We start from the raw sequence: 115,343 nt of genomic DNA, 5'->3' as shown, positions 1-115,343 counted from the left end.
TAAACTGACCGGAAATACCATCTGTATCGGAATTGAATTTTTGCAGAGTATCAAGACCTCCGGCATAGGCCAGAGTTAAATTGACAGTCATAAAGCCGGTTAGTATTGCTTTACTCAAAATTCGCATTAATTACTCCTTTGATGAACTACTAAAGGATATTTTAGCTGCTCCTGAACAAAGATGAAACTAAATTAAGCTATTAATCTCTGTTTGTATAATTACAAAATAAATGAATAATGACAATAGTCTTAACAAATAAGGAATTTGAAAATATCTGGCGAATATATCAATCAATGATGGTATAGGGATTTCTTATTAGTTTACATAAAATTTCTAAGAATTTTCAGAAAATAAATTTGCTAATGAAAAAGCCTTAAGTGAAAAGCTCTTTCATCAGCAATATTGGTGCATTTAATGTTTAGCAGCCTGCTCAAAACGGGCTAAATTCTGTTTAGCCTGTTGAAGCTTTGATGTATTTTCGTTTAATTTATTTTGTAATTCAGCAGTTTTTTCTGTATCTCCTTTAGCCTGAGCCTTGGCTAGTTTACGCTGTGTTTCACTGATTTTGCTGTCTAATTTATTAATTTTCTGAGTGTATTTTTGTCGTAAATCATCATTTGAGCAATTTTGAATGATGTCTGCTTTTTGTGCATTCAGCCGGTTAATTTGCTTTTGATTATGGTTAGCCTGTGCATATTGCATTTGTTTTTCAATCTGTTGCTGTTTTTCTTTACAGGTTTGCCAATTATGATCAGCTAGTGCAGGAATGGAAACTGCTAAAGTCAAAGTTAAAAGAACAGCTTTTGTTGTGCGTGAATAATACATTTTAATCCTTTTATATATTAATAAATTGATATTGTAATTCATAATAGCTGATTAAAACCATTAATTGTTAAATCATATTAAATCGCGGTTTATTTAGCAGCGACAGGACATGTATACTCAATCATAATTTTGCCATAACGTAACTTCTATATATGTCTATTGTCTTATTACTCGAATCTGCTTTGTTAAGTTGCCAGCCTGAGGAAAAATGTACGCTAAGTTTAACTGCACAGCAACTGTGCTCAGATACACCTGCGAATAGTCTGAGAAGGGATGAAACAGGTGAAATAAAAGATTTTCGTCTGGCCGGACATCCACCGAAACCTGAGTTAGTGCCTCCCTCCAGAGTTACAAACAGAAATTTAACTACTATAGAAGGTTATGCAGCTTTGTTGCATGCAGTTTGTCATATTGAATTTAATGCAATCAATCTGGCTTTAGACGCAGCCTACCGATTCAGATTGTTACCGGAAGAGTTCACTCGTGACTGGGTACGGATTGCTGCTGAAGAAGCAAAACACTTTCAGCTTATGCGTCAGCGTTTGCAAGCAACCGGATATGATTATGGTGATTTTTCAGCTCATAATCATTTATGGGATATGGCTTATAAAACTGCATTTGATCCATTACTGCGCATGGCTTTAGTACCCAGAGTACTGGAAGCACGAGGGCTGGATGTAACACCCGGAATGCGTAAGAAATTTGCTCAAAAAGGGGATGATGAAACTTGTGCTGTATTGGATATTATCTATCGTGAAGAAGTAGGGCATGTACGTGCGGGAAATTACTGGTATCAGTATTTATGTAAACAGCGCGGACTTGAGCCACTGACATTATTTCGTCGCTTACTCAGTCGTTATGATTTATTTATTTTTCGCGGCTATGTTAATCTGGAAGCACGGGAACAAGCCGGTTTTTCCAGTTTTGAACTGGAAATGCTGGAAAATTTTGAGCAAAACCGCCAGACAGATATACATAACTGGCGGCAGGCTTTACAAAATTAAAAACAGCATATAGCCAGCTCTGACTATATGCTTATCTGCAAATTTATTTCATCGCACTGCATAAAGCATTTACATTATAACGGAACATATCAATGTATGTAGCTGCCGGAGCACCTTTGCTCAATGCATCAGAATAAAGACGACCAGATATTTTGGTTTGAGTCTCGCTGGCAATACGCTGAACCATCTTCGGATTTTTTATGTTTTCCATAAATATAGCTTTAATATGATCGCGCCGGATCTGGCTGATAATAGCGGCAACCTGACGGGCAGAAGGCTCTGCTTCGGTGCTCATACCTTGTGGCGCAATAAATTCAATCCGATAACGTTTTGCCATATAACCGAAAGCATCATGTCCGGTTAATACTTTTCGTTTTTCTGCAGGCACTGCACTAAACATTTTGCTTGCCCAGTTATTCAATCCGGCAAGTTGTTGCTGATATGCAGTCAGACGCTGCTGATAATAGGCTTTACCTTGCGGATCCACACTAATCAGAGCATTAGCAATGTTGCGTGCATATATTTGCATGAGAACAGGGTCATTCCAGACATGCGGATCGGTATGCTGATGATGTCCGTGACCGTCATCAGCCAGCATTAACGGCTTAATGTTCTGAGTAACAGTAAACAACGGTACCCGGCTTTGCTGAGCAGCACGCTGCAAAGCAAGAGGTTCAAGCCCCAGTCCATTAAGCAAAATCAGTTTAGCAGTACGCATGTCACGTAAATCTTTACTTACTAACTGATACATATGTGCATCCTGATCGGTACCAATCAGGTTTCGTACCTGTACTCGTTCACCGCCGATTTGCCGTGTAACATTTCCCAGAATACTAAAGCTTGTGATTACCGGTAATGGTGCTGCATGAATTATGCTGGCAAAACCAGTCAGAAATAAAGTTAACAGACAGATAAACAAACCACGTTTCATCAACTAATATCCTAAAATGAGTTTACTGAAAATTTTTCAGGCAATATGATGACGGTGACGTTTATATAACCGCCATAAAATACCGTTTTCACAACCAATAAATAAAGACAGAATATAAACAAAACCACAGCACAAAATAATTGCCGGACCTGAAGGCAGATCTATATAGTAAGAAAGCAGTAATCCGATAAATCCGCAAACTATGGCAATACCGGCAGCAATGGTCATCATACCGCCCATTGTTTTATGCCATAGCCTTGCGCTGATAGCCGGTAACATCATCAAGCCTACAGACATCAGGGTACCTAAGGCCTGAAAACCAGCTACCAGATTCAAAACGACAAGTATTAAAAAGATAATATGCCAGAGTGTCCCTTTTCCGTTTACGGCACGCAGAAACAGCGGATCGATACTTTCCAGCATTAGCGGCCGGTAAATAACAGCCAGTACCAGCATGGTTATACTGCTGACTACTGCAACCAAAGTTAAGGCTGCGTGATCAACCGATAAAATTGAGCCGAATAATAAATTCAGTAAATCGACGCTATTACCGCCACGACTGACCAATACCACGCCTAAAGCCAGACAGGTAAGAAAAAAAGCAGCAAAGCTGGCATCTTCACGTACATCGGCAAAGCGGCTGGCCAGACCGGCCAGTAATGCCATCAGTAAACCGGCAATAAAGCCGCCTAAACTCATTGCGGGCAGACTGAGACCGGCAATCATATAACCAGCCGCAGCACCCGGTAAAATTGCATGACCTAAAGCATCACCAACCAGACTCATGCGGCGCATCATCAGAAAAACCCCTACCGGTGCCGTCCCTAAAGCAAGAAATACAATAGAGCAGAGTGCATAACGCATAAAATCGTAATCAGCAAAAGGTTCTGTAAGTAAATGGACAATATTCATCAGTTTTACCTGTCACACCACTGGTTTTGTTCATATTGCTGCATAGCTGCCGCTGCCTTTTGCAGATTATTTTCTGTTATTACTTTATCCGTTTTACCTGCTGCAATTTTTTCACGGGCAATTAATAGGGTATTGGGGAAATAGGCTTGTACTTGTTCATAATCGTGCAAAACGGTAATAACAGTACATTTTTGTTGCTGCTGATATGTCTTGAGTATATCCAGTAAAACAAATGTGGTTGACGCATCGACAGCATTAAATGGTTCATCCAGTAATAATACACTTGCATTCTGAATCAGCATTCGCGCCAGCAATACACGTTGAAACTGGCCGTTGGAAAGCTGGGCAATACTGCGGTCTTTATATTGCAACATCCCTACCTGATTAAGTACATTAAAAATTCGCTGATACATGGTTTTAGATATACTGGCAAAAAAACCGGTTTCATACCATAAACCCATTGCTACCAGTTCAAATACACTCATCGGCTGGCTACGATCAATATCCGACTGCTGAGGCAGATAAGCAATATCGGAACGCTGTAATTTTCCCCAGCTAATTTGCCCGCTATCAGGGCGAACAAGATGCATAATGGCTTTAAGCAAAGTTGATTTACCCGCTCCGTTCGGACCAAATATAGCCCACATCTCATTCATATTAAAATCAATATTGATATGATGAATAGCCGGTCGATGTCTGTAGCTCACAGTAACATTTTCAAGCTGAATACTCATGATCCGCACACCGCCCATGCATACATTAACCAGAGTAAAACCAGAATCAGGCTTACCCATGACAGACGTTTTATTGCTCCGCAAAGCAAGAGTGAAAACATACTGAGCCTTTAATAACCAATCTTAATCAAGAATGTTACTATATAACATTACATAAATGATACCCTATAACATTATATATATGCAAAATGTTACTTAGTCTGTTCAGCAAATGCGAATGATTGGTGATGAGTTAGCATCCTGATGGGTAAACGATTAGGATGTAAAGCCTGTTGTAAGCGTACCGATAAAGGAGAGGGCAAACCAAGAATAGATGCAGCTATAGCTTCAGCGCATAGCGGAGCAGTAATCAATCCACGGCTGCCATGAGCGGTATTGATAAATGCTCCCGGCAGCCATGGACAGGGCTGGGTAAGCGGGTAGTTTTTATCCATACGTAACTGCGCATAATACTTGAACATAGCAGATGTATCGCCAATTGGTCCGACAACCGGTAAATGATCATAAGCATCACAGCGTATGGCTGCATGTCCCTGCAATGGGTTATCAGAATCTAAGTTAGCTGCAAGATGCGGCATCCATTGGCGTAATTGCTGCCAGTTTTCTTTTTCGTCTTCACTGGTTAAATCATCATTGGTTTGATTGGGATGAAAGGTAGCACCAAAACACAATTTATCACGCCATTGCGGGGTAATATAACTATTTGCACTCAATGCGCAGTGCGGCTGCACAGCCTCCTGTTTTATACTGGCTGTAGTCGTCTGACCGCGTATTTTATGAAATGGCCATCCGGCTACCGGATACAAAAAATTACTTTCGGCACCTGCACAAATGACAATATGTGATGCATTAAGTGAAAATACCTCAAGCTGATTCTGACAATCTATCTGCCATAAATCCTTTTGCCGGCAAATGGCATTTACTTTCGTTGTTGTTAATACCTGAATCAGCGGGTGCCTGAGCATATTCTGAATCCAGCTGAGAGGATTAATTGCTGCGCCATAAGGCCACCATAAACCACTATGCGGCAAATCTATACCGGCAATCTGACTGGCTTCTTCCTGTGTAACAGCATGAAATAATTTACTTTGCGGATTTTGATTAGCCAACAGCATATTACGTTGCTGTTCTTTTGAATTGTAATTCAGATGGATAACACCACAATCCAGCCAACCCTGACCGGCAGGCAAACAGTTGCTGAGCAGTGCCCGGCTGTAGCCATAGCCAGCTAGTAGTAGCTCAGTCTGAACCGTAGCATGGGCAGAAATTTTTGCGTATAACAGACCAAGATGATTGCCTGAGGCTGCGCTGGCAATTGTATGCTGTTCTATAACTGTTACTGCTATACCACGCTTTGCCAGAGCAAAAGCAGTGGCAGCTCCGGCAATACCTGCGCCAATCACCACCACGGATTTAACCGGTAATAAGTCCGGCAAGGTAAGCCATGGTTTATATCTGTATTCAGAATAAACGGGCGTCGTACTTGTACAGGCTATACCGGGATTAAACTGAACCCATTGTTCATATACATGCGGCTGAATAAAAGTAAATTTCCCTGCATGACGAAATGGATAACTAAATACCGGCTGGCGCTGCCAGAATATCCTGGCTTCAATCCAGAGCTGTACAATAATCTTGCCGGCATGTGATTGTGCAGTTAAAGATTCTGGCCAGTTTTGTGCAATTATTATGATTTCTGCCTGCTCATCACTACCAATCTTCTCAGCCAGTTCATCTGGCTTCGGCCACCCGTGGAAGGTATAAACGCTCATGGCTGACGAGCAGAGGTATGAGTTTCAGAAGAAGAACTGGCTCCCTGATTAAGCCATAACCATTGCTGCTGTAATGTTTGCCGCAAACTGTCCTGTTTTTGTTGTGAAGTGTGTAAACCGGCAGTCAGTTTCTGATAATCAATAGTAAAGGAAGGGCGGTTAAAAGTGCCATTAATGCGTAATGGCAGTAAATTTTGCTGCTGGGCACGCCGGGTAGCAATCAGCACATTATAATCCATTTGCTGCTGTAACCATTTAACACTACCCACACCTTTAATATCAAAGTTATCAGCATGCAATTCTATTCGTCCGTTTTTACTATTACCGTTCTCTACCGGAATAAACAGCTTAATAATTCTGAATGGTGTTTGGCTGGTCTCATTGTAAGCAACGGTAGTCTGATTTTCACCGTTTTGCAGAATATTATTGATATCGATCCCATTCCAGAAACCCTGATGGATTTGTAATTTAGCATTACCAGTCAGAGTCGACAGCCATTGATTACGGTTCATTCCATTACCATGTAACTCAAAATCGGCATCTGCAGTTCCATCAAGGTTATGCCAGCCAAATGTATCCTGAAGAAAAGATTTAATCTGCACGTTATTTACATGTTGCTGAATTTTCCAGCTCAAAGGATTGGCATTACTAATTTGTAACATTCCCTGACTGTTTCCGCCATACATGTGAATACTGAATGGTTGCAGTGTAAAATTATGCGCATCAATTGAAAGATTGGTTTTCAGCTGATTCAACTGCACTTTATGCGTCTGCAAAGAATCAATATTAAGCAGCATATTAACAGAACGGTTTTTAAACCAGTTTTGCCACAGCTTTTGCCAGTCAGACGGAAGTATACCGGTAGTATTATCTGTATACGGGCGCAGATTTAGCTGAACAAGATGAATATTTCCATTCACTTTTTCTGAATTTTTATCACTTTGGTAATTTAAGTTAATATCCACAGGCTGATTATCGAACTGACCTTGTAATACTAACTGTGCATTTCCGTTGTCATCTCCATGAAGACTGCCAGTCAGATCACTGATAAACCGTAAATAAGGCAGAGCATTAACAGCATCCTGATGGCTGTTAACCGATAAATTACTAATTTTCCAATGCCGCATATCCAGCCAGTTTAACTGACCGCTCACGGTTAAAGCAGTTTGATATAAATGACTTTGCCAGCCGCTATCAATCTGAAACTGTGATAAAGACCATTGATTCTGTATCCAGCTGGTATTACTGGCTGATAAAGTTGCATTAATCCCATTATCACCAATTTGTGCGGTAGCCACACCGTTCAATTGTGGTAATAAGAGTTTAGCCCAACCAAGTTGCCAGTTCTGACCATTACCTGATATATGCAACTGATTATGCTGACTGTGCCATTGCCATTGGACAGCAGTTGTCTGAAAAAGCTGCTGCTGAGGCAGCCAGCGCGCATCAAAATGCCATTGGCCATTACTATCGCCCAAAGAAGGTAGCTTAGTTTTTACTTCCAGATTGACATCCTGCCACTGCATAACCGCATCAGGACGGTAAACAGCACTTAGCTGACATTGCATAGTCTGCATGTATTGGCCGCTGAGCGTCCCATCCAGTTTAAGCAAACTGTTATTACCAAGATTATGCCATTGTAAATTTAGCTGATTAATTTTCTGAATATTTTGTCCGTCATTGATACGGAAGCTGGCATTTTCCAAAATAAAGCGATTAATTTTCAATTGATTATTTTTTTGTTGTTGTTCCCATAAATCGCTCAGATTCCATTGCCCCTGACTATCTCTAACAAGATTAACGTGTGCATTTGTAAGCTGTAATTTTTCAATTGTCATGCGACCAAACAAACTTTGCCACCCTAAACCAATTTTCATATCATCAATATGAATATCGTCGGCTTTGCTGAATTTATTTTTAATACGTACATTGTGCAAAGTAACTGTCGGGCGTGGAAACATAGCACGGTTTATATCCTGGTCAAAAACAACCTGATGGCCACTATTTGCCATCATGGCATTTGCCCGTTTATTAATTTCTTCTGCATTAAATAAATAATGCAAAACGGCTATATCAATGGCCAGCAAAAGGATAATGCTCAGGCAGCTGAATACGATCAGCTTCAACCAGAATTTGCCTGAATGCAATAAGGAAATCATATTGAATTAAAATTGGATTATTCTCAAAAACTTTGTTCTGATTTATCATCAGAACAAAGAAACAAAATATATTTTTATATAAAACAAATTCAATCAATAAAATAAAAATATCCTATTGATTAAATTAGAAGCCAACAATCAGCTTAGTCAATTAAGTAGACGAATCTATTGAAAGACCAGAGATTGTAAGATAAAGATAAATGCCAGCCTGTTTAACAGACTGGCTGCAAAACTAATGATGCATATGATGATTATCTGAAGCAGAAGAACCGACACTGACAGGAACATTAAGCATTAACGGTTTGGCATAACGAAAAGTTAAACGCACCGGAATTGTTGTTCCTTTTACTAAGGGCTTTTTTAAACCCATTAACATAATATGCATTTTCCCCGGTTGAAGCTGGGTCACCTTACCGGCAGGTAAGGGCAAACCTTGCGGTAAAGGGCGCATTTTCATTACGCCATCTACTTCGGTTGTTTCATGCACTTCACCAGACATTGCCACCGGGCTGGATACACTCAGTAAAACATCATCTTTACCTGAATGATTATCCAAATCCATAAATACACCACTGGAAGACATTCCCGGCACACTGAACCGTGCCCATGCATGATTAGCAGCAATACCTTGTGCCAATACCAAACCTGCATATGAAGCCAATAAAGTCGAAAACAAAATTTTTTTCATAATTATCATCTTTATAAAAGCAGATATAAAATTTGTTGTACCCGAATGACCTTAACCGGAGCAATTTGCCATAAAAACATTATACAGCTAAATGCGGAGCAATAATTTGTAAAAGCTGGGCAAGAATTTTGGGATTTGCAGCAACAATATCCCCACTATCCAACCAAGTTTGTTCACCATGCATATCAGTAACAATACCGCCAGCTTCCTGCACAATCAGAGCACCACCCGCAATATCCCAGGGTTTCAGGTTAAACTCAAAATATCCGTCAACTCTGCCGCAGGCAACATTACATAAATCCAGAGCAGCAGAACCTTCTCTGCGACCACCGGCTGTTTTAGCCAGTACGTCTTTTAAAATTGCCAGATAAGTATCCATCATGCTTTGGTCAACAACTGGAAAACCTGTGGCTATCAGGCTGCGCAATAAGTCACTTCGATTGCTAACCCGAATACGTTTATCATTAAGCAAAGCGCCCTGACCCCGGCTGGCAACATATAAATCATTCTGTTCCGGTGCATAAACCAGTGCTTCGGCTAAAGTACCTTTATGCAGCAAAGCCATAGAAATAGCATACTGTTTATGTCCGTGTAAATAATTGGTTGTACCGTCCAGCGGATCAATAATCCATTGATATTCCGCATTAGTATTACCTAAATGACCAACCTCTTCACTCAAAACAGCATGATGAGGATAGACTTCCTGAATAGTGTTAACAATAATATGCTCAGCCTCACGGTCTACATCTGAAACAAAATCATTAGCAGCTTTGTTATCAATTTTAATGTTGTTTAAATTGCTGCTGGCGCGATGCATCATTTGGCCGGCTTTGCGTGCTGCTTTCCACGCAGTAGTTAATATAGGATTCATGCTAATTCTCGAGATAGGGCTTAAAAGCTAAAACAGATATACAATGGGTATTTTAAAGAACAAATGCCGCATAGAAACACTGCGGCAATATAAACAGAATATTGCCAATTATACGACAAAAAGCGTTTTTGCCAAAATTATGCTCTCATAGCAGATTGAGAGGCCTGATTTTGCTATAATACGCAGAATTTCTGCATTCAGCAGATGTCTGTATTAATCACTGATATGAATAAACCTGTTCTACCGGATTTTCTCAACAACATTACTATTGTACTTAGCCGAACCAGTCATCCTGCCAATATCGGATCTGCAGCAAGAGCCATGAAAACAATGGGTTTAACCAGACTTACTCTTGTTGCACCGAATTTGATGCAGACGCCAATGACATCTGACCCTGCTAAGTTCGATTATGCCAATCCAGCTGCATTTGTATTACCTGAAGAAAGCTTTATCCTGGCCTCAGGTGCTCGTGATGTACTGGAAAATGCACGGATTGTCGCTACACTGGATGATGCTCTTGCAGATACTACTTTATCTTGCGCCTTAACCAGCCGGCGGCGTGAGTTGTCCGCTCCGCTACATACCCCGCGGGAAATCATGCCCTCATTAATTTCGGCAGCCGGTACAGGTCAGCAAATAGCACTGGTATTTGGAAATGAAACTTTTGGATTAAGTATAGATGAAGTTCAAAGTTGCAATCGTCTGATTACTATTAATGGTAATCCGGATTATTTTTCTCTTAATCTGGCCCAGGCGGTGCAAATTATATGTTATGAATTGTTCAGCCATGTTGATATCAGCATGACACATCTAAAACAAGAACAGAATCTGGCTACTCATCAGCAAACAAGCGGTATGGTAGAACATTTACAACAGGTAATGAATTTGGCCGGCTTCTTTAACCGGCGCAATGAAAAAAGGCTGATGCGACGCATGGCTGCAATGTTTGACCGTGCACAGTTAAGCACAGAAGATATCGATGTCTTGCGCGGATTCTACAATACTGTTAGTCAGCAATTACAAAAAAATCAAAATTAGTATTATATTGTAAATATTTGTCTGCAAAAGAAAAGGGTGCCAGTATGAATTATTCTTCAGATCCGATTTGGTGGCGTTTAAAAAAAACGATCGTACGCGATCTGGCCAGTCTGTTAACGGCACCACCTCCATGGATATCATCTGCCGAGATACCAGTTTCAGTACTATTGGGAGATGAAGGATTCCGATTTTTACTTTCTCTGGATGAGCAGCCTGAAAGCCTGTATTTATTTCTGAAAAAACATGGCGGATATCAGAGCCGCCTGGGCATTTATGCAGAACGTTTACTCAGGTATTGGTTTTTACATGCTCCGCACAGCAGACTGATTGCACATAATATGCAGGTTCAGCATAATCAGCAAACATTGGGGGCTTTCGATTTTATCGTACAGTTAAACGAAAGTATTTACCATCTGGAGTTAGCAACTAAATATTATGGCAGCCGGTCAAATCAACTTGAAAACTTTACCGGTCTGAATCCGACTGACCAGCTTATTAATAAAATGCATAAAATCCAGCAGCAGCTCAGGTTAAGCACGGAGCCTGCTGCTGAAAATATCCTGAAAGATTTATCTTTGGAGCATGAGCAATTGCAACATGCCAGCATTATTCGCGGTATGCTGTTTATGCCTGAACCACAGCAACAATTGCCAGCACCATTAAATTCTTTGAGCTGGCAAGGGTATTATGTAGAAAACTGGGATGAATTTAAATGCTCAGAAAATAGTCGTTTTTACGTACTTGACCATTTATCTTTTCTGTCTCCTGCACGCATCAGTAGTAATGCTATAGTTACCTTCAATCAGATTAAGCAAATCCGCCAGGGTATGGTTGCAGTGGTTGAAGAGCGTGCAGACGGCTGCTGGCATGAAGTGCAGCGTATAATGAAAACAAATTGTAAAAACAACTAAACCTGAACAGCGGCAAGTGTTTTTATCAGTACATAGGTTTTTGTAAGGGCTTATGGTACACTTGCCATTTAATTTTTGTCTGCATGAGTAAATGCCCGTGTGCGTACAGCCCAAAGCAGTAGCTTAAGACAAATGAAACCAAAACCAGATCAACTGACATCTAAGGGTTTACGATGAGCGTAACAGTAGAAAAATTAGATAATTTAGAGCGTAAAATCATTTTGGCTCTGAACTGGGAAGACATCAGAGCAAAAGTCAACGCACGCATGAAAGTAGCACAGAAACGTGCCCGTGTTGATGGCTTTCGTCCCGGTAAAGCACCGCTGAGAATAATCGACTCTATGTACGGCTATGGTATTCGTGACGAAGTACTGAACGAAATGACCCATAAAGCATTTGAAGATACCATTGTAGCTGAAAAACTAAAAGTTGCTGGTCTGAAAAGCCTGACTGCTTTGGAAGATGCCGATCAGGATGATGAAAAAGTTTATAAAATTGCCGTAGTATTTGAAGAATTTCCAGAAATCAAAGTCGGTGATTTAAGTAATCAGGAAGTAACGAAGTTCAGCACTGAAATCGGTGATGCAGAAATAGATAAAACTGTTGATATTCTGCGCCAGCAGCGTACCCGTTTTAATCATGTTGAACGAGAGGCACGTGAAGGCGATCGGGTTATTATTGATTTTGCCGGCAAAATTGACGGTGAAGCCTTTGCTGGCGGTACTGCTGAAAATTATCCGTTTATGCTGGGCAAAGGCCAGATGCTGCCGGATTTTGAAGCAGGTATTGCTGGCATGAAAGAAGATGATGTAAAAGAAGTTGCCGTTACTTTTCCGGAAGATTACCAAAGCAAAGAGCTGGCAGGAAAAAATGCAAATTTCACTATTACTCTGAAAAACGTTTCTGAAGCAGTTCTGCCCGAAGTAAATGAAGAATTTGCCAAGTCACTTGGTATTGAAGATGGTGATGTCGAAAAAATGCGTGCTGAAATCAAAAAAAATGTCAGCCGTGAAGTAAACCGTCGCGTTAGCGAAATGACTAAAGACAGTGCAATTAATGCATTACTGGCTGCAACACCGATTGAAGTACCTTCCTCACTGATTACAGAAGAAGCTAAAAGCATGGCAGCAAGAATGAAAGAAAATTTTGCTGCTCAAGGTATGGATCAGAAAGATCTGGAATTACCTCTGGACATGTTTAACGAACAGGCTAGTCGTCGTGTTGCCATCAGCCTGATTATGGGTGAATTGGTTCGCGAAGAAAAGCTTGAGCCAACAGAAGAGCAGGTGCGTAATGTTATTAATGAATTTGCTGATAGCTATGAAGATCCGCAGGAAGTTATCGACTGGTACTACAGCGACAGAAAAAATCTTCAGGCACCTACTTCATTAGCCATTGAGCAAAATGTAGTTGATTATGTATTAGGCAAAGCAAAAGTGACTGATAAAGTACTGACTTTTGATGAAGTGATGGGTCAGCAGGCCCAAGCCTGAATGTAAAATACATAATCTGATATGACCAAGCACCGAAGTAGTAGTAAAGCTGCTTAGGTGCTTTTATTTCAACTGAGGAAAAATATGTCACATATTGAAAATCTGGGTCTGGTACCTATGGTAGTAGAACAGAGCGGCCGCGGCGAACGTGCATACGACATTTATTCACGCCTGCTTAAAGAGCGCATTATTTTTATGGTAGGACCGGTGACCGATGAAACTGCCAATCTGGTGGTTGCCCAGTTATTATTTCTGGAAAGTGAAAATCCTGACAAGGATATTTCTCTTTATATTAATTCTCCGGGTGGCTCAGTTACAGCAGGCATGTCAATTTTTGATACGATGAATTTTATTAAGCCTGATGTAGCAACTTTGTGTCTGGGACAGGCTGCCAGTATGGGTGCTTTTTTACTTTCTGCAGGGGCTAAAGGTAAACGCTTTGCCTTGCCTAATAGCCGCGTCATGATTCACCAGCCGCTTATCAGTGGCGGATTAGGTGGTCAGGCCTCAGACATCGAAATCCACGCACGTGAATTACTTAAACTGAAAAAACAGTTAAATGAGCACCTTGCCCGTCATACCGGACAGAAACTTGAACAGATTGAAAAAGATACCGACCGTGATAATTTTATGTCAGCCGAAGAAGCGAAAAAATATGGTTTGATTGATGAAGTACTAGTCCATAGACCTAAATAGAATTTTTAGAAGCAGACAATTAGATAGTATATCTAATACATTAGAAAACGAAACCTTCGAACAAGGTTTCGTTTTTCATTATTGTACTTATGACATGTAAGCTAACAATATTTTTTATCTTAAACAAATAAATAAAATATTATTGTTTACGCTGATTACTTATACCCATCAGCATGGCTAAAATTACCATTACCGATAACGTAGCTGTACCACCATAGCTTACCAATGGCAAAGGCACTCCTACCACAGGTAAAATCCCACTAACCATACCCATATTTACAAATGCATAGCAAAAAAGGGTCATGGTTAATGCTCCAGCCAGTGTTCGGCAATATAAGGTTGGTGCTTTAAAGGTTATATAAAGGCCGCGCACGAGAATAAACGTATATACGGTTACCAGTAAAATATTTCCTATCAGGCCAAACTCTTCGCCAAACACTGCAAAAATAAAGTCAGTAGTTGATTCAGGAATATAATCTAAATGAGTTTGCGAACCTTCTAACCATCCTTTGCCCCATATTCCGCCAGAACCAATTGCTGTCATGGATTGGAGAATATGATATCCGGCACCCAGCCGGTCTTTAGTCGGATCCAGTAAAGTCAATACACGCATACGCTGATAATCATGCATACCGTAATTCCAGATCAATGGCAGCATGGCAACGAAACCAATAATTGCTGAAATGATGACTTTCCACGGTAAACCGGCAAAAAATATCACAAACAGACCTGAAGCCATAATCAGAGTAGCGGTCCCCAAGTCCGGCTGTTTTAAAATCAGTGCTACCGGAATGAATATCAGTACGAAAGCAATAATATAATGATACCAGCGAATATTACTTTCATTTTTTTGAAAGTACCACGCAATCAGCATCGGTACGGCAATTTTCATAATTTCTGACGGCTGAATACGAGCTACACCAACATTCAGCCATCGTGTAGAACCATTTACCGTAATTCCGGCAAAATGTACCCCAATCAATAGCAAAATCCCCAAACAATATGCAGGTAAAGCAAAATTACTTAATATCTGAGGAGGAGTACGCGCAATAACCCATAGTAAAATAAAACTTAGAATAGTATGCAGGGTCTTATTTTCAAGCTGACCAAAATCCTGACCATCGGCAGAATAAAGCAAAAACAAACTCATTACATAAATAATCAACATGGCATAAAAAAGCCATACATCCATCGGTGCCCAAAGTTTGATCCAGAGACGTTTAAACCATTTTTGTTCATTGATCATAGTTTATCTCACAGGCCTGGCTGAGGACGATAAGCACGCAATAACGGAGGTAAGTCAGTTTGACTATGCTCATTATGTTGTTTTGCATCCATCATGGCATTACTGGATAAATCATTCACCGGTAAGTCTGCAGAATTAGCTGCTTCTTTTGCACTGGGGAGATTTTTTAATTTCAAAAGATAAAAATCAGCTAATTGACGGGCCAGAGGAGCCGCTGTAGCACCCCATCCATTGTTTTCAAGAATAACCGCAATCGCTATCTGCGGCTTATCTGCAGGCGCAAATGCAATAAACCATGCATGGTCTCTCAGCTGTACTTTTAATGCTGCCGCATTATAACGTGCACCTTGTTTAATCTGCACCACCTGAGCTGTACCGGTTTTGCCGCCCATAGTATAAGCCAGACCCGAACCCACTGCCGCAGCCGTACCACCCGGTTTTAATACTTTTTGCATAGCATCTTTAACATATTCAAAATTGCCACGTTTGAAAGGGACAGTTCTAACCGGTTGCGGGTCGATTAAAGTCATTTTTTTCGAATTATGGTCAAGTAATGCCTGAACCAAATGAGGGCGGTAAACAACACCATCATTACTGAGAATTGCTGTAGCAAAAGCCATCTGCAGAGGAGTATACGCATTATAGCCCTGACCGATGGCCATGCTCACACTATCAGCCGGCTGCCATACACGTGCCTGAGGTTTAGAGCGGGCAAATCTTTTTTCTTTCCAAGCGCGTGTTGGCAATACACCAGCATATTCATGATTTATATCAATACCAGTCTGCTTACCAAGATTAAACTCAGCTAAATAAGGTGACATACGATCCACCCCCATTTCATAACCCAGACGGTAAAAAAATGTATCTGACGAAACCTGAATAGCTTTATTCAGATTGGCTGATCCATGACCACTTCGCGCAGCATCCCTAAACTGATGGGTTGATCCGGGAATACTCCAAAACCCCGGAGCAGGTAAAACTGTACTCTGAGTCAGTTTGCCACTTTCCAAAGCAGCCATTGCCAGAAAAGGCTTAAATGTAGATCCGGGAGGATACATACCCTGAGTCGCACGATTTAATAGCGGGTGACGCCAGTCTTCATTCAAACTTTTCCACGTATCAGTATCGATTCCGTCAATAAACAGATTCGGGTTATAGCTGGGTTTGGATACCATGGCCAGTATCGCACCCGTTTGCGGATTAATTGCAACTAAAGCACCACGTTTATCACCCATCAACCGGTCTGCTTCTTGCTGTACACGGATATCGAGTCCCAGGCGAAGCGTTTGTCCGGGTACTGCCGGCACTGTTTTAATAGTACGAACAATATGTCCCTGCGCATCCTTTTCAACTTCACGATAACCCGGAATACCATGTAATTGCCGTTCATAGTATTCTTCCAGCCCCATTTTTCCTATATGAGTGCTACCACGATACAGTGTCGTCAGTTCTGCTTTGTCAAGAGCTGCCATATCGCGGTCGCTGATCCGGCCGATGTAGCCTACGATATGAGCAAGTAATTCGCCATAAGGATAATCGCGAAATGTTCGCGCATTAATCTCAACACCCGGAAAACGATAAAGCTCAGCAGCCAGACGGCTGGCTTCTTCCATTGTTAACTTAAGTTTTAAAGGTACTTTTTCATAAGAACGGTATTCTGCACGAAATTTATTAAACCGCTTCATATCGCTGGGGGTAATGTCCACATAGTTGCGCAAGGCATTAATTGTATCTTCGAGTTTACCCGGTATCTGATTAGGAGTTATCTCAAGAGAATAAGCCGGATAGTTATGTGCCAGTACCACACCATTAACATCAACTATTTCTCCACGAATGGGTGGCGTAGGAATTAATGAGATACGATTATTGGTAGCAGCAATGACATATTCATCATATTTGATTACCTGCAAGTATACAAACCTGGCAATCAGCATAGAAAAACAAATAATAATCAAAGCAAAGGCTACTGCAATCCGTAAACCTAGATCGCCATTTTGCGCAGGTTTAGATACACGCTTTTTTTTAGTTCGGAATTGCAGTGCTTTCATAGACGTCTTGAATAGGCGAGATAAAGCATGAATTTAGATAAAAGAGGCCAGAGCAGAGCACTGATAAATGGTGAAACAAACAGATTCCAGCCACTAAAATGATGGGTCGAAAAGAAGTGTACAACCACTAAAATCAAAGTCATTAGCATCAGACTCCCGAAAATAGTCAGAGCCTGATAAGTATATGAATAGCCGAGCATCTGATGTCTGTTTTGTTCAATCAGATAGACAGCTGCCATCAAACCTAATGCGTGCTGTCCGAACGGAGTACCAATTCCCACATCCAAGAGCAGTCCTAATACAAAAGCCATACCGATACCAATATTTTGTGGTCGGTGCAAGCTCCAATACAATGTCATCATAGCTGTAAATGCAGGCAAGGAGCCAGCCAGAAGCTGGGGAAACGGAATCAGATCCAGAAATAATGCAATTACTAAGCTTAATACAATAAGCCTTTTTCTGGTATGGCGGTGCAAGCTGTCAACTTCAGTCATGATTGATGGATAAGGTATTAGTGGCTTTTGCATCAGCATAATGATCAACTATCTGCGCATGCTTTTGCGGGATAACCAGTACAAAATTACTATTGCGTAGTTGCGCTACAGGTTCAATCTGTGTCCGGTAATAAGGTGAACCATTACCACTCTGCGCTTGTATGACAGTGGCAATAGGTATCCCGGCAGGATAAATACTATCCATGCCTGAAGTAACCAGTAAATCATTACGTAACAGGCTGGCATTAGCCGGAAAGTAACGCAGATCCAAACTACCTGAACGGCCATAAACCAGTGTGCGTACTCCGGTACGCATTACCATCGCCGGAATAACTGCATTACTATTGGTAATTAGTGTCACTTCAGAACTCAATGGCTGAACAGCTGTAATCTGACCAATCAGACCATGTTCATCACTTACGGCATCACCCTGTCGAATTTGATGATGGCTGCCTTTATCTATAATGAAGCGGTCAGTCAGCGGATTAGTATCACTTGATACAATCTGTGCAACCTGCGCCTGAGGTAATGCTGCTTTCTGAAGCTGAGTCAGATGATCAAGACTGATTACTGACTTTAACTGTACGTCACGCTGACTAATTTGTAATTTAAGCTGCGCATTTTGAGCCTTCAACAATTTGTTTTCATCGCTCAGATTCTGCTGCTTTTCAAGAAACACCATACCATTAGATACAGCATTAACCGGCTGCATAGCCAGCCACTGTAACGGATATAATGCGGTACCGATATAATTGCGGCTAATTTTAACCACATCATACCGGTTATCAAGCAACAGCAATACAACTGCTAACAGTGACAGTACAACCAGTTTACTGGTACTGCGCAGACCATTGTGTACAAAATTGAGTGAAGGCTCTGCCATTATTATCTTATATCTGACAAACAGTGCTGCATTTACGGATTGGATACAAATACAGAGTTCATTTTACCAATCATATCCAATGCATGACCAGAACCCCGTGCAACACATGTCAGTGGGTCTTCTGCAATCATAACTGGCAAGCCGGTCTCCTCAGAAAGCAAACGATCCAAACCTTTAAGTAAAGCGCCGCCTCCGGTTAATACCAAACCACGGTCGGCAATATCCGCACCCAGCTCTGGGGGGGTCTGCTCCAAAGCATTTTTAACTGCCTGTACAATTTGGTTAAGTGGTTCAGTCAACGCTTCCAGAACTTCATTCGAACTGATTGTAAAAGCACGCGGAATACCTTCTGCCAGATTGCGGCCTTTTACTTCAATTTCTTTTACTTCCATACCAGGGAAAGCAGAACCGATATTTTTCTTAATTTCTTCAGCAGTAGATTCACCAATTAGCATGCCATAATTGCGGCGCACATAGTTAATAATGGCATCATCAAATGCATCACCACCTACGCGGATTGAGTGAGAATAAACCACACCAGATAAAGAAATCACACCAACTTCAGTTGTTCCGCCACCAATATCCACGACCATTGAGCCTGTTGGTTCTTCAATAGGCAAACCAGCACCAATTGCTGCTGCCATAGGCTCTTCAATCAGATTTACAATCGATGCGCCGGCTGCCAGAGCTGAATCACGAATAGCTTTACGTTCTACCTGAGTTGAACCGCATGGAACACAAATAACGATTCGGGGAGCTGTAAACCGGCTGTTGTTTACCTTTTTGATAAATTGCTTGAGCATTTTTTCAGTGACATTAAAGTCAGCAATCACACCATCTTTCATAGGTCGTATTGCCTGAATGCTTCCCGGCGTACGCCCCAGCATTTTCTTTGCTGCTGTTCCCACAGCCAGCATGCCGTTTTTAGCATTTATGGTGTCATTTTGCACGGCCACCACAGACGGCTCGTTTAAAACAATACCCTTATTTTTAATAAAAATCAAAGTGTTGGCGGTACCAAGATCAATAGCCAGATCATTGGATAAATATTTGGAAAAAAAGCGAAACATGAGGATGTCCTAATGAACTTTTAAATTATAAGTATGGCAAAAGCAGTTTTGCGGCGCACTGTACTCAGCAAATCAGTACGCCAAAGAATAGGGTTTTCGGTTATAATTCTATATTATGTAACAACCGAATCAGAACGCGCAATGATACCGCAGTTTGCCCGTTTTGCTAAATCAAATTTAAGGATTTTTGATGGCTTTAACATTAAGTGATGTAGATAAGCTCGCATGCCTCTCTCGCTTGAGTCTTTCAGTAGCAGAGCGAAACAACATGCTGACAGAGCTAAACCATGTATTCGATCTGGTCGAAAAAATGCAAGAAGTCAATACTGATGGGATTGAACCGATGGCACATCCGCATGAACTGGCCTTGCGTTTACGCGACGATGCAGTTACTGAAAAAGACGAGCATCATGCAATCCAATCATGTGCACCGCTGGTAGACAGGGGTTTATATCTTGTACCTAAGGTTATTGAATAACTCAACCCTTACCATAATGACTTGTTCATTCATATTTAAATTTATTGCAGGTAACTACAGACAGTGTTGCCTGAAAGTTATATAACCACTATGCCAAAAAATTATACATTAAAACAGTGCAGTAACTTACTGCAATCAAAACAGGCTTCAGCTGTCGAATTGGCGCAGGAGTATCTGGCTGCAATTGAAAGTGAAAATGCCAGTCTTAATGCCTATATAACACTGGATAAAGAACGCACTATTGCTGAAGCTAAGGCAGCTGACACACGTTTGGCGCAGGGTTCAGCAAATGTATTAACCGGTGTACCCATAGCCTATAAAGATATATTCTGCCAGCAGGGATGGCGCAGTGCTTGTTCCAGTAAAATGTTGGATACTTTTACTGCACCTTATACAGCAACAGTAGTTCAGAATTTGCTTGATGCAGGTATGGTAACCCTAGGCAGAACCAATATGGATGAATTTGCCATGGGTTCAACAACTGAGTCTTCTTACTATGGTATAACTCACAATCCGTGGCAGCTTAATCATGTTCCGGGTGGTTCCTCTGGTGGTTCAGCAGCAGCCGTGGCTGCGCGGCTAGCACCAGTTGCGCTGGGTTCAGATACTGGCGGTTCCATTCGCCAGCCTGCCTCACACTGTGGTATTACTGGTCTGAAACCCACCTATGGTGTAGTTAGCCGTTTCGGTATGGTTGCTTATGCTTCCAGTTTTGATCAGGCCGGACCAATGGCTCAGACAGCAGAAGATTGCGCCTTGTTAATGAATAGTATGGCGAGTTTTGATGAGCGGGACTCTACCAGTATTGAGCGTAATAAAGAGGACTATACCCGCGATTTAAATCAATCGTTACAAGGTTTAAAAGTAGGTCTGCCGCGCGAATTTTTTGGCGAAGGTCTAGACGTACAAGTACATGCATCAATTGATAGTGTTGTAGAAGTACTCAAAAAACTGGGTGCGGAAATTGTAGATATTACTTTACCACATACAGAACTATCCATTCCTGCCTATTATGTACTGGCTTCAGCTGAAGCCAGTACAAACCTATCACGCTACGACGGTGTTCGTTATGGACATCGCGCTGCTGAATTCGGTAATCTGGACGAAATGTACAGTAATACCCGTGCCGAAGGTTTCGGGGCTGAAGTAAAACGCCGCATTATGATAGGCACTTATGTTTTATCTCACGGTTACTATGATGCTTACTACCTGAAAGCACAAAAATTACGCAGAATGGTTGCAAACGATTTCCAGGCAGCATTAAAACAGTGCGATATTATTCTGGCTCCGGTTGCGCCAACTGCAGCACCATTATTAGAAAGCCATAATAGTGATCCTGTTGAAATGTATCTTTCAGATATTTACACCGTTTCTTTAAATCTTGCCGGTTTGCCGGGTATTTCTCTGCCGGCAGGATTTACCACAAGCGGATTACCCGTAGGCGCTCAGCTTATCGGTAATTATTTCGCAGAAAGCCGTCTGCTAGGTATTGCACACCAGATTCAGCAACATAGTGACTGGCATACCAGAACTCCATTTGTACAATAATTGCCAGTATACGAATTGAAAGAAGACAGAATGAATTGGGAAACAGTAATCGGTCTGGAAATCCACGTTCAGTTAAACACGCGTTCCAAAATTTTTAGTGGATCATCTACTGCATTTGGCGCAGCACCTAATGCTCAGGCCAATGTTGTGGATTGCGCGCTGCCTGGTGCCTTACCAGTAATGAATCGTGATGTGGTGAACCAGGCCATTAAACTTGGATTGGCTTTAGGTGCGAATATTAACCGGAAAAATGTTTTTGACCGGAAAAACTACTTTTATCCCGACTTACCTAAAGGTTATCAGATTAGTCAGCTTGATTTGCCGATAGTTGAGCACGGAAAACTTGAAATCGTGGTTGGTAATGAAGTTAAAACCATTAATGTTACCAGAGCTCATATGGAAGAAGACGCCGGTAAATCCATCCATGATGAATTTGAACACTATACCGGAATCGATTTAAACCGGGCTGGTACACCGTTACTGGAAGTAGTGTCAGAACCGGAAATGCGTTCAGCAGCAGATGCTGTTGCTTATGCTAAAACAATGCATAGCCTGGTAACCTGGTTAGGCATATGTGACGGTAATATGGCAGAAGGTTCTTTCCGTATTGATGCCAATGTTTCAATACGTCCGAAAGGACAGACTGAGTTTGGCACCCGTTGTGAAATTAAAAATCTGAACTCATTCCGCTTTCTGGAACAAGCCATTAATTATGAAGTGGAACGACAAATTGAATTAATTGAAGACGGCGGTAAAGTCATTCAGCAAACACGTTTGTTTGATCCGAACAAGGGTGAAACTCGCGCCATGCGCAGTAAAGAAGATGCTCATGATTATCGTTATTTTCCTGACCCTGATTTATTACCAGTGATCATTACCGATGCCATGCTGGATGCAGCTAAGGCAGGCATGCCTGAACTACCTAAAGAGATGGCCGGCCGTTTTATCGATCAATATGGTATTTCTGATTATGATGCACGATTATTAACCAGCAATCATATACAGGCAAACTGGTTTGAGCAGGCTGCAAAACTTCATGGTCATGGTAAACTGGTTGCTAACTGGATGCTTGGAGAACTTGCAGCTGCTCTGAATAAAGCCGGAATAGATATTTCTGAAAGCCCGATTAGTGCTGAGCGTCTTGCCGGTTTAACAAATAGAATTGCGGATAATACCTTAAGCAATAAACTGGCTAAACAGGTATTTGAAACCATGTGGAACAGTGATCTTACTGCTGATGCCATTATCGAACGTGATGGTTTGAAACAGATGACGGATACAGGTGCCCTTGAGAAAATTATTGATGAAGTACTCGCTAATAATCAGAAATCTGTAGAAGAATTCAAATCCGGCAAGGAAAAAGCATTTAATGCTCTCGTAGGGCAGGTAATGAAGGCTTCTCGCGGTAAAGCCAACCCTCAGCAAGTTCAGTCTTTACTGCATAGCAAACTGGCATAAGCAAGATAAGGTTCAAACATGAAAAAATGGCTGCTATTGGCTACTCTGTTTGTATTAACAGGCTGCGGATTCCATCTGAAAGGAACTTCCGGATTCGACACACCCATGCCATACCATAGCTGGAAGATTGAAGGCGGTAGTATGCAGCGGGCTCTGGAAGTCGTATTGCGGCGGCAGCCTAATGTAATTGTGGATACTGAACATCCAGAGGTAGTGGTAAAAGTCATTTCAGCGACACAGGATTCTTCCACATCAGCAGTAGATTTATCTGGCGGTACCAGTGAATATCTGCTCACACTGAAAGTGAATGTACAAGCCTATCATAATGATCAGCCACTAGGCGATCCGATACAAGTCACAGTACACCGTTATATGGATTATTCTGATCATGAGGTACTGGCCAAAGAAGATGAACAACGTATGATTTGGCATGATATGCGTACCGATGCTGCAGAACAAATTGTACGTCGCCTGGCTTTTCTGCCTGTAACTACTAACGAATGAGTAATTTATCAGTCCAGCCTCTGTCTGCAGCATATCTAATTCATGGTGAAGAAGAATTATTGCGAATAGAGGCTCTAGACACTATCCGTTCAGCTGCACGTAGTCAGCAATATAATGAGCGCGAAGTTATCAATATAGAAACCGGTTTCGACTGGACATCACTTCTGTCCTCAGTCCATTCCGTTGGATTATTTGCTGATAAAAAATTACTGGAAATTCATATTCCCTCTGGTAAACCCGGCAAAGAAGGAGCCGTAGTATTACAACAATTGGCTGAACAATTACCGGAAAATACCTGCCTGCTTTTAATACTTCCTAAACTGGAACGATTACAAACACAGAGTAAATGGTTTTCAAGCTGGGCAAAAAATGCTCAGATATTTGAGGCAAAATCAATTAATCAAAATGCATTACCTCAGTGGATAAAAAATCGGTTGGCGGCTCAGAATCTGAATATCGATAATGATGCACTTGCCCTGTTTGCAGAAAAAGTAGAAGGCAATCTTTTAGCCGCAAAGCAGGAAATCGATAAACTGGCTCTAATTCATCCGGCCGGACATACCGTTACTCTGGATGACGCACAGACAGCAGTAGCTAACGTAGCACGTTTTGATATCTTTCTATTGTCAGCAGCATGGATGAGCGGAAACTCAGAACGCGTATTACGTTTACTGGAAGGTCTTGCATCTGAGGGAAATGAACCGGTACTATTATTATGGGTTATCAGTGAGGATATTCGTACTCTCATACGCTTACTTGCAGCATTAAAGCAAGGTAAATCAATCAGTGAAATGCGCCAAAGCCTGCGTTTATGGGGTGAAAAACAGACTTTAGCACCACAGGCTGCCAAACGTATCGGCATCAGACGTCTTCTTGAAGCTTTACAGATATGTGCGTTTATCGACCGACAAATTAAAGGTGCAGAAGAAGGTAATGCATGGGCAGAAATCAAACATCTTTTTCTGTCTCTGACCATCTGAACATTATTCTGGTAACTCACCGTTAAACTATTGATCCAATAATGATGAAAACAGTTGAAAAAAGCGTTTTAGTACTACACAGTGCCGAACACATATTTGATCTGGTCAACACAGTTGAAGATTATCCTAAGTTTTTACCCTGGTGTAATCGTACGGATATTCTCAAACGGGATGAACAATCTCTGGAAGCTGTATTGTACATGGACTATATGAAAATACGTCAGTCATTTGCTACCAGAAACATTAATCAAAGACCAAATAAAATCCAGATGAGTTTGCTTAATGGTCCTTTTCGCAAACTGGAAGGCACCTGGCAATTTACTCCTATCGATGATCTGGGCTGTAAAATCGATTTTCGTCTGGAATATGAATTCTCCAATGCAGTACTTTCAGCACTAATAGGTCCAGTCTTTAACATTATCGCTACAACATTGGTTGATGCTTTTATTAAGGAAGCAGACAGACGCTATGATGACTGAAATTATTGTTGAAGCAGTATATGCTACCACTGATTATCAGCATCTCTGGCAGGGAAAAGTTCCGGCAGGAAGCAGTGCACGTCAGGTATTATTACAGTCAGATTTACCAGAAAAATTTCCACAAACTGATTTCTATGCAGCACCCATTGGTATATTCGGTAAAAAAGTTAATGATAATTATATATTATCCAATTGGGATCGAATTGAAGTTTACCGACCGTTACTGATTGATCCGAAAGAAAACCGGCGACGGCGTGCAAAGCAAAAAGAATAGTTTTCCAGTTGACTTTTAAACATTTTGTAATTCCCGAGGAATATACATGTCTCATATCAGGCTAATAGTTGGCTTGGGCAATCCGGGCACAGAATATGAACATACACGGCATAATATAGGTTTTGATTTCGTTGATGAACTTGCCAGGTTATGGAAAATCAGCTTAAAAGAAGAAAAAAAATTTTTTGGACAAGTAGCAAAAGTTAATTTACCAGAAAATGAAATCTGGCTTCTTAAACCTTCCACATACATGAACAAATCAGGCACATCCGTGCAATCTATAGCCAAATTCTTCAAAATATCACCTGAGGAAATACTGGTAATTCATGATGAGCTGGATATTCCCTGCGGTCAGATCAGGTTTAAAAAAGGCGGAGGAAACGGTGGTCATAACGGACTAAAAGATATACAGGCATGGCTGGGCACCGCAGATTTTTACCGGCTGCGACTAGGTATTGGTCATCCGGGTGATCGTAATCTTGTTGTTCATTATGTATTGCATAAACCATTGGCTGAAGAAAAAGTTTTGATAGACGAAGCTTTACACAAATCTCTGAATGCTATACCCCTGCTGTTAAAAGGAGAATTCGGCAGGGCTCAGCAACAATTACACAGCAAGTAAATTTGAAAGATCGTGTTATGAAATATCGTGACTTGCGGGAATTCATTGCTGTTCTTGAGCAGCAGCAATTATTAAAGCGAATTCAGACATCAGTTTCTCCTCATCTGGAAATAACAGAAATTGCTGACCGGGTATTACAAAAGCAGGGGCCGGCATTATTATTTGAAAATACTATAAATCAGGCAGGAACAACATACCAGTTTCCTGTTCTGGCTAATCTTTTTGGTACTCCGGAACGTGTTGCCATGGGAATGGGGGCAGACGATACCAGTCAATTACGTGAAATAGGTAAAACACTGGCTTACCTGAAAGAGCCGGATCCTCCTAAAGGATTCAAAGATGCTTTTTCCAAATTACCTTTACTCAAAGATTTATGGAGCATGGCTCCGCATATCGTCAAAAAAGCACCTTGTCAGGAAATTATTCTAGAAGGTGATAAAGTAGATTTAACACAATTGCCAATTCAAAAATGCTGGCCGGAAGATGCGGCTCCGCTAATTACCTGGGGCTTAACAGTTACACGCGGGCCAGAAAAAAAACGCCAGAATCTAGGCATTTACCGACAGCAACTACTGAAAAAAAACAAACTAATCATGCGCTGGCTTGCTCATCGTGGCGGTGCTCTGGATTTTCAGGCTTTTAAACAAAAATATCCAAACAAACCTTATCCTGTATCAGTCATACTGGGTTGTGATCCTGCTACCATCCTCGGAGCAGTCACCCCGGTACCAGACAGTCTCAGTGAATATCAATTTGCCGGCTTATTAAGAGGATCGCGTACTGAGCTGGTTAAATGTATCGGAAATGATTTGCATGTTCCTGCCCGGGCAGAAATTGTTCTTGAAGGAGTTATTTATCCGGACGAGACTGCACTGGAAGGTCCTTATGGAGACCATACCGGTTATTATAATGAACAGGATGATTTCCCGGTATTTACCGTAGAACGCATTACCATGCGCGAAAATGCCATTTATCACAGCACTTATACCGGTAAACCGCCTGATGAACCGGCAATTCTGGGAGTCGCACTGAATGAAGTATTTATCCCGTTATTACAAAAACAATTTCCAGAAATTATTGATTTCTATCTGCCTCCGGAAGGTTGTTCATATCGTATGGCCGTTGTCAGCATAAAGAAACAATATGCCGGACATGCCAAAAGAATAATGATGGGTTGCTGGAGCTACCTGCGCCAGTTTATGTATACAAAATATATTATTGTAGTAGATAATGACATTAATATAAGAGACTGGAAAGAAGTAATCTGGGCAATTACCACACGTATGGATCCGGTTCGGGATACAACACTAATCGATCATACACCGATTGATTATCTGGATTTTGCCAGCCCGATTAGCGGACTTGGCGGGAAAATGGGTCTGGATGCAACCAATAAATGGCCCGGAGAGACAAACCGTGAATGGGGTAAAGTAATACACAAGGATCCGGCAACCACAGCTAAAGTTGACGCCATATGGCAAGATTTAGATTTATAGCTATTTTCAGTCACTATGAATTTTACAGATTGAAGTTTAACAATATATACGGCATAAACATGAGAAGTAAATATATAAATCGTATCTGTACATGGTGCCTGAAACTGGGTCTGATCTCTATTCTGGCAGCCTGTCAAAGCCTGCCTTCTCAACAGGGGCGTAGTATTGAAACACATATTACTGCCGACACTCCGTCCTCTCTTGCCTATGCTAATGCTTCACTTGTATCCGAACATAAAGGTTTATCCGGTCTTTATCCGCTTGATGACGGACATGAAGCATTCGCCGCGCGGATAGCTCTGGTTCGCGCCGCAGAACACAGTCTGGATGTGCAGTACTATATCTGGCGTAACGATACGTCTGGTCAGCTACTTTTTCATGAATTAGTTTTAGCTGCTCAGCGCGGTGTACATGTTCGCTTACTGCTTGATGACAATAATACTGTCGGCCTTGATAATATATTAAAAGCAGTTAATCAAGAACCCAACATCGAAATCAGATTATTTAACCCTTTTATGCACCGGCACTGGCGCGCTTTAAGCTACATGACAGATTTTGCCCGCCTGAACCGGCGTATGCATAATAAATCTATCACAGCTGATAATCAGGCCACTATTCTAGGCGGACGGAATATTGGTGATGAATATTTTGATATGGGTAAAGGCACACTTTTTGTAGATTTAGATATTCTCGCCATAGGACCTATTGTTAATCAGGTTTCAAACAATTTTGACCGCTACTGGAACAGTGCTTCGTCATATCCTTTAAACGGTATAGTTCATCCCCGCCATATTAAATTACAGGCAAGTATGCCTATATTCAAACATCGTAGTTTCAATCATTTACGTGCCAATAGTTATGATAATGCCTATAATCGTGACAATTTTGCCAACCGGTTACTAGACGGATCATTGGATTATCAATGGGCACATTTGATACTAGTGAGTGATAATCCTGATAAAGCTCTGCCCAAAAACAAGCGAAAAGCAGATGTCACCCAGCCTGATAATAATCTTTTAATTGAGCCGGATACAGAACAACCACCGGTAATTAAATATCAAAAAGCCAGTTTAACTCTAAACGCACTTGCTGCATCTGTTGTTGAACCACAAAAAGATTTACTGGTTATCACTCCGTATTTTGTACCCACACAAACAGGTCTTGAATATCTGCAAAAATTACGAGAAGAGGGTGTGAAGATACGTATTCTCACCAACTCCTTAGCAGCAACCGATGTGGCAGCAGTACATTCTGGTTATTCTCACTATAGAACACCGCTGTTAAAAGAAGGAGTAGAAATTTATGAACTCAAAAATCAGGGCTTTTTAAAAGGACCTCGTGACCGTGCATTTACAGGTAATTCCGAATCAAGCTTGCATGCTAAAACTTTTACCATTGACGGACAACAACTATATATCGGTTCATTAAACTTTGATCCACGTTCGGCACGACTCAATACAGAAATGGGTGTCGTAATACAGTCTCCGGAAATGGCACAATTTATGAATCAAGCGATTAATGAAGCATTGCCATATGTTACTTATCAGGTAAAACTAACACCACAAGGCAAGCTGGAATGGACAGAAACCAACGACAAAAATCAAACAAAGGTTTATCATCATGAACCGGATACCACTTTTTGGCAGCGTGTCTGGGTAAAAATGCTCTCCTTACTCCCACTGGAAAGTTTACTTTAACCAGTTTTAGCCATCTCTCATTTGTTCACAACTTGATATTTCTTTTAAGAGGTATTGCCAATGCTTTTGTTTATAGATAATTACGATAGCTTTACCTTTAACATAGTGCAATACCTTGGCGAACTGGGCGAAAACGTAATTGTTAAACATAATGATGAAATTAGACTGCAAGATATTAGCAGACTGGCCCCGGATAAAATTGTCATCGGTCCGGGTCCATGCACACCCAGAGAAGCTGGTATTTCTGTAGATACCATTAAACATTTTGCGCTCACAATACCGATACTAGGCATTTGTCTGGGACATCAGAGTATAGCTTATGCTTTTGGCGGAAATATAGTACGTGCCAAAAAAGTTATGCATGGTAAAATTTCACCTGTTTACCATCACAATAATTCCCTTTTCAATAACCTGCCTAATCCGGTGAATTGTACCCGATACCATAGTCTGGTTATAGAAAAGGAAACTTTACCCGATTGTCTCGAAATAACCGCTTGGACTGATGACAACGAAATTATGGGTATCAGACATAAAACTCTGCCTGTCGAAGGTGTTCAGTTTCATCCTGAAGGATTGCTTACCGAAAATGGTTATGCAATGTTGCACAATTTTCTGCAACAGCATAACCAATAAAGTAAAAATTTTAAAAATAGTTATATTTTAGAAAGAATTATCATGATAACGCCGCAACAGGCACTTAATCGTTTACTGGACAACAATGAATTATTCTACGATGAAATGACAGATTTAATGCGCCAGATAATGAACGGAGAAGTGGCGCCTGAAGTCATAGCTGCTATTTTAATCGGATTACGTATTAAAGTAGAAAGCGTATCGGAAATCGCGGCTGCGGCAACCGTTATGCGCGAATTCTCAACAAAAGTACCTGTACAGCAGCGTGAACATCTAGTCGATATCGTTGGGACGGGTGGAGACAATGCACATACGTTCAACATATCTACAACCAGCATGTTTGTAGTTGCAGCAGCAGGAGCAAAAGTGGCCAAACATGGAGGACGTTCCGTATCTTCTTCAAGCGGCTCTGCTGACATCATTGAAGCCATGGGTGCTGCACTCGAATTAGCTCCTGAACAAGTAGGAGAGTGTATCGATCAGCTTGGTGTCGGATTTATGTATGCGCCAAATCATCATAACAGTATGCGTTATGTAGCTCCAGTGCGTCGGGCATTAGGCGTACGTACAGTCTTTAATATACTAGGGCCATTAACCAATCCGGCAACAGCATCCAATCAGGTTTTAGGGGTATTCCATATTGATCTGGTCGGAATTTTATCTCGTGTACTGAAACAGCTAGGCAGCAAACATGTTTTAGTTGTACATGGAAGTGACGGACTGGATGAAATTACACTTACCGGCACAACTCGCATAGCTGAATTAAAAAATGGCACTATCATGGAATACGATATCCATCCGGCTCAGTTTGACATGCCGGTAATTGAAGACTTAAAACCTTTAAAAGTGGCAAATAGTGAAGAATCGCTGCATATCATGAATAGCGTATTAAACAGAGAAAAAGGTCCTTGCCGTGATATAGTCGTGCTCAATGCAGCTGCTGCAATCTATGCGGCAGACATTACTTCTTCATTAGAAGAGGGTGTTGATTTAGCCATTACCGCCATAGATTCTGGTAAGGCAAAAGCGAAACAAACAGAATTTATCCAAAAAACACAACAATTGGCTAACCAGTCAAATAGCTAACATTAAATAAACTCGGCTTATAAGCTAAATAAAATTTGTATGCATTCATTTTAGCAATGAATCGTTTACAATAATGGCTATAATCTGTCACTAAACACACTATATTATTATGCTAGACATTCAATTACTCCGTCAGGATATTAACAGTATTGCGCAAAAATTACAGACTCGTGGCTTTAATCTGGATACCGAAACTTTCACCCGACTGGAACAACAGCGTAAACAATTACAAATACGCACAGAAGAATTGCAGTCTAAACGCAATAATCTGTCTAAGCAGATTGGTGCACTAAAAGGTCAGGGCAAACATGATGAAGCTAACCAGACAATGGCTGAAGTAACCCAAATCAAGACCGAACTGGAAAAGGTTGATCAAGACTACCAAACCATACAAAATCAAATTAATAATTTGATCCTGACAATTCCGAATCTACCGCATAGTGACGTTCCTGTGGGCAAAGATGAGAATGACAACATCGAAATCCGCCGATTCGGTACGCCAAGACAATTTAATTTTGCAATTAAGGATCATGTTGATTTAGGTGAACCGCTAGGCTTAGATTTCAAAACCGGCTCTGAACTATCCGGAGCAAGATTCTCATTAATGCGGGGTCCGATAGCTCGCCTGCATCGTGCACTGGCACAATTTATGCTTGATACCCATACTCAGCAGCATGGTTATACAGAACATTACACTCCTTATATTGTTAATCCTGAAATTCTGTTAGGTACCGGACAATTACCTAAGTTTGCTGAAGATATGTATAAAGTAAGCTGCGGAGGCGAAGAAAATACACAGGAACAATATCTGATATCAACCGCAGAAATTACCCTGACTAATACCGTGCGTGAACGTATTCTAAGCAAAGATGAATTACCTAAAAAACTCACCGCACACTCACCATGCTTCCGTTCTGAGGCCGGTTCCTACGGTAAAGATACTCGCGGGCTGATTCGGCAGCATCAGTTTGACAAAGTAGAAATGGTGCAGATTCAGCGACCGGAAAATTCTTATGCTGCTCTGGAAGAAATGGTTAGTCACGCCGAAAAAATTCTTCAGCTTTTGGAATTACCATATCGGGTAATTGTCCTCTGCACAGGTGATATGGGATTTAGTGCCGCTAAAACCTATGATTTGGAGGTATGGGTACCTGCACAAAACACTTATCGGGAAATTTCCAGCTGCTCAAACTGCGAAGATTTCCAGGCACGGCGTATGCAAGCAAGATTTAAAGATAATGACGGCAAAAATCAGCTGGTACATACATTAAATGGTTCAGGCCTGGCAGTTGGCAGAGCTTTGGTAGCATTACTGGAAAATCATCAGAATGAGGATGGAAGCATTAATATTCCAGAGGCTTTACAGCCTTATCTGGGCGGATTAAGCGTATTACGCGCATAAATATCAACGATTTATTGAATCTCAATTTATCAAAATTTTACTAAGGGCAATATTTATACGCCACCGTATTAAATATTGCCCTTCAGTGTAAAGACGCGTATAATCGGCAATCCTATCGGGTCGTTAGCTCAGTTGGTAGAGCAGTGGACTCTTAATCCATTTGTCCAGGGTTCGATCCCCTGACGACCCACCACAAATTAACCTATTATATTCAATAGATTCTATGGCTGTTTAGGTGTTAATAAATAGTCCATTGAGTTTCTATCTTTGTCGTTTTTTTATAATGCAATTTGCATGATGCTGCCAATCTTAGCTACATGTGCGTGCAAATGATCATTATCCAGATGAGCGTATTTCTGCATCATTTCCAGTGATTGCAATCTTACCATTGCTTTTAGCTCATACAACGAGACTCTATTCTACATGAGCTAGCTTGCCCATTTATCCCTTAAATCAAACCTTCTGGTTAACAAAGAGTTCTATTACATAGTTTTGAATGCAAAAGCAGCTTCAATTTTTCCGTAAATATGTATAGATTTCAGCTTTGCAGGTGAAATGGTTTCTTGGGCATAATTTTTGTTATCACTTATTATTTTTAAATCACCGCTAATCGTTGCTTGTATACGCTTAACAAGCAGACTCTTCGGTGTAGCAATCAGATATACACCATCGCCACGATGACATTTAATTGCAATATTTACAAATAACAAATCCCCATTAGAAAAAGTTGGATACATAGAATCATCTGGAGCAGTGATTATAAAAGTATTTTTAAAATCATTACCTATGTTTTTCCTGACCCATTCTTCTGAAATTTCAACCAATCTAATTTCGTTTTCAGAGTCTGCGAATAAATTTAATCTGCTTGAATTGAATATATCCGTTTCGTGCTTGATTCTCATAAATTATTTCATCTGATTTATAAGCATTTTTCATTTGTCCATTACCTGTTTCCAACCATACAGGGTCGACACCAAGTACCTGTGCAATTGTTGCTATATTTGTACTTTCTTTATTGCGTCCTGATTCAAGGGCAGCAATTGCTGACTGGGCTCTGCCAATTCTGGCTGCTAATTCCCTTTGACTTATTCCTTTTTCTAACCGCGCTTTTTTTAAGCGTTCATTTAAGCCATTCATATTATTACCTTAAAATAAAGGTACTATTGTACTGATTAAATTAGTATTTAAATACTTTTAAATGGTTTTGATAGAAATCATCGTAAAACCCTATCTTTTAAATTCAAACAAGCACACTCGTAAATGTATTTTAATTAAATCACCATTGTCAGGATTACACCTAAGGTGACTAATCAGGCTGGAAAAATATCAATTAAGTGATTGACTACAGGAATACTGACCACCAAAAAATGCGACCAATAATATTGATATCTTTTAGACTAACTTCTTCATTAATATATGAAATAGCGTTATAACTTTGAAGTAATATTTTATTACTAGTTTTTTTTCTTAAAATTCTAATTTTTAAAAGTCCATCATGGTTTATAGCGTACAGTTTATCATCGCGAAGAATTTTATCCTCGCAATTTATACCAATAATAGCACCATCAGGAATTATTGGAGCCATGCTGTTACCCTCAACTTCTAAACAAAAAGCATATTCAGGATTAATATTATTTTTGCTAAGAATATGACGCGAAAATCGTAATTTTTGATTATTGTAATTCTGAATATCCTCAGAAAACCCATTCCTGGGAGAAAGGCGTATATCAGTATAAAAAGGTAAATCTACTTCATCTTCATCTTTATTTAGCAAAATGTTTTCTTCTGCCATTTTCATTAACCCAACAGAAATATAATGTATATCGTTGGTGCCTGTTTTATTTGTAATTTGATTTACTTGGTCTTCAATCTTTTCAATAGGAATATCAAACCAGCCGATACGTAGGTTAAGTGTTCTCTCTATGTTTAACGCTAAAGCGTCTCCAATAGGCTTGCGTTCTCTTACCAGTGCATTTACTTGAGCATTAGATCTATTGATTGCTCTAGCAAATTTCGTTTGACTTCCTCCGAAAACCATTTCAATTAAATATAAAAGTCGTTTAGTTCTATTATTCATTGCTAATCCAATTAATTCAAAATTTAAATTATATATTTTTTACCATTTTTTACCATTGAGACTATAAGAATCAAAATTCAAGTAATATCAAAAATAATTTCAATGCCCGGATACCAGAAACAAATAAAAATTTACTATAAATAAATCTTTAATTTATGTTATAACCTTTATATATTAACAGTCTACATTAAAGGATTAGGGTATGGATAAATCTTCTATAACTGAAGAATTAGAAGCATTATTTAATTTGTTTGAAAAAGGAGCGATTACTAAAGAAGAATATGAAGCTCAAAAAGCTTTACTCTTATCAAACAAAGAGCAACAGCCTATAAATACAAATACATCTTTACCAGAATCTGTAGAATCTCAGGATGAATCAATTCCAGTATTTATAGAACAGCCTGCTCAGGTTCAAAATCAGCAATCTCACAGTAACAGTGTCAAGATTATTTTAATTATCATGATTGGAATAATCATACTTGTAGCGATGTTTTTCATTTTCTTCAGCAATAGAGTAAATACACCTCCTGTTAATGACCCGAATACTCTTTCAGCCAGTATGGCCAGTAGTGTTATCACAGTGAATGCCCAGCAACCCAGTGATACAACGGAAGCAGACACAGATGAAACAGGTTTGAATCTTAATAAAAAAACGCCTGAAGAACTCAATAAACTATTGATTAAATTTCAGCAAGAACGTGCTAATGCAGTAGCTAATTTACGCTCTGTATGGGCTAGTCTTGATCCTGATTTCAAAGCAACAGTGCAGCAAGAACAGAAAGATTGGGATAACACCGCATTAGCAGCTAATTGTTCTTTATCAGGTTACAGCACACCATTAGCACAACAGGTAGCTAATCAGTATTGCGAAACCATGATGCTAAATAGCCGGGCACAAAGTTTACTGGATGAACAAGCTTCTTCTCTGGCTGATATTAAACAGGAAAAAACGGCTCAAATGGATAAAATGGCAACTGACGCATTAAAAAGAGTGAATTTAACCTGGTCAACAATTCCGGAAGATATACAACAGAACCTGAATCAGACATTTGAACAGTGGTCTGATGAGGTAAACCAATATTGCCTTTCCAGACCAACAGCCCAGAATCTTACTGAAACTCAAATAAATTATGATAATTGTGTCATTAAAAAATCTGAAAGCAAAATCAAAGAACTGAATGGCTATAAAATCTAGCCTTAATCCAAAAGGCAAACTTAATATAGTTTGCCTTTTCGTAAATACTTTTGAATACGAATAGCTAAGAATTGTTTTTTACCCGGTAAAAATATAAATAAAATATGGGCAAACAAAAAACCATTGTTTACAATACGCCTACTTAAACTTTAAAGCAGGACATTTAATTATGGCAGATTTTAATCAGATTCTGGATGCTGGTAATGTAGACGGCGGTATTATTAATGTAGTAGTTGAAATTCCGGCCGGATCAAACCATAAAATAGAATGGGACAGAAAACTGGCTACCATGAAACTGGATCGCGTTGAACCTGTGATTTTTGCTAAACCAACCAACTATGGGTTCATACCGCAAACACTGGATGAAGATGGTGATGAACTGGATGCATTAATCATTACCGATCAGCCATTGACTACTGGTATTTATCTGGAAGCCAGAATTATTGGCGTTATGAAATTTGTTGATGATGGCGAAGTTGATGACAAAATTGTTGTTGTACCGGCCGACGATCGCAATAATGGTAATGCAATTCAAACACTGGCCGACTTACCAGCACAATTAATAAAACAAATTGAATTTCATTTTAACCACTATAAAGATTTAAAAAAGGCCGGTACAACTCAAGTAACACATTGGGGTGATATAGAAGAGGCAAAAAGTGTTATTCGTGAATCTCAACAACGCTGGAAACAAAAATAATTTAAACATACAATTTATGTAACCATAATATATTAGAGTGCTGCGAAATTTGAAGTTTTATTTATTCAAATATCGCAGCAAATTTTTAAATAAAATAACTTAATTTCTTTAAAGAAAATTACTAGTGGATAAATGCTACAAGTTAACAGACAATAAAATGTAAACAGATCGCAATAGGGCATGCGTCCACTATTTGTATAGCAAAGGCTTATGGATAAGGTTGCCAGAAAGTCTTTCCCATAATGCTAAAACAAGTCAACGATATTAAGTTTAATATATTAGGGCAGTCAGGTTGTTATTGATATTTATTACTAGCTAAATATAATACTAAAATTTAACATAATATATATTATGCGAAATTTAATCTGTTAAAGCTTCGTTCAATAATACTTGGCTAATTCAATCATAGTTTTAAATTACTAATAATATTTTTTATCGTAAAATACAAATTAATTGAGGCTTTATATCTAACATCTGTTTCTTGCTTCTAATAATGGATATGTAAGTAAGAACTGATATTTCTGGAATAATTATGCAAAAAAAACTATTACTGGTAGACGGTTCATCTTATTTATATCGGGCATTTCATGCTCTTGCGCCATTAACCAGTCCAACAGGTATGCCCACAGGTGCATTATATGGTGTACTAAATATGTTACGGCGTTTACGCTTAGATACACCACATGATTATGCTTGTTGTATATTTGATGCTAAAGGCGAAAATTTTCGCCATCAGCTTTATCCTGAATATAAAGCTAATCGTCCGCCGATGCCAGAAGAACTTAGACCACAAGCTGAAGCGTTACCAGAATTAGTGAAATTAATGGGCTGGCCGGTCTTATCTGTCAAAGGTGTTGAGGCAGATGATGTAATTGGTACATTAGCTTATTCAGCAGAACAAGCCGGTTATCAGGTTATTATTTCTACTGGTGATAAAGACATGGCTCAGCTGGTTAACAGCCAAATTACGCTTGTCAATACCATGAACAATGAAAAGCTTGATATTGAAGGTGTAATTAATAAATTTGGCGTAAAACCGAACCAGATAATAGACTATCTTAGTCTGATTGGTGATAAAGTTGATAATGTACCCGGTGTGGAAAAATGTGGTCCTAAAACAGCGGTTAAATGGCTGCAGGAATATGGTTCATTACAAAATATTATTGAACATGCTAATGAAATTAAAGGTAAAGTTGGTGAAAATCTTAGAATTGCATTATCAAAATTGCCCCTGTCCTATCAATTAATTACTATTAAAACTGATGTAGATTTACATCATGAGATACCGCACGGAATTGAAGATTTACAGCGAAAAACTCCGAATTGGGCAGAATTAATTTCACAATTCAAGCAACTTGGTTTCAAAAGCTGGTTAAAAGAAGCACAAAATCATTGTCACGAGAATATGAATGAAACTTCTCAGCCTGCTAATGATCTGTTTAGTGATATTGAAACCGATAATAGTACTGATACTAAAATTATAGAAAATACAGCAGAAACTGAACAAATCAGAAATATACCCAAAAACTATTCAGCTATTACCACAATTGAACAATTAAATAAATTACAACGACAATTAAACAACGCTAAAGTTATTGCTCTGGATACAGAAACAGATAGCCTGGATGCGATGAATGCGCATCTTGTCGGTATCAGTATTGCTTTAGAACCAGGAACAGCATTTTATATACCTGTCGGACACAGCTCGGCAGTAATCAGTGAACAATTACCTATTGAAACTGTGCTTGCTACCCTGAAACCTTATCTGGAAGCAGATCTACCAGAAAAAATTGGTCAAAATATTAAATATGATCAACATGTTCTGGCTAACTATAAGATTAACTTACAGGGAATTACCGGTGACTCAATGCTGGCTTCTTATATAATTGAAAGCCATTTAGGCCATGGTCTAGATGAATTGGCACTTCGTCATCTGAACTGGCAAACTATTCATTATGAAGATTTATGTGGCAAAGGAGCAAAACAAATCAGTTTTGCTGATGTCGCGCTTGAAGATGCCGTTAATTACGCAGCAGAAGATGCGGATGTTTGTTTTCGCCTTGAAATTTTACTAAGAAAACAGATGGATACAGCGCAACTTGAGTTATATCGTAATCTCGAAATCCCTGTAGAGAACATACTTTATAACATGGAGCGCACCGGAGTGCTAATAGATCGTCAGGAACTGGCTCAGCAAAGCCATGAGCTTGGTACTGAATTGGTTCGACTCGAAGAACAGGCATATCAACTGGCAGGACAGCCTTTTAATTTAAACTCACCCAAACAGCTTCAGTCTATTCTGTTTGAAAAAATGGGAATCCCTACTTCCGGCCTGAAAAAAACTTCATCCGGAGGTATTTCTACCAATGAAACCGTGCTGGAAAAGCTTGCAGCAGATTATCCCCTACCCAAGCTTATTTTACAAACACGTAGTCTGGCTAAATTAAAATCCACTTATACAGATAAATTACCGCAACTAATTAATCCGAATACCGGTCGTGTACATACTACCTATGCTCAGGCTGTCGCTATTACAGGTCGTCTGGCCAGTAATAATCCAAATTTACAGAATATTCCGGTACGTACTGAAGAAGGACGGCGTATTCGTAAAAGTTTCATCGCCCCACCCGACCAGTTTATTGTTTCTGCGGATTACTCCCAGATTGAGCTAAGGATTATGGCTCATCTTTCTAATGATTCTACCTTAATTGATGCCTTTCAGCATGATGAGGACATTCATAAGCGTACCGCAGCAGAAATTTTTGCGACAAATCAGGAACAAATAACCGCAGAACAACGTCGTTATGCTAAAACCATTAACTTTGGTTTAATCTATGGTATGAGCGAATATGGTCTGGCCAAATCATTAGGAATTGAATTACAAGCTGCGCAACACTTTATATCACGTTACTTTAACAGATATCCGGGTGTACACGAATATATGGAAAAAACTAAAGAACAAGCATTACAGCATGGGTATGTAGAAACCTTATTCGGGCGTCGTCTTTATCTGCCTGGTTTAAAAAGCACAAATGCTAACGAACGCGCCGGAGCATTCAGAGCTGCGATAAATGCACCGATGCAAGGGACGGCATCTGATTTAATTAAACGAGCCATGATTGCTGTATATAAATGGCTTAATCAGGAAAAAATGCAAACCAAACTGATTATGCAGGTACATGATGAGCTTGTATTACAGGTACCTGAATATGAGTTGCCATCTGTACAAACACATTTGCCTCAATTGATGGCAAATGTGGCTAAATTAAAAGTTCCATTAATTGCTGATGTCGGATACGGGCATAACTGGGATGAAGCTCATTAATGGAATACTCTGTTTGAAATACCAGGATTAATAATAAAAGGTAGTCTAAAATTTATTAGGCTACCTTTTTAAAAATTAACAATATAAACTATATTTTTATGACAGAATATATCAAAATATTAATATATAAATAAAATAATGGACGAATAGTTTATTTTATTTCAGCTAATTGCGCACGCATGGCAGAAATCTGCCTAAAATAATCGCTATGGCCAAAAATTGCAGAACCTGCAACAAATGTGTCTGCCCCTGCTGCTGCTATCTGAGCAATATTATCAATTTTTATTCCGCCATCCACTTCTAATCGGATAGATTTTTTACTTTCACGAATATATTCATTAATTATTGCTCTAACCTTACGAATTTTTTTCAGCGTGGAAGGAATAAAGCTCTGCCCGCCAAAACCAGGATTAACCGACATCAGTAATATGACATCTACTTTATCTAATACTTCTTCCAATACACTTATTGGTGTAGCCGGATTTAATACTACCCCTGCTTGACACCCGGCTGTTTTTATTAGATTTAAGCTTCTATCTACATGCTTACTTGCTTCGGGATGAAAAGTAATAATATCCGCACCGGCTTTTGCAAAAGCATTAATCATCTCATCAACTGGTTCTACCATTAAATGTACATCGATGGGAACAGAAGCATATGGTTTTATTGCCTGACAAACCATAGGACCAAACGTAAGATTTGGCACATAATGATTATCCATAACATCAAAGTGAATCCAGTCTGCTCCACTGTTAATTACGGAAGTAATTTCATTGCCCAAACAGGCAAGATCTGCTGATAAAATACTAGGAGCAATATAAAAATCCGGTTTCGTTAACTTATTCATATTAAAACATTATCTATAATAAATTATATTATTTACGCAAGTTTACTACCATTATATGTGTTTGACTGCTATTGAAGTATACTCATAATAACTGATAGAAATCAAAGGGAGAACAAAATGATATTTTCATACTGGCAAAAAATGACCCGCTATTGTGCCGGTTTTGTCTTATTAACATTTACTTTTTCTACTTTTGCCTCGGGTCAGATTAATTGTGACTTACGCAAGCTTGAATTAACTCAAATGCAAAAAACAAGGCTTAGGCTTATCAGAATGCAGTACAAACGAAATCAGGACACTAATTTGCAGCATACCGCAAACAATAAACGTAAAAGTGAGCAATTAACACAGATTCTGATGAAACCAAAATTTGATGAAACTGAAGCAAAACGCTATGTATTGAACTATTATATGCCTCGTATACAACAAGATATAGATGAATTAAAAGTACAATATGAGTTTTTGCAAGTTTTAAATCAGCAGCAAAGACAAAACTGGATTAATAATTGTTTGCGTTAAAACTATAAAATTAGTATTTGATAGATAACTATTTGAATTAAATATTATTTTGAATAAATCAATTACATGAATTCAGATTTTACTTAATACCATCATAAAATAAAGTATAGTAATACGATAAAAAATGCTTATTGCCTGCTACACAAAGAATTTTGAGATGGATCTGTAATACTTTTTACAGATTTTGTATTACAAATGTAAGTACTTGAGTCATTACTCATCCAAACTGATTTTTTTAAATGGACACCATTTTTAGGTTCTGCATATAAACGAAATTTTGTGCAATCATCAGTTGTACTACATATACTTCCGATTTCATATTTTTTGTCTACATTACCATTTTTGGTCAATTGATTCTTAATAGATAAATCGAGATCATCTTTTAGTAAATTTCTATTAAATAGTTTTAGTTTTGTTTGTGCTATATCTTGATTGATATTGGCTAGTGTAGTAGTAGCATCTGTTAAATCTGCTTTCTCAATATAGCTACTATAAACCGGTACAGCTAAGGCAGTCAAAATCCCCATAATTGCAATTACCACCATTAGCTCAATCAAAGAGAAACCATTTTGATATTTTTTCATGCATTTTTCCAGATATAAATCTTTATATTAATAATCATATAAAGCGGCTTGAATAGTTTCTTCAATAATACTTGAAGTTGAAGCATTTTGTCCCCAGCCTTTTGCAGTAATTCGGAATATATAATACCCTACTCCTGCTTTAGTATCAGGCCCTAAATATTCAATTACATAACGGTACTCTGCCTTCTCATTTTGCTTATCTGGATATTTGAATGATGGATCACTATCTTTTATATCTGTAAATACTCCAGATCGTTTCCAAACATCTTTTAAATCAGTACAGGATTCAACTTTAGCTATTTTGCTGTTTACTTTTGCCGGATCTATTCCTTTTGCTGCACATAATCCTGCTTTACAATCACAGTTAAATTGCTGTGCTGTCTTTAAACCAGGCCACTCACTAATTTTCTTTTCAGCATCAGCCAAACCAAGCTGTGCGTTTTGAAATGCTAGCTGATGATCGCTATCATTAGCACTGGTTCGCGTATCCATCGATGTACTTTGCATAGTTACTACTACAAGAAAAGCAATAACTATCATCATAATCAGCACTAAAAATAATGCAAAACCAGACTGACTGGATTGTAAGGTTTTATTTTTAATTTTCATGTCTGCAAAGATTTCCAGAGTAATTGGTCTATAAAATTAAATTTTGCTACTTACACAAACTTCACCTTGTCGTACAGAGGCATTAATTTCATAATTGATAGTTGTATTATCATTTGTTCCATTAGGTCTTACTGTCAGGGTTACTCCAATTAAAACAGGTGGCTTTTCATACTTGAAATTAAGATCAGTTGTACGTGTTACATTGGCTTTCAAAGGCGGAGGGAGTTTGCTGCCGGCAGCACTGGCAGCACTGGCAGCACTGGGGCAATCATTTGCAGTATGATTATCATAATCAAAATGATAATTTACAGCAGTGACATTTCTTACTATCAGTTGTGGGGAGCTAAATGTTTTATTAGAATAATTTACTCGATAAAATCCCGGATCTGGATCCAAATTTGTAGTTCCAACTACATAAACCGCAGCACTTATGTCTTCATCATCTATATTAGTTTGACATTTCGAAGACAAAATACTATTGACTAATTTATCACTTACATAAGTTAACACTAAAGGCTTACTGCCTGTTACCGGTTTTACAGCAATACTAGAAGATACGGTTGGTAACTCAGTTGATAAAAACTGTTTATTTTTCACACTAAATGCATTTTCGAATATAGAGTTTAATTGGGATGTCGAAGGGGGATTCATACAACTAAAATCAGCCAACTGCCGCATATCGCTACGAATTACATTTGCTGCATTTCGCACATCTTGTTCATAGCTGATACGTGTTTTAACCTGTTCTTTTAATTTATACGTTGTTAAAAATGTAGAGCTGGCAGCCATTAAAACAATTATGCTGATTGCAGATGCCACCATCAGTTCGACCAGACTGAATCCTTGCTGCCGGCGTGGAATTTGTTTTAAATTAGTGATTTTAACTATTTTCATTATTGGATCAATCTTTGTATTTTTGTCTGTTGTGTTCATCACTGTCCTGCTGTCAGGGAATACGAAAATAGATTTTTATTTTTATCATTTAAATTGTTATCATCATCCTTATTAAGAATCTGCCCCCACCAGGTTACAGTAATCTGACCATCTGTAATTACACAGCTGTTTACCTTAGCATTTGTTAAATTAATATTGAGGAGAGTTGAACAATTTTTATTATTAAAATCTGAAAAATCCTTTTTCAAAGTAAATATCTTATTTTTTGCTGCATCTTCTGTTACTTCTAAAGAAATTTTTGGTTGAGAATTCATCAGTTCAATGTAATTTTGTACTGCTCTGGTTACCTCTCCTTGATTCGCTGCATTTACAGATGTATGAACTGCAGTGATCTGAGCCAGCATTAATGCAAGTACACCAAATGACAAGACAAACATGGCCACAATAGCTTCAATGATTGTAGATCCATTCTGACGCTGAAATCTATTTGATGAATATAATATCCTGACTGAAATATACCGGTACATATACTTATCCATATAATTCCTTGATATACTCTATTTTAGGCTTGCAATACAAAGTGTAGAAGCAGAAACAGAACCATTTTTAGAATTACCATAACATGATACAGGTCTGCCGCTAGGTGATATAACAATGCGACGTTTAATATCTTTGTAATCGGCATCAAATATTTCTATAGCTACATTGGAAGTCCCTATTGTCCATTTAGTAGAATCAGTACCATAACCTAGACCGAATTGTCCATTCGGCATAAATGCCAGCATGTCTGAATCTGTAATTTTACCGGTACAATTATTTGTATTATTTTGACATACTCCCCAGTTAAGTTTTACTTTGATTTTATTTGTGTTCTGATTTATCGCAACAGTTCGCACAGGTGTATCAGGTGATGTATTAGTGGATGTATTAGCGCTTATAAATTTACCATCTAAATCGTTATCATTAAATGCAAGAAAGCCTTCCCATCCGGTACCATCGGAATAATCCTCAAATTTACTGCATCCATTAGTTGTACCTGTACCATTTCTGATTACAGTAGGACAGATTAATACAGGTTTATTGGTACGAATAGCTTCAGCTCTTGCAAACTGAAACATTGCAAGCATCTGATCTGCTCGGTTATTTGTCCTGTGTGATGCAACCAATCTGTTCATAGCCGGTAATGCTATTGCAGCCAGTATGGCAGTAATAGCAATGACAATTAACAATTCAATTAAAGTAAAACCAGCATTTGTTGGTTTAGATGAAGCCATTTTCTAACCTTAATTCTAATAAGCCGGACACAAGTTAATATACACTTATTTTAAATTAATTTTACATCAAAACATATGATTTAGACTACTAATATAATAAATAAGTGATTTTTATTCATCAAAATAACCATCAGGCATGGCCGCATTATCAAATTTAGTAAACTGCCCCTGAAAGGTAAGATGAACTTTTCCGGTTGGACCATTACGGTGTTTACCAATAATACATTCTGCCAATCCTTTAAACTGACTGTCTGGATGATAGTATTCATCACGATACATAAACATAATAAGATCAGCATCCTGTTCGATAGCTCCAGATTCACGTAAATCTGACATCATAGGTCGTTTATCGGTTCGTTGCTCCACCGTACGGGATAGTTGTGACAAAGCAATTATAGGAACCTGAAGTTCTTTAGCCAATGATTTTAAAGATCGTGAAATCTCACCCAGCTCAGAAGCACGGTTGTCTGAGCGGCCTGAACCAGACATTAATTGCAGATAATCCAGTACAATTAATCCCAGTTTACCGCCTTGCTGACGTGCCAGTCTGCGAGCGCGGGCACGCACTTCCAGCGCTGTTAATCCGGGGGTTTCATCAATAAACATTGGGGCATCTGTGAGCTTAACTACTGCATCATTGAGTTTACCCCAATGCTCATCCTGCAATTGTCCGGTTTTCAGAACACTCTGATCGACACGGCCTACTGAACCAAGCATTCGCAATACCAGTTGAGCACCACCCATTTCCATTGAAAAAACAGCTACCGGTAATTTTTCTGCAATAGCGACATGCTCTGCAATATTTAGTGAAAAAGCCGTTTTACCCATAGACGGACGACCGGCAACAATAATCAGATCTCCCGGTTGCAGACCTGATGTCTTTTTATCAAGATCAATAAAACCGGTGGAAACACCAGTTACATCGTTTTTGTTATCACGCGAGTACAAGTAATCAATTCGTGCCACAACTTCTTTCAGAAGTACCGGCATTGTCAGGAAACCCTGTTTTGATCGTGCAGTTGATTCAGCAATCTGAAAAACGCTGTTTTCAGCTTCATCCAGCATTTGTGCTGCATCTTTTCCCTGAGGACTATAAGCTGAACGAGCAATTTGTGTTCCTACTTGAGCCAGCTGGCGCATTATGGAACGTTCACGAACAATTTCTCCATAACGCCGAATATTTGCTGCTGAAGGGGTATTTTGTGCCAGCGTTATTAAATATTCCAGACCACCGGCCGGTTCAAGCTCTTCTCTTTTTTGCAGCTCTTCCTGTACTGTTATCACATCCGCGGGACGTGAGAGCTCTACTAATGCTTTAATTGCTCTGAATATAAGGCGATGCTCATGACGATAGAAGTCGTCTTCATCAATTAAATCTGCAATTCTGTCCCAAGCACTGTTTTCGAGCATCAGCCCGCCTAAAACCGACTGTTCTGCTTCCATTGAATGCGGCGGCATAGCTAATTGATTTGTTTCATCTACACTGATATCGTTTTCTTCCATGTCTTCTGACTTTTTTAACAACTTTTTTAATTTTACCATTAAGTGTCTGCTTATTTGCGGGTAATAAGAGCTGTGTATTACAATATTAACGAACCATATAATGGTTTAAAGTGAGTTAAATGTTCTATAATATTTGCAAATATAACTTATATAACTCTACATTGAGCTCACTGCAAAATATGCAATACTCACTCTATCAGAAGGAATCGCAACCATGGAACATAAATTACCAGTACTACCATACTCCCTTGATGCGCTGGCACCACATATTTCAAAAGAAACAATGGAATATCATTACGGTAAACATCATCAGACTTATATCACCAATATGAATAACCAAATTAAGGGAACAGAGTTTGAGAATATGCCTTTGGAAGAAATTGTCAAAAAATCTTCGGGCGGGTTATTTAATAATGCAGCTCAAACCTGGAACCACACTTTTTACTGGTTCGGCTTTACACCAAAAGGTGCGGCATTAACTGAAAATGGTGCACTGGCGAACGCTATCAATGCGAAATGGGGTAATTTTAACGCATTTAAAGAAGCGTTCGATAAAGTTGCTGCTGGTACTTTCGGTTCAGGCTGGGCCTGGCTGGTAAAAACACCGGACGGTAATCTTGATCTGGTTTCTACAAGTAATGCAGCTACACCACTGACCACTGACAACACTCCTTTGCTGACATGCGATGTCTGGGAACATGCATATTATATTGACTATCGCAACAGTCGTCCGAATTACTTAAGTAATTTCTGGGAAATCGTTAACTGGAATGAGGTAGAAAAACGCTTTGCAGCATAAGCTATAATTCACTGCACATAATTAAAACTGCCTTTTGTCTAAAGGCAGTTTTTTTATAACTATGCATCTGTTTCAGTTATTTTCTTTCGGCACATACCAGTAATTTTTAGTATTGTGTGTTTGCATATACTGTTTGAATTCTGCAGAGCTATAAGCTGATTTCACAGCCTTTGCCCATGCTTTTGTTGCATTATCGGCTCTTACCGCTACAACTAACTCAAATGAAGGAATAATATCTTCCTGTAACAGGGCAAGATCAGGATTAATTTTGGCTGCGTATGCCCTGCTTCCGGGTATAACTGAATAATCAAAATCTGATAAAGTACGCGGAATATTACCCGGATCCAGCTCTGTAATATTCAATTCATAAGGATTTGTCTTGATATCATTTTTAGAGATCATTCCAGGATTGGTTGAAGGGTTAAGGGTAATCCAGCCAGCTTTTGCCAGCAGACGATAGGCTCGTGCAGCATTTGCCGGATCGTTTGGTACGGCAATAGCACTTCCCTTTTTTATTGCCTGCAAGTTTGTATGACGTTTAGAATAAATTGCTGTTGGCACAGTAGGAATATGAGTTAAAGCAATCAGATTGGCTTTTTTATTCTGATTAAATGCATCCATATAGGCAGTATGCTGATCAACATTTACGTCAATACTGCCTTGTTGTAAAGCGATATCAGCCTGCATTAAATCAGAAAAATCAATTTGTTTAATTTGATATCCCTGTTTTTCCAGAATAGGTTTTATTGCATCAAGAAAAAGCTGGCTATAGGGGCCGGGTGAAGTGCCGACAATAATCTGTTTATTACTGGTTTTATCCTGCTGACAGGCGCCCAGTACCAGACAGGCAGTAATTAAAATAATAATTTGCTTAAAAAACTTCATACTATTGGCTCCGATGATTGTCAATTTCATATTTTTAATTCACACAATAGCAAGTACGTTGTATTTATGTGAATTAATGATTAATTGGCTTATGGAAAAAATATAATATAACTGGATAGTCTAATCATTGCATATGAATATTAAAAGACTGACTGCTTATAACCAAAGATAAGAAATTTATATACATGCAGACATTAAAAACGGCTTAAGATAAGCCGTTTTTAATGATTAGAAGGTTAATTTTTTTTGGCCTTAGCTGCGAGCCAGTTACCCAGGGTCTGAATAATTTGAACAATTAATACCAAAACGACAACTGTAACAATCATAATTACATAATCAAATCGCTGATATCCGTAATTAACAGCTAAATCACCGATGCCACCACCACCAACTGTACCAGACATAGCTGTAGCATCAATTAATCCGATAAGAGCTGTGGTTAAGGCCAGCAAAATAGAGGGCATGGCTTCAGGTAAAATAAAATAGCGAATAATCTGAAAATTGGTTGCGCCCATTGACTGAGCTGCTTCGATAATACCTGCCGGTACGCTTAATAAGGAATTTTCAATTAACCGAGCAATATAAGGCGAAACAAAAATAATCAACGGAATGATCATCGCCTTGGTACCAATAGATGTATGGATAGCAAGACTAGCTATCGGTAACACACAAATCAGCAAAATGATAAAAGGTAAAGAGCGAATAATATTAATAATTATATTTAGTAAATTATATATTATCGGCTTTGGCCATACGCCTCCTTGACGGGTAAGCAATAACAGTACACCTAAGGCCGTTCCCAGTATAGATCCCAGAATAAATGAGATACTGACCATATTGAAAGTTTGCAATATTGCCGTACCAAACTGGTCAGCAGTTAATGAGGTATCAAACCACTGATTCATACACCACCTCTTTCCACTCGAACGCCTCTGTCCTGCAAAAATGCCAACGCTTTTTCTACATCTGTTTCAATACCATTCATCTGGATAAACATACTTCCCAGCACTACTCCGCCTATTTCGCGCATATTGGCAAAAAGTATGTTAATTTCCACCAGTTGCTTTAAAATAAGCTCATTAACCACTGGTTCTCTGGCTGAATTACCTAAAAATTCCAACCTGAATATATTTTCCTGTTCAACCAGACTATCCAACACTGCTTCGGGTATTTTTGCATTGATTACTGTGCTGACAAATTTTTTCGTTGTCTCTTGCTGAGGGGCAGAAAAAATATCAAGTACAGTTCCTTTCTCAATTACCTGCCCCTTCTCCATCACCGCTACTTTATTACAAATGGAGCTAATCACTTCCATTTCATGAGTAACCAGTAAAATAGTGATGTTACGTTCGCTATTAATTTGTTTTAATAGTTTCAGAATAGATAAAGTAGTCTGAGGGTCTAATGCAGAAGTAGCCTCATCACACAATAATATTGTTGGTTCTGTAATCAGGGCACGAGCAATCCCGACACGCTGTTTTTGACCACCGGATAACTGGCTGGGATAACTTTGCTTTTTACCTGCCAGATCAACATATGACAACATTGCATCAACTCTGCGGTCAATTTCATCACGTTTTAATCCCTGTAAAACTAATGGAATTGCAATATTCTGGGCAACTGTTTTAGATTCCAGTAAATTAAAATGCTGAAAAATCATGCCGATTTTTTTCTTATGCTCACGCTGAGCTTTGGCATCCAGTTTGTTTAAATCTACTCCGTCTACGGTAACCGTACCGGATGTTGGTTTTTCCAGCTGGTTAACCAGACGAATTAAACTGCTTTTACCTGCGCCACTCCACCCGATCAGTCCATAGATATCACCTGTATCAACTGTAAGGTTAATATCATTCAGGGCATGAACCTGCTGTTTATTTTTGATGTAAGTTTTTTTTATATTTTCAAATATGATCATAACGATCCTTAAATACTCGCTGCGATCTGATTTCCAATGATCCAGATGTAATGCAATACAGATAGTGTACTTGATAAATCGTAAACGTGCTGACTGATTTTCTAATGACTACGGCTAAAAAATGCAAGTATACTGTAAATCTTCGTGATTAAGTTCATTATTATGTATTACTTTTTTTAGCGTATAAAATAAAGCTATTGTTTAAAATTATGCCAGTTAACGCCATAACAATGATGTTGCAGCCAGCATTGCGCAAATTCTTCACTTTGTAACCATTGCCATTCGTATTCACGCGCATTTTTAATTTCATCATTCCAGTGCTCTGAAGATACTGCCGGATGGCACATTATCAACAATGAATGTTCAGCAGGCATGCTAAACCAGTTATTCCATTTATGCTGTAAAATTTTTAAATTGGCGTTAAAGTTATAGATACCTGCAAAGAAATGATTGTGCGTAATATTAGCCGCATCTAAAGCGCTGTCGAGAGCATGACCACCAAGGGTATGAATTAATTTTGCCTTGATATCTTTCTGAGAAGTTTTTGTGCTGCGTACTGCTATTGTATTTCCATAACGCTGCAATATTATATTTAGTAGTACAGAACGTATCTGCGGGAACTGATGTACATGCTGATGGCCATCGATAAAAACAGGTATGTCACCAATTTTATCTTCAAAAGCATCTAGCTGGCGATTAATAATATCCTGCAAAATTTTTTCCGGCCATGCATGCAAGTAAGATTTAGATAGTACCTGTTTCAGCGTACCCAGCCCCGCAAAACCGGTAAAATCCAGATGCAAACCGATATCAATATGCTGCTTTTTCAATTCTGCAACTTCATCTGAAGCAATGGCGCCCAGACTCATAAAGCTGCTTGCCTGTATGCGTCCCATCTCAGACAGACGAAGTACAGCTTCATTTACAGCTGCAGATAAACCCAGATCATCTACATTAATCATTACTGGTTTCATTGTGTGTCTTTTCATTAAATGCCCAGAATTTACCCAGTATAAAAGATAAAACTGTCACTATCAGCGTAACAATAAACCATAACCACCAATAGGCCTGATTTCCAAACCAGTGTATACCTGCCATAAATAAAATCTGGTTTATCATGAAACCGGCTATAGAGCTGAATAACCAGCGCCAGAGAGCCTGAAACCATGTATGTCGCGTCAGACTGAATGTAAGGTAATAATGACCGGTAAAACTGATAACAAAAGCGCAAAGAAAAGCCAGAGGATTAGCCAAAATCGGTAAAAAGTGAGCATATCGGACTAACACCACCAAACATAAAAAATGCATAGCAGCAGCAGCTCCTCCTACCAGAGTAAACCATATGCCCTGTGCAGATACAGATTTCATTATTTTTCGCGACTGTCCCACACTTTGTCTACCAGATAAAGCGGTCGCTGTTTTACTTCTTCATAAATCCGACCGATATATTCGCCAATTACACCAAGACAAACGAGCTGTATCCCGGCAGAAAACATAATTCCGGCTGCCAGCGTCGGCCAGCCAGCAAGATCTTTACCAAAAAACAACGTATCAGCAACGATATACAATCCATAGACAATCGACAGGAATGAAATAATCATTCCCATTCTGGAAATCCAGCGTAATGGACGCTGAGAAAACGAAGTAATACCTATTAAAGCCAGCTCAAACAGGCTGAAATAATTAAATTTACTCTTGCCTGCCTGCCGTTCAGAGGCCTGAAAAGGTATATAAATGGTAGAAAATCCTACCCATGCATACAACCCTTTCATAAACCGCTGCCGCTCAGGTAACTTGAGTAAAGCTTCTACAACACGACGTTTCATCAGTCTGAAATCACCGGCATTAGGTGTCAGCTCATACCGGTGAGTATCCTGCATAAAATGGTAAAAGCCATTTTTCAATATCCGGGTTATTAAGCCTTCATGTTCACGTGAAGCCTGTACGGCAGCCACCACATCCACATTATTGGTCTGAATTAATTCAAGCATTTGTTCCAGTACTGAAACCGGATGCTGTCCGTCAGCATCCATCATGGTAACCAGTTCACCCTGAGATTGCGCTAATCCGGCCGTAAGTGCAGCTTCTTTACCAAAATTACGCGAAAATTGTATCAGCCTCAATGCTGTATTACTTGGTAATTGCTGTCGAAACGTTTCAAATAATGTGGTCAGATGATCTTTACTACCATCATCTACTAAAATAATTTCACAGTTCTGTTGCTGCCGGCTGGTAAAAACAAACAGTTCAGGCAAAAAGCGATTTATAGCTGCTGCATCATTATATACCGGCAAAATAATACTTAAACCAGTGCTAACTTTATCCATATCATTCACCTCTCAGCCTAAAAGAAAAGCAAACTGAGATAATCCAAATGTATTATTAATCATTTTTAATTTTATATAAATATAAAAAATCATTGTTGTTTTAAACATTTTTTCGGTATGTATGCCTGCCAGACTACCTTAAGAGGCTCTCGATCGGGTAATTTATTCCATCGAACTATCCACTCACCTTGTTTTACAACCAGCTCAGAATGATGAGCTAAAGGTTCTAACCATGGTGTCTGAGGATGTTCATCAGCAGGCCATAATGCCAGCGTACCTTGCTGCTGTAAACGACTATTGCTCATCCACGGAGAGTAAGCGGAATTACCGGAAACCATGACTGATGGAGCAAATTTTGAATAGGAAGCTACCAGCAATACTACCCAGTCTGAACCAGTAACACTATCAAGCTTACAAGAAGACAACTCCTGCCATTGATCATCAGCCTGTTTGGCCAGTACAGCCTGAGGCCAGTCCATCCGAGAAGGTTTATGACGGATTCTGGCTCCGAATCCTACATAAACAGCCATCAATATGGTAACAATAAGCGTCCAGACTGCTATACCTTTCAGCAAAGATTTATCTTTAGATATAAATACCGGTTCGGGAATCAGAGACACGATTATGAGTCCAGATAAGCCCCACATCGGCATACCCCACATATCACGTAATCCTAGTCCAAAAATCAGTCCGGCAAATACAAGTATCAGCGTAGGAACTAATCCCATCCATAAAAGAAAATACCAGTCACGCTGACGCAATACTTGAACAGACGGGCGTAAACTCAATCGTGTACGGGTAAACAGCAAAATGAATAAAATAGGTAAATGATTAAGTAGCTGAGTGCCGAAATACCCAAGAGCCGCCAGATGCCCGTTACGGTTTGCATCTTCAGCTGAGCGTGCTGAAGCATAAGTCAGTGGTAGCCAGTTATGCTCTATCAGCCAGTATATATTCGGAGCAAACACAATCAGAGCAAGCAAAATTGCTAGCCACGGCCTTGGTGTCAGCCATAACCGTCGGTTCGGTGTACACAATGAATATAACACCACAGTTAATAGCAGTAAGGCAACGGTATATTTTACTAGCATGCCAATACCAGCCAGCAAACCAAACAATAACCAGTACTTCCAGCGATTTTCTCGAATAGCCAGATAAAAGATATAGACTAAACCCAGCCATACGGGCATTTGCGCTATATTGTGATTGAATTCAAGAGAAGGCCACGTGTAATAAAATATTGCCAGCAAAAATAATGCACCGATAAAAGCCCGGCTTTTGCTCATCAATTGCCGGCCGAACAAATAAGCCAGCCATAAACTCAATGCTATCGTACATTGACTTAAAATATACGGACCAATATGACCAAAAGTATAGTAAAAAGAATAGAGTACCCAGCTTGAAAATGGCGGATGCTTATAATATCCCCATTGCCATTCACGTCCCCAGTAAATACCCTCAGGAACATCTAAGGGATAACTTGAGGAAAGCATAAAAGGTAATACCGTCCACAAGATAAAATAAAGTACTAACCAAAAGGGTAGTCTGAGCGACAACGGTTTGCTTGGCATAAAAAGATTTCAATTTTCAAATTAAGTTATTATAAAGGGTGCAGTTACTGTTAGACACTACGGTATAGCAATATTATCAAGAAACTTATCTGTTGATTTTAAAAAATCATTTACTCAAAGCATTCAGGCGCAATGAAAAATTGCGCCTGAATAATGCAAAATCAGCTCAACTAAAGCTAGCTTAAGCTACTCGGAATGTAGCTTTGATTTTATCCGGCCAGATTAATTCTAGTTCATCACCGGATCGAATCGCTGCAACTCCGGCAGGTGTACCAGTGTAAATAATATCACCTGCCTGCAAGCCATAAACTCTGGACAAATAACTGATAATTTGCCGGCACGTAAACATCATATCTTTTGTATAACCCTGCTGGCGTATCTCTCCATTTACCTTTAAGAAAAATTCCTGTCGCTGGATATCATCAATTTCAGATGGCAGAATAAAGTGCGATAAACAGGCTGCTGTAGGAAACCCTTTGGCTTTTTCCCATGGCAAACCTTTACTCTTTAACTCTGCCTGTACATCTCGCGCAGTTAAATCCAGACCAATAGCATAGCCACCGACATAATCTAACGCCTCATTTTCCTGAATATCAAAAGCATCTTCTGCCATATAGATAACCAACTCGCACTCATGATGTACATCAGAGCTATAGGATGGTAATTGAATATCATCAGGCTCCAGAGCCAGAGAAGAAGTTGGCTTCATAAATACCACGGGTTCTTCAGGTTTTACATTATGTAATTCTTTAATATGCTCTGTGTAATTTCTTCCAATACAAAAAATATTAGCTAAAGCAACTTTTTGTTCTTCGATATAAACGGTTTTCATCTTGTGTCACCAAAAATTAAATCCAGATTTGAAATTAATCACCGTCTGGAAATAGCAGCAATTTATCCGGCCAAAATCAGTTTATCAAAATTGAAAATTCAGCCGGTATAGTCTGTGAGAACCAGAGATAATATATTTAGTAAAATTAAAAAGCAGTAATTTCACTTAATTTTATTAATTGCATTGGTTCTCGCAAGTATGGTTCTACTGTTTTAATCAGGTTTTGAAAATGTTCAGTATTACCATGCTCATTAATTGCTGCATCATCAGCCCAGCATTCAATAAATATAATCCGGTCAGCCTTATCTAAATCTTTATTAACAGTGTAAAACACATTTCCTTTTTCTTTACGTGACAATTCCACACATTGCTCAACGGCAGCAGCAATATTTATCCATGCATTGGCTTTCAGATCCATGATTGCAATTAGTTTAATTGGCTGTGACATATTTTATCTCCTTGATTTTTCTTAAACGATACTTAGGTATTTGCAAATGTAAAGCCTATTCTTTTAATCAGCTAAAGGCAAATATAAAATCAATCACTTCGTGTAGCATCTACACCTTCCTGTACCGAATTTACCCCGATAATAGTCAGCCTCGGAAAATCTGCCGTCCGTTTGGGACAATTAGCTGCAGGTACTATGGCATGAGTAAATCCAAGTTTTTCTGCCTCTCGCAAACGTTCCTGTCCGCGCGGAACAGGGCGAATTTCACCTGATAACCCGACTTCTCCGAATACAATCAGCTTTTCCGGTAATGGTCGATTACGATAGCTTGAAAGCATGGCCAGAATCACAGCCAGATCTGCTGCCGGTTCGGTAATTTTTACACCGCCTACAGCATTAAGAAACACGTCCTGATCATAACAAGCGATACCGGCATGACGGTTCAGCACAGCCAGCAACATTGCCAGCCGCTCCTGAGCCAGCCCTACAGTTAATCGTTTTGGAGCAAAACCATGAGCATCATCAACAAGTGCCTGAATTTCTACCAGTAAGGGGCGCGAACCTTCCTGAGTAACGAGAACGCATGAGCCGGGAACATCATCGCGATAACTGGATAAAAACAATGCTGAAGGATTGGAAACCCCCTTCAGCCCTTTTTCTGTCATTGCAAAAACACCTAACTCATTAGCGGCACCAAAACGGTTTTTAATAGCACGAATCATACGATAATTTGAATGAGTTTCCCCTTCAAAATACAATACCGTATCCACCATATGCTCCAGCACCCGAGGACCGGCAATCGCGCCATCTTTGGTTACATGACCAACCAGCAACATGCTGATACCCTGTTGTTTTGCCAGGCGGGTTAATTGGGCTGCACATTCCCTAACCTGTGATACAGAACCGGGTGCTGAAGTAATACCATCAGAATACATGGTCTGAATAGAATCGATTACTACCACTCTGGGTTTTTGGCGTGCAATAACTGCACTAATTGCCTCTACACGTATTTCTGCCAGTAAATGAACTTTGTCTGCATGTACACCAAGACGCTTTGCACGTAAAGCAACCTGCTGAGCTGACTCTTCTCCGGAAACATACAATACGGATTCCTGTTCGGCCATCAAGGCTATTGTTTGTAGCAATAATGTAGATTTACCAATACCCGGATCTCCGCCTAGCAAAATAACAGCTCCGTCTACTAAACCACCTCCAAGTACTCTGTCCAGCTCACCCATTCCTGTTGGCGTTCTCTGTATTTCAACCGCACTGACTTCTGCCAGTAACTGTACCGCCGATTCACTTGATGCCCATGATTGAAAACGGCTGCCAGAAGAAGGTGCAGATAAAACTGTTGTTTCTTCCAGAGTATTCCATTCGCCACAATGAGGACAACGCCCCTGCCATTTAGGTGAGCTTCCACCACAACTGCGACATTGAAACTGAGTTTTCTGCTTTACCATGAAACCTTTCCAGCAAGACTTGCATTAAATTCAAATATAGTATCCAGTAACTATTAGCAAATAAAGATTCAATAAAATTAACCAATTGTATTCAGTTCTCAATTTTATCTAAATCTTCACTTAAGTTAGAACACAAGAACCAAGCCATAAATTTTACCCTTTAACAGCGTATAATTTAGTTAAATTTTTGAAGCTAAAACCATTAAATAAAAATAGTAATATCTATAATTATAAACAATTGAAGCATTATAATGGTTTTAATCATAATGATTAGCAGATTAAAAAATATGGCAATTTACTGATTCAAATTCAAAAGAGTCTACACTGATAACTGAACGATAAAATCAAATGTTTTGGCAAATAGTAATTGCTTCCAAAAACAAATTATAATAATTACTTTGTCTGGCAATTATTATATACTCCGTCAATTCGTGCAGGTTAAATCCGGTTTTGCCTTGATATTCTCTTGCATGGTCAATTATTACATTACACTATTTAATCTTTAACATACATCGAAAAAAATGGAATGAATTTTTGTCTTCGGCTAATTTTTGGCGGAATATTTAAATGTTTTAAATCAATCCATATTTATTTCAATTTTTATACACAAGGTTTTTCAAAACTATGTCCTTGCCAATGATTGTCACATTCGCTGTGTACATTTTAGGAATGATTGCAATTGGTTTTTTTGCCTATCGGTCAACACAGAATTTTGGTGATTACATTCTGGGCGGACGTCGGATCGGCAGCGTAGTAACTGCACTTTCGGCCGGAGCTTCTGACATGAGCGGCTGGCTACTGATGGGATTACCGGGTGCAGTATTTTTATTTGGTATCTCACAAAGCTGGATAGCAATTGGCTTAGTACTTGGTGCTTACCTGAACTGGTTATTGATTGCCGGACGTCTGCGTGTTTTTACAGAAATCAACCATAATGCGTTAACTTTACCCGATTATTTTACGCATCGATTTGAAGATAACAGCTCGTTACTGCGTATTATTTCAGCAGTAATTATTCTGATTTTTTTTACAATTTATTGTGCATCAGGAATTGTTGCCGGAGCTAAATTATTTGAAAGCACTTTTGGCATGAGCTATGGCTGGGCTATGCTGGCAGGAGCTGGTGCAACTATTCTTTATACGCTTATAGGCGGTTTTTTAGCGGTTAGCTGGACAGATACCATTCAGGCAAGTCTGATGATGTTCGCTCTGATTTTAACCCCCATAATGGTAATCATTAATGCCGGTGGTTTTTCTGATGCACTCATTCATATTGAAAATCTGAATCCGGACTATACCAACCTTTTTGCCCATATGGATTTTATCGCCATAATCTCATTGCTAGGCTGGGGGTTGGGCTATTTCGGGCAGCCGCATATTTTAGCCAGATTCATGGCTGCTGATTCGCATGAAGTAATGAAAAACGCACGCCGTATCAGCATGACATGGATGATTTTATGTCTGGCCGGTGCCATTACCGTCGGCTTTTTCGGAATAGCATATTTTGCCAACCATCCAGAATTAAGCTATCTGGTCAGCAATGGAAAACATGAACGGATTTTTATCGAGTTATCCAAATTACTTTTCAACCAATGGATCGCCGGCATTATTCTCGCTGCGATTCTGGCTGCAGTGATGAGTACCTTAAGCTGCCAGCTACTAGTTTGCTCCAGCGCTTTGACAGAAGATTTCTATCGTGCATTTTTCCGTCCAAAAGCAAAACAGAAAGAATTGGTCTGGATTGGACGAATAATGGTGTTTATAGTATCTGTGATTGCCATTTTACTGGCAATTAATCCGAATAACAGCGTTCTGGATTTGGTGAGCCATGCGTGGGCTGGTTTTGGGGCTGCATTTGGTCCGATTATTATTTTTTCCGTATTCTGGTCACGTATGACACGAAACGGCGCATTAGCCGGTATGATTACCGGTGCTGTCACAGTATTGCTGTGGATCAATTTTAATTGGTTTAATCTGTATTCACTCATCCCTGGATTCATACTTGCATCAATTGCAATCATTATTTTTAGTTTATGTGATAAAAAACCAAGTGAGATAGTACAGATTCATTTTAAAGATGCTTATAAGCACTACCATACTAAAACAAAATGAACTTTAATTAACCTGGCGGATTAAACTGTTTTTAAGTTAATCAGTAATCCGAATATGCTCTCAAACCAATTTATTTTATTACATAGCTATATTATGATTATGTCCTTTAATTCACATAATCGTAATAATGAGCATCAAGCATTGGCCGCAAAACGATCGCCCTCGGGAAAAACTTCTTAATCTGGGCGCCTCAGCGCTAAGTGATGCCGAGCTACTCGCAATCCTGCTGCGTACAGGTACTCGGGGTATAAGTGCGGTAGATCTGGCAAGAGAGCTTATTTCTCAACTGGGCAGTCTGCGCGCACTGCTTGAAGCAGATTGTCAGCAAATTTGTCAGTATCACGGTATGGGCATTGCCAGTTATACCCAGTTTGCAGTAATTAGAGAAATAAGCAGACGCATGCTGGCAGAAAAAATTTATTGCCGCCCTATTTTTACTCAGCCGGCTGTAGTGGCTGATTTCCTGCGTTTACATATAGGCCATGAAAAAGTGGAAGTTTGTGTAGCTTTACTTCTGAACCAGCGTAACGAGCTTATGCAAACCATTGAACTGGCTCGCGGTACCATCAATGAAGCACGGGTTTACACTCGCGAAGTTGCTACAGCAGCTTTAAAACACCACGCAGTCTCAATTATTCTGGCACATAATCATCCAGGACAATCTACTATGCCGTCTGGTGGCGATATTCAATTTACCAGAGAAATAAAAGCCGCTTTAAATCTGCTGGATATTCGTTTATTGGATCATTTTATTGTTACTGCTGAAAAAATAACATCAATGGCTGAATTAAATCTAATGTAGTAAAAATTATTAATTAAACGTTCTATCTTAATAGCATAAATAGTGCAAAGCTGGATAAATTTATCATTGCCGATTACAATAACTGGTTTAATAGCGTTATTTACCTTAATCATACGGAGTACCCCATGATTGATTTTGCTTATGCTGCCAACACTGCCGGTTCACAGAGTGGCCTTATGCAATTCGTCCCTCTTTTATTAATTCTTGTTGTCTTTTATTTTCTGATTATCCGCCCGCAGCAAAGCAAACATAAAAAACACCAGCAAATGCTAACCGAACTGAAAAAAGGCGATAAAGTTGTTACTCTGGCTGGAATAGTTGGCAAAATTACTAAAGTAAATGAACAATACTTCACTTTAGAAATTGCTCCTAAAGTAGAAGTTGAATTTGAACGCAATGCCATCAGTGGTAAGGCGCCAGAATAAAATCAGTAATCCTGCCGCAACTTTTCAGTTGCGGCCTTTGTTTGTTTTCTTTCATTTATTAACTGAAGAACAACAGTCTGCAACAAGGCAGCAAATATGAATCGTTATCCTATATGGAAATATCTGCTTATTATCGTCTCAATAGTATTGGGTCTGTTATACACCATTCCCAATTTTTTTGGCGAAATACCGGCAGTACAAATCTCTACCAACCGGCAGGCCATTACTATCGATGAACAAACTGAAAATACAGTTAAACAGGCTCTGGCAGCTGCACACATACAGCATCAGGGTATGTTCATTACTGATGGCAGCCTGAAAGTGCGTTTCAGTGATACTGAAACTCAGCTTAAAGCACGTGATGCTATTGCATCTAAATTCGGCGAAGGCTATATCGTAGCTCTGAATCTGTTGGCCAATACTCCGGAATGGATGGAAAAAATTCATGCCAAACCAATGTTTCTTGGTCTTGATTTGCGTGGTGGTGTACATTTTACCATGCAGGTGGATATGGATTCAGCCGTTGATAAAACACTTGACAGCTATGCCGGAGATATCCGTCGTCAGCTGCGCAAACTACAAATCCGCAGCGGCAATATTGTTAAAAACGGACAGACACTGGTTGTTCCTTTCCAATCTGCAAACGATGCTTCCACTGCAATATCCGGATTAAAAAAATATCTTAATGATGCAACACTAACTCAGAATGGTGACCGTCTGGTAGTTAGCCTGAGTAACACTGCGCTGACCAGAATTCGTACAGATGCAGTGACCCAGAACATTAATACCCTGCACAACCGTGTTAATGAGCTGGGTGTTGCTGAACCGGTTATACAGCAGGCCGGACCGAACAGGATTGTCGTACAACTGCCGGGCGTTCAGGATACTGCTAAAGCTAAAGATATCATTGGCCGTACTGCAACTTTACAGGTACGAATGGTAAGTGATGATCCCAATCTGTATCAGCAGGCGCTGCAAGGACACAATCCAGATGGATTTGAACTACTGCCATCTGCCGGTAACGGAGCACCTACACTGGTCAGCAAACAGGTTGAACTGACTGGGGACAATATTAATGATGCTCAGGCCAGCTTTAACGACCGGGGATTGCCGGGTGTAAGCGTAAATTTTGACAGTACAGGTGCCAGCATTTTTGCTGACCTCACCCGCAATAATGTTGGTAAACGTATGGCGATGGTACTTATCGATCAGGGTAAGGCAGAAGTGATTACCGCACCGGTAATCAATGAACCTATTCCCGGCGGTAAAACCATTATTTCAGGAAGTATGAGTATTGCTGAAGCCAATGATACCGCATTGCTATTGCGTGCCGGCTCACTGGCTGCACCAATGAAAATTATCGAAGAACGAACCATTGGCCCGTCTCTGGGTAAAGAAAATATTAGCAAAGGCTTTCATTCCACCTTATGGGGATTTGTAGTAGTAGCCATATTCATGATGCTTTATTACCGGATGTTCGGACTGTTTTCAGTAATTGCCCTGTCATGCAATCTGTTGTTCCTGATCGCTATTTTGTCTGCCATGCAGGCTACTCTGACACTGCCGGGTATAGCGGCAATTGCTCTTACACTAGGTATGGCGATTGACTCGAATGTATTGATTAATGAACGTATCCGCGAAGAATTACGTCATGGTAATACACCACAAATATCAATTAATGCAGGTTACGATCACGCCTGGCATACTATTGTAGACTCTAATATCACTTCACTGATTGCCGGTCTGGCGTTACTGATTTTCGGTTCAGGCCCTATTCGCGGATTTGCTGTCGTACATTGTCTGGGTATTATTACATCTATGTATTCGTCAGTAGTGGTTTCTCGTGCCTTTGTTAATTTGTGGTATGGTCGCAAACGCAAACTGAAAACACTTTCTATCGGCCACATCTGGATTGCAGATAAAGCTGCCACTGGTAAAAGTAAGGCTTAATAAATTATGGAATTCTTCAAAATAAAACGTGATATCCCGTTTATGAGCTATGGTAAGCTGACAACGGCGATTTCATTAATTACTTTTATTCTGGCTGTATTTTTTCTTGTTACTCGCGGGCTGAACTTTTCTGTAGAATTTACCGGCGGTACTGTAATGGAAGTGGAATTCAAACAGAGTGCGGATTTAAATAAAATCCGTACAGAACTGGATGGATTAAAACTTGGAGAAATACAAGTACAGGCATTGGGCACAAATAAACAAATCATGATTCGTCTGCCCAATAAAGCCAATATGACTTCAGCACAATTGTCCAATCAAGTTATGGACCTGCTTAAACAACATCAGGAAGGTGTAAGTTTACGTCAGGTTGAATTCATCGGGCCGCAAGTGGGCGAAGAACTGGTTACTCACGGCTTACTGGCTTTAGGCATGGTTGTGATTGGCATCATTATTTACTTATCCATGCGTTTCGAATGGCGCTTTGCTGTTTCTGCTATTATTGCCAATATGCATGACGTAGTAATTATTCTGGGTTGCTTTGCCCTCTTTCACTGGGAATTTTCTCTTACCGTACTTGCAGGCGTACTTGCCGTGCTTGGCTACTCAGTTAATGAGTCAGTAGTTGTCTTTGACCGTATCCGTGAAAATTTCCGTAAACCACATATGCGTGGTAAAAGCGTTCCGGCAATCATAGATAATGCCATTACCGCAACCATGAGCCGTACCATTATTACTCACGGATCTACTGAAGCAATGGTCATTTCTATGCTGGTATTTGGCGGAGCTGCTTTGCATGGTTTCGCAATGGCATTAACAATTGGTATTGTGTTTGGTATTTACTCATCAGTATTAGTAGCGAGTCCGTTATTACTGATGTTTGGACTGAACCGGCAAAATCTGGTTAAGCCGCCAAAACAGAAAGAGGAAGCTGTAGTTTAAGATTAAATTACTATTGTTTTCCTCTAATTAATTAAAAAACTCCAGAATAATATTTTATTTCTGGAGTTTTTTATGATTTTAAAATTTACCTACAAAATTAGGTTTATCTATACGGCAATCAAAAATGGAATTTGAAAAGCTAACAAACTGATGTTCCTAAGCCGAACAATATCTGATTGCTAACGTAGTGCCCGTTCGTCTTTCCAACCTTTATCCGTTAAAACCAATACAGCCGCACGACGTTGAGGTTCCTGCATAGACTTCCACCAGTTTTCATCGGTAGTTTTCAATAATTTTTCAGCCCATTTCTCAGGTACCAGTTTTGCATCATAAACTACCTTGGAAATAGTCATTCCATTTGCAGGGGTAGGTTCAGTAAAGAGCACAATTTTATCTACTTTTTGTGTTCCTAGGCACAGCATACTTCCCTGAGCTGTATTTTGCACATTGTCCTCACCTTTACTTGTACGGTAATACACTGCCTGCGGTATATCTTTTCCGCCATTAACAACCAGAGTTGCATCCTTACCTTTTTCATACAAGTCTGCATCAGTTAAAATATCCATTTGCTTTAAAGCAGTTTTATTAACTTTATCGCCATCACTATTTTTTCTGGCAATACGTATTTCTTTATTACCAAGTGCAACCGTATTATTCATACCTCCCTGAACATTATCCAGCATCAGATTAACCGCCAGACAAACCTTCTCATTTTTAGCAAAGTTATCTATCGCCTCAGTAAAATTGTGATTACTCGCCTCTTGCTTACCACCGCAGGCAGCCAGTAACAGGCTAACGGCTAATACACTGATTTTTTTCATCCCGGTATTCCTTATAAAATAAAATCTATACTGATTAAAGCATACTGCCAATATGCCGGATTAGCAACGCAAGCAGTTTACCTTCACTGGTCAGAAACAATTTAAAACGCTCAATCGACATAAAACCAACACTTTAAGCAAATATAAGCAAAACGGTATAATAACAGCTTATTTCCGCAAACAGGCTTTCATCAATGAGTATACAAATTTATGGTATCAGTCAGTGTAATACTGTCAAAAAAGCCCGCAAATGGCTGGCTGATCAACATATTAACGCTGAATTTATCGATTTTAAGAAAACACGGCCCACAATCACTGATATCCAGTTCTGGCTTACACAAGTACCTAAAGAAACATTAATTAACCGTAAAGGTACAACATGGCGGAAATTAAGTAACAATGAACAGACAATTGCTTTAAGTAATGATGATGAAGCCATTCGCCTAATGATAAACCACCCCTCAGTGATTAAAAGACCTGTTCTGGTAAAAAATCAATTAATATTGGTTGGTTTTGATCCGCAACGCTATACTGAATTTTTTGCCTGATACTTCCAGATACAAACCATGAACAACACAACAATATTTATTTCTGATTTACATCTTTCTGAACAGACCCTGCCTTTAAATCAACTATTTGAACGCTGCCTGCAACAATGGCAAGGAAATATCGATGCGTTATACATATTAGGTGATTTTTTTGATGTCTGGATAGGTGACGATGATGATAGTGATTTCATTCGTCATATTAAATCTCAGTTAAAATCTTTTTCTTCTGCGACTCCAGTTTTTTTCATTCATGGTAACCGGGATTTCCTGATTGGTGAAAAATTTGCTGCAGAAACCGGAATACAACTACTTACATCACCTCAGCAAATAAACCTTTACGAGCATGAATATATTATTATGCATGGGGATGAATTATGCACTGACGATATTGCATATCAACAATTCCGTGCCCAGTCCCGCAATCCTTTATGGCAAATGGCAGTATTAAGTAAACCTATTGAAGAGCGTCGTTTACTAGCCGGACAAATCCGTCAGATGAGTGAAACGCGTAAAAATAATGAAGGTAAAAGTGAGATTTCTGATGTAACAGAACAAGCCATTAATGCACTGATGAGTAGTCATATTCAACCTATTCTGCCTACACTGATTCATGGTCATACCCATCGTCCGGCCGTACATGAATCACAGTTGAACAACCAATCTTTCAAACGTTATGTCATACAGGACTGGGCTGATAATTACGGCGGCTATCTGGCTGTAGACACAGATGGTGTACATGTACATGAGCTTAAGCTATAAATAGAAAAAATGCATTCATACTATTAATGGGAATGCTCCTAGCAGTTAATTATCTCATTATTAACTAGGCAGTCAGATTTCGTATCTGAATACAACGCCAGTAAAATAAAAACCGAAAAGATTAAAAATTCTTTTCGGTTTTTATTTATTATTTTTCTTTTCCAAATACCCTGATTTATCCGGGTAATAGCATATCATTATTAAATCACCCACTATATACAGAGATTTTAAAATAAAAACCGTGTCTACTAAGCGTAAACACGGTTCTTACTAGTTTAAAAATAATTACTTACTTGCCGCGCATTAAATCAAAAAAGTCGGCATTATTTTTAGACTGCTTGAGCTTATCAATGATAAATTCCATTGCCTCAATATCATCCATTGGATGCAAGAATTTCCGCAGCAGCCACATTTTTTGTAAATGCTCATTAGAAACCAGCAACTCTTCACGGCGAGTACCAGAACGATTGATATTAATTGCCGGAAACAGACGTTTTTCAGCCATACGCCGATCCAGATGCAATTCCATATTGCCCGTTCCCTTGAACTCCTCATAAATTACATCATCCATACGGCTACCAGTTTCTACCAGAGCAGTTGCGATAATAGTCAGTGAACCGCCTTCTTCCACATTACGGGCTGCGCCGAAGAATCGCTTAGGACGATGCAGTGCATTTGCGTCAATACCGCCAGTTAAAATTTTACCGGATGCAGGAATAACCGTGTTATAAGCGCGGGCCAGACGTGTAATTGAATCCAGCAGAATAATTACATCTTTTTTGTGTTCTACCAGACGCTTGGCTTTTTCAATCACCATTTCAGCCACTTGTACATGACGGGTAGCCGGCTCATCAAAAGTAGAAGATACTACCTCACCCCGAACTGAGCGGGTCATTTCTGTAACTTCTTCAGGACGCTCATCAATCAGCAGAACAATCAGTTCAGCTTCAGGATAATTAGCTGTAATCGCATGTGCGATATTCTGCAGCATCACTGTTTTACCTGATTTCGGCGGAGCTACCAGCAAAGCACGCTGACCAAATCCGATAGGTGCAATTAGATCAATTGCACGTCCGGTAAGATTTTCTCCGGAACGAATATCCCGCTCTAGCACAAACTGGCGATCAGGGAATAATGGTGTCAGATTTTCAAACAGGATTTTATGTTTGCATACATCTGGATCGTCTCCATTAATTTTATCCAGACGAACCAGCGCAAAATAGCGTTCATTGTCTTTAGGTACACGTACACTGCCTTCAATCGTGTCACCTGTATGCAGATTGAAACGCCGTATCTGACTCGGACTGACGTAAATATCATCAGGACCTGCCAGATAAGATGTATCCATGCTACGCAAAAAGCCAAAGCCATCAGGCAGAATTTCCAGCGTACCGGAACAGGTAAACGCTTCTCCCTGCTTCATTTTAATGCGCACAATAGCAAACACCAGATCCTGTTTGCGCAAACGATTGGCATTTTCAATACCAAACTCTTCAGCTATGCCCAGTAATTCAGACACATGTAGATTTTGTAATTCAGAAACGTGCATAAAGATATAAATGAACTTATTTATTAGAATCGAAGATAAAATGAGTCAGAAAACTCATAATAATTCCAGTTACCAGTCTTTAAGTTGCAAAATACTTGCCAAAGACAGGTAAGGTTTTTATTGAAAGTTGATTTGGTTTAATTCTGCCACAAAAGACATTAATAAAAGATTTTTCAGAAGTGACATCTTCTTATGAAGTGCAATTCTAATCTTCAAACCACATAATGTCAAGTTATTATCAACTTTCAATAACACTTGTATGAAGCATACCCTTAAAATTTAATTCTGACATCAGAAAATCCATATAGCATAAAAAGTTATAGTTGTGTTTTTTAGTCTGTATCAGGAATTAACCGAACCGAACAACAATTCAGGTTAATATAAATTTCTTATTGTTATATTAATCACTAATTTTTAACCATAAACTGTTATTCATGCCGGATTATAACCGCATTATTAAAGTTAGTATAATAATGTAAATAGAAAAGAATATATCAGAAAGACAACAGTTACAGATAAATTATGTATTTAAAAAACTGAATTTCCAGATATCAAATCAATAACAAACTACCAGTAAAACAGCAGATAAGAAAATGCTTTTCTGCTGATGACTGCTATAATTGTCTCTTCTTTAAATACTAAAAGAGAAATTATGAAACACTTGTCTTTAACTACTCTGGGAATTACTACTGCACTGGTTTTATCGGCCTGTAACTTTGCTGATAATGGGTATAAAAATAACAGCAGTGAGCCGGTAGCAGCTTCAACTGCACCTTCGGCTACCCGAAACCCGCAGCGTGGAGGAGAGGAGTTTCTGGCCAAAAATAAAAATGTTTCCGGTGTAAAAACCACTACATCAGGTTTGCAGTATAAAGTTAATCATGAGGGATCCGGTAAAAAACCTAAAGCCACTGATATGGTGACGGTTCAGTATGAAGGTCGGTTAATCGACGGGACTATTTTTGATAGTACAGCTCAGCGTAATAATGAGCCGGTTACATTTCCGCTTAATGGCGTGATTCCCGGATGGACTGAAGGATTGCAGCTTATGTCAGAAGGTAGTGACTACACATTCTATATACCAGCCCGACTTGCTTACGGCGAACATAGCCCGACAAGTGCCATTCCTGCTAACAGTGTTCTGATATTTGATGTGAAGCTGATTAAAGTTGGAAAGTAAATCTGATTGTAGGTATAATTAATGAAAAAGCACTCAGTAAACTGAGTGCTTTTAAAATCTGGCTCCCCGACCAGGGCTCGAACCTGGGACCTGCGGATTAACAGTCCGTCGCTCTACCGACTGAGCTATCAGGGAATGAGGCGAGATTATAGCGACTGTAATTTTACTGTCAAGCTTTTTAAACAACTTTATGATTACAAGTTGATTAAATTATTAATTACACAATAATAATATTTTAGTAAGCAGTTTTATTTCAAATTATTCAGCCTGTTCATTCTGACCTAGAATCATAGTTCCGACACCTTTATCAGTGAAAATTTCTAGCAAGAGAGCATGTGGAACACGTCCGTCAATAATATGGGTATTGTGAACGCCATGCATAGCAGCCTGCAAAGTCGCATTAATTTTAGGCAGCATACCATTTTGTAAAGTACCATCAACAATTAATGCATTGATATCAGATGGCGTAAGGCGACTTAATAATTGATTATTTTTATCCAGTACACCAATTGTGTTAGTCAGCATAATCAGTTTTTCAGCCTTCAGACTTTCTGCCAGCTTACCGGCTACCACATCTGCATTGATATTAAATGCTTCACCATGTTCACCTACTCCAACAGGTGCCACTACAGGAATATAACCATGTTCCACCATTTCCTGAATCAGAGCTGTATCAATTTCTTCAACTTCACCTACCTGTCCGATATCCTGCTTTTCATTATCAGAAGTGGTAAGAAACAATTTTTTCGCCTTGATAAAATGATTGTCGCGGCCGGTAATTCCGACTGCATGCCCTCCATGCAGGTTAAGTAAAGATGTAATTTCCTTATTAACACAACCACCAAGCACCATTTCAACAATATCCATGGTCTCGCTGTCAGTCACCCGCATACCCTGAATAAATTGATTTTCTTTCCCTACTTTCTGTAACAGCTCATTAATTTGCGGCCCGCCCCCATGTACAATAATCGGATGAATTCCCACCAGTTTGAGCAATACGACATCTTTAGCAAAACTTTCTTTCAATTGCGGATCAGTCATTGCATTACCGCCATACTTAATTACCATTGTCACACCGGAAAATCGCCGGATATATGGTAGCGCCTCGGCTAAAATATTAGCTTTTGTTTTAGCCTCAATAGCATTAATGTTCGTGAAGATGTCTGTGCTCATTATTTATCCCTGCCTAATTAAACTGATTATTTTTCTACGGTTAAGTTTATCTTTAGTTATGATAAAATAAAACCATAATTTGTTATTTAATGTTTGTTTAAAATTTTAAGCAATAATAAGTACAAATTGAAAAATAAATGAAAAATATACTTGATTGAAAAAGCAGTCTAAAAATTATCGAAATAATAAAACAGTATTTATAGTTATAAGTTCTGCGTTATCAGTAACCCGATATTTAGATTCATTTAAAACACATTTGAAAATTTAATCAAATTTGACCGTACATGCGCCTGTACTGAAAAAAGTTGCCAGAATTGCCTGTGCTGCAACCTGATCCAGTATTTGTTTACGCTTTTTCCCAAAAACTAAAGCTTCATTCAGCAAACTTTCGGCGACTACAGATGTCCAGCGCTCATCTACCCAGTATACCGGTAAATTAAAACGACCATGTAAACGGTTACCAAAACGGCGACAAAGAGCAGTAGCTTCATCGTCCTCACCATCTGCATGAGTGGGAAGACCTACTACAAGCACCTGTGGCCGCCATTCATTTATTAAAGTTTTAATACGGCTAAAATACTGTTCATTACTGATAACAGTAATAGTTTCCAACGGATGTACACTCGCCAGCTCAGCTTCACCGACGGCTACTCCTATCCGTGCGCTTCCGAAATCAAATCCGAGTACAGTGCCACGCTTTAGGGGAGAAGGGATTGATTCAGGCATGGCCCACCAATACGCTCAGATTGGCAATATCAATATTTAATAACTGCAAAGCAGCTTTGTAACGTTGCTTATAAGGCATATCAAATAAAATCTGGTTATCTGCAGGCACGGTTATCCAGCTATTATTTGCCAGCTCCTGCTCCAATTGTCCGGCAGACCAGCTGGAATAACCAATAGTAGCTACAGCTTTATCAACTTCATTTTCCTGCGTAAGCCCCAGAATAATATCGCGAGAAGTAGTCATGGCTATATCGTCAGTTACCAGCAAACTGCTTTCCCATGAACCTGTCGGAGTATGTACCAGAAATCCGCGGTCTACTTGAACCGGACCGCCCATCAGAACATTTTGTCCGTGAAAACGTTCCGGTGTAGGGGTTTTAGCAGAATCAAACAGTAAATCCATCATAATCGGTGATGGTTTATTTACAATGATACCCATAGCACCGTCTGCACTATGTTCACACAGATAAATCACGCTTTCTTTAAAAAACGGGTCTTCCATTGACGGCATAGCAATCAGAAAATGATTGGCCAGAGAGAATCCGGACGGAGCGTTTTGTTGTGCAGCCATATTGTGCTTATCCATGAAAATGATGTCAGACTATATAAATTAATTTGTCGTTAAATTGGGTCTGTTTTACAGTTTCTCAAGCGTATGCTTTTCGCTATAATTCTATCTTACTCCGAACCGGATTGTTTTATCCGGTTTTTAAAATTTTATCAAAACAGCTAATACTGGCAGACTGAGTCAAAGACAGCCATCACAGAAAGGTCAATTGTGTCATTAATTAAACCTGTTGTGCTTTTAATTCTGGATGGTTTCGGCCATCGTGCCGAAGGAAATGACAATGCAATTTTACTGGCGCATACTCCTTATATCGATAACTATCGTCAGCACTATGCTTATGGCACGATAGATGCTTCAGAACGAATGGTCGGATTGCCTGTTGGTCAGTTTGGCAATTCAGAAGTGGGTCACCTGAATATTGGTGCAGGCAGAGTTGTACCTCAGGATATTACCCGAATCGATATGGCTATTGAAGACCATACTCTTGAACAAAATCCGGTTTTGCAACAGGCATGGAATAATCCGAATCATACTGTACATCTGCTGGGCTTATTTTCTGATGGTGGTGTGCATAGCCATATAGAACATTTTTTTGCAGTTATAGATGCCGCACTAGCTGCCGGCATGCAAAAAATTGTTGTCCATCCATTTCTTGATGGGCGTGATACACCGCCGCAAAGTGCCCGTCCCTATCTGCAACGCCTGCAACAATATATGCAACAGCATTCTCAGATATTATGCGGTGCCCTTGTCGGACGTTTTTTTGCCATGGACAGGGACAATCGATGGGATCGCGTTGAAGCTGCTTATAATGCCTTATTCGGAGATGCGCCCTACCAGGCTGATTCCCCTGTTACTGCATTAGAGGCTGCTTATGCCCGTGGCGAGCAGGATGAATTTGTCAAACCTACCATTGTCAGCCCGCAGGCAAGGCTGCTAGATGGTGATGCCATTCTGTTTCTCAACTTCCGCGCTGATCGCGCACGTGAATTAACTCAAGCTCTTACTTTTGCTGATTTCGATGGATTTAAACGCAAGTATCGTGTACAACCGGGCTATTTTGCCACTATCACTGCTTACGGGACACAATTCAGCAATTCGGTAATGTTCGAAAAACAACCTGTAAATAATGGTTTGGGAGAATTTTTGGCCGGACAGGGTCTTAGCCAGCTCCGCATAGCGGAAACAGAAAAATACCCGCACGTAACTTATTTTTTCAGCGGCGGTCGGGAAGAACCTTATATTGGTGAAGAAAGGATTATGATTCCTTCACCCAAAGTGACTACATATGATTTACAGCCAGAAATGAGTGCTGTCGGCATTACTGAACAAATTATTGATAGTCTGAAACATCATCGTCATGATGTTATTATTTGTAACTTTGCCAATGGTGATATGGTTGGACATACCGGTTCACTTGACGCCGCTATAAAAGCAGTAGAAACACTGGATAGTTGTGTTGCACAGGTTGTCGAAACAACACTTTCTGCAGGCGGAGAAGTGATTATTACTGCCGATCACGGTAACTGTGAACACATGTATGATGAAAAAAATCAGCAACCTCACACACAACATACAGTTGAACCGGTCCCATTTATCTATATAGGGCGTAAGGCTACAATCCGTTCAGGCGGAGCGCTTAAAGATGTAGCGCCTTCTCTTTTAACTGCTCTGGGACTGACTCCGCCTGCAGAAATGACGGGGCAGAACCTGATTGAATTCACAGATAAATAATGAAATCTTTATTCTGTCTCATTCTGATATGGTGCAGTACCCTTTTCTCTTTGGCTATCGCTGCCAATAATCAGAAAATCCAACAGCCAACTGGTGAACTGAAACAGGTTCACCAGGCTATTTCAGCAACACAAAACCAGATCAGTAAAACTACGGTTGAACAGAAAAAAATTGATGCCTCAATGGCTGCAACAGACCAGCAGCTTAATCAGGCAAAAAATGAGCTTCACCGCATTCAGCAACAGCAACAGACCAGTATGCGGCAGTTACAAACCCTGCAAACCAATCTGGATAAAACCCGTACCCAGATTGCAGAAACTCAGACCCAGATAGCCCGTTTACTTAATGCACATTACCGTAACCGTCAGCCGAACAGCGTATATTTAATGCTAAAAAAGGATCCCTCCGACCAAAAAGGGCGCTCGTTACAATATATACGATATTTAAATGAAGCCAATGAGCAGGTCATTCAGCGTTTACGTGAACAACAATTGCGAATGAATGTACAGCAACAGGCTATTAATAATCAGCAACAACAACTTTCTTCGCTACAAAAAAAACAACAGCAGCTTATTAACAAACTGCGTAATGAACATACTATTCAGCAAAGCAAATCCAGTGTATTAAACCAACAATTACAAGTACAGAATAAGCAATTACAATCATTAAAGGCTGATGAAAAACGATTGAACAATCTTTTAAGCCGTCTTTCTGCTCAGGCAACAATGCGTCGTCTGGCTCAGACTCAGCCTAAACCTCCTAAACAAACCATCAAACCGAAAAATACAGGTCAGCCACAAATTACTCCAAGTAACGATGCTGGTAACAATGATACAGACAGCACCAGACCGCCTTCTACCTTAACTGCAGAAGATTTAGCTTTACAGGCTACAGAAAATATTAAAACACCGCTTATTAAAGGTCTTGCACAGAAACAGGGACGCCTTCCCCGACCGGTTAACGGCAGCATATCAGGAAAATTTGGAGAAAACAGACCAAATGGCGGTATCTGGAAAGGATTGTTTTTTTCATGTAACAATGCGGCTGTGCACAGCATTTCTAATGGTAATGTGGTCTATGCTGCTTTTTTACAAGGTTACGGCAATACCGTTATCATTGATCACGGTGAAGGTTATATCAGCATTTACACAGGCTTGTCCTCCGTCAATGTTTCTGCCGGTAGCATTCTTAGCTCTGGTCAAACCATTGGTATAAGTGGTAAATTACCGGACGGTCAGAACGGACTTTATTTTGAAATTCGTTATCATAATCAGGCAATGAATCCATTATCATGGTTGCGTTAACACATATTATGCTTTGCTATTACTTTCAATAATTTTATAGTGTACACTCTGACCGATTTTGAATTTTCATCATAACCTGCTATAAACAGGTTATTGATATCCTGAATTAATGTCGTTATAAGAAAGAACAATAGTAATAATGGCTAAATCTAGATTAAAAAAAGCTGCTTTATATACACTGGGTGCTTTCAGCGGTGTCATTCTCACTTTAAGCATACAGAGTTATGCCAATGAGAAATCCGAGGCTTTACCGGTACAATCTCTGCATACCATGGCGGAAGTTTATGGACAAATTAAAGCCAATTATGTTGAGAATAAAACTGACGATACTATTCTTGAAGGTGCCATGAAAGGGATGGTCAATAATCTTGACCCGCATTCTGAATATCTGACTGTTAAAGATTACTCAGATTTACAGGAAAGCACTACAGGTGAATTTGGCGGCCTCGGTATGGAAATCAGCTCTGAAGACGGGCTGATAAAAATTGTGGCACCTATAGAAGACACGCCTGCTGATCGTGCCGGCATCAAAAGCGGTGACTACATCGTTAAAATTGACAGCGAATCAACTCGCAACATGACCACTACCGAAGCTGTAAAAAGAATGCGCGGTAAACCGGGAACCAGTATAACTCTGACTTTAGCTCGTAAAGATGAAGCACAGCCAATTGTATTACATCTGACAAGAGCAATTATTAAAGTTAAAAGTGTACGTTACAAACTTCTGGAACCTGATTACGGTTACGTGCGCATTACTCAGTTTCAGGAACATACTGTAAGTCTGCTAGCTGATGCTATTAAAGATTTGGAAAAACAGAACAAACAGCCTTTGAAAGGTCTGGTACTCGACTTACGCGATGATCCGGGTGGTCTGTTAAACAGTGCTGTTGGTGTATCCGCAGTATTCCTGAAACCGGGCGTAAAAGTTGTCAGCACGAAAAACCGTGATAAAAAAGAAGGTATGGTATTAAAAGCTATTCCTAAAGATTATGTAGTTAAAGGCAATGATCCGCTGGTAAATATGCCTGAAGAAATTAAAACCATACCGATTACAGTTTTAGTAAATTCAGGTACCGCTTCTGCTTCTGAAATTGTCTCCGGTGCGCTTCAAGACTATAAACGTGCTGTAATTGTAGGTACACAAAGCTTTGGCAAAGGTTCGGTACAAACAGTAATTCCTCTATCAAATGGTGGTGCGGTTAAACTGACAACTGCGCTGTATTACACTCCTAATGACCGATCAATACAGGCACAGGGTATCGTTCCTGATGTTGAAGTAAAAGATAAAAACCGAAAATTTGAAAGCCGCGAAGCTGATCTTGGCGGACATCTGAGTAACCCGTTAGGTGGTAAGGAGGTAAAAGGAGGATTAGAAGGCAGTCAGAAAAAAACCACTTCTCCGGCTTTTGCCAGTGAACCTGTAAATCAGCTTAACGAAGATTCGGATAAAAACAGTACCAAGGAAGTTAAAACTGATAAAGACGAAAATCAAACCAATAAAGGTACAACTACTGCTGATAAAAAAGATAGCAAGAAAAAGGATGAAGAAGACTGGCTGGCAAGACGTGAACCTAACCCAGCAAAAGATGCTCAGTTAAAATCTGCTCTGGATCTGGTAAAAGACCCGGTAAAATGGAATCAGTCATTGGGACTGGCCGCTAAAAAACCAGTTAAAACCAACGACAAAAAAGATAAAAAATAAAACTTTATCTTTAAAAAACAGATAGCTTTAAGCTATCTGTTTTTTATTAAATGTATTTAATTTATTTTTAAAATCATATAGATAAACCAAAACCCAATTGCAGAGGAAAAGAACTAAAACCATATATGCATTAATAATACTTGAAAGTACCTGATAATGAATTCAAATCCATATCTTTACACTTTTAAATAAAAAGAACTTATAAAATATTAAAATAATTAAAAAATCCAACTTACCCAAAAATAATGTTTGCATAACAGGCTCAATAACAACATATAAAATTGAATGAATATAAACAATTAACTTACCACAAACTATTAAATAAAAGTTTTAGTTAATACCTTAATACTTTTAGGTTGGGAAGTTTCCAATAATGATTGGCCTAAAAATAGCAAATGGCCCACCTCTTTTATACTTTTTATTTAGTAAGAATTGAGCTCCAACAAAATTTATTTAGTATTTAACTTAATTGAATCATGTACTATGATTTAAATAAAAACTTTTAATTAGAACAAAATAAAACTTGATTTATTTAGTTTGAAAATATTAAACAATTTTTTATTTTGCTGGTCATCCATTCAATAATACCGATGTTTCAAAGTTAGTTGACAGTCATTTATTTGCAAAAAGGATTACAGCTAATGACGAATAACAAACAATTAGCTCAATCTGTAGACGCAGAAGATATAACCCGCTATGAAAACGATTTTATGATTTATTGGCACTTTATTATCATTCTCTAATACTTACTTATCGTATTTATTTTACATAATATAAAAATTTAATTAAGCAAAACTAAAAATCTTTAAATAAATCATTTATATATGTAATTTCTATATTTATTAATCAAAAAATAAAGGCTGCTAATAAAATTAGCAGCCTTTATTTTACGAACCGGAAAACTTATTTTTTCAGTTCTTTAGCCAGATATAACCAAGTTTCAATTACGGTATCCGGATTCAGAGAGATAGTCTCAATTCCCTCCTCAATCAACCATTTAGCGAAATCAGCATGGTCAGACGGCCCTTGTCCGCAAATACCAATATATTTGTTTAATTTACGGCAAGCCTGAATTGCCAGACTGAACATCACTTTAACAGCCGGGTCACGTTCATCAAAAGTACCTGCGATCGGACCACCACTATCGCGATCCACACCCAGCGTTAACTGAGTCATATCATTTGAACCAATAGAGAATCCATCAAAGTATTTCAGGAACTGTTCGGCCAGTACTGCATTGGTTGGCAGTTCACACATCATAATCAGGCGCAGACCATTTTTACCACGTTCCAGTCCATTGTCTTTCAATGCGCGTACGACATTTTCAGCCTCTTTCAATGTACGTACAAATGGAATCATGATTTCAACATTAGTTAATCCCATTTCATCACGCACATATTTCAGTGCTTTACACTCAAGCGCAAAGCAATCTTTGAAATCATCAGAAACATAACGGGCTGCACCGCGGAAACCCAGCATCGGATTTTCTTCATGAGGCTCGTATTTATTACCACCTAAAAGATTGGCATATTCATTTGACTTAAAGTCAGACATACGCACAATTACTTTTTTCGGATACACAGAAGCTGCCAGTGTTGCCACACCTTCAGCAATTTTATCAATATAAAAGTCTACCGGAGATGAATAGCCGGAAATTCTGTCAGTAATGGTGGCTTTCATCTGTTCATCCTGCTGATCAAATTCCAGCAAAGCACGAGGATGAATACCAATCTGGCGGTTAATAATAAATTCCATTCGTGCCAGACCAATACCATAGCCCGGTAAACCAGAGAAGCTGAATGCCAGCTCAGGATTACCTACATTCATCATGATTTTGGCTGGTGATTCAGGCATATTATCTAAAGGTATTTCATTGACATCAACTTTCAGTAAACCCTCATATACATAGCCCGTATCCCCTTCGGCACAGGACACCGTTACTTCCTGACCATCCTGCAAAGCAGAAGTTGCATTACCACAGCCAACCACTGCCGGAATACCCAGTTCACGCGCAATAATGGCTGCGTGACAAGTACGTCCGCCACGATTGGTAATAATTGCAGAGGCACGTTTCATAACCGGTTCCCAGTCCGGATCGGTCATATCAGTAACCAGTACGTCACCTGGCAACACTTTATCCATTTCATCAACAGATTTGACCAGACGCACTTTACCTTGACCGACTTTCTGACCGATGGCGCGACCCTCTACCAGAATGGCAGATTTGTCATTAATCTGATAGCGACGCAGTACACGGCTGTTATTTTCCTGTGATTTCACAGTTTCAGGACGAGCCTGCAAGATATACAGTTTGCCATCAATACCATCACGACCCCATTCAATATCCATCGGACGGCCATAATGTTCTTCAATAGTCAGTGCATACTGAGCCAGCTCAGTAATTTCTTCGGCACTGATTGAGAATTTTTTGCGGTCAGCAACATCAACATCTACTGTCTGTACAGATTTACCTGCCTGAGCCGCATCAGTGAAAACCATTTTAATCAGTTTAGAACCCATGGTTTTACGCAGAATCGCAGGACGACCGGCACGCAGAGTTGGTTTATGTACATAGAATTCATCCGGATTTACTGCACCCTGTACAACAGTCTCACCCAGACCATAGGATGATGTAATGAATACAACCTGATCAAAACCAGACTCTGTATCCATGGTGAACATCACCCCGGAGGCGCCTTTATCAGAACGCACCATCCGCTGAACACCGGCAGACAGAGCCACTACATCATGAGCAAAATTCTTGTGCACACGGTAGGAAATGGCGCGATCGTTATACAAAGAAGCAAATACATGATGCATAGCTTCTTTAACATTATCATAACCGCTTATATTCAGAAATGTTTCCTGCTGACCGGCAAAAGAGGCATCAGGTAAATCTTCGGCAGTCGCAGAAGAGCGTACAGCCACGCAAATCTGGTCAGTACCGGCATCAGCTACCATTTTTTCCCATGCTGCCTGTAAATCTGCTTCCAGTTCAGGCGGAAATGGGGTGTCCATGATCCATTGACGGATCTGTTTACCTACCCGGGCCAGTTCGGCAACATTATCTACATCCAGTGCCTTTAGCTCGTTATTGATACGTTCACTCAAACCTTCGTAAGCAAGAAAATTGCGATAGGCTTCGGCAGTGGTAGCAAAACCACCGGGTACACGCACACCTTTTTCGGTGAGCTGTGAAATCATCTCGCCAAGAGATGCATTTTTGCCGCCGACGCTTTCAACATCAGTCATGCGCAGATTTTCAAACCAGATTACGTTATTACCGGCCATGATGGTTATCCAGTGAGGAGTGGGAAAGTTGAAGACGACCTATTCTAACTAGTCAGGTACAAAATGTCATGTATTTTTGGCTATTTATCCGCCCATAATTGAGGATAATTTATCCCTAATCAAACACTATTCAAATACAAATCCTTGATACCTTAAGTATTTTAATTACATTTTCAATTATTTAGATTAAAATATCAATTTATACATTTTTTTAGCAATTTTAATCTAAAATTATCTTTTTTATTCAATAAAACATTAATTTTATTGCTTAAATTTTATATATTCAGTCTATTTTTATTTTTTTAGTATCAATGTTGAAAAAAACCAATATTTTACGCAGGAACTGGAAGAAACTTCATTTACAATGGATAATTCATAAAGTCACATTCCTTTTTAACTCTGAATTATGTAGATTGATTATGAAACCAGTACGCCAAGTCTTTTTTGTTTCTGACCGAACGGGTATCACCGCCGAAAGTATGGGTCTTGCTTTATTGAACCAGTTTGACAATATAGAATTCAAGCGTGCTACTTATCCATTTGTAGATACAGAAACAAAAGCTCGTGAGATTGTTGCTTTAATTAATAATGCAGCAAACCACTGTGAAGCGCGTCCGCTGGTTTTTTCTAGCATCGTTGATGAAAATGTCCGTAAACTGATTAAAACCAGTGCAGGGCTGCATATGAGTTTTTATGATGCATTTATTGGTGAGCTGGAAGATGAACTTGCCACAGAAGCAAATCATTCCATTGGCAGAACCCATGGAATGCACGATACTGAACGCTATGATAAGAGAATGGAAGCAATCAATTTTACTCTTAATCATGATGATGGAATTACTGATCGCGAATTGAAAAAAGCTGATGTGATTCTGATGGGCGTTTCTCGCAGCGGTAAAACGCCTACTTGTCTTTATCTGGCATTACAGTATGGAATTCGTGCTGCAAATTATCCTCTTATTCCAGAAGATCTGGAAAGCAGTGAATTACCTAGAATGCTGCAACCATTCCGGCAAAAATTATATGGGCTAACCATAGATGCAGACCGTCTGCACCATATTCGTTCGGAGCGTCGTCCTGATTCCCGTTATGCCAGTCGTGATAATTGCCGACGTGAGATTTTAACCGCCGAAGATATGTTCCGCCGTTTTAATATTCCATATACCAATACAACTCATAAATCTATTGAAGAACTGGCTGCAAGTATTATTTTAGCGGCAAAATTACAACGGCGGTTTTAGGTTGTTTCGTTATAAAGTTTTGCCCTGAATAAATTCAGGGCCTTTATTTTAACTTGCAATCATGATTTGTATTTATCTTGTATCAGTAATAGACGAATAAATTAAGCAGCTTTAATATTAAATCAATCTTTGAACGCGTGAATATTATTATCTAAACACATGGCATATTTTTTATATACTATCCAAGGTAACTGTACTATATCTAAATTTCCAAATTAAAATATGTCCAACTATTCAGATAACATCCGGAAGTGCTGAGACTATTATCCTGTGGTCAGACACATGGATAATAGTGTTGCAATGATATACTTTAGATTATTATTCTCTTGCTTTAATGACGTAATCAATAAAGCATGCTTATTTGTATTTCTTAATTACATTCTATAATTAATATTCATTTAACATAATCGTTAACATCTGTAATTATTACTTAGTCAGTAAATTTTCACGCCAGCAAAAACAACGAATAATCTTGGCCTCAATATAATAATGATATTTTTAATTTAATTCTAAAAATTTATTTTTATTATGTGTTTAGATTAATATCTTTTGTTACTAATAAATCGAATTATTATCAATTTAAGTTAAGTTTTCTTGCCATTTTGTTTTTCTCATGGGATTATGAATCATAAAAATCAAAATTGTTTTAACTATTAATCCTTTGAGACAATTTTATGCAGCCGCGTCCAATCATAGGTATACCATGTGATGTAAAGCAGATAGGTAAGTGGAATTTTCACGCTGTCGGTGAAAAATACATTCATGCGGTTCAGGACAGTGTCGGTGATGTTATTTTACTTCCGGTACTGTCTGATCAGGAAGTTTTAACTCGCCTACTCAAATTGGTTGATGGTGTTTTTTTACCCGGTTCTTATTCAAATATAGACCCGAAATGGTATAGTGAAATATCGGCACGAGAGGGAATGTTACAGGATGCTGCCCGTGACCATACTGTTTTACCGCTAATTAAATATATTATTGATAGTGGTATACCACTTCTGGGTGTTTGCCGCGGTTTGCAGGAAATCAATGTAGCACTTGGTGGTGACCTTCACCAGCATATACAGGAAATACCCGGTTATCTGGATCATCGTGAACCCGATAATCAGCCAATTGAAATTCAATATGGCGATGCGCATGCGGTTAATCTGAAAACAGACAGTTTATTGATGCTGTGGCTGGCAACAGACCACAAACAGTATCAGGTCAATTCTTTACATCAGCAAGGAGTAAAAACGTTAGCACCAGGGCTTAGCATAGAAGCAACTGCTCCAGATGGTCTTATTGAAGCATTCAGGATTGATGCAGCGTCAATATTTGGCTATGCAGTGCAGTGGCATCCCGAATGGCAATATGGGAGTAAGCCGCTTTCTATCGCTATTTTTAAAGCTTTTCGTGAAGCATGTATGCAATATAAATTGCACAGGCAAAAGGAATCATTTTAAGGTGACTTATGTATGATGACATATTTAACTGGCTTAAAGAACATGGTATCACTGAAGTAGAATGTATCTTACCGGACATTACAGGTGTGGCTCGCGGTAAAATTATTCCGAAAGATAAATTTATATCTGAACCGGATATGCGACTACCCGAGGCAGTATTATTGCAAACAGTAACCGGAGAATATCCACAATCCAGCCTTCTGGATGAAACAGATGCGGATATGGAGTTAAAGCCAGACCAGACTACTCTGCGCTTTGTTCCCTGGGCTCAGGATCCGACAGCATCACTAATATTTGATTGCTTCTCTCCTGACGGTTTACCGGTTGAAACTGCGCCGCGCAATGTACTCAAACGCATATTAAAATTGTATGAAAATATGGGGCTGGAACCCATCGTTGCTCCGGAAATGGAATTCTATCTGATTTCACCCAACCCCGATCCGGATGTCCCCCTGCAACCTCCGATCGGCCGTACCGGACGCAGTGAATTCGGACGACGGTCTTATGCTGTAGATGCAGTAAATGAATTTGACCCTCTGTTTGAAGAAATTTACGACTACTGCCATGAACAAAACCTTGAAGTTGATACGCTGATTCATGAAATTGGTGCAGCACAGATGGAAATCAATTTCCTGCATGGTAATGCTCTGGATTTAGCCGATCAGGTATTTTTATTCAAACGCACAGTACGTGAATCTGCCTTTCATCATAAAATGTATGCCACTTTTATGGCTAAGCCTATGGAAGGAGAACCGGGCAGTGCCATGCATATCCATCAGAGTTTGAACAACGTAGAGAATGGTAATAATGCATTCAGCAGTGATGATGGCACTCCTTCAGAACTATTTTTTCATTTTATTGGCGGCCTGCAAAAATACCTGCCGCAAACCATGCCCTTTTTTGCTCCGTATGTTAATTCTTTCCGCCGGCTGACCCGGTTTACAGCTGCACCCACTAATGTTGAATGGGGTTATGACAATCGCACTGTAGGTTTACGTGTCCCGCGTGCTAAAGCCAAAGGAAGACGGATTGAAAACCGGCTGGCCGGAGTAGATGTGAATCCTTATCTGGGGATTGCCTGCTCACTGGCTTGTGGTTATCTGGGAATTAAAGAACAGCTACAACCGCGTGCTCCGCTGAGCAGTAATGCGTATTCATTACCTTATCAGTTCCCTACTACACTGGAAGAATCAATAGAACGTTTACGCCAGTGTGAACCAATTCATGAAATACTGGGTCAGCGCTTTGTTGAGATGTACATTGCCGTAAAAGAGCAGGAAGTTTCAGAATATTTTCGTGTTATCAGCCCTTGGGAGCGCAAATATCTGTTATTGCATGTCTGAAACCATCTCAATAGCATATTTCAACTGTTATTCTTGTACTTGTACATTGAATGATTGCTTATAACATTTTAAAACAAAGGAGTTTTTATGAGTAATAAAACCGATGTGAGACTGGCTGTAAAACATCATTTACATCCATTTTCCGATAATGCTGAGCTTAAAAAACACGGTGTACGCATGATGGTTAAAGCAAAAGGCATTTATGTATATGATAGTGACGGCAATGAAATCATTGACGGTATGGCCGGGTTGTGGTGTGTCAATATTGGATACGGAGAAAAAAAACTGGCTAAAATTGCCGAGAAACAAATGCAAGTGCTGCCGTTTTACAATACTTTCTTCAAAACAACCCATCCTGCAATCATTAAATTATCGGAAAAACTGGTTGAAATCACACCGGAGGGATTTAATCATGTGTTTTATACCAACTCCGGTTCTGAATCGGTTGATACCATGATACGTATGGTGCGCCATTACTGGGCATCTGTCGGCAAGCCTTCTAAAAAAGTGATCATTGGTCGCTGGAACGGCTATCACGGCTCTACCTTAGGCGGAGCAAGTCTGGGTGGTATGAAAGGCATGCATGAGCAAGGTGATTTACCGATTGCCAATATAGTTCATATTGAACAACCGTGGTATTACGGCTTAGCCAAAACTGGTGAAAGTGAAGAAGAATTCGGTATTCGAGCTGCTAACTGGCTTGAAGAAAAAATTCTGTCACTGGGTGCGGATAAAATTGCAGCTTTTGTTGCAGAACCGATTCAGGGAGCTGGCGGAGTGATCATTCCTCCTGCAAGTTACTGGCCGCGAATTGAAGCTATCTGTAAAAGATATGACGTACTACTGGTAGCTGATGAAGTAATTTGCGGCTATGGGCGCACTGGCAAATGGTTTGGATTCGAAACTTTTGGTTTCACGCCAGATATTTTTACGACAGCTAAAGGACTGTCCTCCGGCTATTTACCGATCGGGGCAGTTCTGGTCAATGACAAAGTAACAGAAGGTTTGCTGGCCGGGGGTGAGTTTAATCATGGCTTTACTTACAGCGGGCATCCGGTTTCAGCCGCAGTTGCCTGTGCGAACCTGAATATAATTGATAAAAAGAATCTGATTGAAAAGGTACGTACCAAAACAGGTCCTTATATGCGTAAGCGCTGGCAGGAAACATTCAGTCAGTTTAAATATGTTGCTGATATTCGCAGTGAAGGATTGATGTGTGGTTTTACACTGGTAAAAAACCGTGATACTCGCGAGTTCTTTGATGATTTCGGCACTACAGGTTTGATTTGCCGGGATATCTTTTTTAAGAACAATCTGATTTTCCGTGCCTGTGGTGACCATATCGTAGCGGCTCCTCCGCTAATTATTTCCAAAAAGGAAATTGATAATATGCTGGCAATTGCCAGTGTGTGTATGCGTGAATTTGAGGAACTTATGGACAAAAAGCTGGACTGTAATACAGATAAGGCTGCCTGAAACTGATTAAACAAAAACCTGGGTGATTGCTCAGGTTTTTGTGTATTTTAGAGAGTGAATTTATCGCTCTTATTCTATGCTTTTCAAAGCAACTGATGGTGCCGGATTCAGTAAAATATTTGCATTCTGCGCAGTTAAAGTAAGCGGTACAGTTCGCTTGACCAGTACCAGCCCGTAAATAGCTGCCAGATGCGGCCACCAGCGATTACCCATATATTCTATAGCCTTGTGATTATCACCGTAACAGGCCGGAATACCATAACCCATAAACTGGCCTTCTTCCAGAAACAGACCAAAGCGTTGCATCTTATCAACAGCCGTACGGGCAGACAGTAACTTTAAAGCAGAATGGCCTTTCAGACTGCTCTGATAAAACAGGCGCCAATATCCATGAATATTTAAGCCGGTCAGTACAAGATGCCCGCCGGGCACCAGAACACGAGCTATTTCAGTTATAGAAACTTCATAATCGGATAAAGTATCCAGACCATGAGGCCAGATAATGGTATCTATACTTTGCTGAGCCCAGGGTAAGGCCTTACATTCAGCAATAACTGCCGTACCACAATCGGCTGTATTACTTTGTACAATATACTGGGACTCAGCTGCAAACACATGCCGGAACTGCCATTGTGATATACCGCATTGTAATATGGTGCCAAAACGCAACCCTGTTAATTTATGCAGGATAAACTGCTGCTCCAGCCGGCTTAAATAGAGACCAAATTTATGTTCGGCCAGCCAGTTTTCCAATTGCTGAGTATTCATTTAAACACCATTATGTACCATATTAAATCTAAGCTGCAGACCATTGAATCATTTTATTGCATTTACATCATTACTGTAAAAATAGGGATTTATCCTTGACCGTTAAGAATTTCCTCTTTAATATTAATAGGATTTTGCACAAATTTTACGGTTAAACGAATGGCTAAATTGAAGCATAAGGTACTGGCACTTACTGGCCTGATACTTGCTCCCTCATTATCATTTGCCCAATCTTACACCAGTAATGGCATTGGCTTATCAATAATGAATCTGAATGCGGCTACCCTGAAAGGAAAAACGTATTCTAATCATGATATCTGGGGACGCATGCGTCAGGATTTCCGTATGACAGAGGTTAATCCTGAAATTATTCGCCGGCAGGAGCAGTATTATTCAAGCCACAGCGATTACTTTAACCGTACGGTTGTGCGCAGCCAGCCTTATTTATATCACATCGTAAATGAAGCAGAAAAACGCCAGATGCCAGCTGAAGTGGCTTTACTGCCGTTTATTGAAAGTGCTTTCGTCAGCAAGGCTCAGTCGCGGGTAGGAGCTTCCGGCCTTTGGCAGTTTATGCCCAGTAGCGGACGACAGTACGGACTGGAACAGACTAATCTCTATGATGGTCGTCACGATGTATATGCAGCGACCGATGCTGCTTTAACTTATCTGCAATATCTTTATAGCCTGTTTGGTGACTGGTCACTGGCTCTGGCAGCCTATAACTGGGGAGAAGGTAATGTTGGTAAGGCCATTAAACGAGCCCAGCTGGCCGGGATAGATCCAACATATGAAAATCTGCGCATGCCAAATGAAACCCGCAATTATGTGCCGAAATTGCTGGCAGTGCGGAATATTATCGAAAATCCGCAGGCCTTTGGTGTTAATCTGGTTTCTGTACCAAACCGTCCTTACTTTGAAGCAATCAGCATTGATCAGCCAATTGATATTGATGCAGCTGCCCGACTGGCGAATATTTCGACTTCAGAGTTTCTAACCCTTAATCCAAGTTTCAAGAGTCCGGTTTTTATTCCTAAAGAAAATCGTAAAATGCTGCTGCCGATTACCGCAGTAAATACTTTTGAACGCAATTACCGCAACGCAGATAAAAATACTCTGCTTTCATGGAATATCTTTAAAGCATATTCAACCACCAATGTGGCTGATTTAGCTGCACAAACTGGAATGAGCAGTGCAGAAATCAAGCGGCTGAATAATTTGTCCAGCAATACTGTACCAGCCGGTCGCAGCCTGCTTATCAGTAAAAATAGTTTGAACACTCAGCTTATGGATTCTTTCATCAATAGTGATACTGATCCATTACTGAATATTGCTATGGCAAAACCAGTATTACCTCCGGGCACATTTGTGACTCATCCGGCAGCAACTACTGTTGCTCAGACTGATAAAGTTACTGATACCGGCAATGCATCTGTACCAGCTCTTACTGAAACAGTTACAACCACAACATCCACTGTACTGAATACTGACCAGCCGTCACCGTTCAATACAACAGTACAAACCCAAACCATAACCGTTGCTGAAAACGCAGCAACCCCGGCTGAATTGCCTGCTCCTGTTGCAACCAATAAGGATGCACTGATGCAGGTTGCACAGGATGCGCAATTACAGGCAGCTGCTGCGGCTTCTGTTCAAAAAGCACTGGCACAGGCTGAACGTGAAGAAGCTCAGACTGCTGCTCGTCTGGCAGAAAACCGTAATGAACGCTCTTTACGCAATATCATCAACGTTGCGGACAAACGCAGTAATATTGCTCATAAAGTGAATAAGGGTGATACATTGTATTCAATTGCCCAGCGCTATAATATCAATGTAGCTGATCTGGTTACTGCCAATAATCTGCGCGGTCATAATCTGCAGGTTGGTCAGGTACTGAAAATTAGCCCGAATCAGGATAATAAACGGATGCTGGCTGCTGTACGTAAAGGTAAAGACTCTAAATCCGGCGTAGTCCCTGTTTCATACACGGTAAAAAAAGGCGATACACTTAGCAGCATAGCTCAGCGCCTGAATATTCCTGTAAGTAAATTGCAAAAAGTACATGGGAAACAAGTATTACGTCCCGGTCAGAAAATTAAGCTGACCAATCTGTAATTTTACAGCATGTCATTGCAATTAATTTAAAAAAGGTTAGTGTGCATTCACTAACCTTTTATTTTTAGCTATATAAATTTAATTCTTTTTTGGAATAAATATACAGGTAGTTGCCGCTCCGATAACCATAACAATACCGGCAAAAGCCTGTATATTTACCGTTTCATTCAATAACAGAATGGCCGTTATTACTCCGAAAACCGGTTCCATAGCCAGAAATATCCCGCTCACACTAGCAGAAACATTTTCCAACCCTTTATTCCAGCACCATGCAGCCACCAGACTGCATCCGATACCCAGATAAGCTATAGCACCAATACCTTGAAAAGAATAATGAATATCCCAGCTTTCAACTAGAAACAGCATAAACGGCAAACCAAATACAGTACCTGTTTGCAACGTTAAGGCTGTATATATCTTAACATCTATTTCGCGTAGTAACTTTTGTGACAAACGTATCCAGAAAGCCATGACAATAGTTGAAGTAAATACCAGCGAGACTCCCAACAAAGCAGTATTACCACTGGCTTTTTCTGGTTTACCTACTACCAGCAGCACCCCTATAAAAGCCACAATGCCCAGTATAAATACCAGCAATGGTGTTTTTTCGCGAAAAAAAATCAGACCCACCAGTACTATAATAATTGGTTCCATACCAATAATGGTGACCGCATTGACCGCAGGAATAAGTTTCAAACCTGTAACCTGTAACAGATAAGTTACAGGATATGTCAGCAATCCTAGTCCGATAATTTTGATCAGTTGTACTTTGGAAATAACATTATGGTTTTTAAAATAGCTCCACGTGATGGGTAAGGTAACTACTGCTGCCAATATCAGCCTGCCGAGTACCACAAGTGACGGATCCAGCATGTCATAAGCCATTTTTGTAGCAATAAACGAGCTACCCCACATAAATGAAGCAATTAAGAGATAAAGCATAATTTCAAACTAAACAAACTAAAAATTCTGCGCACTGACCCGTTTTAAATACATGATTCAATCAATCTGAACAAATATTTATCAGTGTGTTAACCAAATATCATGTCTATTTGCAATACGTTTCAAAGCCAGTACGCTTTTCTGTACACAAAAGCATGCATATTAGCATACACAAACATTTATAAACTGCTAGAATCCTCCCAGCAGAATAAATAATTTGGCTAAGCTCTTCTCTGAATTAAAAGAAATTTTTGACTATGTTTTATTTTAGTATTAACAGTCCGGATAACTGCCATCTTGGTTTTCTGGTACTTATGGATGAAGATAATTCAGCTTATACTGATGGAGCTACTGGCTATTATGCTGTTAAAGCACAGGCTGATGAAACAGACCAGCAAGCTTGTCCGGCACAATGGCAGATATTGCAGCAATTATCAGAGCAAGACAGTCTTCGTTGGTTTCGCAAAGCCGATTATGTTCAGCTTTGTGATGCTGAAAACAATATTATAGGGCGTTTACAGCAACAATATCTCATCTTATGTGGTCAGCATTTTATACTGAATGACCTCACCGGCACCCTGTAACCACAACATATGTATTGGTAAGGTTATTTATGTCTACACCTGATATGCTTCCATCCGGCACCCAGTTTGCTTTCGCCTGTACCAGACGATTTCTACCGCTGTTTGGTACTCAGTTTTTTGGTGCGTTTAATGATAATCTGTTTAAAACCTCATTATTCGTTTTAATCAGCTTTTATGGGCTTGGCGCTAATTCATGGTTACCAGCAAGCCAGATGCTGAATGCTGGTGCCCTGCTGTATATTCTGCCCTTTTTTCTTTTCTCTGCATTATCTGGTGAATTATCTAATAAAATGGATAAAGCCATTCTGGCGCGCTGGATAAAAACTGCGGAAATCTGCATTATGCTGATAGCAGGTGTCGGCTTTTGGATGCAGTCTGTCACAATATTGATGTTATGCCTGTTTCTGATGGGCACACATTCTACTTTGTTCGGTCCGTTGAAATATGCGGTATTACCAGAATATCTCCCTAAATATGAACTACTCAACGGTAATAGCCTGATCGAAAGCGGTACTTTTCTATCAATATTATTCGGGCAGATTTTAGGTACTATTCTGGCTGGCACCAATACAGCATGGCTGTTTGGTATCCTGCTGTTCGTCGCTATTCTGGGTCAGATTGCCAGTATATTTATGCCAAGGGTACCCGCACAAATTCCACAGCAATATATTGATTCAAACATCATGCGGAGTACAAAACAGCTACTTCGGCAAACTTATCTGCAAAAAAATCTCTGGATTGCCATTATCGGTATTTCCTGGTTCTGGCTGATTGGTTCTGTATATATAACCCAGCTCCCTACTTTTACCCGTTTGAATCTTGGTGGAAACGAAGCTGTATTTAATTTAATGCTAACACTCTTCTCCCTTGGCATAGGTACGGGTTCTATTGTTTGTGCACGGATTAGCCGCCATCAGTTACATCTTAGTCTGGTTGTGATCGGGACAATCGGCCTGAGTATATTCGGTCTGCTGCTGGTATGGTTCACACCGTCACAACCTAATCTGCCAGTTGCCGGTATCGGTACATTTATCGGCCGGCCGGACAGCATGGCAATAATCATTTGCATAATCGGTATTGGTTTTTTCGGCGGCTTTTTTTCATTGCCGTTATACACATGGCTGCAAACAGCCAGCAGCGATCAGTTCCGTTCACATGCAATTGCTGCCAATAATATTATCAACGGCCTGTTTATGGTTTGTGCAGCCATATTAAGCGCTGTACTGATCTGGCTGTTTAACAGTATTAATGCCTTATACATGATTGTGGCGCTGGGAAATGTGCCCGTTTTAATTTACTTATGGCGAAATCAAGAGTTACGTATTGATTTTAAGGAATTTATTTTACGAAAACATTAAAACGTTTACCTGATAGCTTTAAATTAGCGTTTTGAAATAGGTATAATATCGGATGGTTTTAATAAACAGCAATTTAATTAAAGCCGGTATCCTCTTTTATCCAGCTAGTTTGGGCAAGGCATTATGTCAGATAACGATACGATTCATATTCGCGGTGCACGCACACACAATCTTAAAAATATAGATCTGGATATTCCCCGTCATCAACTGGTTGTCATTACCGGTTTGTCTGGTAGTGGTAAATCCTCGCTGGCTTTTGATACTTTGTATGCAGAAGGACAACGACGCTACGTAGAAAGTCTGTCGGCTTATGCTCGCCAGTTTTTGCAAATGATGGAAAAACCGGATGTTGATTTAATTGAAGGTTTGTCACCAGCTATTTCCATTGAGCAAAAAGCAACCAGTCATAATCCGCGCTCTACCGTAGGAACAGTCACTGAAATTCATGACTATTTGCGCTTATTGTATGCACGTGTCGGTACACCTTATTGTCCTGAACATAACCTGCCTTTATCCAGTCAGACTGTTTCCCAGATGGTTGACCATATACTGAACCTGCCAGAAGAAAGCCGGGTAATGATTCTGGCTCCAGCAGTGCGCGGTCGCAAAGGTGAATTTCTTGAATACTTTGCTGATTTACAAGTACAGGGTTTTGCACGGGTTCGCGTTGATGGTGAGGTATATGCGATTGAAGAAGTACCAAAACTGCAAAAAAACATCAAGCATGATATAGACGTGGTTATTGACCGGGTAAAAGTACGCGCGGATATCAAACAGCGTTTGGCTGAAAGTTTTGAAACTGCACTGCGTCTGGGTAATGAGCGTGCTCTGGCTATCGAAATGGATAGTGGTAAAGAACACTGGTTTTCAGCACGCTTTGCCTGTCCGGTATGTTCGTATAGTCTGCAGGAACTCGAACCACGTCTTTTCAGCTTTAACAACCCTGTCGGAGCCTGTCCCAGTTGTGACGGACTTGGCAGCATGGATTATTTTGATCCTGAACGAGTAGTAATGCATCCGGATTTATCGCTGGCCGCAGGAGCTATCAAGGGCTGGGATAAACGTAATACTTTCTATTTCCAGATGATTCAGTCACTCGGACAGCATTTTAAATTTGACGTTAATACGCCATTTAATGAATTAAAGGAAGAAATCCGGAATATTATTCTTTATGGTTCCGGTAAAGAGCAGATTGGATTTACCTATCTGTCTGAACGGGGTACAAAATTTACCCGCAGTCATCCGTTTGAAGGTATTCTGCCTAATCTGGAACGGCGCTACCGAGAAACAGATTCCGCTACTGTACGCGAAGAATTAGCCCAGTATCAAAGTCATCGAGCCTGCCCGTCCTGCGGCGGTGCCCGCTTGCGAACAGAAGCACGATATGTCTATATAGGCGGAAAATCATTACCGGATGTCAATGCATGGCCGTTAACAGCGACACTGAATTTTTTCCAGAATCTGAATCTGGAAGGTAATAAAAAACAGATTGCTGAAAAAATTCTTAAAGAAATTAATGAGCGCCTTGGTTTTCTGATTAATGTCGGCCTGAATTACCTGAGTCTGGCACGCAGTGCTGAAACCTTATCTGGTGGTGAAGCTCAGCGTATCCGGCTGGCCAGCCAGATTGGTTCCGGCCTGACAGGTGTCATGTATGTACTGGATGAACCGTCTATCGGCCTGCACCAGCGCGATAATGACCGCCTGCTCGATACACTGAAACATCTGCGCGATCTGGGTAACAGCGTAATTGTCGTTGAGCATGATGAAGATGCTATCCGTGCCGCCGATTTTGTTGTCGATATGGGACCCGGTGCCGGTGAGCATGGCGGACAGGTTATTATCGCAGCTTCACCTGAAAAGGTGGCAGCTTGCAAAGAATCCATAACAGGACAATATCTGAGCGGGAAAAAAGCCATTAGCATGCCGGAACAGCGCAGTCCGGTTGATAAAGAGCGCTTACTGATATTAAGCGGTGCCAGTGGCAATAATCTTAAAAATGTAACCCTTACCTTGCCTCTCGGCCTGATTACCTGTATTACTGGTGTTTCAGGCAGCGGCAAATCTACTCTGATTAACGACACACTGGCAAAAATTACAGCACGTGAATTAAATCGCACCAGTGAAGAGCCAGCTCCTTATGAAGATATCAAAGGACTGGAGCATCTGGATAAAGTCATTAATGTTGATCAGTCTCCCATAGGAAGGACTCCGCGTTCCAATCCTGCCACATATACCGGCCTGTTTACACCTATCCGCGAACTGTTTGCCGGGGTACCACTGTCTCGCGAACGCGGATATACAGTTGGCCGATTCTCGTTTAATGTAAAAGGCGGACGCTGTGAAGCCTGTCAGGGTGATGGTGTTATTAAAGTAGAAATGCATTTTCTTCCCGACATTTATGTACCCTGCGAGGTTTGCCATGGAAAACGCTATAATCGTGAAACACTGGAAATACAATACAAAGGCAAAAATATCAGTGAAATTCTGGAAATGACCGTGGAAGAAGCCTGCACATTTTTCGATGCTGTACCGACAGTTAAGCGAAAATTGCAGACATTGCTGGACGTAGGACTGGGTTATGTACGATTAGGACAGTCTGCCACTACACTTTCCGGCGGTGAAGCTCAACGGGTAAAACTGGCGCTGGAACTCTCCAAACGCGATACCGGGCGGACACTTTATATACTTGATGAACCAACCACCGGCTTACACTTTGCCGATATAGCTCTGTTACTGGACGTTATTCATCGCCTGAAAGGGAAAGGTAATAGTATTGTTATTATCGAACATAATCTGGATGTGATTAAAACTGCTGATTATATTGTTGATCTGGGTCCGGAAGGTGGTGATGGGGGCGGTACGATTATTGCAGAAGGAACTCCAGAAGAAGTTGCAGCCAATCCTAAAAGCTATACCGGAAAATACCTTAAGCCAATGCTTGGCAAATGAATAAATTAAACTGTGGAGCTGTTATCGGCCGCACAGTTTAATTATCAGTTAAAAAACTATTAACCAAAGTAAGCATGCATGTAAAAAATACAAGTAACATGCATTTTGTGTTAATGTTCAGCTGTATATTTTTATTGCGTATCTTACTCAAGGTTAAATATGAAAAAATTGTTATTTGCATTATTGTCAGTGGCAGCAATCAGTACGGTACTGACAGCATGTACTCAGAAAACTGAATCCGTACCGGCCGCCAGTTCTGGCAGTACTCCTGCAACAACAGATAAAACAATACTGAAAGTTGCTGCTTCACCTGTTCCTCATGCAGAAATTCTCCAGGTAGCTAAACCATTACTGGAAAAAGAAGGAATTGATTTACAAATCATTCAGATGACCGACTATGTACGTCCGAATATCGCCCTGAATGAGAAAGATGTAGACGCTAACTTTTCTCAGCACAAACCTTATCTGGAAGATTTTGTCCAGAAACACAAAATGCGGTTAACACCGATTGCCAATATTCATGTAGAACCGATGGGTATTTACTCTAAAAAAGTAAAAGCACTCAGTGAAACACCTGATGACGGGCTGGTTACTATTCCAAATGATGCTACCAATGGTGGACGAGCTTTGTTATTGCTGCAAAAAGCCGGTTTAATCAAATTAAAAGCAGATGCGGGTATCAGTGCTACTGTACGTGATATTGTTGATAATCCGAAACATCTCAAAATTACACCGATGGATGCGCCTCAGTTACCGCGTACTTTAAATGATGCTACTCTGTCTGTAATTAATACCAATTTTGCTATGGAAGCTAAACTGGTACCAACCAAAGATGCTTTATTTATTGAATCAAAAGATTCACCTTATGCAAATATTCTGGTTGTCCGCACGGGGGATGAAAACCGTGATGCAATCCAAAAACTGAAACAGGCCATGACTTCACCTGAAGTGAAAAAATTTATTGAAGAAAAATATCAGGGTGCCATCATCCCTGCATTCTGATTAATTATTTCATTTTAGGAAATACACATAACCCTTATGTCCATAACATAAGGGTTATTTTTAATGTATGGCAATACAAAAAATATTTATAATAAATCTTTTGGATTCACAGCCTGCCACTTTCCCAAAGGTAACTTAAGGGAAAAAACATCTAGCTGCCCTATTCCTACTCGCACTAAACGTAAACAAGGCCAGCCGACTTTTGCACACATGCGTCGTACCTGCCTGTTTTTACCTTCACTGATTCGAATTTGCAGCCAGAAATCAGTTACTGTTTTGCGTTCTCGAATTGGCGGTACTCGTGGCCATAAACGGGCACTATCAGCAGCACTAACCAATTGAACTTGAGCCGGCTGTGTAATAAAGTCGCCCAGATTTACCCCGTCAGCCAATTGTTGTATGCGTTCATTATCCGGTTTACCTTCCACCTGTGCCCAGTATGTTTTTATCAGTTTATACTTAGGATGAGCAATTTTTGCCTGTAAACGTCCGTTGGCAGTTAATAAAAGTAATCCTTCACTATCCGTATCCAGCCGGCCTGCCGGATAAACAGCCGGTAATGATACATATTGCTTCAGGGTAGGATGTTTCTCATGAGCACTAAACTGACAAATCACACCATAGGGTTTATTCAGTACAATCAGTTCAGGTACAGACATTATGCTTCCAATCAGAAAATCAGGCTGTCAGGAATGCTGACAGCCTGTTTTATAAACACAGAGGTTTAGCTCAGCAATAAAGCATCATCAGATACTTTTTCGCCCTGAGTATGTTCGAACATCTTTAATAGATCCGCCACACTCATACCGGCACGTTTGTCACCAGCCACATCCAGTACCACACGCCCCTGATGCAGCATAACAGTACGTGATCCGTGATCCAGAGCCTGCTGCATCGAATGTGTTACCATCATTGCAGTTAATTTATTTTCACGCACAATACGGTCTGTCAGCTCGAGTACAAAAGCGGCTGTTTTGGGATCCAGTGCAGCAGTATGCTCATCAAGCAATAAAATTTTTGAACTTTGCAACGATGCCATCAACAAACTGACAGCCTGTCGCTGCCCACCGGAAAGCAAACCAATTCTGTCGCTCAATCGGTTCTCCAGCCCCAGGTTAAGCATTGCCAGTTTTTCACGGAACAGTTCACGATACTGACGTTTAATAGCCGGACGCAAACCACGGCTGCTGCCACGTCGCAGTGCCAGAGCCATATTTTCTTCAATGGTTAAGGCTTCACAGGTACCGGCAAGAGGGTCCTGGAAAACACGTGCTACTAATGGTGCACGTTTATAAGCAGGTTCACTGGTAACATCTTTACTGTTGATGGTAATCGTACCGGAATCCACCATGGTGTCACCGCTGATGGCATTAAGAAAAGTAGATTTACCGGCACCATTACTGCCGATAACGGTAACAAATTCACCATCCGCAATACTTAAACTCATGCCTCGCAAAGCAGGATTTTCAATTGGTGTTCCCGCATTGAATGTGAGGCGTAAATTATCTGCGCGCATCATGCTTTGAATTTCCTTTTAAAGTAACCTTTGATTGCCGGCAAACGCAGCGCAAGTACAACTAAAATTGCTGTAACCAGATTTAAATCCTGCGGTCCAAAGCCTATATGCTGCAATGTATCACTGCCCAGCGCCAGCGCAATAAATGCACGGTAAAGTACTGCCCCCACTATAACAGCCAGTGTAATGATGATAAACCGTTTTCCCGGAATCAAAGTTTCGCCAATAATCACCGCGGCCAGCCCGACGACAATCGTGCCAATACCGATTGATATATCTGCACCGCCCTGAGTCTGCACAAATAGTGCACCGGCCAAGGCAATAAATGCGTTTGATATCGCCATGCCTAACAGCAAAATACGTGAGGTATTCACACCCTGAGCACGAGCCATTCGTGCATTTACGCCGGTAGCTCGCATTGATAAGCCAATTTCTGTAGCAAAAAACCAGTCCAGAAAAAATTTGGCAACCAGCACAAAACCAAAAATTACCAGCGGCTGCACCCAATACTGGTTGCTTCCGTCTGCATTAAAAAACGGCGTAAATACACTGGGCTGATCCAGTAAAGGCAAATTAGGTGCACCCATAATACGCAGGTTAACCGAATACAAAGCAACCATAACCAGAATACTGGCCAACAGCTGCATGATTTTTAAAGAAACATGCAGCCATGCTGTTACCAAACCGGCACATGCACCGGCAACTCCGCCAAGTGCAGTAGCCAGCCACGGATTAATACCATGGGTAACACAAATGGCAAATACAGCACCGCCGAGCGGAAAACTGCCGTCGGCAGTTAAATCAGGAAAATCCAGAATACGGAATGAAATCAGTACACCCAGAGCAACGAGAGCATATATCAGTCCGCTTTCTAAAGCGCCAAATAAAGCTATAGAAGACATATTAACCAATTAATAAATTGTGGTTGAAAATAAAAACAACATCGGCAAAGCCTGAATCAGCTTGCCGATGTTACGGTATCCGTCCCAGAGGCTTTCTATAATCCTAATCGACTAATTTAGCCTGTTTGAGTAATTGCTCCGAAAATGTAATACCTTGTTCGGCAGCATGAGATTTACTTACCATCAAATCAAGCTGATCTGCGGTCATACGCTGCGGAGCAATGTTACCAGCCTGCTCTCCTTTGAGAATCCGGCCTACAATTTTACCAGTAGCTGTACCAAGCTCATGATAATTAACCCCCAGTGCTACGGCCGCACCGCGTTTTACTGAGCCGGTATCTGAAGCCACCAAGGGCATTTTCATATCTTTGGCAACTTTGTACATGGATTCATAAGCAGAAACCACATTATTGTCCAGAGAGGTATAAATCAGATCTGCCTTACCCTGCAAGCTTTTAGTAGCCATAGGTACATCAGTTGTACGCTGTGCCGGAGCTGCTGCCACAGTAATACCGTCCTTAGCCAGTAAAGACTGTAATTGTCCGAGCACAACAGTTGAATTGATTTCCCCCGGGCTATATACATAACCCACTGTTTTCAGGTTAGGTACCACTTGTTTCATTAAATCAATCTGTGGCTGTAAAGGCAGCTCATCAGACACACCGGTAACATTAGTTTTGCTGGGTTCCCAGCTTGTTACCAGTTTGGCTGCAACCGGATCGGTTACTGCTGCAAACACTATCGGAATTTTGCGCGTTGCTGCAACCATAGACTGCGCGCTTGGCGTGCCGATTGTGACAATTACATCCGGATTATTGCCGGCAAATTTTTTAGCAATCTGACCGGCAGTAGCAGTATTCCCTTGTGCACTTTGAAAATCCAGCTGAAGATTTTTACCCTGTTCATAGCCTTCAGCACGCAACTCATCAATCACACCCTGACGTACAGCATCCAAAGCAGGATGTTCAACAATTGCCGTAATGGCTACTTTTTTCGTATTGGTATCGCTGGTTTTATTTCCCTGTTCGGATTGCGAACAGGCAGAAAGCAAACAGGCAGCAGTTAAACCCAGAATAAATAAGTTTTTTTTTGCTCTGAGCATATTGGGTTCCTCAGCACAGGGTTAATCCGGAAGCAATTTAGCAATAAAATTGCTTACACCTGCACCAGTAAGCAGATGATGGCATAAATTATACAAAAAACCAGCCTTATTGCGTAATTAAAATTGCTCAGACATACGCTTTTACATTGAAATATAATTTCAGTATTTTATTTATTTAAGCAATAAAATTTTAAAAATATAATTCAATTACAAAAATAGTTCTTATAACTCATAATACTCGCCATATCACACTTTTCTTAGAAAACATCCTGCTTCACATTTTTTAATCTATACCGGACGAAAACCACACAACCATGTTTTCCAGAATAACCGTTGCTGACGCGGTCGCGGCACGACCAGCTGATATTGCATGATATTTTGTAGTCCGTCCTGCTCAATTTCATTAAGCTGAGCCCAGGCTACTGAGAGCATGGCCAGACTGGGGCGCTGCCTGTGGTTATCTGCAGAGGGCAGCAAGGCAAGAGCAAAATTAAACTGCTGTTTTAATGTAGCAAGCCATGCGTTCATCAATGTCGTAAATTCAACTCCACCGTGTCGGTTAAGTACCAAATGAGCCGGAACATTAAATTGCTGTAATAACTCTACTGGAATATACAGCTTTCCCAGCCTTGTATCCGCACCAATCCGTGAGTAAATCGTCACTAGCTGACATATTTCACCCACTTTATCAGCAAAATCCAAAGTTTGTTCCGCACTGAACCCCAAAACTCTGCTAGTTAAACGTCCCTGCACCATCCCTGCTTGTTTACTATAATGGCATAGCTGTTCCATATCCTGAAATCTGGCCTGAGTTAATTGCGTACGAAGTGCATCAGGCAAAGCCAGTATTTCAGCCAATGGTAAAGAATATCGGGTAATAAATGGTTTTAAAGCCTGTAATAAAGGATGTTCAGGAACAGAATCAGATTTATACAGCTTATCTAGTTGTTGCTCCCACCATCGCAGTGTTGTCAAAGCCACATTAGCATCAGAACAATCTTCTACTACATCATTTAATTCTTGCTGCAAAGCATACAAAGCTATCAGTGCATGACGCTGCACCGAGGAAAGAAAAGGAAAACGAAAAGCCATAGCATTCCTGCTATGGCAAATTTTCTGAAGACAATATTCGAGTGGCTGCACAGCAATAAATTAAATTAACCTAAAACAGTATTGTAACCTTTTCCGGATATTTCTCCAGCCACTAATCTGCAATAAAAATTAACTTTTTAGCGTATCTTTTTTTACTTCACCGTTACGAAGTACAAAATTTAAACTATTATTCCAGAATTCAACCAGAAATAAATCATCTTCTGTCAGGTGCTGCTGCTGAATTTTTTGCTCCAGCCACTTCTCATCCTTATTTATCCGATGCAATTCCGTTGTACGCACCTCTCCTTCCTTAAATAAAATTAATGAAGGATATTTGCCTTTATCAGTTAATACCGTCAGCGAACCACTGGGCTCAATCTGTGCATAACTGACTTCCTGAAACGAAGTAATACCCTGAGCATGCAAAAGTGAAGCCACATTAAGAATATCAATCTTATTCTTTTTACGCAGAATATTATCCATCAAAAAATGTCCGTCTTTCATAATCGGAATCGGTTCACCAATAGCAAACATTCGGATAAAGCTGACATGCTTGCATACCCAGTTTAATAATGAAATAAGGCAAACACCGATTAACAACACAATAATATACTGATAAATCGGAATATCCTGATTATAAATCACCCCACCGATAATACCGCCAAGTACAAAGTTACCAATGAAATCTACCGGGGTCATCTGATTCAACTGCGTTTTACCTGTTACATTCAAATGCAGAATGACAATAATAAAACCAACAAGAAACTTAGCCAGCACCCATAAATAATATTCCATAAGAATTTTTCCTGTATTAAAGTTAAATTTCCGACCAGCTATTACCGGTCAGAGTTCATTCCCCTCATACAAGCATCATTCTTAACTTTATTCATAAACTCTGAAAATGAACATTAAAATACTTTAGTTTAATTTTTTTATTTTAAATAAATGATAAAAATAACTTTTTATAAACAATCTTTTTTTTATCAAAATGTAACTGTTACCGTCTTAACCCTGAGCGGAAAATTTAATTACCTGTCAACAGTATTTATTTCTTTTACCAAGCAAATTACATCACAATTACATTTTTAAAAGAAGAATGATATTTATCCGGTATAATCAGATTAGTACACCAATTTCCGTTATAATTGGTTTCTTTACTCACTAAATGAAATATACATGTCAAATCAGCGCCTCATCATTGGCTTTCACGCAGTTAATGCCCGTTTATGGCAAAACCCGGACAGCATAATTGAACTTTATGTACTGGAGGGTAAACATGATGCCCGTATGCGCGATATATTAAATAAAGCTGAAGCAGAAAATGTGCGCATTATCAGCGCAGATCAGGCACGGCTCGATACTTTGAGTAAACATGCCCGCCATCAGGGTGTAGTGGGCTTTATCGATGCTTCCAGACAACATGTAGACATAGAAGATGTACTTGAAAATCTGAATGAACCACCGTTATTGCTGATTCTTGACGGCATTACAGATCCGCATAATCTGGGAGCCTGTTTGCGTGTTGCAGATGTTATGGGAGTTCACGCGGTAATTGCACCCAAAGATAAAAGTGTCGGATTAAATGCTACCGTAAGTAAAGTAGCCTGTGGTGCTGCTGAAACAGTACCTTATATTACAGTAACAAATCTGGCACGCACCATTCGTGAATTGAAACAGCGCGGTATCTGGATTATCGGTACTGATATGAACGGTAGTGATGACTTATATCACTTTACGGCCCCGGAAGCAGTAGCATGGGTAATGGGTGCAGAAGGTAATGGCATGCGCCGTTTAACACGAGATCTGTGTGATACACTGGTATCCATTCCTATGTTCGGAACCGTTGAAAGCCTGAATGTTTCTGTCAGCACCGGTATCGTTCTGAGCGAAACCCGTAGGCAACGGATACTATCTGCCTGAAGTCGGCTTTACAATAAAACACATTTCTGTTAAATATTATAAAGTTAAGGAGATACTGATGATTTGGTGTATTGCAGCTTTGGTTCTGTTTGTAATGGAAATGTTTAGCGGCACTTTTTATATGCTGGTAATCAGTGCCTCATTACTCAGTGCCGGTCTGGCTGAATGGCTGCTGAAAACCAGTGAGAGCGTCAATGCTGTTATTGCAATAGTTTTTTCTATTCTGGGTATTACCATCGTACGTGTCTGGCAAAAGAAACATCCACGTGAAAACATGGGAAAACCAACTGATGATCCGGACTACGGTCAGACAGTGATACTTACTCAGCTCCTACCCGACGGATTATGGCAGGTACATTATCGGGGCACTATCTGGCAGGCTCGTTTTAATCATCCAACTGACGCAAAATCCGGTGACAGTGCTCAAATCATCAGCCATCAAGGCAATATTTTAAATATTACTTCTCAAGCCCCTTCTACTCAGCAGGAATAATCATGATTCTGACTTTTATTTTTCTCGCCGCCATTGTTGCATTTATCTGCATGGCATTTAAAGTTGTACCTCAGCAGGAAGTCTATATTGTTGAACGTTTAGGCCGCTATCACGCTACTCTGGTAGCCGGTCTTAATTTTATTATTCCGATTATCGATCGTGTCGCTTATAAACATACTTTAAAGGAAATACCACTGGATGTACCCAGTCAGGTTTGTATTACCCGCGATAATACACAGCTTACAGTGGATGGTATTATCTATTTTCAGGTAACTGATCCTAAACTTGCATCCTATGGCTCCAGTAACTTTGTAGTTGCCATTACCCAACTGGCACAAACAACATTACGTTCAGTTATTGGTCGTATGGAACTGGATAAAACTTTTGAAGAACGTGATGATATTAACCATACCGTGGTTGCCTCATTGGATGAAGCAGCGGTTTCATGGGGCGTTAAAGTATTGCGCTATGAAATCAAAGATTTGGTTCCACCTCAGGAAATTCTGCGCTCAATGCAAGCTCAGATTACAGCTGAACGGGAAAAACGCGCACGTATTGCTCAGTCTGAAGGGATCAAGCAGGAACAGATTAATCTGGCGGCCGGTCAGCGTGAAGCTGAAATTCAGAAGTCACAAGGTGAAGCTCAAGCTTCTATCAATGAATCTCAGGGTGCCAAAGTAGCACAGATTAATCGCGCCGAAGGTGAAGCTGAAGCTTTGCGTCTGGTTGCACAGGCGACCGCGGAAGCAATTCGTCAGGTAGCTGCCGCAGTAAAAGAACCGGGCGGTACAGAAGCTGTAAATCTGAAAGTGGCTGAACAATACGTAGATGCTTTTGCTAAACTGGCAAAAACCAATAACACTCTGATTATGCCTGCTAATGTTGCAGATATTGGTAGTCTGGTAAGTGCTGGCATGAGCATTATCAAAGGTCAGAACAACACAGCAGTTAAATAAATAACTTACGTAACTATTAAAAAATCAGGTTCCGGTTAAAGATACCGGCAGCCTGATTTTTTATCCTTAACCCTGATACTGATTATTTCTAAATTATTATTTTTTAAAAGTAATATATTTAAATACATACTACTCTTCTGTTAACGGCCACAACCATGCCCAGACACTGCGGCCTTCACTGCGCAATACCATAAAAGTACGGCAAGCAGCAGCTGTAGACATACTTTCTACACCGATTCCTTTTGCGACTAATTGTGAAGTCAGACGCGGATGAATAAACACATGATGATTTCCGGTACCGATTAAAATCACTTCAGGCTTAAACTGTAAAGCCTGAGTAAAATCATCAATGGTTAACTCACTGGCTGCTTGCTTATCCAGTGTGAGCACTTCATCAGCAGTAATACATACAGGTTGAGTATATTGCCGGCCGTTTACAGTAATTTTTCCGGTATCAACTTCCTCAATCCATAACCCCTGTTTATCCCGGATTTCTTCAATTTGCATTAAAATTTCCTTATGCATAACTACACAACATACTATGGCTGTAGTAGTCAAAAAAGCTGTTTTCGGCTAGCATAGTAGATTATTCACGTAAAATTGCAAGTATCAGGCAGTTCATAAATTAAATTTGTCTATTTGAAGGAGTAAACATGCAGCCTCTGCGTATAGGCTTGCTGGGCGTCGGCACAGTAGGTGGTGGTACCGTCAAGTTATTACAGAATAATGCGGATGAAATTACCCGCCGGCTTGGCCGCGAATTAATTATTACCCGTGCAGCAAGTCGTAATATTGAACGTACCCGTGAAATATGCGGTAACAGCACTTTTGTTAGTGATGATGTATTTGAAGTAGTAAATGCAACTGATGTTGATGTTGTGGTAGAACTGATTGGCGGTACAACAATAGCTAAAGATGCTGTGATTCAGGCAATCAGAAACGGAAAGCACATTGTTACTGCCAATAAAAAACTTCTGGCAGAATACGGTAACGAAATTTTCCGACTGGCTTCTGAACACAATGTAATGGTGATGTATGAAGCTGCAGTTGCCGGCGGTATTCCTATTATTAAAGCTTTACGTGAGGGGCTGGCTGCCAACCATATCGAATCTATTGCCGGCATTATCAATGGCACCAGTAACTTTATTCTGAGTGAAATGCGTACCCGAGGCAGTACCTTTCCTGAAGCATTAAAACAGGCACAAGAACTGGGTTATGCAGAAGCCGATCCTACATTCGATATTGAAGGTCATGATGCCGGTCATAAATTAAGTATTATTTCTGCACTGGCATTCGGAACCCCGATTAATTTCAGCCAATGTTATCTGGAAGGCATCAGTCATCTGGAGAGTCTGGACATCTGTTATGCTGAGGAACTAGGCTATCGGATTAAATTACTTGGTATTACTCGCAAAACTCCGCAAGGTATCGAGCTGCGTGTACACCCTACTTTAATCCCTGAAAGCCGATTACTGGCAAAAGTAGAAGGAGTTATGAATGCCGTATCTGTTCAGGCAGATATGATTGGGCAGACACTCTATTATGGTGCTGGTGCTGGAGCCGGCCCAACTGCCAGTGCGGTAATGGCTGATATTATTGATGTAACCCGATTACAGAATGCTGAAGCCAGCTACCGGGTTCCCTATCTGGCTTTTCAGTCTAATTCATTACAAAATATCTCCATTCTGCCAATGGATGAAATCACCAGCAGTTATTATCTGCGTGTATCTGCCTGTGATGAACCGGGTGTGCTGGGAGAAATTGCGAATATTCTTGCTGCAGAAAATATTTCTATTGAGGCTCTCATCCAAAAAGGTATGATTAATAAGGAATCTGCCGAAATTGTTATCCTGACACATTCAACCAAAGAACGTTTTATCAAACAGTCAATGGCCAGAATTCAGGCATTACCACGGGTGTTATCCCCAGTTACCATGATTCGGATGGAAAGCTTACATCCTAGATAATTCCATCACTTATCATGTTTCTGAAACGGGCATTATTTGCCCGTTTTTTTATTGTCGTTACAGAAGTCAGCACAAAGTTTGTTGTATTGTTTGTAAAAATAAAAAATTTTTATTTTTACAATATCGACAAAAGTAATTTAATTTTCAATATCAGATTATTATTTCTGAGCATATAATAATTAAATATACCTAAAATAATCAAGCGAATTATATTTATATAAAAACATTGATAAAATTTTAAAAATTTACAATTAATTCATCATTTAAATGAATAAAATATACAAAATAAATATATTTATATATAATATTATGCTTAAAGATTGATTGTTTTTTCCATAATGGTTCGTATATTCCATCAGTTACCAGTCAGACATCATCCGCATTCTACCCGCAAAAAAATACAGGGCTACAGCATGTTTCAGCTTCTGGTTACTCTGGCTGTTATCATCATATTAACCGTTATAGCTTATCCATATTATCGTCAGCATCAGTTACAGGCACGATTAAATCAGGCGAAGGCAGCACTGCTGATTAATGGTCAATTTCTTGCTGTACATTATCAGAAACATCTAAGTTATAAACAAAACAAACACAACTGGCCTGAATTACCTATCAGTAAAAATCAGCATTTTTGTTTTCGTATACAAGGGAACCCGAGTTTTGCTCGTGAAGAGCATTTCACACTTAAAGCTGTAGCCATTAATACTGAAGCTGAACCCCGAATTATCAAACTAAATCAGGATGGCAGAATATTTATCTGTCAAAGCAGTACCAGCCGCTGCGATGAAGAAAATCATTTTTTTGATGGCAAAGGTCAGCCAGACAAAAAATGCCGGATTTTTTAATTATTCTATATACAGGACAATAGCAACATATTAACTGTTAAACTGATACAATACACCCGTTTTCATAATTGATATCAGAACATATCCGTTTTAATCATGAGTATTCTGTCACTCGATAATGCCTGCTTTGCTGTAGGTCACCACCCCTTACTGGATCATGCGTCTCTGCAAATGGATGCAGGTGAAAAAATAGGTTTTATTGGTCGCAATGGTGCCGGGAAATCCACATTACTGAAAATTCTGGCCCGGGTACAGAAACTGGATGACGGATTGTTGACCATCCAAAACAACCAAAAAGTTGTGTATGTTCCGCAGGAGTCTTTTTTTGACCCACAGACCACTGTATTTGAAACCATAGCACAAGGGTTGGGCGAGCTGCAAAATATGCTAAGTGAGTATCATGAGCTCAGCCAGAATATTGGTGATGAAGCCAGTCTGAATCGGTTAACTGAATTACAAAATGAGCTGGAAAACCGTAACGGCTGGCAATTTGATGCCTTAATTGCGCAAACCTTAAGTGAATTACAACTGCCGGAAAACGAATTGATCGGCAATTTAAGCGGTGGTCAGAAAAAGCGTGTTGCTCTGGCTCAGGCATGGGTACAAAAACCTGATATTCTGTTACTGGATGAACCAACCAACCATCTGGATATTGAAGCGATAGAATGGATGGAAAATCTGCTTGGTAATTTTGCCGGCAGCCTGATTGTCGTAACACATGACCGACGCTTTCTGGATCGTGTAGCTACGCGTATCATCGAATTAGACCGCGGACATTTACGTAGCTACCCGGGAAGTTTTAGTGCTTATAGTGAAAAAAAAGCACAGGAACTGGCTGTTGAAGCTGAACATAACCGGCTTTTTGATAAATTTCATGCTCAGGAAGAAGCATGGATTCGCAAAGGAATTGAGGCACGCCGCACACGTAACCAGGGGCGGGTTAAACGACTGGAACAACTGCGCCGCGAACGCGCTGCACGTCGTGAGGTGCAGGGTCAGGTCAGCTTTAATTTAAATCGTGGTGAAGCCAGCGGGAAAATTATAGCAGAGCTTGAACACGCCGGATTTGCTTATGGTGAACACCTTATTATGCGTGATTTCTCTTGTGTTATTCAGCGCGGTGACAAAATCGGTCTGATAGGATCAAATGGTGTTGGCAAAACCACCTTTTTAAAATTGATTTTAGGTGAATTGCAGCCAACCTCAGGCAAAATTCGGCTGGGCTCACGTCAGGAAGTTGCCTATTTCGATCAGTTTCGTAGTGCATTAAATGAAAACGATACTGTTTTTGATACTATAGGCCAGGGAAATGATTACATTGATATTGGCGGTCAACGTAAACACGTAATTGGTTATCTTGAAGAATTTCTGTTTTCTCCGGCTAGAGTTCGTAGTGAAGTCAAATCACTTTCTGGTGGCGAGCGCAACCGGTTATTACTGGCCAAACTATTTACTCGTCCGGCCAATATTCTGGTACTTGATGAACCAACAAATGATTTGGATATCGATACGCAGGAATTACTGGAAGAGTTATTGCGGGATTATAACGGCACCGTATTTCTTGTCAGCCACGATCGTACTTTTCTGGATAATGTAGTTACTCAATCCATAGTTTTCAAAGGTAATGGTCAGTTAAAAGAATACATAGGCGGTTATCAGGATTATATTGACGCCCAAAAACGTGAACAAAGCTTACTAACACCAGCGCCCACAACAAGCAAAAATACCATTAATCCTGATAAAAACCGGCAAAAAAGCCGACGCAACGATAAACTTTCCTACAACGAACAACGTGAACTCGCCAGCTTACCCGACGAGCTTGCTGCTCTCGAAGCAGAGCAGCAAGAGCTGAATAATAAACTTTCCGATCCGGAAATATTCAAAAATGACTATAAACTGGCAACTGAATGGCAAACACGTATTGCTGAAATAGAAGAGCTGCTGCTGGAAAAACTTGAACGTTGGGAAATCCTTGAAGCAAAACAAAAAAATCAGGGCTAATCCAATAAAAAAGCCAGTATATTCATATACTGGCTTTTTTGTGTTTGAATTTATCTTTTACGATGGCGTCCGGTGCCGCCACCATGCCGCATACAAGTTTCATAACGACGTGTGACATTAGTAGCATACCAGTTGGTATTATAATCTTTGCTTAACTTTGGTCCGCTAATTACAACCTGCGGCATAATGGCATATGGCGGATTCTTACCGAACTGTTGCTTATATAAAGTAATTACATTCTGATAGGTGGATGTATTTTCAAATTCTGCCTGTTTTTCCTGTAATAAATCTGCACGTATCTGCTCCGGTTTCATTGGCATACCATGATCGGCAAATAACTGATTCAGTGCAGTTTCAGTCTGACTTGGCATTGATTGCGCCTTATCATCTTTATCATACAGTAATAAATCTCCATCCAGAGCCATATCTGTATTAAGCAGTTTATTTATATCTTGCTGAAAAGCCGCATTACGGCTGGAATACATGCCGGAATTATAATCAGCAAAACGATATTGAGCATTATCATAGGCTGCTGGATACTTCATTAGCCGGTGAATACCATAATATAAACCACCTTCACGTGTATACATATAATCACGTAATTCATTTACCGGAGCATTATCACGCTGATGTTCACGTGCGTATTTTACTGATACCTGCATTGAACCAATTGTTGTAATCGGATTATTATCTTCTCCGATATCCTTTCCCATAAACTTAGCTGCGGCATTGGTAATTGAATCTGCATAAAACTGCTTTGAAACATAAGCAAATATCTGCCGGTAAATTAAATCCAGCTGCTGTTCGGTTTTAACCGTACGCATCTGTATCAGGAAACTGTTTTCTTTGCTGGGTTCATTAACCAGTACTGAAGTAAAATAGCGTGAAACTGCCGGTCCCAGAGCAGGTCCGAACTGTCTGACAAATTTTTGCGGCACTTCTGTCTGAAAAGCTTTAATTGCTTTATTACCAAGATCCGGAACAGTTGGATTAGCAACAAAATTAGACTCTTGATCTACAACGGCAATTACACTACATATATTTTCCTGTGTTTTATTGATTTTCAGCTCATCCATTATCCGGCTGATATCCACAGCCCACGCATCTCGTTCTTTTACACGAGCAGGTATTAGTCTGCTTATCTGAGAAGGCTGATTTAAAATTCTGCTGCTGTCATCCGGTGAATCATCATTACCGCCATACCATCCGCCACTGTCCTTACATGCAGACAGGCTGTATAGCAGAAACCCGGCCAGTGTTATATGACTAATAGTCTTCAGTAAAAATCTAGCATTCATACCATAGCATTCATTCGAACAAATCTGTTTTCAGCAAGAAACACAGCCCGGTTTTAGCCCTTACGGCTTCGCCAAAACCATACCCAGACCCAAATCAATACGGCTGTAAAAAATAACGCACTCCATATCGGTAAAGGTATCATTAAAATTTTCTGAACCTCACCACAATTACCTGTACCGCGAATAATCGGTTCATACCAATGAAACAATGGCGCATCACGCAGACGGAAAGTCCACGGTGCACCACAAGATGGCTGATCCATCAATGGCAGATGCTGAATATATATCTGATATATAGCTACACCCAGTCCGCCTATGGGTGCCAGACTGACCAAAATAGCATTTATCACCCGCTCAATACTGTTGCGATTAGGACAGCAGGCACACAAAAATGCCAGAAGCCCAGTGGCAATAACCGCAACACGCTGAACAATACACAGCACACACGGGTTCATACCCAGAACATACTGACCAACAAAAGAACCAGCTGCACAAAGCACAGCCAGAAAAAATACACACCACAATGCTTTACGGAAGCTCATTTTCAATCCTTTTAAGCAGACAGTTACCAAACATTTCTACTTTCTGCCCGTCTATTAATCAAACAAATTCCCATAATCATTTACGTTTCAGGCACCAGCAATAGTCATATTATCTATCAGAATAGATCCAACTTTATGCGTACTGCGCTTTAACGCATCATCTGCTGCACCAACCATCGCCATAAACATTTCCTGTAAACGTGAAGCGATTGTAATACCCTCTACCGGATAGGCAATCACTCCGTTTTCTACCCAGAAACCTGCCGCACCTCGCGAATAGTCACCAGTAATAGCATTTACACCCTGCCCCATCAACTCAGTAACCAATAAACCGGTTCCCATTGTTTTCAATAAATCGTCCTGACTGGCATGGGTATGATTAAGATATAAATTATGAACACCACCTGCATTTCCAGTAGTACGCATACCTAACTTACGCGCACTGTAGCTACCAAGAAAATAACCCGCAACAGAGCCTTCATTGATAACAGTACGTTCATGTGTGGCTACACCCTCAGCATCAAAATATGTACTGGCAAGCGCTTTTTTCACATGTGGTTTCTCTGTAAGACATACCCAGGGCGCCATAATCTGTTTACCAAGGCTATCTACCAGAAAACTGGTTTGTCGATATAACGCACTACCACTCAGAGCACCTACCAGATGACCAATTAGACTACCGGCTATAGTAGTATCAAAAATTACCGGATATTTTCCTGTAGCCACAGGCTTGCCATCCAGACGCCGTACTGTACGTGTTGCCGCTGTCTGTCCGATAATTTCAGCATCAGCAAGATCTCGTGCATCACGCGCTAAATCGTACCAATAATCACGCTGCATTCCGGAAGCGTCCGCAGCCACTACACTACAGGAAATACTGTGCCTGCTGCCGCGCTGATAAGCACAAAAATCATTACTGTTGGCATATACAAACTGATAATGATCAGTCTGTACTTCTGCTCCTTCGGAGTTTTTAATACGCTCATCCGTATCAAGTGCTGCCTGTTCGGTTTTTTTACCAATCTCAATTGCTTCATCAGCAGACAGCCGCCAGGGGAAAAAAGATTCTGTATCACCGAATTCCGTTGCCAGTAATGCCGCATCTGCCAAACCGGCGCAATCATCCTGAGCAGTAAAACGGGCAATATTCAAAGCTGCTCCGATGACTTCGTCAATTGCCTTATTACTAAAATCAGCAGTACTTGCACGCCCTTTAGCCTGTCCCACATAAACAGTTACATCAAGAGATTTATCCTGCTGATACTCAATATGTTCGACATTCTGCTGGCGTACCTGTACATTCTGACCCGCAGATTCACTGATATCAATTTCAACAGAACTGGCTCCCTGCTTTCTGGCTTTATTTATTGCCTGCTGGCACAGCTCCTGTAACTGATCGGCACTATGATGAAACATTAATCTACTCTCATGCGAAGAAGCCTGCATTCTAACATGCTGAATTCAGCACTGGCAGCAGTTAAACATACATGTCAACTGAAATGATATGGATTTTTTGCTAAAATAGATACTTGAAATTTCGATATACACGTAACACATACATATATGAACAGTAATACAGACAGTCAGTCCCGTGCAGACGAAGAATGGGTAAGTAAAACCCAATTGAAAAAGCAAATGAATGATTTGCAGCAATTAGGTATGGAGCTAACTAAACTGTCTGCTGATACACTGAAAAAAATAAATTTGTCAGAGGATTTATTACAGGCAGTATTAAGCTACCAGAAAATTACCTCGAACAGCGCACTGAAACGTCAAGCTCAGTTTATCGGTCGTCTCATGCGCGAAACCGATACCAAACCAATCAGTGATTATCTGGCTCGCCTCAAAGGTGAAAACAGCGCACATAATGCTTACTTACAACGGCTGGAAAATCTGCGTGATCGTTTAATTTCCGATGACAGCAGCCTCACTGAAATTATCAGCCGTTATCCGCATATTGATATCAACAATCTGCGTACATTAATCCGCAATGCCCGTAAGGAACAGGCTGCAGGAAAGCCACCAAAAGCTTTCCGGGCTATTTTTCAGGTATTGAAAACGGAAATTAGTGAAGATACAGCATCCTGAACATTACTTCTCTCTCTTCACACAATTCACCTTTCACTTTTTTCATTAATTCAGCTTCAGCATGTAACTCCGGACAAAAAAACCATGAGTGATATCTTAAATAAAATTATTGCCACAAAAAAAACCGAAATGGTTACCGCCAAAACGGTTGAATCACTGGCTGAAGTACGTGCAAAAGCCTATGACCAGGCCCCTGCGCGCCCTTTTCTTGAAGCAATACATACAAAACATCATCAGGGAAAAGCTGCCATTATTGCCGAAGTTAAAAAAGCTAGCCCGTCTAAAGGACTGATTCGTCCTGATTTTTCTCCAGAAAAAATTGCCAGAGATTATCAGCTTGGTGGCGCAGCCTGCATGTCTGTATTAACAGACAAAAACTATTTTCAGGGTAGCCTTGGCTATCTGAATCTCGCACGCAATGCCTGCAATCTACCGGTACTGCGCAAAGATTTCATCATAGATGTCTATCAGGTATACCAGTCCCGGGCATACAATGCAGATGCAATCTTACTTATTGCAGCAGCATTAAGCCGTACCCAGTTAACCGAATATGAAGCCATTGCTCACGAGCTGGGTATGACTGTATTACTCGAAATTCATAACGAAGACGAGCTTGAAAAATGCATTAATATGCGTACCCCGCTATGGGGAGTAAACAATCGTAATCTGCGTACTTTCGAAGTAGATTTAAAACAAACTATCAAACTTCTGCCTGCATTAACCGGAAAAACTATTGTGACAGAAAGTGGTATTTTCACCACAAACGATATTCATATGATGCAACAACATCAGGTTAACACTTTTCTTATCGGTGAAAGCCTTATGCGTAAACAAAACATTGCTGATGAACTAAGTTTACTGGTCAATGCTTAAATTATTGTACACATTAACTGAATTGTTTTAATTACCCTAAAAGGAAAAATCATGGCCGTGATTATTAAGAATGCAGAAGAAATTGCTGCAATGCGTGTTGCTGGCCGGCTGGCTGCCGAAGCTCTTGACTACATAGGCCAGTTTATCAAACCGGGAATCACCACCAATGAAATTGATCGTCTGATTCATGATTACCATATCAATGTTCAGGGCGGCTATCCTGCCCCGTTAGGTTATGGCAACCCGCCATTTCCCAAGTCATGCTGTACTTCTGTTAACCATGTAATCTGTCACGGCATACCTGATGATAAACCACTAAAAAATGGCGATATATTAAATATAGATGTCACCATTATCAAAGATGGTTTTCATGGCGACTCAAGCCGCATGTATGCTGTCGGAGAAATCAGCCCTCAGGCACGCCGTCTCATTAACATCACTCACCAGAGTATGATGGCCGGTATTTCTGTAGTTAAGCCGGGCGCGACACTTGGGGATATTGGTTACGCCTGCCAGCAAGTAGCAGAAAATGCAGGTTACTCCATGGTGCAGGAATTTTGCGGACATGGAGTTGGACGCGGATTCCATGAAGAACCACAAGTGTTGCATTATGGTCGTCGTCATACAGGATTAAAATTGCAACCCGGTATGATATTTACAATTGAACCAATGGTTAATCAAGGTAAACGTCATTTGCGTATATTAGGTGACGGATGGACTGTTGTAACCAAAGACCACAAACTCTCTGCACAATGGGAACACGAGGTATTGGTTACTGATGACGGCTATGAAATACTCACAGTCAGCCCATTAACAGGCAAACCTTAATTCACCTTAAAATATCATAACTTTACATTTAAGCTGCACGAATATCTGATATAAGGCAATAAATCTTAATTTAGATTAATTAAAATAAATTTGTATTATCCTGTTATACCGCATTTTAATAAAACAATAGCAATATTGTATTGAATGTAAAAACAATTGTGATAATATTGATGTCCATAGATAATTATGCATAATGGTAAAACATTTTTCATAACATTTATTGATAAATTTTTATCAAAATAAATAATTATCTGTGAATGACCATATTAATTAATTCAACTAAACATAGACAACTCGCTTTTTAAGGTATAAAAATCATGAAAGCATTCAAGCCTATTAACAATGTGCGCGAAATCCGTAAAAAACTTGGTCTGAATCAGATTGAGTTCTGGAGTCAGGTTGGCGTTACTCAGTCTGGCGGTTCCCGTTATGAAGCAGGTCGTAATATCCCGAAGCCAGTTCGTGAACTGGTTCGTCTGGTACATGTTGAACAATTGGAATTAAGCAAACTTAATCGCGTAAACATGGAAGTGGCTGAACTGCTTAAAACTGAGCATCCTGATATGTATCAGCAGCTTAAAGCCAAAGTAGAAGGAAAATGATCCTCTCTGCTCTTTAGCCCCTTATCAAAGCTCCGTACCTTCTCTGGACGGAGCTTTTATTTTGTATATTAAAAATTCCAACCTTATAATAAGCAAAACGATTAATTAGGATTTATACATGACACACACAGCATCTACCCTGATGCCCTTTTTCGGCCTTATTCGAGTTAGCGGCGAAGATCGCACCACATTTTTGCATAATCAACTTTCAAATGACATTAATCATCTTGCAGAAGGACAGGCATGTCTGGCAACTTACAACACAGCTAAAGGCCGTGTCATCGCCAATATGCTTCTACTTAACAGAGGAGACGATATTATTCTGATTTCTGCAGCCGATCTGTGTGAAACACTACAGAAAAAATTGCAAATGTACATTTTGCGCAGCAAAGTAAAATTGGAAACCTTACCTGAATGGGGTGTAGCAGTTTGTTTACCAAATGATATTCCTGTATCAAATACACCAGAACAACCTCAATACGTTTTATCAGCAACGATGACAAATCAGATCTGGCATATACAACTGCCAGATCACTCCTTGGTCAGTATCGGCAAAATCGATCAGCTACCACCACTGAATACAGAAAATGCCATAGCATGGAAAACTCATGAAATTACATGCGGCAATCCATGGATTAGTGCAGCCACCACAGAAACATGTGTGGCACAAATGCTCAATCAGCAGCTTATCGGTGCCGTGCATTTTAAAAAAGGATGTTATCCAGGACAGGAAATTATCGCTCGGGCCCAGTACCGCGGTCAGGTAAAACGCGGCTTGGTACTTATTGAAAGTACTACACCGCTTTCCGACGGAGACAGCATATATGATAGCAACAATGAAGAAGCGGGGCTGATTATCAATCAGGTACAAAAAGACTCAGTTTCATTGGCACTGGCAGTTATTAAACACAATGCTGCCCAGGCGCAGCTACAATGTAACAACCAAGTTTTAAATATGAAAAAATGCTTTTTTTCTACAGCTAATGACTAACCAGTTTAAATCACCAGTAAACAGCCGATAAATAAAATTTATATTCATAAAAAGTCATGATTAACAGCACTAAAATATCCAATTAACAGATTTCATATCAACCTGTGCTACAATATATCTCTCTTTACAAGACGGCCACAGCCGTCTTGTTTTTATTGTTTTCAGAATATAAAAATCATGAGTCAGATTGCCCAGGAAGCGGCACGACGCCGCACATTTGCGATTATTTCCCATCCGGATGCCGGTAAAACCACCCTAACAGAAAAACTGCTACTGTTTTCAGGAGCTATCCTCTCTGCCGGTACAGTAAAAGGAAAAAAATCCGGTAAATTTGCCACATCAGACTGGATGGAAATCGAAAAACAGCGTGGTATTTCCGTAGCCTCATCTGTGATGCAGTTTGATTATCGTCAACATGTTGTTAACCTGCTTGATACGCCCGGCCACGAAGATTTTTCTGAAGATACTTATCGCGTACTCACTGCCGTTGACAGTGCCTTGATGGTTATCGATGCTGCCAAAGGTGTAGAAGCACAAACAATCAAACTTTTAAATGTTTGTCGCCTGCGTGACACACCGATTGTTACCTTCATGAACAAATATGACCGCGAAGTTCGCGACTCACTTGAACTGCTCGATGAAGTTGAAAACATACTGCACATCCGCTGCGCTCCGATTACCTGGCCGATTGGTATGGGAAAAAATTTCAAAGGTGTCTATCACATCCTGAATGATGAGATTTACCTCTTTGAAGCCGGTGGCGAGAAGCTGCCACATGAATTTGATGTAATCAAAGGTATCAATAATTCCCGACTGGATGAGCTCTTTCCGATTGAAATTCAGCAACTGCGCGAAGAAATTGAGCTCGTGCAGGCTGCTTCAAATGAATTTGATTTAGACGCATTTTTGCGTGGCGAGCTGACACCTGTCTTCTTTGGTTCAGCTATCAACAATTTCGGTATTCAGGAAATCCTCAATGCATTGATTGACTGGGCACCGGCTCCACAGCCCAGAGAAACACTAGAGCGTGTGGTCGAACCAACTGAAAACAAATTTTCCGGGTTTGTATTCAAAATACAGGCCAATATGGACGCCAAGCATCGCGACCGTATCGCTTTTTTGCGCGTGTGTTCTGGTGAGTTTACCCGGGGCATGAAAATCAAACACCTGCGCCTTAACCGAGACATTGCTGCATCCAGTGTTGTCACTTTTATGTCACATACCCGTGAACTGGTTGAAGAGGCTTTTGCCGGTGATATTATCGGTATTCCTAATCACGGTAACATCCAGATTGGCGACAGCTTCACCGAAGGTGAACGCCTCACCTTTACCGGCATTCCATTTTTCGCACCGGAACTGTTTCGTGCTGTGAGAATTAAAAATCCACTAAAAATGAAACAGCTGCAAAAAGGATTACAACAACTTGGTGAAGAAGGTGCAGTACAGGTATTCAGACCTCACAATGGCGGCGATCTGATACTCGGTGCTGTAGGTGTATTGCAGTTTGAAGTAGTTACTGCCCGTCTGGCCAACGAATATGGTGTTGATGCAGTATTTGAATCTGTCAGCATCTGGTCAGCACGCTGGGTATCCTGCCCTGACCGAAAAAAACTGGCTGAATTTGAAAAAGCCAACATACTTAATCTCGCTACAGATGCAGGTGGTAACCTAACCTATCTAGCTCCCAACCGTGTAAACCTGTCTCTGACAGAAGAACGCTGGCCGGATATTCGTTTTCATGAAACCCGCGAATTAACAGCTCAGATTAATCAATAGATTTTCCGCATAAACAGAAGCAGCTTATTCCTTAAAGGAAAAGCTGCTTACTTTTTAGAAACATTTTATATTAATTTAAATCAATTTATTTCTACTCTGAACACATAAAATATCTGCGAATTTTATTAAGAGTAATACCATATCCCAGTGTATAACTTTGTAACTCTAAATTACTTAAAAGTAGCAGTAAGTATAGGATTATTTTATTGTGCGGTGAACAAAGTATATACATTTATACATGCTGGAAATATTGTAAAATCGCTGCTAACTTAATTAAATTACCTACTTACCCTCTATAATTTAATAATAAAATTGGCCTTTTTTATCTGCTGACACCGATTTGATTCAAAAAATTTTTATTTGCAGAAGTGTTTTTTTATGATTTTTTGATTATAAATCGCTGATTTTGTTTTTCTTAATATTTTTCTACATAATTTTTTCTTAAATTCTCCTTTGTACAATTTTATTTAATTATCTTATTAAATTTCAATTAAACATAGACGTTATGTTCTCCTTAATTTAAATTATTTAATATCGAG

Annotated in this window: 107 protein-coding genes and 2 tRNA genes (1 of these 109 running past the window's edge); 56 read left to right on the top strand and 53 right to left on the bottom strand. The window is 40.0% G+C overall.

Annotated elements, in window-relative coordinates; genetic code table 11:
* Together lolA and H3V11_RS07650 are read right to left on the bottom strand one after the other, a co-directional pair.
* Positions 1–127, bottom strand: the beginning of a protein-coding gene (lolA, locus tag H3V11_RS07655) for an outer membrane lipoprotein chaperone LolA (protein ID WP_025330717.1). It extends 488 nt beyond the left edge of the window; 127 of the gene's 615 nt are visible here — the first part of the coding sequence; it begins with the start codon at positions 125–127; its stop codon lies off the left edge, out of view.
* 285 nt (positions 128–412) lie between these two features.
* Positions 413–826 carry a DUF1090 domain-containing protein gene (locus tag H3V11_RS07650; protein ID WP_025330716.1) on the bottom strand — a complete coding sequence of 138 codons (414 nt, stop codon included), beginning with the start codon at positions 824–826 and terminating at the stop codon, positions 413–415.
* 152 nt (positions 827–978) lie between these two features.
* On the opposite strand from H3V11_RS07650, the gene H3V11_RS07645 reads away from it, so the two are divergent.
* Complete coding sequence (locus H3V11_RS07645) at positions 979–1,830, top strand: ferritin-like domain-containing protein (protein WP_025330715.1); 852 nt, start codon at positions 979–981, stop codon at positions 1,828–1,830.
* A gap of 43 nt (positions 1,831–1,873) precedes the next feature.
* Here the strand turns inward: H3V11_RS07645 and H3V11_RS07640 are convergent, their stop codons facing one another.
* The 7 genes from H3V11_RS07640 to H3V11_RS07610 all read right to left on the bottom strand — a co-directional run bounded on the left by H3V11_RS07640 (position 1,874) and on the right by H3V11_RS07610 (position 9,897).
* A complete protein-coding gene (locus tag H3V11_RS07640; RefSeq protein WP_198224107.1) occupies positions 1,874–2,761 on the bottom strand; it encodes a metal ABC transporter substrate-binding protein in 888 nt (295 codons plus the stop codon).
* Positions 2,762–2,797: 36 nt separating this feature from the next.
* Positions 2,798–3,673 (bottom strand): metal ABC transporter permease, encoded by an 876-nt coding sequence (locus H3V11_RS07635; protein ID WP_198186051.1) that lies wholly within the window; start codon positions 3,671–3,673, stop codon positions 2,798–2,800.
* A 5-nt stretch (positions 3,674–3,678) separates the two neighbouring features.
* Positions 3,679–4,407, bottom strand: a complete 729-nt coding sequence (locus tag H3V11_RS07630; protein ID WP_198224298.1) for a metal ABC transporter ATP-binding protein — start codon at positions 4,405–4,407, stop codon at positions 3,679–3,681.
* Positions 4,408–4,598: 191 nt separating this feature from the next.
* A complete protein-coding gene (gene mnmC, locus H3V11_RS07625) occupies positions 4,599–6,179 on the bottom strand; it encodes an FAD-dependent 5-carboxymethylaminomethyl-2-thiouridine(34) oxidoreductase MnmC (RefSeq protein ID WP_198224105.1) in 1,581 nt (526 codons plus the stop codon).
* A complete protein-coding gene (locus H3V11_RS07620) occupies positions 6,176–8,305 on the bottom strand; it encodes an AsmA family protein (protein ID WP_198224103.1) in 2,130 nt (709 codons plus the stop codon). Before H3V11_RS07620 ends, mnmC begins: the two co-directional genes overlap by 4 nt.
* A 265-nt stretch (positions 8,306–8,570) precedes the next feature.
* Positions 8,571–9,026: a copper chaperone PCu(A)C gene (locus H3V11_RS07615; protein WP_157784901.1), complete on the bottom strand. Its 456-nt coding sequence runs from the start codon at positions 9,024–9,026 to the stop codon at positions 8,571–8,573.
* Positions 9,027–9,105: 79 nt separating this feature from the next.
* The gene (locus tag H3V11_RS07610; RefSeq protein ID WP_198206504.1) at positions 9,106–9,897 is read right to left on the bottom strand and encodes an inositol monophosphatase family protein; all 792 of its coding nucleotides are present in this window, start codon (positions 9,895–9,897) and stop codon (positions 9,106–9,108) included.
* A 204-nt stretch (positions 9,898–10,101) separates the two neighbouring features.
* Here H3V11_RS07610 and H3V11_RS07605 point away from each other — a divergent pair, with 204 nt between their 5' ends.
* The 4 genes from H3V11_RS07605 to clpP all read left to right on the top strand — a co-directional run bounded on the left by H3V11_RS07605 (position 10,102) and on the right by clpP (position 14,035).
* Positions 10,102–10,935 (top strand): RNA methyltransferase, encoded by an 834-nt coding sequence (locus H3V11_RS07605; RefSeq protein WP_232335785.1) that lies wholly within the window; start codon positions 10,102–10,104, stop codon positions 10,933–10,935.
* Between the two features lie 44 nt (positions 10,936–10,979).
* Positions 10,980–11,846, top strand: coding sequence for a DUF1853 family protein (locus H3V11_RS07600; protein ID WP_198224101.1), 867 nt, complete (start codon positions 10,980–10,982; stop codon positions 11,844–11,846).
* 173 nt (positions 11,847–12,019) lie between these two features.
* A complete protein-coding gene (tig, locus tag H3V11_RS07595) occupies positions 12,020–13,339 on the top strand; it encodes a trigger factor (protein ID WP_198224099.1) in 1,320 nt (439 codons plus the stop codon).
* A gap of 84 nt (positions 13,340–13,423) precedes the next feature.
* Positions 13,424–14,035 carry an ATP-dependent Clp endopeptidase proteolytic subunit ClpP gene (gene clpP, locus H3V11_RS07590; RefSeq protein WP_025330704.1) on the top strand — a complete coding sequence of 204 codons (612 nt, stop codon included), beginning with the start codon at positions 13,424–13,426 and terminating at the stop codon, positions 14,033–14,035.
* A 139-nt stretch (positions 14,036–14,174) separates the two neighbouring features.
* Here the strand turns inward: clpP and rodA are convergent, their stop codons facing one another.
* From rodA to H3V11_RS07565, 5 genes are read right to left on the bottom strand one after another with little or no spacing between them, the layout of a single operon-like run.
* Positions 14,175–15,281 carry a rod shape-determining protein RodA gene (rodA, locus tag H3V11_RS07585; protein WP_041880167.1) on the bottom strand — a complete coding sequence of 369 codons (1,107 nt, stop codon included), beginning with the start codon at positions 15,279–15,281 and terminating at the stop codon, positions 14,175–14,177.
* A gap of 8 nt (positions 15,282–15,289) precedes the next feature.
* A complete protein-coding gene (gene mrdA, locus H3V11_RS07580; RefSeq protein WP_198224097.1) occupies positions 15,290–17,329 on the bottom strand; it encodes a penicillin-binding protein 2 in 2,040 nt (679 codons plus the stop codon).
* Positions 17,326–17,823 carry a rod shape-determining protein MreD gene (gene mreD, locus H3V11_RS07575; RefSeq protein WP_198224095.1) on the bottom strand — a complete coding sequence of 166 codons (498 nt, stop codon included), beginning with the start codon at positions 17,821–17,823 and terminating at the stop codon, positions 17,326–17,328. Before mreD ends, mrdA begins: the two co-directional genes overlap by 4 nt.
* Entirely contained in the window at positions 17,816–18,706 is an 891-nt protein-coding gene (mreC, locus tag H3V11_RS07570) for a rod shape-determining protein MreC (RefSeq protein ID WP_174830118.1), read from the bottom strand. The genes mreD and mreC overlap by 8 nt, the downstream gene beginning before the upstream one ends.
* Before the next feature lie 32 nt (positions 18,707–18,738).
* Positions 18,739–19,776 carry a rod shape-determining protein gene (locus H3V11_RS07565; protein WP_025330699.1) on the bottom strand — a complete coding sequence of 346 codons (1,038 nt, stop codon included), beginning with the start codon at positions 19,774–19,776 and terminating at the stop codon, positions 18,739–18,741.
* A gap of 190 nt (positions 19,777–19,966) precedes the next feature.
* Here H3V11_RS07565 and gatC point away from each other — a divergent pair, with 190 nt between their 5' ends.
* The 14 genes from gatC to H3V11_RS07495 all read left to right on the top strand — a co-directional run bounded on the left by gatC (position 19,967) and on the right by H3V11_RS07495 (position 32,626).
* The gene (gene gatC, locus H3V11_RS07560) at positions 19,967–20,254 is read left to right on the top strand and encodes an Asp-tRNA(Asn)/Glu-tRNA(Gln) amidotransferase subunit GatC (RefSeq protein ID WP_198224092.1); all 288 of its coding nucleotides are present in this window, start codon (positions 19,967–19,969) and stop codon (positions 20,252–20,254) included.
* A gap of 90 nt (positions 20,255–20,344) precedes the next feature.
* Complete coding sequence (gene gatA / locus H3V11_RS07555) at positions 20,345–21,802, top strand: Asp-tRNA(Asn)/Glu-tRNA(Gln) amidotransferase subunit GatA (protein WP_198224090.1); 1,458 nt, start codon at positions 20,345–20,347, stop codon at positions 21,800–21,802.
* A 15-nt stretch (positions 21,803–21,817) separates the two neighbouring features.
* Positions 21,818–23,260: an Asp-tRNA(Asn)/Glu-tRNA(Gln) amidotransferase subunit GatB gene (gatB, locus tag H3V11_RS07550; protein WP_255516520.1), complete on the top strand. Its 1,443-nt coding sequence runs from the start codon at positions 21,818–21,820 to the stop codon at positions 23,258–23,260.
* An 18-nt stretch (positions 23,261–23,278) separates the two neighbouring features.
* Positions 23,279–23,764 (top strand): LPS assembly lipoprotein LptE, encoded by a 486-nt coding sequence (gene lptE, locus H3V11_RS07545; RefSeq protein WP_084551916.1) that lies wholly within the window; start codon positions 23,279–23,281, stop codon positions 23,762–23,764.
* A complete protein-coding gene (gene holA / locus H3V11_RS07540) occupies positions 23,761–24,744 on the top strand; it encodes a DNA polymerase III subunit delta (protein WP_198224086.1) in 984 nt (327 codons plus the stop codon). The genes lptE and holA overlap by 4 nt, the downstream gene beginning before the upstream one ends.
* 44 nt (positions 24,745–24,788) lie before the next feature.
* Positions 24,789–25,223, top strand: a complete 435-nt coding sequence (locus tag H3V11_RS07535; RefSeq protein WP_037393303.1) for a type II toxin-antitoxin system RatA family toxin — start codon at positions 24,789–24,791, stop codon at positions 25,221–25,223.
* On the top strand, positions 25,213–25,497 hold the full coding sequence (locus H3V11_RS07530) for an RnfH family protein (protein WP_370570174.1): 285 nt from the start codon (positions 25,213–25,215) through the stop codon (positions 25,495–25,497). Before H3V11_RS07535 ends, H3V11_RS07530 begins: the two co-directional genes overlap by 11 nt.
* Before the next feature lie 46 nt (positions 25,498–25,543).
* Entirely contained in the window at positions 25,544–26,119 is a 576-nt protein-coding gene (gene pth, locus H3V11_RS07525) for an aminoacyl-tRNA hydrolase (protein ID WP_025330691.1), read from the top strand.
* A gap of 17 nt (positions 26,120–26,136) precedes the next feature.
* Positions 26,137–27,615, top strand: coding sequence for a 4-hydroxy-3-polyprenylbenzoate decarboxylase (gene ubiD / locus H3V11_RS07520; RefSeq protein ID WP_198224084.1), 1,479 nt, complete (start codon positions 26,137–26,139; stop codon positions 27,613–27,615).
* Positions 27,616–27,674: 59 nt separating this feature from the next.
* Positions 27,675–29,312, top strand: a complete 1,638-nt coding sequence (locus H3V11_RS07515) for a phospholipase D family protein (RefSeq protein ID WP_198224082.1) — start codon at positions 27,675–27,677, stop codon at positions 29,310–29,312.
* 60 nt (positions 29,313–29,372) lie between these two features.
* The gene (locus H3V11_RS07510; RefSeq protein ID WP_198224080.1) at positions 29,373–29,945 is read left to right on the top strand and encodes an aminodeoxychorismate/anthranilate synthase component II; all 573 of its coding nucleotides are present in this window, start codon (positions 29,373–29,375) and stop codon (positions 29,943–29,945) included.
* Positions 29,946–29,987: 42 nt separating this feature from the next.
* Entirely contained in the window at positions 29,988–31,031 is a 1,044-nt protein-coding gene (gene trpD, locus H3V11_RS07505) for an anthranilate phosphoribosyltransferase (protein ID WP_198224078.1), read from the top strand.
* Between the two features lie 109 nt (positions 31,032–31,140).
* Positions 31,141–32,433, top strand: a complete 1,293-nt coding sequence (gene serS / locus H3V11_RS07500) for a serine--tRNA ligase (RefSeq protein WP_198224077.1) — start codon at positions 31,141–31,143, stop codon at positions 32,431–32,433.
* A gap of 117 nt (positions 32,434–32,550) precedes the next feature.
* Positions 32,551–32,626: transfer RNA gene (locus H3V11_RS07495), tRNA-Lys, on the top strand.
* Between the two features lie 289 nt (positions 32,627–32,915).
* Here H3V11_RS07495 and H3V11_RS07490 read toward each other — a convergent pair.
* The 3 genes from H3V11_RS07490 to H3V11_RS07480 all read right to left on the bottom strand — a co-directional run bounded on the left by H3V11_RS07490 (position 32,916) and on the right by H3V11_RS07480 (position 34,510).
* Positions 32,916–33,257: a S24 family peptidase gene (locus H3V11_RS07490; RefSeq protein ID WP_198224075.1), complete on the bottom strand. Its 342-nt coding sequence runs from the start codon at positions 33,255–33,257 to the stop codon at positions 32,916–32,918.
* Between the two features lie 13 nt (positions 33,258–33,270).
* Positions 33,271–33,570 (bottom strand): helix-turn-helix domain-containing protein, encoded by a 300-nt coding sequence (locus H3V11_RS07485; RefSeq protein WP_198224073.1) that lies wholly within the window; start codon positions 33,568–33,570, stop codon positions 33,271–33,273.
* A gap of 205 nt (positions 33,571–33,775) precedes the next feature.
* Positions 33,776–34,510, bottom strand: coding sequence for a S24 family peptidase (locus tag H3V11_RS07480; protein ID WP_198211148.1), 735 nt, complete (start codon positions 34,508–34,510; stop codon positions 33,776–33,778).
* Between the two features lie 202 nt (positions 34,511–34,712).
* Here H3V11_RS07480 and H3V11_RS07475 point away from each other — a divergent pair, with 202 nt between their 5' ends.
* From H3V11_RS07475 to polA, 3 genes are all read left to right on the top strand, one after another.
* Entirely contained in the window at positions 34,713–35,705 is a 993-nt protein-coding gene (locus H3V11_RS07475; protein ID WP_198224071.1) for an SHOCT domain-containing protein, read from the top strand.
* Between the two features lie 169 nt (positions 35,706–35,874).
* Positions 35,875–36,405, top strand: coding sequence for an inorganic diphosphatase (locus H3V11_RS07470; RefSeq protein ID WP_084587364.1), 531 nt, complete (start codon positions 35,875–35,877; stop codon positions 36,403–36,405).
* 532 nt (positions 36,406–36,937) lie between these two features.
* The gene (gene polA, locus H3V11_RS07465; protein WP_084586184.1) at positions 36,938–39,730 is read left to right on the top strand and encodes a DNA polymerase I; all 2,793 of its coding nucleotides are present in this window, start codon (positions 36,938–36,940) and stop codon (positions 39,728–39,730) included.
* 151 nt (positions 39,731–39,881) lie between these two features.
* On the opposite strand, the gene rpe is transcribed toward polA, so the two are convergent.
* A complete protein-coding gene (gene rpe / locus H3V11_RS07460; RefSeq protein ID WP_084586185.1) occupies positions 39,882–40,577 on the bottom strand; it encodes a ribulose-phosphate 3-epimerase in 696 nt (231 codons plus the stop codon).
* A gap of 117 nt (positions 40,578–40,694) precedes the next feature.
* Between rpe and H3V11_RS07455 the strand changes: the two genes are divergently transcribed.
* The gene (locus H3V11_RS07455) at positions 40,695–41,096 is read left to right on the top strand and encodes a Spy/CpxP family protein refolding chaperone (protein WP_084551903.1); all 402 of its coding nucleotides are present in this window, start codon (positions 40,695–40,697) and stop codon (positions 41,094–41,096) included.
* A gap of 128 nt (positions 41,097–41,224) precedes the next feature.
* Here the strand turns inward: H3V11_RS07455 and H3V11_RS12010 are convergent, their stop codons facing one another.
* From H3V11_RS12010 to dnaB, 6 genes are all read right to left on the bottom strand, one after another.
* On the bottom strand, positions 41,225–41,680 hold the full coding sequence (locus tag H3V11_RS12010; RefSeq protein ID WP_084565640.1) for a type IV pilin protein: 456 nt from the start codon (positions 41,678–41,680) through the stop codon (positions 41,225–41,227).
* 27 nt (positions 41,681–41,707) lie between these two features.
* Positions 41,708–42,289: a PilX N-terminal domain-containing pilus assembly protein gene (locus tag H3V11_RS07445; RefSeq protein ID WP_084551901.1), complete on the bottom strand. Its 582-nt coding sequence runs from the start codon at positions 42,287–42,289 to the stop codon at positions 41,708–41,710.
* Between the two features lie 36 nt (positions 42,290–42,325).
* Positions 42,326–43,222 carry a PilW family protein gene (locus tag H3V11_RS07440; protein ID WP_198224069.1) on the bottom strand — a complete coding sequence of 299 codons (897 nt, stop codon included), beginning with the start codon at positions 43,220–43,222 and terminating at the stop codon, positions 42,326–42,328.
* Positions 43,222–43,722: a hypothetical protein gene (locus H3V11_RS07435; RefSeq protein ID WP_084586187.1), complete on the bottom strand. Its 501-nt coding sequence runs from the start codon at positions 43,720–43,722 to the stop codon at positions 43,222–43,224. The genes H3V11_RS07440 and H3V11_RS07435 overlap by 1 nt, the downstream gene beginning before the upstream one ends.
* 18 nt (positions 43,723–43,740) lie before the next feature.
* Complete coding sequence (locus tag H3V11_RS07430) at positions 43,741–44,457, bottom strand: Tfp pilus assembly protein FimT/FimU (RefSeq protein WP_084586188.1); 717 nt, start codon at positions 44,455–44,457, stop codon at positions 43,741–43,743.
* A gap of 111 nt (positions 44,458–44,568) precedes the next feature.
* Positions 44,569–45,960, bottom strand: coding sequence for a replicative DNA helicase (dnaB, locus tag H3V11_RS07425; RefSeq protein WP_198224294.1), 1,392 nt, complete (start codon positions 45,958–45,960; stop codon positions 44,569–44,571).
* Between the two features lie 214 nt (positions 45,961–46,174).
* Here dnaB and H3V11_RS07420 point away from each other — a divergent pair, with 214 nt between their 5' ends.
* Entirely contained in the window at positions 46,175–46,759 is a 585-nt protein-coding gene (locus tag H3V11_RS07420; RefSeq protein WP_078475568.1) for a superoxide dismutase, read from the top strand.
* Positions 46,760–46,831: 72 nt separating this feature from the next.
* Here H3V11_RS07420 and H3V11_RS07415 read toward each other — a convergent pair whose 3' ends face one another.
* The 10 genes from H3V11_RS07415 to radA all read right to left on the bottom strand — a co-directional run bounded on the left by H3V11_RS07415 (position 46,832) and on the right by radA (position 56,200).
* Positions 46,832–47,644, bottom strand: coding sequence for a MetQ/NlpA family ABC transporter substrate-binding protein (locus H3V11_RS07415; protein ID WP_198224067.1), 813 nt, complete (start codon positions 47,642–47,644; stop codon positions 46,832–46,834).
* 236 nt (positions 47,645–47,880) lie between these two features.
* On the bottom strand, positions 47,881–48,549 hold the full coding sequence (locus tag H3V11_RS07410) for a methionine ABC transporter permease (protein ID WP_198224065.1): 669 nt from the start codon (positions 48,547–48,549) through the stop codon (positions 47,881–47,883).
* Entirely contained in the window at positions 48,546–49,559 is a 1,014-nt protein-coding gene (locus tag H3V11_RS07405; RefSeq protein WP_084551895.1) for a methionine ABC transporter ATP-binding protein, read from the bottom strand. The genes H3V11_RS07410 and H3V11_RS07405 overlap by 4 nt, the downstream gene beginning before the upstream one ends.
* A gap of 194 nt (positions 49,560–49,753) precedes the next feature.
* Entirely contained in the window at positions 49,754–50,548 is a 795-nt protein-coding gene (locus H3V11_RS07400; RefSeq protein ID WP_198224063.1) for a ChbG/HpnK family deacetylase, read from the bottom strand.
* Positions 50,514–50,927 (bottom strand): GtrA family protein, encoded by a 414-nt coding sequence (locus H3V11_RS07395; RefSeq protein WP_198211155.1) that lies wholly within the window; start codon positions 50,925–50,927, stop codon positions 50,514–50,516. Before H3V11_RS07395 ends, H3V11_RS07400 begins: the two co-directional genes overlap by 35 nt.
* Positions 50,927–51,886, bottom strand: a complete 960-nt coding sequence (locus H3V11_RS07390; protein ID WP_025330664.1) for a glycosyltransferase family 2 protein — start codon at positions 51,884–51,886, stop codon at positions 50,927–50,929. The genes H3V11_RS07395 and H3V11_RS07390 overlap by 1 nt, the downstream gene beginning before the upstream one ends.
* 89 nt (positions 51,887–51,975) lie before the next feature.
* Positions 51,976–53,457 carry a glycosyltransferase family 39 protein gene (locus H3V11_RS07385; RefSeq protein ID WP_198224061.1) on the bottom strand — a complete coding sequence of 494 codons (1,482 nt, stop codon included), beginning with the start codon at positions 53,455–53,457 and terminating at the stop codon, positions 51,976–51,978.
* Positions 53,458–53,638: 181 nt separating this feature from the next.
* Positions 53,639–54,289, bottom strand: coding sequence for a fumarylacetoacetate hydrolase family protein (locus H3V11_RS07380; RefSeq protein WP_198224059.1), 651 nt, complete (start codon positions 54,287–54,289; stop codon positions 53,639–53,641).
* Positions 54,290–54,434: 145 nt separating this feature from the next.
* Positions 54,435–54,737 carry a putative quinol monooxygenase gene (locus H3V11_RS07375; RefSeq protein WP_198211158.1) on the bottom strand — a complete coding sequence of 101 codons (303 nt, stop codon included), beginning with the start codon at positions 54,735–54,737 and terminating at the stop codon, positions 54,435–54,437.
* A gap of 89 nt (positions 54,738–54,826) precedes the next feature.
* On the bottom strand, positions 54,827–56,200 hold the full coding sequence (gene radA, locus H3V11_RS07370) for a DNA repair protein RadA (protein ID WP_198224057.1): 1,374 nt from the start codon (positions 56,198–56,200) through the stop codon (positions 54,827–54,829).
* Between the two features lie 624 nt (positions 56,201–56,824).
* Here radA and putP point away from each other — a divergent pair.
* The 5 genes from putP (at position 56,825) to secF (ending at position 62,431) form a co-directional block, all read left to right on the top strand.
* Positions 56,825–58,312 (top strand): sodium/proline symporter PutP, encoded by a 1,488-nt coding sequence (gene putP / locus H3V11_RS07365; protein ID WP_198224055.1) that lies wholly within the window; start codon positions 56,825–56,827, stop codon positions 58,310–58,312.
* A gap of 127 nt (positions 58,313–58,439) precedes the next feature.
* Positions 58,440–59,114: a DNA repair protein RadC gene (gene radC / locus H3V11_RS07360; protein ID WP_198224053.1), complete on the top strand. Its 675-nt coding sequence runs from the start codon at positions 58,440–58,442 to the stop codon at positions 59,112–59,114.
* Between the two features lie 125 nt (positions 59,115–59,239).
* A complete protein-coding gene (yajC, locus tag H3V11_RS07355; protein WP_025330657.1) occupies positions 59,240–59,539 on the top strand; it encodes a preprotein translocase subunit YajC in 300 nt (99 codons plus the stop codon).
* A gap of 96 nt (positions 59,540–59,635) precedes the next feature.
* A complete protein-coding gene (gene secD / locus H3V11_RS07350; protein ID WP_084551886.1) occupies positions 59,636–61,489 on the top strand; it encodes a protein translocase subunit SecD in 1,854 nt (617 codons plus the stop codon).
* A 6-nt stretch (positions 61,490–61,495) separates the two neighbouring features.
* Complete coding sequence (gene secF / locus H3V11_RS07345; protein ID WP_198224051.1) at positions 61,496–62,431, top strand: protein translocase subunit SecF; 936 nt, start codon at positions 61,496–61,498, stop codon at positions 62,429–62,431.
* Positions 62,432–62,610: 179 nt separating this feature from the next.
* On the opposite strand, the gene H3V11_RS07340 is transcribed toward secF, so the two are convergent.
* Positions 62,611–63,252 carry a hypothetical protein gene (locus H3V11_RS07340; RefSeq protein ID WP_084586197.1) on the bottom strand — a complete coding sequence of 214 codons (642 nt, stop codon included), beginning with the start codon at positions 63,250–63,252 and terminating at the stop codon, positions 62,611–62,613.
* Between the two features lie 194 nt (positions 63,253–63,446).
* Between H3V11_RS07340 and H3V11_RS07335 the strand changes: the two genes are divergently transcribed.
* Together H3V11_RS07335 and H3V11_RS07330 are read left to right on the top strand one after the other, a co-directional pair.
* Positions 63,447–63,800, top strand: a complete 354-nt coding sequence (locus H3V11_RS07335; protein ID WP_198224049.1) for a Spx/MgsR family RNA polymerase-binding regulatory protein — start codon at positions 63,447–63,449, stop codon at positions 63,798–63,800.
* A gap of 18 nt (positions 63,801–63,818) precedes the next feature.
* Positions 63,819–64,559: a UDP-2,3-diacylglucosamine diphosphatase gene (locus H3V11_RS07330; protein ID WP_084586198.1), complete on the top strand. Its 741-nt coding sequence runs from the start codon at positions 63,819–63,821 to the stop codon at positions 64,557–64,559.
* Between the two features lie 289 nt (positions 64,560–64,848).
* On the opposite strand, the gene rho is transcribed toward H3V11_RS07330, so the two are convergent.
* Entirely contained in the window at positions 64,849–66,108 is a 1,260-nt protein-coding gene (gene rho, locus H3V11_RS07325) for a transcription termination factor Rho (protein ID WP_025330651.1), read from the bottom strand.
* A 607-nt stretch (positions 66,109–66,715) separates the two neighbouring features.
* On the opposite strand from rho, the gene H3V11_RS07320 reads away from it, so the two are divergent.
* Positions 66,716–67,288 (top strand): FKBP-type peptidyl-prolyl cis-trans isomerase, encoded by a 573-nt coding sequence (locus tag H3V11_RS07320; RefSeq protein WP_198224047.1) that lies wholly within the window; start codon positions 66,716–66,718, stop codon positions 67,286–67,288.
* Between the two features lie 59 nt (positions 67,289–67,347).
* On the opposite strand, the gene H3V11_RS07315 is transcribed toward H3V11_RS07320, so the two are convergent.
* The 4 genes from H3V11_RS07315 to H3V11_RS07300 all read right to left on the bottom strand — a co-directional run bounded on the left by H3V11_RS07315 (position 67,348) and on the right by H3V11_RS07300 (position 69,758).
* A tRNA-Asn gene (locus H3V11_RS07315) sits at positions 67,348–67,423 on the bottom strand.
* A gap of 123 nt (positions 67,424–67,546) precedes the next feature.
* Complete coding sequence (gene argB, locus H3V11_RS07310) at positions 67,547–68,461, bottom strand: acetylglutamate kinase (protein WP_084554255.1); 915 nt, start codon at positions 68,459–68,461, stop codon at positions 67,547–67,549.
* Between the two features lie 264 nt (positions 68,462–68,725).
* The gene (ruvX, locus tag H3V11_RS07305; RefSeq protein ID WP_198224045.1) at positions 68,726–69,187 is read right to left on the bottom strand and encodes a Holliday junction resolvase RuvX; all 462 of its coding nucleotides are present in this window, start codon (positions 69,185–69,187) and stop codon (positions 68,726–68,728) included.
* Entirely contained in the window at positions 69,180–69,758 is a 579-nt protein-coding gene (locus tag H3V11_RS07300; protein WP_025330647.1) for a YqgE/AlgH family protein, read from the bottom strand. Before H3V11_RS07300 ends, ruvX begins: the two co-directional genes overlap by 8 nt.
* A 207-nt stretch (positions 69,759–69,965) precedes the next feature.
* Here H3V11_RS07300 and gpmI point away from each other — a divergent pair, with 207 nt between their 5' ends.
* The 3 genes from gpmI (at position 69,966) to H3V11_RS07285 (ending at position 74,495) form a co-directional block, all read left to right on the top strand.
* Positions 69,966–71,489 (top strand): 2,3-bisphosphoglycerate-independent phosphoglycerate mutase, encoded by a 1,524-nt coding sequence (gpmI, locus tag H3V11_RS07295; protein ID WP_025330646.1) that lies wholly within the window; start codon positions 69,966–69,968, stop codon positions 71,487–71,489.
* A complete protein-coding gene (locus H3V11_RS07290; protein ID WP_198224043.1) occupies positions 71,489–72,793 on the top strand; it encodes a murein hydrolase activator EnvC in 1,305 nt (434 codons plus the stop codon). Before gpmI ends, H3V11_RS07290 begins: the two co-directional genes overlap by 1 nt.
* Before the next feature lie 139 nt (positions 72,794–72,932).
* Positions 72,933–74,495, top strand: coding sequence for a S41 family peptidase (locus H3V11_RS07285; RefSeq protein ID WP_198224041.1), 1,563 nt, complete (start codon positions 72,933–72,935; stop codon positions 74,493–74,495).
* A 903-nt stretch (positions 74,496–75,398) separates the two neighbouring features.
* On the opposite strand, the gene ppsA is transcribed toward H3V11_RS07285, so the two are convergent.
* On the bottom strand, positions 75,399–77,786 hold the full coding sequence (gene ppsA / locus H3V11_RS07280; RefSeq protein ID WP_078475550.1) for a phosphoenolpyruvate synthase: 2,388 nt from the start codon (positions 77,784–77,786) through the stop codon (positions 75,399–75,401).
* A gap of 419 nt (positions 77,787–78,205) precedes the next feature.
* Between ppsA and H3V11_RS07275 the strand changes: the two genes are divergently transcribed.
* From H3V11_RS07275 to H3V11_RS07260, 4 genes are all read left to right on the top strand, one after another.
* Entirely contained in the window at positions 78,206–79,027 is an 822-nt protein-coding gene (locus H3V11_RS07275) for a pyruvate, water dikinase regulatory protein (RefSeq protein WP_025330642.1), read from the top strand.
* Between the two features lie 674 nt (positions 79,028–79,701).
* Entirely contained in the window at positions 79,702–80,472 is a 771-nt protein-coding gene (locus H3V11_RS07270; RefSeq protein ID WP_198224039.1) for a gamma-glutamyl-gamma-aminobutyrate hydrolase family protein, read from the top strand.
* A gap of 8 nt (positions 80,473–80,480) precedes the next feature.
* A complete protein-coding gene (locus H3V11_RS07265) occupies positions 80,481–81,815 on the top strand; it encodes a glutamine synthetase family protein (RefSeq protein ID WP_198224036.1) in 1,335 nt (444 codons plus the stop codon).
* An 87-nt stretch (positions 81,816–81,902) separates the two neighbouring features.
* Positions 81,903–83,291, top strand: coding sequence for an aspartate aminotransferase family protein (locus tag H3V11_RS07260; protein WP_198224034.1), 1,389 nt, complete (start codon positions 81,903–81,905; stop codon positions 83,289–83,291).
* A 69-nt stretch (positions 83,292–83,360) separates the two neighbouring features.
* On the opposite strand, the gene H3V11_RS07255 is transcribed toward H3V11_RS07260, so the two are convergent.
* A complete protein-coding gene (locus H3V11_RS07255; protein ID WP_198224032.1) occupies positions 83,361–84,059 on the bottom strand; it encodes a class I SAM-dependent methyltransferase in 699 nt (232 codons plus the stop codon).
* Between the two features lie 159 nt (positions 84,060–84,218).
* On the opposite strand from H3V11_RS07255, the gene H3V11_RS07250 reads away from it, so the two are divergent.
* Entirely contained in the window at positions 84,219–86,174 is a 1,956-nt protein-coding gene (locus H3V11_RS07250) for a LysM peptidoglycan-binding domain-containing protein (RefSeq protein WP_198224030.1), read from the top strand.
* A gap of 78 nt (positions 86,175–86,252) precedes the next feature.
* Here H3V11_RS07250 and H3V11_RS07245 read toward each other — a convergent pair whose 3' ends face one another.
* A complete protein-coding gene (locus H3V11_RS07245; RefSeq protein WP_037393439.1) occupies positions 86,253–87,116 on the bottom strand; it encodes a DMT family transporter in 864 nt (287 codons plus the stop codon).
* Between the two features lie 257 nt (positions 87,117–87,373).
* Between H3V11_RS07245 and H3V11_RS07240 the strand changes: the two genes are divergently transcribed.
* The 4 genes from H3V11_RS07240 to H3V11_RS07225 all read left to right on the top strand — a co-directional run bounded on the left by H3V11_RS07240 (position 87,374) and on the right by H3V11_RS07225 (position 93,012).
* Entirely contained in the window at positions 87,374–87,700 is a 327-nt protein-coding gene (locus H3V11_RS07240) for a hypothetical protein (RefSeq protein ID WP_078475545.1), read from the top strand.
* A 29-nt stretch (positions 87,701–87,729) separates the two neighbouring features.
* Positions 87,730–89,058, top strand: a complete 1,329-nt coding sequence (locus tag H3V11_RS07235) for an MFS transporter (protein ID WP_232335783.1) — start codon at positions 87,730–87,732, stop codon at positions 89,056–89,058.
* A 123-nt stretch (positions 89,059–89,181) separates the two neighbouring features.
* Complete coding sequence (gene uvrA, locus H3V11_RS07230; RefSeq protein WP_198224028.1) at positions 89,182–92,010, top strand: excinuclease ABC subunit UvrA; 2,829 nt, start codon at positions 89,182–89,184, stop codon at positions 92,008–92,010.
* 159 nt (positions 92,011–92,169) lie between these two features.
* A complete protein-coding gene (locus H3V11_RS07225) occupies positions 92,170–93,012 on the top strand; it encodes a MetQ/NlpA family ABC transporter substrate-binding protein (protein WP_025330632.1) in 843 nt (280 codons plus the stop codon).
* Between the two features lie 86 nt (positions 93,013–93,098).
* Here the strand turns inward: H3V11_RS07225 and H3V11_RS07220 are convergent, their stop codons facing one another.
* From H3V11_RS07220 to H3V11_RS07195, 6 genes are all read right to left on the bottom strand, one after another.
* The gene (locus H3V11_RS07220; protein ID WP_110414189.1) at positions 93,099–93,671 is read right to left on the bottom strand and encodes a pseudouridine synthase; all 573 of its coding nucleotides are present in this window, start codon (positions 93,669–93,671) and stop codon (positions 93,099–93,101) included.
* A 65-nt stretch (positions 93,672–93,736) separates the two neighbouring features.
* A complete protein-coding gene (locus H3V11_RS07215; protein WP_037393448.1) occupies positions 93,737–94,531 on the bottom strand; it encodes an ABC transporter ATP-binding protein in 795 nt (264 codons plus the stop codon).
* Positions 94,528–95,430, bottom strand: coding sequence for an ABC transporter permease (locus H3V11_RS07210; RefSeq protein WP_037393450.1), 903 nt, complete (start codon positions 95,428–95,430; stop codon positions 94,528–94,530). The genes H3V11_RS07215 and H3V11_RS07210 overlap by 4 nt, the downstream gene beginning before the upstream one ends.
* A 103-nt stretch (positions 95,431–95,533) precedes the next feature.
* Positions 95,534–96,532 (bottom strand): ABC transporter substrate-binding protein, encoded by a 999-nt coding sequence (locus H3V11_RS07205; protein ID WP_084554282.1) that lies wholly within the window; start codon positions 96,530–96,532, stop codon positions 95,534–95,536.
* Between the two features lie 288 nt (positions 96,533–96,820).
* Complete coding sequence (locus H3V11_RS07200) at positions 96,821–97,624, bottom strand: squalene/phytoene synthase family protein (RefSeq protein ID WP_198224026.1); 804 nt, start codon at positions 97,622–97,624, stop codon at positions 96,821–96,823.
* A gap of 129 nt (positions 97,625–97,753) precedes the next feature.
* The gene (locus H3V11_RS07195) at positions 97,754–98,419 is read right to left on the bottom strand and encodes a DUF421 domain-containing protein (protein ID WP_025330626.1); all 666 of its coding nucleotides are present in this window, start codon (positions 98,417–98,419) and stop codon (positions 97,754–97,756) included.
* 381 nt (positions 98,420–98,800) lie between these two features.
* On the opposite strand from H3V11_RS07195, the gene rlmB reads away from it, so the two are divergent.
* Genes rlmB through H3V11_RS07180 form a run of 3 tightly spaced genes read left to right on the top strand, consistent with a single transcriptional unit; the run spans position 98,801 to position 100,993 of the window.
* Positions 98,801–99,544: a 23S rRNA (guanosine(2251)-2'-O)-methyltransferase RlmB gene (gene rlmB, locus H3V11_RS07190; RefSeq protein WP_198224024.1), complete on the top strand. Its 744-nt coding sequence runs from the start codon at positions 98,801–98,803 to the stop codon at positions 99,542–99,544.
* A 58-nt stretch (positions 99,545–99,602) separates the two neighbouring features.
* Entirely contained in the window at positions 99,603–100,037 is a 435-nt protein-coding gene (locus H3V11_RS07185) for an NfeD family protein (protein WP_198224022.1), read from the top strand.
* Positions 100,038–100,039: 2 nt separating this feature from the next.
* On the top strand, positions 100,040–100,993 hold the full coding sequence (locus tag H3V11_RS07180) for an SPFH domain-containing protein (RefSeq protein WP_037393457.1): 954 nt from the start codon (positions 100,040–100,042) through the stop codon (positions 100,991–100,993).
* A gap of 129 nt (positions 100,994–101,122) precedes the next feature.
* Here the strand turns inward: H3V11_RS07180 and H3V11_RS07175 are convergent, their stop codons facing one another.
* The gene (locus H3V11_RS07175) at positions 101,123–101,500 is read right to left on the bottom strand and encodes an Mth938-like domain-containing protein (RefSeq protein WP_084565606.1); all 378 of its coding nucleotides are present in this window, start codon (positions 101,498–101,500) and stop codon (positions 101,123–101,125) included.
* Between the two features lie 146 nt (positions 101,501–101,646).
* Here H3V11_RS07175 and H3V11_RS07170 point away from each other — a divergent pair, with 146 nt between their 5' ends.
* The 3 genes from H3V11_RS07170 (at position 101,647) to H3V11_RS07160 (ending at position 105,806) form a co-directional block, all read left to right on the top strand.
* The gene (locus H3V11_RS07170) at positions 101,647–102,960 is read left to right on the top strand and encodes a homoserine dehydrogenase (protein WP_084551868.1); all 1,314 of its coding nucleotides are present in this window, start codon (positions 101,647–101,649) and stop codon (positions 102,958–102,960) included.
* Between the two features lie 338 nt (positions 102,961–103,298).
* A complete protein-coding gene (locus H3V11_RS07165; protein ID WP_198224020.1) occupies positions 103,299–103,805 on the top strand; it encodes a type IV pilin protein in 507 nt (168 codons plus the stop codon).
* A 96-nt stretch (positions 103,806–103,901) separates the two neighbouring features.
* Positions 103,902–105,806 carry an ATP-binding cassette domain-containing protein gene (locus H3V11_RS07160; RefSeq protein ID WP_198224018.1) on the top strand — a complete coding sequence of 635 codons (1,905 nt, stop codon included), beginning with the start codon at positions 103,902–103,904 and terminating at the stop codon, positions 105,804–105,806.
* 50 nt (positions 105,807–105,856) lie between these two features.
* Here H3V11_RS07160 and H3V11_RS07155 read toward each other — a convergent pair whose 3' ends face one another.
* From H3V11_RS07155 to pmbA, 3 genes are all read right to left on the bottom strand, one after another.
* The gene (locus H3V11_RS07155; protein ID WP_084565602.1) at positions 105,857–107,104 is read right to left on the bottom strand and encodes a DUF1615 domain-containing protein; all 1,248 of its coding nucleotides are present in this window, start codon (positions 107,102–107,104) and stop codon (positions 105,857–105,859) included.
* A 53-nt stretch (positions 107,105–107,157) separates the two neighbouring features.
* The gene (locus tag H3V11_RS07150) at positions 107,158–107,646 is read right to left on the bottom strand and encodes a disulfide bond formation protein B (RefSeq protein WP_084565601.1); all 489 of its coding nucleotides are present in this window, start codon (positions 107,644–107,646) and stop codon (positions 107,158–107,160) included.
* 87 nt (positions 107,647–107,733) lie between these two features.
* Positions 107,734–109,062 (bottom strand): metalloprotease PmbA, encoded by a 1,329-nt coding sequence (pmbA, locus tag H3V11_RS07145; RefSeq protein ID WP_084565708.1) that lies wholly within the window; start codon positions 109,060–109,062, stop codon positions 107,734–107,736.
* A gap of 147 nt (positions 109,063–109,209) precedes the next feature.
* Between pmbA and yjgA the strand changes: the two genes are divergently transcribed.
* The 6 genes from yjgA to H3V11_RS07115 all read left to right on the top strand — a co-directional run bounded on the left by yjgA (position 109,210) and on the right by H3V11_RS07115 (position 114,804).
* Positions 109,210–109,734 carry a ribosome biogenesis factor YjgA gene (gene yjgA / locus H3V11_RS07140; protein WP_025330615.1) on the top strand — a complete coding sequence of 175 codons (525 nt, stop codon included), beginning with the start codon at positions 109,210–109,212 and terminating at the stop codon, positions 109,732–109,734.
* A gap of 84 nt (positions 109,735–109,818) precedes the next feature.
* The gene (gene trpC, locus H3V11_RS07135; protein ID WP_084565600.1) at positions 109,819–110,607 is read left to right on the top strand and encodes an indole-3-glycerol phosphate synthase TrpC; all 789 of its coding nucleotides are present in this window, start codon (positions 109,819–109,821) and stop codon (positions 110,605–110,607) included.
* A gap of 51 nt (positions 110,608–110,658) precedes the next feature.
* On the top strand, positions 110,659–111,435 hold the full coding sequence (map, locus tag H3V11_RS07130) for a type I methionyl aminopeptidase (RefSeq protein ID WP_025330613.1): 777 nt from the start codon (positions 110,659–110,661) through the stop codon (positions 111,433–111,435).
* A gap of 317 nt (positions 111,436–111,752) precedes the next feature.
* Positions 111,753–112,037, top strand: a complete 285-nt coding sequence (locus H3V11_RS07125) for a DNA-binding transcriptional regulator (RefSeq protein WP_025330612.1) — start codon at positions 111,753–111,755, stop codon at positions 112,035–112,037.
* Positions 112,038–112,155: 118 nt separating this feature from the next.
* Positions 112,156–113,028, top strand: coding sequence for a folate-binding protein YgfZ (locus H3V11_RS07120; protein WP_084565599.1), 873 nt, complete (start codon positions 112,156–112,158; stop codon positions 113,026–113,028).
* Positions 113,029–113,205: 177 nt separating this feature from the next.
* Positions 113,206–114,804: a peptide chain release factor 3 gene (locus tag H3V11_RS07115; protein ID WP_084565598.1), complete on the top strand. Its 1,599-nt coding sequence runs from the start codon at positions 113,206–113,208 to the stop codon at positions 114,802–114,804.
* The last annotated feature ends 539 nt before the right edge of the window (positions 114,805–115,343 follow it).

Origin of the sequence: Snodgrassella sp. W8158, from assembly GCF_016100435.1 — a bacterium.
Classification (GTDB): domain Bacteria; phylum Pseudomonadota; class Gammaproteobacteria; order Burkholderiales; family Neisseriaceae; genus Snodgrassella; species Snodgrassella alvi.
This window is presented reverse-complemented; position numbering and strand designations above follow the sequence as displayed.

Coding starts and splice junctions, on each gene's coding strand:
- H3V11_RS07650 (WP_025330716.1), bottom strand. CDS start 826: ATGTATTATTCACGCACAACAAAAGCTGTTCTTTTAACTTTGACTTTA.
- H3V11_RS07645 (WP_025330715.1), top strand. CDS start 979: ATGTCTATTGTCTTATTACTCGAATCTGCTTTGTTAAGTTGCCAGCCT.
- H3V11_RS07640 (WP_198224107.1), bottom strand. CDS start 2,761: ATGAAACGTGGTTTGTTTATCTGTCTGTTAACTTTATTTCTGACTGGT.
- H3V11_RS07635 (WP_198186051.1), bottom strand. CDS start 3,673: ATGAATATTGTCCATTTACTTACAGAACCTTTTGCTGATTACGATTTT.
- H3V11_RS07630 (WP_198224298.1), bottom strand. CDS start 4,407: ATGAGTATTCAGCTTGAAAATGTTACTGTGAGCTACAGACATCGACCG.
- mnmC (WP_198224105.1), bottom strand. CDS start 6,179: ATGAGCGTTTATACCTTCCACGGGTGGCCGAAGCCAGATGAACTGGCT.
- H3V11_RS07615 (WP_157784901.1), bottom strand. CDS start 9,026: ATGAAAAAAATTTTGTTTTCGACTTTATTGGCTTCATATGCAGGTTTG.
- H3V11_RS07610 (WP_198206504.1), bottom strand. CDS start 9,897: ATGAATCCTATATTAACTACTGCGTGGAAAGCAGCACGCAAAGCCGGC.
- H3V11_RS07605 (WP_232335785.1), top strand. CDS start 10,102: ATGTCTGTATTAATCACTGATATGAATAAACCTGTTCTACCGGATTTT.
- H3V11_RS07600 (WP_198224101.1), top strand. CDS start 10,980: ATGAATTATTCTTCAGATCCGATTTGGTGGCGTTTAAAAAAAACGATC.
- tig (WP_198224099.1), top strand. CDS start 12,020: ATGAGCGTAACAGTAGAAAAATTAGATAATTTAGAGCGTAAAATCATT.
- clpP (WP_025330704.1), top strand. CDS start 13,424: ATGTCACATATTGAAAATCTGGGTCTGGTACCTATGGTAGTAGAACAG.
- rodA (WP_041880167.1), bottom strand. CDS start 15,281: ATGATCAATGAACAAAAATGGTTTAAACGTCTCTGGATCAAACTTTGG.
- mrdA (WP_198224097.1), bottom strand. CDS start 17,329: ATGAAAGCACTGCAATTCCGAACTAAAAAAAAGCGTGTATCTAAACCT.
- mreD (WP_198224095.1), bottom strand. CDS start 17,823: ATGACTGAAGTTGACAGCTTGCACCGCCATACCAGAAAAAGGCTTATT.
- mreC (WP_174830118.1), bottom strand. CDS start 18,706: ATGGCAGAGCCTTCACTCAATTTTGTACACAATGGTCTGCGCAGTACC.
- H3V11_RS07565 (WP_025330699.1), bottom strand. CDS start 19,776: ATGTTTCGCTTTTTTTCCAAATATTTATCCAATGATCTGGCTATTGAT.
- gatC (WP_198224092.1), top strand. CDS start 19,967: ATGGCTTTAACATTAAGTGATGTAGATAAGCTCGCATGCCTCTCTCGC.
- gatA (WP_198224090.1), top strand. CDS start 20,345: ATGCCAAAAAATTATACATTAAAACAGTGCAGTAACTTACTGCAATCA.
- lptE (WP_084551916.1), top strand. CDS start 23,279: ATGAAAAAATGGCTGCTATTGGCTACTCTGTTTGTATTAACAGGCTGC.
- holA (WP_198224086.1), top strand. CDS start 23,761: ATGAGTAATTTATCAGTCCAGCCTCTGTCTGCAGCATATCTAATTCAT.
- H3V11_RS07535 (WP_037393303.1), top strand. CDS start 24,789: ATGAAAACAGTTGAAAAAAGCGTTTTAGTACTACACAGTGCCGAACAC.
- H3V11_RS07530 (WP_370570174.1), top strand. CDS start 25,213: ATGATGACTGAAATTATTGTTGAAGCAGTATATGCTACCACTGATTAT.
- pth (WP_025330691.1), top strand. CDS start 25,544: ATGTCTCATATCAGGCTAATAGTTGGCTTGGGCAATCCGGGCACAGAA.
- ubiD (WP_198224084.1), top strand. CDS start 26,137: ATGAAATATCGTGACTTGCGGGAATTCATTGCTGTTCTTGAGCAGCAG.
- H3V11_RS07515 (WP_198224082.1), top strand. CDS start 27,675: ATGAGAAGTAAATATATAAATCGTATCTGTACATGGTGCCTGAAACTG.
- H3V11_RS07510 (WP_198224080.1), top strand. CDS start 29,373: ATGCTTTTGTTTATAGATAATTACGATAGCTTTACCTTTAACATAGTG.
- trpD (WP_198224078.1), top strand. CDS start 29,988: ATGATAACGCCGCAACAGGCACTTAATCGTTTACTGGACAACAATGAA.
- serS (WP_198224077.1), top strand. CDS start 31,141: ATGCTAGACATTCAATTACTCCGTCAGGATATTAACAGTATTGCGCAA.
- H3V11_RS07485 (WP_198224073.1), bottom strand. CDS start 33,570: ATGAATGGCTTAAATGAACGCTTAAAAAAAGCGCGGTTAGAAAAAGGA.
- H3V11_RS07480 (WP_198211148.1), bottom strand. CDS start 34,510: ATGAATAATAGAACTAAACGACTTTTATATTTAATTGAAATGGTTTTC.
- H3V11_RS07475 (WP_198224071.1), top strand. CDS start 34,713: ATGGATAAATCTTCTATAACTGAAGAATTAGAAGCATTATTTAATTTG.
- H3V11_RS07470 (WP_084587364.1), top strand. CDS start 35,875: ATGGCAGATTTTAATCAGATTCTGGATGCTGGTAATGTAGACGGCGGT.
- polA (WP_084586184.1), top strand. CDS start 36,938: ATGCAAAAAAAACTATTACTGGTAGACGGTTCATCTTATTTATATCGG.
- rpe (WP_084586185.1), bottom strand. CDS start 40,577: ATGAATAAGTTAACGAAACCGGATTTTTATATTGCTCCTAGTATTTTA.
- H3V11_RS07455 (WP_084551903.1), top strand. CDS start 40,695: ATGATATTTTCATACTGGCAAAAAATGACCCGCTATTGTGCCGGTTTT.
- H3V11_RS12010 (WP_084565640.1), bottom strand. CDS start 41,680: ATGAAAAAATATCAAAATGGTTTCTCTTTGATTGAGCTAATGGTGGTA.
- H3V11_RS07445 (WP_084551901.1), bottom strand. CDS start 42,289: ATGAAAATTAAAAATAAAACCTTACAATCCAGTCAGTCTGGTTTTGCA.
- H3V11_RS07440 (WP_198224069.1), bottom strand. CDS start 43,222: ATGAACACAACAGACAAAAATACAAAGATTGATCCAATAATGAAAATA.
- H3V11_RS07435 (WP_084586187.1), bottom strand. CDS start 43,722: ATGGATAAGTATATGTACCGGTATATTTCAGTCAGGATATTATATTCA.
- H3V11_RS07430 (WP_084586188.1), bottom strand. CDS start 44,457: ATGGCTTCATCTAAACCAACAAATGCTGGTTTTACTTTAATTGAATTG.
- dnaB (WP_198224294.1), bottom strand. CDS start 45,960: ATGGAAGAAAACGATATCAGTGTAGATGAAACAAATCAATTAGCTATG.
- H3V11_RS07420 (WP_078475568.1), top strand. CDS start 46,175: ATGGAACATAAATTACCAGTACTACCATACTCCCTTGATGCGCTGGCA.
- H3V11_RS07415 (WP_198224067.1), bottom strand. CDS start 47,644: ATGAAGTTTTTTAAGCAAATTATTATTTTAATTACTGCCTGTCTGGTA.
- H3V11_RS07410 (WP_198224065.1), bottom strand. CDS start 48,549: ATGAATCAGTGGTTTGATACCTCATTAACTGCTGACCAGTTTGGTACG.
- H3V11_RS07405 (WP_084551895.1), bottom strand. CDS start 49,559: ATGATCATATTTGAAAATATAAAAAAAACTTACATCAAAAATAAACAG.
- H3V11_RS07400 (WP_198224063.1), bottom strand. CDS start 50,548: ATGAAAAGACACACAATGAAACCAGTAATGATTAATGTAGATGATCTG.
- H3V11_RS07395 (WP_198211155.1), bottom strand. CDS start 50,927: ATGAAATCTGTATCTGCACAGGGCATATGGTTTACTCTGGTAGGAGGA.
- H3V11_RS07390 (WP_025330664.1), bottom strand. CDS start 51,886: ATGGATAAAGTTAGCACTGGTTTAAGTATTATTTTGCCGGTATATAAT.
- H3V11_RS07385 (WP_198224061.1), bottom strand. CDS start 53,457: ATGCCAAGCAAACCGTTGTCGCTCAGACTACCCTTTTGGTTAGTACTT.
- H3V11_RS07380 (WP_198224059.1), bottom strand. CDS start 54,289: ATGAAAACCGTTTATATCGAAGAACAAAAAGTTGCTTTAGCTAATATT.
- H3V11_RS07375 (WP_198211158.1), bottom strand. CDS start 54,737: ATGTCACAGCCAATTAAACTAATTGCAATCATGGATCTGAAAGCCAAT.
- radA (WP_198224057.1), bottom strand. CDS start 56,200: ATGGTAAAGCAGAAAACTCAGTTTCAATGTCGCAGTTGTGGTGGAAGC.
- putP (WP_198224055.1), top strand. CDS start 56,825: ATGTCCTTGCCAATGATTGTCACATTCGCTGTGTACATTTTAGGAATG.
- radC (WP_198224053.1), top strand. CDS start 58,440: ATGAGCATCAAGCATTGGCCGCAAAACGATCGCCCTCGGGAAAAACTT.
- yajC (WP_025330657.1), top strand. CDS start 59,240: ATGATTGATTTTGCTTATGCTGCCAACACTGCCGGTTCACAGAGTGGC.
- secD (WP_084551886.1), top strand. CDS start 59,636: ATGAATCGTTATCCTATATGGAAATATCTGCTTATTATCGTCTCAATA.
- secF (WP_198224051.1), top strand. CDS start 61,496: ATGGAATTCTTCAAAATAAAACGTGATATCCCGTTTATGAGCTATGGT.
- H3V11_RS07340 (WP_084586197.1), bottom strand. CDS start 63,252: ATGAAAAAAATCAGTGTATTAGCCGTTAGCCTGTTACTGGCTGCCTGC.
- H3V11_RS07335 (WP_198224049.1), top strand. CDS start 63,447: ATGAGTATACAAATTTATGGTATCAGTCAGTGTAATACTGTCAAAAAA.
- H3V11_RS07330 (WP_084586198.1), top strand. CDS start 63,819: ATGAACAACACAACAATATTTATTTCTGATTTACATCTTTCTGAACAG.
- rho (WP_025330651.1), bottom strand. CDS start 66,108: ATGCACGTTTCTGAATTACAAAATCTACATGTGTCTGAATTACTGGGC.
- H3V11_RS07320 (WP_198224047.1), top strand. CDS start 66,716: ATGACTGCTATAATTGTCTCTTCTTTAAATACTAAAAGAGAAATTATG.
- argB (WP_084554255.1), bottom strand. CDS start 68,461: ATGAGCACAGACATCTTCACGAACATTAATGCTATTGAGGCTAAAACA.
- ruvX (WP_198224045.1), bottom strand. CDS start 69,187: ATGCCTGAATCAATCCCTTCTCCCCTAAAGCGTGGCACTGTACTCGGA.
- H3V11_RS07300 (WP_025330647.1), bottom strand. CDS start 69,758: ATGGCTGCACAACAAAACGCTCCGTCCGGATTCTCTCTGGCCAATCAT.
- H3V11_RS07290 (WP_198224043.1), top strand. CDS start 71,489: ATGAAATCTTTATTCTGTCTCATTCTGATATGGTGCAGTACCCTTTTC.
- H3V11_RS07285 (WP_198224041.1), top strand. CDS start 72,933: ATGGCTAAATCTAGATTAAAAAAAGCTGCTTTATATACACTGGGTGCT.
- ppsA (WP_078475550.1), bottom strand. CDS start 77,786: ATGGCCGGTAATAACGTAATCTGGTTTGAAAATCTGCGCATGACTGAT.
- H3V11_RS07275 (WP_025330642.1), top strand. CDS start 78,206: ATGAAACCAGTACGCCAAGTCTTTTTTGTTTCTGACCGAACGGGTATC.
- H3V11_RS07270 (WP_198224039.1), top strand. CDS start 79,702: ATGCAGCCGCGTCCAATCATAGGTATACCATGTGATGTAAAGCAGATA.
- H3V11_RS07265 (WP_198224036.1), top strand. CDS start 80,481: ATGTATGATGACATATTTAACTGGCTTAAAGAACATGGTATCACTGAA.
- H3V11_RS07260 (WP_198224034.1), top strand. CDS start 81,903: ATGAGTAATAAAACCGATGTGAGACTGGCTGTAAAACATCATTTACAT.
- H3V11_RS07255 (WP_198224032.1), bottom strand. CDS start 84,059: ATGAATACTCAGCAATTGGAAAACTGGCTGGCCGAACATAAATTTGGT.
- H3V11_RS07250 (WP_198224030.1), top strand. CDS start 84,219: ATGGCTAAATTGAAGCATAAGGTACTGGCACTTACTGGCCTGATACTT.
- H3V11_RS07245 (WP_037393439.1), bottom strand. CDS start 87,116: ATGCTTTATCTCTTAATTGCTTCATTTATGTGGGGTAGCTCGTTTATT.
- H3V11_RS07240 (WP_078475545.1), top strand. CDS start 87,374: ATGTTTTATTTTAGTATTAACAGTCCGGATAACTGCCATCTTGGTTTT.
- H3V11_RS07235 (WP_232335783.1), top strand. CDS start 87,730: ATGTCTACACCTGATATGCTTCCATCCGGCACCCAGTTTGCTTTCGCC.
- uvrA (WP_198224028.1), top strand. CDS start 89,182: ATGTCAGATAACGATACGATTCATATTCGCGGTGCACGCACACACAAT.
- H3V11_RS07225 (WP_025330632.1), top strand. CDS start 92,170: ATGAAAAAATTGTTATTTGCATTATTGTCAGTGGCAGCAATCAGTACG.
- H3V11_RS07220 (WP_110414189.1), bottom strand. CDS start 93,671: ATGTCTGTACCTGAACTGATTGTACTGAATAAACCCTATGGTGTGATT.
- H3V11_RS07215 (WP_037393448.1), bottom strand. CDS start 94,531: ATGATGCGCGCAGATAATTTACGCCTCACATTCAATGCGGGAACACCA.
- H3V11_RS07210 (WP_037393450.1), bottom strand. CDS start 95,430: ATGTCTTCTATAGCTTTATTTGGCGCTTTAGAAAGCGGACTGATATAT.
- H3V11_RS07205 (WP_084554282.1), bottom strand. CDS start 96,532: ATGCTCAGAGCAAAAAAAAACTTATTTATTCTGGGTTTAACTGCTGCC.
- H3V11_RS07200 (WP_198224026.1), bottom strand. CDS start 97,624: ATGGCTTTTCGTTTTCCTTTTCTTTCCTCGGTGCAGCGTCATGCACTG.
- H3V11_RS07195 (WP_025330626.1), bottom strand. CDS start 98,419: ATGGAATATTATTTATGGGTGCTGGCTAAGTTTCTTGTTGGTTTTATT.
- rlmB (WP_198224024.1), top strand. CDS start 98,801: ATGTCAAATCAGCGCCTCATCATTGGCTTTCACGCAGTTAATGCCCGT.
- H3V11_RS07185 (WP_198224022.1), top strand. CDS start 99,603: ATGATTTGGTGTATTGCAGCTTTGGTTCTGTTTGTAATGGAAATGTTT.
- H3V11_RS07180 (WP_037393457.1), top strand. CDS start 100,040: ATGATTCTGACTTTTATTTTTCTCGCCGCCATTGTTGCATTTATCTGC.
- H3V11_RS07175 (WP_084565606.1), bottom strand. CDS start 101,500: ATGCAAATTGAAGAAATCCGGGATAAACAGGGGTTATGGATTGAGGAA.
- H3V11_RS07170 (WP_084551868.1), top strand. CDS start 101,647: ATGCAGCCTCTGCGTATAGGCTTGCTGGGCGTCGGCACAGTAGGTGGT.
- H3V11_RS07165 (WP_198224020.1), top strand. CDS start 103,299: ATGGTTCGTATATTCCATCAGTTACCAGTCAGACATCATCCGCATTCT.
- H3V11_RS07160 (WP_198224018.1), top strand. CDS start 103,902: ATGAGTATTCTGTCACTCGATAATGCCTGCTTTGCTGTAGGTCACCAC.
- H3V11_RS07155 (WP_084565602.1), bottom strand. CDS start 107,104: ATGAATGCTAGATTTTTACTGAAGACTATTAGTCATATAACACTGGCC.
- H3V11_RS07150 (WP_084565601.1), bottom strand. CDS start 107,646: ATGAGCTTCCGTAAAGCATTGTGGTGTGTATTTTTTCTGGCTGTGCTT.
- pmbA (WP_084565708.1), bottom strand. CDS start 109,062: ATGTTTCATCATAGTGCCGATCAGTTACAGGAGCTGTGCCAGCAGGCA.
- yjgA (WP_025330615.1), top strand. CDS start 109,210: ATGAACAGTAATACAGACAGTCAGTCCCGTGCAGACGAAGAATGGGTA.
- trpC (WP_084565600.1), top strand. CDS start 109,819: ATGAGTGATATCTTAAATAAAATTATTGCCACAAAAAAAACCGAAATG.
- map (WP_025330613.1), top strand. CDS start 110,659: ATGGCCGTGATTATTAAGAATGCAGAAGAAATTGCTGCAATGCGTGTT.
- H3V11_RS07125 (WP_025330612.1), top strand. CDS start 111,753: ATGAAAGCATTCAAGCCTATTAACAATGTGCGCGAAATCCGTAAAAAA.
- H3V11_RS07120 (WP_084565599.1), top strand. CDS start 112,156: ATGACACACACAGCATCTACCCTGATGCCCTTTTTCGGCCTTATTCGA.
- H3V11_RS07115 (WP_084565598.1), top strand. CDS start 113,206: ATGAGTCAGATTGCCCAGGAAGCGGCACGACGCCGCACATTTGCGATT.